The organism is Methyloversatilis universalis FAM5 (assembly GCF_000214035.2).
In the GTDB taxonomy this organism is placed as follows: domain Bacteria; phylum Pseudomonadota; class Gammaproteobacteria; order Burkholderiales; family Rhodocyclaceae; genus Methyloversatilis; species Methyloversatilis universalis.
Window position 1 is genome coordinate 1 of sequence record NZ_AFHG01000042.1, and the last position, 84,213, is coordinate 84,213.

73 protein-coding genes, 1 other RNA gene and 1 pseudogene are annotated in these 84,213 nt (G+C 67.5%); 26 read left to right on the forward strand and 49 right to left on the reverse strand.

Annotated elements, in window-relative coordinates; translation table 11 throughout:
- Positions 1 to 451: IS110 family transposase (locus tag METUNV1_RS07185; protein ID WP_043359330.1), on the forward strand; the 451-nt coding region annotated here is incomplete at its 5' end.
- Between the two features lie 65 nt (positions 452 to 516).
- Positions 517 to 1,416, forward strand: coding sequence for a M90 family metallopeptidase (locus METUNV1_RS07190; protein WP_008060334.1), 900 nt, complete (start codon positions 517 to 519; stop codon positions 1,414 to 1,416).
- Here METUNV1_RS07190 and METUNV1_RS07195 read toward each other — a convergent pair.
- Positions 1,329 to 2,765: a sensor domain-containing diguanylate cyclase gene (locus tag METUNV1_RS07195; protein WP_008060335.1), complete on the reverse strand. Its 1,437-nt coding sequence runs from the start codon at positions 2,763 to 2,765 to the stop codon at positions 1,329 to 1,331. The genes METUNV1_RS07190 and METUNV1_RS07195 overlap by 88 nt on opposite strands.
- Positions 2,766 to 3,049: 284 nt before the next feature.
- Positions 3,050 to 3,721 (reverse strand): HisA/HisF-related TIM barrel protein, encoded by a 672-nt coding sequence (locus METUNV1_RS07200; RefSeq protein ID WP_081471338.1) that lies wholly within the window; start codon positions 3,719 to 3,721, stop codon positions 3,050 to 3,052.
- Positions 3,722 to 3,734: 13 nt separating this feature from the next.
- Here METUNV1_RS07200 and METUNV1_RS07205 point away from each other — a divergent pair, with 13 nt between their 5' ends.
- The 5 genes from METUNV1_RS07205 (at position 3,735) to METUNV1_RS07225 (ending at position 9,923) form a co-directional block, all read left to right on the forward strand.
- Entirely contained in the window at positions 3,735 to 4,736 is a 1,002-nt protein-coding gene (locus METUNV1_RS07205; protein ID WP_008060337.1) for an ATP-grasp domain-containing protein, read from the forward strand.
- A complete protein-coding gene (locus tag METUNV1_RS07210; protein WP_008060345.1) occupies positions 4,733 to 5,764 on the forward strand; it encodes a hydantoinase/oxoprolinase family protein in 1,032 nt (343 codons plus the stop codon). Before METUNV1_RS07205 ends, METUNV1_RS07210 begins: the two co-directional genes overlap by 4 nt.
- A gap of 37 nt (positions 5,765 to 5,801) precedes the next feature.
- Entirely contained in the window at positions 5,802 to 6,371 is a 570-nt protein-coding gene (locus METUNV1_RS07215) for an amino acid kinase family protein (RefSeq protein WP_008060346.1), read from the forward strand.
- Between the two features lie 459 nt (positions 6,372 to 6,830).
- Entirely contained in the window at positions 6,831 to 9,005 is a 2,175-nt protein-coding gene (gene katG, locus METUNV1_RS07220) for a catalase/peroxidase HPI (RefSeq protein WP_008060348.1), read from the forward strand.
- Between the two features lie 321 nt (positions 9,006 to 9,326).
- Positions 9,327 to 9,923, forward strand: a complete 597-nt coding sequence (locus tag METUNV1_RS07225; protein WP_139026317.1) for a hypothetical protein — start codon at positions 9,327 to 9,329, stop codon at positions 9,921 to 9,923.
- Between the two features lie 31 nt (positions 9,924 to 9,954).
- Here the strand turns inward: METUNV1_RS07225 and METUNV1_RS07230 are convergent, their stop codons facing one another.
- The 4 genes from METUNV1_RS07230 to METUNV1_RS07245 all read right to left on the reverse strand — a co-directional run bounded on the left by METUNV1_RS07230 (position 9,955) and on the right by METUNV1_RS07245 (position 13,354).
- Positions 9,955 to 10,263: a type II toxin-antitoxin system RelE/ParE family toxin gene (locus METUNV1_RS07230; protein WP_008060354.1), complete on the reverse strand. Its 309-nt coding sequence runs from the start codon at positions 10,261 to 10,263 to the stop codon at positions 9,955 to 9,957.
- Positions 10,260 to 10,526, reverse strand: coding sequence for a YlcI/YnfO family protein (locus METUNV1_RS07235; RefSeq protein ID WP_008060356.1), 267 nt, complete (start codon positions 10,524 to 10,526; stop codon positions 10,260 to 10,262). The genes METUNV1_RS07230 and METUNV1_RS07235 overlap by 4 nt, the downstream gene beginning before the upstream one ends.
- 255 nt (positions 10,527 to 10,781) lie before the next feature.
- Positions 10,782 to 13,118: a penicillin-binding protein 1C gene (pbpC, locus tag METUNV1_RS07240; protein WP_008060361.1), complete on the reverse strand. Its 2,337-nt coding sequence runs from the start codon at positions 13,116 to 13,118 to the stop codon at positions 10,782 to 10,784.
- Complete coding sequence (locus METUNV1_RS07245; protein ID WP_008060363.1) at positions 13,115 to 13,354, reverse strand: hypothetical protein; 240 nt, start codon at positions 13,352 to 13,354, stop codon at positions 13,115 to 13,117. The genes pbpC and METUNV1_RS07245 overlap by 4 nt, the downstream gene beginning before the upstream one ends.
- A 236-nt stretch (positions 13,355 to 13,590) precedes the next feature.
- On the opposite strand from METUNV1_RS07245, the gene METUNV1_RS07250 reads away from it, so the two are divergent.
- The gene (locus tag METUNV1_RS07250) at positions 13,591 to 15,459 is read left to right on the forward strand and encodes an ATP-binding response regulator (RefSeq protein ID WP_008060364.1); all 1,869 of its coding nucleotides are present in this window, start codon (positions 13,591 to 13,593) and stop codon (positions 15,457 to 15,459) included.
- 191 nt (positions 15,460 to 15,650) lie between these two features.
- On the forward strand, positions 15,651 to 16,061 hold the full coding sequence (locus tag METUNV1_RS07255; protein ID WP_008060365.1) for a hypothetical protein: 411 nt from the start codon (positions 15,651 to 15,653) through the stop codon (positions 16,059 to 16,061).
- A 281-nt stretch (positions 16,062 to 16,342) separates the two neighbouring features.
- Here the strand turns inward: METUNV1_RS07255 and METUNV1_RS07260 are convergent, their stop codons facing one another.
- The gene (locus tag METUNV1_RS07260) at positions 16,343 to 17,305 is read right to left on the reverse strand and encodes a hypothetical protein (protein WP_008060368.1); all 963 of its coding nucleotides are present in this window, start codon (positions 17,303 to 17,305) and stop codon (positions 16,343 to 16,345) included.
- A gap of 28 nt (positions 17,306 to 17,333) precedes the next feature.
- Positions 17,334 to 22,373, reverse strand: a complete 5,040-nt coding sequence (locus METUNV1_RS07265) for an alpha-2-macroglobulin family protein (RefSeq protein ID WP_008060369.1) — start codon at positions 22,371 to 22,373, stop codon at positions 17,334 to 17,336.
- 345 nt (positions 22,374 to 22,718) lie between these two features.
- Between METUNV1_RS07265 and METUNV1_RS07270 the strand changes: the two genes are divergently transcribed.
- The 3 genes from METUNV1_RS07270 (at position 22,719) to METUNV1_RS07280 (ending at position 25,291) form a co-directional block, all read left to right on the forward strand.
- On the forward strand, positions 22,719 to 23,636 hold the full coding sequence (locus METUNV1_RS07270; RefSeq protein WP_008060374.1) for a hypothetical protein: 918 nt from the start codon (positions 22,719 to 22,721) through the stop codon (positions 23,634 to 23,636).
- 297 nt (positions 23,637 to 23,933) lie between these two features.
- Positions 23,934 to 24,599: an N-acyl amino acid synthase FeeM domain-containing protein gene (locus METUNV1_RS07275; RefSeq protein WP_008060376.1), complete on the forward strand. Its 666-nt coding sequence runs from the start codon at positions 23,934 to 23,936 to the stop codon at positions 24,597 to 24,599.
- Positions 24,600 to 24,706: 107 nt separating this feature from the next.
- The gene (locus tag METUNV1_RS07280; RefSeq protein ID WP_008060377.1) at positions 24,707 to 25,291 is read left to right on the forward strand and encodes an N-acyl amino acid synthase FeeM domain-containing protein; all 585 of its coding nucleotides are present in this window, start codon (positions 24,707 to 24,709) and stop codon (positions 25,289 to 25,291) included.
- 26 nt (positions 25,292 to 25,317) lie between these two features.
- Here the strand turns inward: METUNV1_RS07280 and METUNV1_RS07285 are convergent, their stop codons facing one another.
- The 22 genes from METUNV1_RS07285 to pedF all read right to left on the reverse strand — a co-directional run bounded on the left by METUNV1_RS07285 (position 25,318) and on the right by pedF (position 45,176).
- Positions 25,318 to 27,273, reverse strand: coding sequence for an EAL domain-containing protein (locus METUNV1_RS07285; RefSeq protein WP_008060379.1), 1,956 nt, complete (start codon positions 27,271 to 27,273; stop codon positions 25,318 to 25,320).
- Positions 27,270 to 27,944 (reverse strand): transglutaminase-like cysteine peptidase, encoded by a 675-nt coding sequence (locus METUNV1_RS07290; RefSeq protein WP_008060385.1) that lies wholly within the window; start codon positions 27,942 to 27,944, stop codon positions 27,270 to 27,272. The genes METUNV1_RS07285 and METUNV1_RS07290 overlap by 4 nt, the downstream gene beginning before the upstream one ends.
- 98 nt (positions 27,945 to 28,042) lie before the next feature.
- Positions 28,043 to 28,735: a CAAX prenyl protease-related protein gene (locus tag METUNV1_RS07295; RefSeq protein ID WP_008060387.1), complete on the reverse strand. Its 693-nt coding sequence runs from the start codon at positions 28,733 to 28,735 to the stop codon at positions 28,043 to 28,045.
- 81 nt (positions 28,736 to 28,816) lie between these two features.
- Positions 28,817 to 30,124 carry a tRNA lysidine(34) synthetase TilS gene (gene tilS, locus METUNV1_RS07300; protein WP_232416236.1) on the reverse strand — a complete coding sequence of 436 codons (1,308 nt, stop codon included), beginning with the start codon at positions 30,122 to 30,124 and terminating at the stop codon, positions 28,817 to 28,819.
- Between the two features lie 46 nt (positions 30,125 to 30,170).
- The gene (locus METUNV1_RS07305) at positions 30,171 to 31,139 is read right to left on the reverse strand and encodes an acetyl-CoA carboxylase carboxyltransferase subunit alpha (RefSeq protein WP_008060389.1); all 969 of its coding nucleotides are present in this window, start codon (positions 31,137 to 31,139) and stop codon (positions 30,171 to 30,173) included.
- Positions 31,140 to 31,286: 147 nt separating this feature from the next.
- Positions 31,287 to 31,733 carry a ClpXP protease specificity-enhancing factor gene (locus METUNV1_RS07310; RefSeq protein WP_008060390.1) on the reverse strand — a complete coding sequence of 149 codons (447 nt, stop codon included), beginning with the start codon at positions 31,731 to 31,733 and terminating at the stop codon, positions 31,287 to 31,289.
- Positions 31,734 to 31,763: 30 nt separating this feature from the next.
- A complete protein-coding gene (locus tag METUNV1_RS07315) occupies positions 31,764 to 32,360 on the reverse strand; it encodes a glutathione S-transferase N-terminal domain-containing protein (protein WP_026188090.1) in 597 nt (198 codons plus the stop codon).
- Between the two features lie 108 nt (positions 32,361 to 32,468).
- Complete coding sequence (locus tag METUNV1_RS07320; RefSeq protein WP_008060393.1) at positions 32,469 to 33,227, reverse strand: cytochrome c1; 759 nt, start codon at positions 33,225 to 33,227, stop codon at positions 32,469 to 32,471.
- An 11-nt stretch (positions 33,228 to 33,238) separates the two neighbouring features.
- Positions 33,239 to 34,522, reverse strand: a complete 1,284-nt coding sequence (locus METUNV1_RS07325) for a cytochrome b (RefSeq protein ID WP_043359334.1) — start codon at positions 34,520 to 34,522, stop codon at positions 33,239 to 33,241.
- A gap of 5 nt (positions 34,523 to 34,527) precedes the next feature.
- On the reverse strand, positions 34,528 to 35,136 hold the full coding sequence (gene petA / locus METUNV1_RS07330) for a ubiquinol-cytochrome c reductase iron-sulfur subunit (protein WP_008060395.1): 609 nt from the start codon (positions 35,134 to 35,136) through the stop codon (positions 34,528 to 34,530).
- 126 nt (positions 35,137 to 35,262) lie between these two features.
- Complete coding sequence (locus tag METUNV1_RS07335) at positions 35,263 to 36,501, reverse strand: CaiB/BaiF CoA transferase family protein (RefSeq protein WP_008060396.1); 1,239 nt, start codon at positions 36,499 to 36,501, stop codon at positions 35,263 to 35,265.
- Entirely contained in the window at positions 36,498 to 37,091 is a 594-nt protein-coding gene (gene recR / locus METUNV1_RS07340; protein ID WP_008060397.1) for a recombination mediator RecR, read from the reverse strand. The genes METUNV1_RS07335 and recR overlap by 4 nt, the downstream gene beginning before the upstream one ends.
- Before the next feature lie 19 nt (positions 37,092 to 37,110).
- On the reverse strand, positions 37,111 to 37,434 hold the full coding sequence (locus METUNV1_RS07345) for a YbaB/EbfC family nucleoid-associated protein (protein ID WP_008060399.1): 324 nt from the start codon (positions 37,432 to 37,434) through the stop codon (positions 37,111 to 37,113).
- A 10-nt stretch (positions 37,435 to 37,444) separates the two neighbouring features.
- Positions 37,445 to 39,250 carry a DNA polymerase III subunit gamma/tau gene (dnaX, locus tag METUNV1_RS07350; RefSeq protein ID WP_008060400.1) on the reverse strand — a complete coding sequence of 602 codons (1,806 nt, stop codon included), beginning with the start codon at positions 39,248 to 39,250 and terminating at the stop codon, positions 37,445 to 37,447.
- A 48-nt stretch (positions 39,251 to 39,298) separates the two neighbouring features.
- Positions 39,299 to 39,397, reverse strand: an RNA gene (ffs, locus tag METUNV1_RS07355) — signal recognition particle sRNA small type.
- Positions 39,398 to 39,481: 84 nt separating this feature from the next.
- Complete coding sequence (locus METUNV1_RS07360; RefSeq protein WP_008060401.1) at positions 39,482 to 39,790, reverse strand: hypothetical protein; 309 nt, start codon at positions 39,788 to 39,790, stop codon at positions 39,482 to 39,484.
- Positions 39,787 to 40,041: a sulfur carrier protein ThiS gene (thiS, locus tag METUNV1_RS07365; protein WP_008060402.1), complete on the reverse strand. Its 255-nt coding sequence runs from the start codon at positions 40,039 to 40,041 to the stop codon at positions 39,787 to 39,789. Before thiS ends, METUNV1_RS07360 begins: the two co-directional genes overlap by 4 nt.
- A gap of 2 nt (positions 40,042 to 40,043) precedes the next feature.
- Positions 40,044 to 41,315: an NAD(P)/FAD-dependent oxidoreductase gene (locus METUNV1_RS07370; protein ID WP_008060403.1), complete on the reverse strand. Its 1,272-nt coding sequence runs from the start codon at positions 41,313 to 41,315 to the stop codon at positions 40,044 to 40,046.
- A 62-nt stretch (positions 41,316 to 41,377) separates the two neighbouring features.
- Positions 41,378 to 43,225, reverse strand: a complete 1,848-nt coding sequence (locus METUNV1_RS07375; RefSeq protein ID WP_008060404.1) for an aldehyde ferredoxin oxidoreductase family protein — start codon at positions 43,223 to 43,225, stop codon at positions 41,378 to 41,380.
- Positions 43,226 to 43,244: 19 nt separating this feature from the next.
- Positions 43,245 to 43,715, reverse strand: coding sequence for a 4Fe-4S dicluster domain-containing protein (locus tag METUNV1_RS07380; protein ID WP_008060406.1), 471 nt, complete (start codon positions 43,713 to 43,715; stop codon positions 43,245 to 43,247).
- Positions 43,716 to 43,900: 185 nt separating this feature from the next.
- Entirely contained in the window at positions 43,901 to 44,746 is an 846-nt protein-coding gene (locus tag METUNV1_RS07385; protein ID WP_008060408.1) for a substrate-binding periplasmic protein, read from the reverse strand.
- Complete coding sequence (pedF, locus tag METUNV1_RS07390) at positions 44,736 to 45,176, reverse strand: cytochrome c-550 PedF (protein WP_008060410.1); 441 nt, start codon at positions 45,174 to 45,176, stop codon at positions 44,736 to 44,738. The genes METUNV1_RS07385 and pedF overlap by 11 nt, the downstream gene beginning before the upstream one ends.
- A 233-nt stretch (positions 45,177 to 45,409) precedes the next feature.
- Between pedF and METUNV1_RS07395 the strand changes: the two genes are divergently transcribed.
- Positions 45,410 to 47,383 carry a sigma-54-dependent Fis family transcriptional regulator gene (locus tag METUNV1_RS07395; RefSeq protein WP_008060414.1) on the forward strand — a complete coding sequence of 658 codons (1,974 nt, stop codon included), beginning with the start codon at positions 45,410 to 45,412 and terminating at the stop codon, positions 47,381 to 47,383.
- 379 nt (positions 47,384 to 47,762) lie between these two features.
- Here METUNV1_RS07395 and METUNV1_RS07400 read toward each other — a convergent pair whose 3' ends face one another.
- From METUNV1_RS07400 to METUNV1_RS07410, 3 genes are all read right to left on the reverse strand, one after another.
- The gene (locus tag METUNV1_RS07400) at positions 47,763 to 49,517 is read right to left on the reverse strand and encodes a PQQ-dependent methanol/ethanol family dehydrogenase (RefSeq protein WP_008060415.1); all 1,755 of its coding nucleotides are present in this window, start codon (positions 49,515 to 49,517) and stop codon (positions 47,763 to 47,765) included.
- A 149-nt stretch (positions 49,518 to 49,666) separates the two neighbouring features.
- The gene (locus METUNV1_RS07405) at positions 49,667 to 50,635 is read right to left on the reverse strand and encodes a quinoprotein relay system zinc metallohydrolase 1 (protein ID WP_139026319.1); all 969 of its coding nucleotides are present in this window, start codon (positions 50,633 to 50,635) and stop codon (positions 49,667 to 49,669) included.
- Between the two features lie 8 nt (positions 50,636 to 50,643).
- Positions 50,644 to 51,399: a quinoprotein dehydrogenase-associated SoxYZ-like carrier gene (locus METUNV1_RS07410; RefSeq protein ID WP_043359337.1), complete on the reverse strand. Its 756-nt coding sequence runs from the start codon at positions 51,397 to 51,399 to the stop codon at positions 50,644 to 50,646.
- Between the two features lie 384 nt (positions 51,400 to 51,783).
- Here METUNV1_RS07410 and METUNV1_RS07415 point away from each other — a divergent pair, with 384 nt between their 5' ends.
- The 3 genes from METUNV1_RS07415 (at position 51,784) to METUNV1_RS07425 (ending at position 54,933) form a co-directional block, all read left to right on the forward strand.
- A complete protein-coding gene (locus METUNV1_RS07415; protein ID WP_008060418.1) occupies positions 51,784 to 53,646 on the forward strand; it encodes a methanol/ethanol family PQQ-dependent dehydrogenase in 1,863 nt (620 codons plus the stop codon).
- Between the two features lie 157 nt (positions 53,647 to 53,803).
- A complete protein-coding gene (locus METUNV1_RS07420) occupies positions 53,804 to 54,397 on the forward strand; it encodes a pentapeptide repeat-containing protein (RefSeq protein WP_008060419.1) in 594 nt (197 codons plus the stop codon).
- A gap of 20 nt (positions 54,398 to 54,417) precedes the next feature.
- Entirely contained in the window at positions 54,418 to 54,933 is a 516-nt protein-coding gene (locus METUNV1_RS07425) for a c-type cytochrome (RefSeq protein ID WP_008060420.1), read from the forward strand.
- Between the two features lie 47 nt (positions 54,934 to 54,980).
- Here the strand turns inward: METUNV1_RS07425 and METUNV1_RS07430 are convergent, their stop codons facing one another.
- The 4 genes from METUNV1_RS07430 to METUNV1_RS07445 form a co-directional block, all read right to left on the reverse strand.
- Positions 54,981 to 56,147 carry a methyl-accepting chemotaxis protein gene (locus tag METUNV1_RS07430; protein WP_008060421.1) on the reverse strand — a complete coding sequence of 389 codons (1,167 nt, stop codon included), beginning with the start codon at positions 56,145 to 56,147 and terminating at the stop codon, positions 54,981 to 54,983.
- A gap of 187 nt (positions 56,148 to 56,334) precedes the next feature.
- Positions 56,335 to 57,621 (reverse strand): TRAP transporter large permease, encoded by a 1,287-nt coding sequence (locus tag METUNV1_RS07435; RefSeq protein WP_008060423.1) that lies wholly within the window; start codon positions 57,619 to 57,621, stop codon positions 56,335 to 56,337.
- Positions 57,618 to 58,232, reverse strand: a complete 615-nt coding sequence (locus METUNV1_RS07440; RefSeq protein WP_008060425.1) for a TRAP transporter small permease — start codon at positions 58,230 to 58,232, stop codon at positions 57,618 to 57,620. The genes METUNV1_RS07435 and METUNV1_RS07440 overlap by 4 nt, the downstream gene beginning before the upstream one ends.
- Before the next feature lie 60 nt (positions 58,233 to 58,292).
- Entirely contained in the window at positions 58,293 to 59,297 is a 1,005-nt protein-coding gene (locus METUNV1_RS07445) for a TRAP transporter substrate-binding protein (protein WP_008060427.1), read from the reverse strand.
- Between the two features lie 179 nt (positions 59,298 to 59,476).
- On the opposite strand from METUNV1_RS07445, the gene METUNV1_RS07450 reads away from it, so the two are divergent.
- Entirely contained in the window at positions 59,477 to 61,411 is a 1,935-nt protein-coding gene (locus METUNV1_RS07450) for a sensor histidine kinase (protein WP_008060429.1), read from the forward strand.
- Entirely contained in the window at positions 61,408 to 62,016 is a 609-nt protein-coding gene (locus tag METUNV1_RS07455; protein ID WP_008060431.1) for a response regulator transcription factor, read from the forward strand. The genes METUNV1_RS07450 and METUNV1_RS07455 overlap by 4 nt, the downstream gene beginning before the upstream one ends.
- A gap of 48 nt (positions 62,017 to 62,064) precedes the next feature.
- Here METUNV1_RS07455 and METUNV1_RS07460 read toward each other — a convergent pair whose 3' ends face one another.
- From METUNV1_RS07460 to METUNV1_RS07470, 3 genes are all read right to left on the reverse strand, one after another.
- Positions 62,065 to 63,849: an acyl-CoA dehydrogenase gene (locus METUNV1_RS07460; protein ID WP_008060432.1), complete on the reverse strand. Its 1,785-nt coding sequence runs from the start codon at positions 63,847 to 63,849 to the stop codon at positions 62,065 to 62,067.
- A 136-nt stretch (positions 63,850 to 63,985) separates the two neighbouring features.
- Positions 63,986 to 64,921: an FAD-binding protein gene (locus tag METUNV1_RS07465; RefSeq protein ID WP_008060434.1), complete on the reverse strand. Its 936-nt coding sequence runs from the start codon at positions 64,919 to 64,921 to the stop codon at positions 63,986 to 63,988.
- Positions 64,922 to 64,931: 10 nt separating this feature from the next.
- Positions 64,932 to 65,684 (reverse strand): electron transfer flavoprotein subunit beta/FixA family protein, encoded by a 753-nt coding sequence (locus METUNV1_RS07470; RefSeq protein ID WP_008060435.1) that lies wholly within the window; start codon positions 65,682 to 65,684, stop codon positions 64,932 to 64,934.
- 188 nt (positions 65,685 to 65,872) lie between these two features.
- Between METUNV1_RS07470 and METUNV1_RS07475 the strand changes: the two genes are divergently transcribed.
- The 4 genes from METUNV1_RS07475 to METUNV1_RS07490 all read left to right on the forward strand — a co-directional run bounded on the left by METUNV1_RS07475 (position 65,873) and on the right by METUNV1_RS07490 (position 70,161).
- Entirely contained in the window at positions 65,873 to 66,448 is a 576-nt protein-coding gene (locus tag METUNV1_RS07475; protein ID WP_008060437.1) for a TetR/AcrR family transcriptional regulator, read from the forward strand.
- Positions 66,449 to 66,556: 108 nt separating this feature from the next.
- Complete coding sequence (locus METUNV1_RS07480; RefSeq protein WP_008060440.1) at positions 66,557 to 67,933, forward strand: phosphomannomutase/phosphoglucomutase; 1,377 nt, start codon at positions 66,557 to 66,559, stop codon at positions 67,931 to 67,933.
- A 119-nt stretch (positions 67,934 to 68,052) separates the two neighbouring features.
- Positions 68,053 to 69,291, forward strand: coding sequence for an EAL and HDOD domain-containing protein (locus tag METUNV1_RS07485; RefSeq protein WP_008060441.1), 1,239 nt, complete (start codon positions 68,053 to 68,055; stop codon positions 69,289 to 69,291).
- A gap of 27 nt (positions 69,292 to 69,318) precedes the next feature.
- Positions 69,319 to 70,161 (forward strand): HDOD domain-containing protein, encoded by an 843-nt coding sequence (locus METUNV1_RS07490; protein ID WP_008060443.1) that lies wholly within the window; start codon positions 69,319 to 69,321, stop codon positions 70,159 to 70,161.
- 54 nt (positions 70,162 to 70,215) lie between these two features.
- Here the strand turns inward: METUNV1_RS07490 and METUNV1_RS07495 are convergent, their stop codons facing one another.
- From METUNV1_RS07495 to METUNV1_RS07505, 3 genes are all read right to left on the reverse strand, one after another.
- Entirely contained in the window at positions 70,216 to 70,509 is a 294-nt protein-coding gene (locus METUNV1_RS07495) for a hypothetical protein (protein ID WP_008060444.1), read from the reverse strand.
- The gene (gene alaS / locus METUNV1_RS07500) at positions 70,506 to 73,124 is read right to left on the reverse strand and encodes an alanine--tRNA ligase (protein ID WP_008060445.1); all 2,619 of its coding nucleotides are present in this window, start codon (positions 73,122 to 73,124) and stop codon (positions 70,506 to 70,508) included. The genes METUNV1_RS07495 and alaS overlap by 4 nt, the downstream gene beginning before the upstream one ends.
- A gap of 96 nt (positions 73,125 to 73,220) precedes the next feature.
- Positions 73,221 to 74,243 (reverse strand): LLM class flavin-dependent oxidoreductase, encoded by a 1,023-nt coding sequence (locus tag METUNV1_RS07505; RefSeq protein WP_008060446.1) that lies wholly within the window; start codon positions 74,241 to 74,243, stop codon positions 73,221 to 73,223.
- 196 nt (positions 74,244 to 74,439) lie between these two features.
- Here METUNV1_RS07505 and glpK point away from each other — a divergent pair, with 196 nt between their 5' ends.
- The gene (gene glpK, locus METUNV1_RS07510) at positions 74,440 to 75,942 is read left to right on the forward strand and encodes a glycerol kinase GlpK (RefSeq protein WP_008060447.1); all 1,503 of its coding nucleotides are present in this window, start codon (positions 74,440 to 74,442) and stop codon (positions 75,940 to 75,942) included.
- Positions 75,943 to 75,986: 44 nt separating this feature from the next.
- On the opposite strand, the gene METUNV1_RS07515 is transcribed toward glpK, so the two are convergent.
- Positions 75,987 to 76,673 (reverse strand): response regulator, encoded by a 687-nt coding sequence (locus METUNV1_RS07515; protein WP_008060448.1) that lies wholly within the window; start codon positions 76,671 to 76,673, stop codon positions 75,987 to 75,989.
- Positions 76,670 to 78,046, reverse strand: coding sequence for an ATP-binding protein (locus METUNV1_RS07520; protein WP_008060449.1), 1,377 nt, complete (start codon positions 78,044 to 78,046; stop codon positions 76,670 to 76,672). Before METUNV1_RS07520 ends, METUNV1_RS07515 begins: the two co-directional genes overlap by 4 nt.
- A gap of 217 nt (positions 78,047 to 78,263) precedes the next feature.
- On the opposite strand from METUNV1_RS07520, the gene METUNV1_RS07525 reads away from it, so the two are divergent.
- Positions 78,264 to 79,106 carry a substrate-binding periplasmic protein gene (locus tag METUNV1_RS07525; protein WP_043359355.1) on the forward strand — a complete coding sequence of 281 codons (843 nt, stop codon included), beginning with the start codon at positions 78,264 to 78,266 and terminating at the stop codon, positions 79,104 to 79,106.
- A 15-nt stretch (positions 79,107 to 79,121) separates the two neighbouring features.
- Here METUNV1_RS07525 and ugpQ read toward each other — a convergent pair whose 3' ends face one another.
- From ugpQ to METUNV1_RS07545, 4 genes are all read right to left on the reverse strand, one after another.
- Positions 79,122 to 79,865, reverse strand: a complete 744-nt coding sequence (ugpQ, locus tag METUNV1_RS07530; protein ID WP_008060451.1) for a glycerophosphodiester phosphodiesterase — start codon at positions 79,863 to 79,865, stop codon at positions 79,122 to 79,124.
- A 10-nt stretch (positions 79,866 to 79,875) separates the two neighbouring features.
- A complete protein-coding gene (locus tag METUNV1_RS07535) occupies positions 79,876 to 80,112 on the reverse strand; it encodes a hypothetical protein (protein ID WP_008060453.1) in 237 nt (78 codons plus the stop codon).
- On the reverse strand, positions 80,109 to 81,443 hold the full coding sequence (locus METUNV1_RS07540; protein ID WP_008060455.1) for an extracellular solute-binding protein: 1,335 nt from the start codon (positions 81,441 to 81,443) through the stop codon (positions 80,109 to 80,111). The genes METUNV1_RS07535 and METUNV1_RS07540 overlap by 4 nt, the downstream gene beginning before the upstream one ends.
- A 91-nt stretch (positions 81,444 to 81,534) precedes the next feature.
- Positions 81,535 to 82,584 carry an aldo/keto reductase gene (locus METUNV1_RS07545; RefSeq protein WP_008060456.1) on the reverse strand — a complete coding sequence of 350 codons (1,050 nt, stop codon included), beginning with the start codon at positions 82,582 to 82,584 and terminating at the stop codon, positions 81,535 to 81,537.
- A gap of 98 nt (positions 82,585 to 82,682) precedes the next feature.
- On the opposite strand from METUNV1_RS07545, the gene rlmM reads away from it, so the two are divergent.
- Entirely contained in the window at positions 82,683 to 83,780 is a 1,098-nt protein-coding gene (gene rlmM / locus METUNV1_RS07550) for a 23S rRNA (cytidine(2498)-2'-O)-methyltransferase RlmM (RefSeq protein WP_008060458.1), read from the forward strand.
- Positions 83,781 to 84,045: 265 nt separating this feature from the next.
- Positions 84,046 to 84,213, forward strand: a pseudogene (locus METUNV1_RS20150) (IS110 family RNA-guided transposase); the annotation flags it as partial.

The following is an 84,213-nucleotide window of genomic DNA, read 5'->3' on the forward strand; positions in this document are numbered from 1 at the left end:
ACGGCTGGAACAGCGCATCGCCGCGCTGATCGGCGCCAGCGGCTGGAGTGACCCGTACCGGCGCATCCTGAAGGTCGAAGGCATCGGCGCACTCACCGCCGCAGGCCTGTGCGCCACCTTCCACCGCGCCCGCTTCAGCGGCGGCGATGCCTTCATCGCCTTCCTGGGCCTGGATGTGACCGTGCGCCAATCGGGCACCCAGCGCGGACGCGGCGCGCTCAGCAAGAAGGGGGATGCCGAGATGCGCCGTCTGCTCTATAACGCCGCCATGGCGGCCAGCCGCTCCAGCACCTGGCAACCGTTCTACCAGCGCTTGCTCCAGCGCGGATTCAGCCGCACCCAGGCGCTGGTCGCTCTGGCAAGAAAGCTCGCACGGGTCGCCTTCTCGTTGATGAAGAACGCTTCCAACTACGTTCCTAAACAACACGAAAACGCTTGCGTTGGAACATAGAATCTCCCACACACCCCGCTCAACCCTGCGCTTGAAACACCGCCCCCCGCCCCGATCTGCGAAAGATGGAATCGCTCTCCTCACTCCTTGCGCTGGGTGCGCTGCTGACGCTGCTGCTGTCAGCCGCGCTGTGGCTTATCACCACACCGCTGCGCACCGCGCTGCGCCGTCGCAGGCTGGCGAACCAGCCCTTTCCGGCGGAATGGCGCCGGCTGCTGCAGCGACGGATGCCGGCCTGGCGACGCCTGCCGCCTGACCTGCAGCGACGGCTGCGCCGCTGCATCCGCATCTTCATCGCCGAGAAGCGCTTCGTCGGCTGCGATGGCCTGGTGGTGAGCGAGGACATGAAGGTGCTGATCGCCGCCCAGGCCTGTCTGCTGGTGCTGAACCGGCCGCTGGACGACCTCGCCGACGTGCGCGAAATCCTGCTCTATCCCAGCGCGTTCGCGGTGCAGCGACGCGAAACCGACGCCAGCGGCGTCGAGCACTTCGGCCCGCGGGTGCATCTGGGCGAATCGTCGGCGCGCGGTCAGGTGGTGCTGGCCTGGGACGCGGTACTGGCCGGCGCGGCCGACCCGGACGACGGTCACAACGTGGTCATCCACGAATTCGCGCACCAGCTCGACCAGCAGAACGGCGAGGCCAACGGCGCGCCGCCGATGCGGGGTGCCGCGCGCATCGCGCGCTGGGCGGCGGTGATGGGCGCGGCCTATGCGCTGCTGAACCAGCAGGTCGCGGCCGGCGAACCGCCGTCGCTCGACCCCTACGGCACGCACAGCCCGGCCGAATTCTTCGCGGTGGCCAGCGAAAGCTTCTTCGAGCGCCCGCATGCGCTGGCACGCGAACTGCCTGAGCTGTATGACGCGCTGCGCGAGTACTACCGGGCCGATCCGGTCATCTGGCAGATGACCGCGCTGGCGTCCGCCACCACCACACGGTTGCGTCCGCCGTCCTTGGCCCGGTAGAGGGCGTGGTCGGCGGCGTCGACCAGCTGCGCCGACCGCACCGTGGCGCGGCTGCCCATCCCCGGCGCCGGGTTGAAGGTCGCCACACCCACGCTGACCGTCACCACCGGACTGACGCTGGAATCCTCGTGTGGCACCGCGCGCTCGCGCACTGCGGCGCACATGGCTTCCGCCAGCAGCTGCGCATCGTCGCCGGCGGTATCCGGCAGCAGCACCGCGAATTCCTCGCCGCCGTAGCGCGCCACCACATCGGACGCCCGTCGGGTGCAGCCGGCCAGTACCGCCGACACCGCCTTCAGACAGTGGTCACCCGCGATGTGGCCGTAGCGGTCGTTGAAGTGCTTGAAGAAATCGACGTCCAGCATCAGCAGCGAAAGCGGCAGTCCGCTGCGCTGCGCGCGCCGCCATTCGCGACCCAGCATGAGGTCGAAATGACGGCGGTTGGCGACGCCGGTCAGCCCGTCCTGGGCGCTGCGGCGCTCCAGCTCGTCGGCGCGCTGCTGCATGCGTTCGTGCGCCCGGCCGAGCAGCGCGTACAGCCGGCCGTTCTCGATCAGCAGCGCGATCAGCACAAGACTGGCCGCGATCAGCCCGTTCACCCGGCCGACATAGAAACCGAGGTCGTAGCGGGCGTTGTTGAACAGCGCCGCCATTGAAACCTCCAGCACCAGGGTGATGAGGGTCACGATGAGCCAGAGGTCGAGCGCAGCCTGCGGGCGCTTGCGCAGCAGCAGCCCCAGCGCGGCCATGTTCAGCAGCCACGGGAGCCAGATCACCCAGTGGCGGTCGCTTGCGTAGTCCTGCCTGTCCTGCATGAGCGCCGGCAGCATCGCGTCGCTGCTCAGCGCCAGCGCCAGCGCGCACGCGGACGCCAGCAGCGACACCGCGATGTGGCGGTAGATGGACGGACGCGGCCGGTCGGCGTCGGCCACCGCCTCGCGCTCACGCTGGGCCTCCCTCACGTACAGCAGCACGAACAGCGGAAAGCCGCCGTGCCACAGCTGATAGATCCAGGCCGTGGTCTGCCGCCCGGCGCCGAGCAGTCCGGACGGTGCGAACAGACCGGGAAAGGTAAACATGTGCGGCACGATGAGTACCGACACGAACAGGAAGCCGTCAGCCAGCAGCATCAGCGCGCGCGAGCGCAGCGTGTGGCCGTGGCTGTAGAGAAGTACGGCGGTGATCAGGTAGACGACGAACAGCGCCGCGTCATACATCGCCATGAAGGCCGGGTACTGGGGCAGCGGCATGCGCAGGAACGGCAGGCTGAGCGCGAACAGCAGCATCGAGAACAGCACGACGAAGCGGATCAGCCGGATTTCGCCGGGCCCGGCCGGATGCGTGGACATCAGTGCGGGAACGCGACCGCTCGCCCCCCTTCTTCTTTTGATCAACATGTCGAGTCCGCCGGTGATCCGGCGCCGCTGAACAGTGCCCGCGCATGTGTCCGCACGGGTCGCCGGCCGGCCTCGCCGCATCGGTACCGTGTCCCCGCGGTACCGTCCATCGCGCCCCGCCCTCCCGTGAGCGGACGCTCAAACCCAATCTACACCCGGGTATCGGGAAATATTCCCGACCTGGATCAAAATGTCTTACCGCAGCGCAACAGTAGAGACAAAAGCAACCATTTTTTTCAGAGTCGGCCGTCGTGCAGCGCGCTGGCGACCAGCACCGCCGGTACGCCGGCCGCGTCCAGCGCGGCCAGATCGGCGGCATCGCGCACGCCGCCGGCGGCGATGACCGACACCTGCGGCCGTAGCGCGCGCAGGCGCGCGATCAGCGCCAGATCCGGGCCTGAGTCGGCGCCGACCCGCGCCAGCTCCATTGCGATCACCCGCGCCGGCCAGCCCGTGGCGTCATGCGCCCAGGCGGGTCCGAGCGGCAGCCCGCCGCGGTGGTCCAGCGACAGCAGCGCCGGTACGCCGGTCGCGGCCAGGGTGGCCAGCGCAGCCGGCTCGGTCAGGGTTTCGCTGCCCAGTATGGGCAGGGCGCCGGTGGCCGCATGCAGCGCGCGGGCCGCGGCGGCGCCGGCGAAACCGCCATCGACCCAGAACTCGATCGCCGGATGGCGCGCGACCAGCGCGGCAATCTGCGCCCGGTGGTCGCCCAGCCCGCGTATCGCGTCGAGGTCGGCGATGTACAGATGACCGGCGCCGGTGGCCGCGATCAGCGCATCCACCACCGCTTCGGGCGCGCAGCCCTCGACCAGGCGGGAGCGCAGTGGCTGGTAAGCTTGCCGGTCGCCGCGGCGTGCGTGAACGACCTGACCTTGCATCAGATCGATCACAGGAATCAGTTCAGGCACAAGAAAATCCCATATGAATCAATGCATTTTCGTTTTCGAGTTTATCACCGGCGGCGGTCTGGCCAGTGCGCCGCTGCCGCCCTCGCTCGCACGCGAAGGGGCACTGATGCGCGACGCGCTGCTGCGCGACGCACTCGACCTGCCGGACACCACGGTACTCACGCTGCACGACACGCGGCTCGACCTGCCTGCGCATCCTGAGGCGGAACGGATTCCGGTCACCGAAGCCGCCCGTTTCGACGCCGCCTTCGATGCGGCGCTGACGCGCGCCGATGCGGTGCTGGTGGTGGCACCGGAAACCGGCGGCGTGCTGGCGGCGCTGGCCGCCCGGGTGGAAGCCGCCGGCCGCCCGCTGCTCGGCTGCGACAGCGCGACCAGCGCGCTCGCTGCATCGAAATCGCGCACCGCGCGTGCGCTGGCCCGCGCCGGCATCGCGGTGCTGCCTCACTACACCGACCCGGACACCCTGCCCGATATTCTCGGCGCCTGGGCAGTGAAGCCGGACGACGGCGCCGGCTGCGACGACCTGCAGCGCCTGCCCGACCGCGCGGCCGCCGCCGAGGCACTGCGCGCAGCACCCGGCGGTCGCGTCGCCCAGCCCTGGCTGGAAGGTGAAGCCTGCAGCATGAATCTGCTGTGCGTACGCGGGCACGCAGTGCTGCTGTCGGTGAACCGCCAGGTGCTCGCCGACAATGGCGGCCGCATCACGCTGGCCGCGCTGGCGGTCGGCGACATTCCGGCTTCGCCCGCGCACGAACGCCTCGCGGAGCGCATCGCGGCCACCCTGCCCGGCCTGCTCGGTCCGGTAGGCGTGGATTTCGTCGACACCGACGACGGCCCGGTGGTGGTGGAAATCAATCCGCGCATGAGCACCTCGGCCTGTGCGCTGCGCGACGCCACAGGCATCAATCTGATCGCGGCAACGCTGGACGCCCTGCGGCGCGGCCGCCTGCCCCAGCCCGCCACCCCGCGGCCGCAGCGCATCGTGCTGGCCCCTGCACGGGAGGCGGCATGAGCGCCGTGCGCATCGGCTGGGACATCGGCGGCGCCCATGTGAAGGCGGCGCGGGTAATCGACGGACAGGTGAGCGGCGTGGTGCAGGTGGCCTGCCCGCTGTGGCAGGGTCTGGACAGGCTGGATGCCGCCGTCGCCGAAGTGCTGTCGGTGCTGGGCGAGGCGCCGCAGCATGCGATCACCATGACCGGCGAAATGACCGACCTGTTCGCCTCGCGCGCCGACGGCGTGGCCGGCATCGCGCAGCGCATGCGCACGCGTCTGCGCGGCGACATCGCGCTGTACGCCGGCCGCGCCGGCTGGGCGGCGGTCGAGAGCGCGCACGCCCACGCAGACGACATCGCCTCGGCCAACTGGCTGGCCACCGCGGCCTGGATCGCCACCCGGCTGCCCCAGGCACTGCTGGCCGACATCGGCAGCACCACCAGCGATCTCATCGTCATCGACGGGGGCGTGGCCACCGCCAGCCGCACCGACGCCGATCGTCTGATCAGCGGCGAACTGGTCTATGCCGGCGTCGTCCGCACGCCGCTGATGGCGCTGGCTTCCGCCATCGAATTCCGCGGCCGGCGGCACCGGCTGATGGCCGAATACTTCGCCACCAGTGCCGACGTGTGGCGTCTGCTGGGCGAACTGCCGGACCATGCCGACCAGTATCCGGCGGCCGACGGTGGCGCCAAGACACCGGAAGCCTGCGCGCGCCGGCTGGCCCGCATGATAGGTCGTGACCTCGACGAAGGTTCGATGGACGACTGGCGCGCGCTCGCCGCCGCCTTTGCCAACGCCCAGCTCGGCGCGCTGGTCGATGCCTGCCGCGGCCTGCCGGGCATGCGTACGCTGGCTGCCGACGCGCCGGTCGTGTGCGCCGGCGCCGGCCGCTTCGTCGCGGCCCGCCTCGCCCGCGCGCTCGGCCGTCCGACGCTCGCGCTGGGCGAACTGCTGCGCGAACTCGCCCCCGACTGCGCGGACGACGCCACCACCTGCGCGCCGGCGGTCGCGGTCGCGCTGCTCGCGACGGACGCCGGATGACCTGGCTGCCCCGGCCTCACCGGAACCTCACGCCACGATGAGCGCACCCCGCGTCATCAAGCTCGGCGGCAGCCTGCTGAGCGATGCGCAGGACGGCCGCCTGCGCCGCTGGTGCGAGCGGCTGACCGGCGAACTGGCCGGACAGGCGGTCATCGTGCCCGGCGGCGGTCCGTATGCCGACGCGGTCCGCGCGGCGCAGGCCGACTGGGCCTTTTCGGACGATGCGGCGCATCGCATGGCGTTGCGCGCGATGGATCAGTGCGGGCTGATGCTGTGCGACCTGTATCCACGCCTCGTCGCGTGCGACGACGCGGTCGCGCTGGCCGCGCTGTGCGCCGCCGGCCGCACGCCGGTGTGGCTGCCGGCCCGCGAACTCGACCTCGATGCCACGCTGCCGCGCGACTGGACCGTCACTTCGGACAGCATCGCGGTCTGGCTGGCCGCGCGCATCGGCAGTCCGGAAGTGGAGCTGGTGAAATCCTGTGCGCTGCCGGACGCCGACCTCGCCGCACTGGCCGCGCTCGGCATCATCGACTGCCACCTGCCCACGCTCGCCGCGCGCACCGGCGTGGCGGTCCGGCTGATTCAGGCCGACGCGCTGCCGTAAGTGCAGGCGCGTTCGCGCCCCCTCGCGGCACGCCTGCCGCGCTCTGCCCGCACGTCTCTTCCGCCCGGGCGGCCTCACGTACGTCGGAAGACGGGAACATTCCGCCCGCCTGCCTGCCGCATGCTCGTGCGGTCATGAACTCCGGCACCGTGCCCGGCGGTCGCCTTGTCGTGATGGGCAGACCGCCGTTTAGACTTAATCCAAATCTGGAGAAAATAACGATCACGGCGCTGGTCAGGGCGTTGCAGAATCGGTATCGCGCGGTCGGCCGGCGCCTGCTTAATCCAGACCCGATGCCGGCACGCAGAGAATCAAAGCAGCACGCAGCGCTGTCATGGCGGGGTTTTGCTCCCCCCGCACCTGTTAAGCAGCACGAACTGCCCGCGAGCGTTTTTCCGGGCGCAGTCCAGACCCCAACCGATGCATGGCAACGGGGTCCCGAAAAACAAGGAGAGCGACATGAACACCCGAGATACGACCCCTGCGGGCCGCTGCCCCGTCATGCACGGCGGCGCTACGTCCAGCGACATCAACGTGATGTCATGGTGGCCCAAGGCCTTGAACCTGGACATCCTTCACCAGCACGATCGCAAGACCAACCCGATGGGCGAAGGCTTCGAGTACCGGGAAGAGGTGAAGAAGCTCGACTTCGACGCGCTGCGCAAGGACGTGACCGCGCTGATGACCGACAGCCAGGACTGGTGGCCGGCCGACTGGGGTCACTACGGCGGGCTGATGATACGGATGGCCTGGCATGCCGCCGGCACCTACCGCGTGGCGGACGGCCGGGGCGGTGGCGGCACCGGCAACCAGCGCTTCGCGCCGCTCAACTCGTGGCCGGACAACGGCAACCTGGACAAGGCCCGCCGTCTGCTGTGGCCGATCAAGAAAAAGTACGGCAACAAGCTGTCCTGGGCCGATCTCATCCTGTACGCCGGCACGGTGGCCTATGAGTCCATGGGTCTGAAGACCTACGGCTTCGCCTTTGGCCGCGAAGACATCTGGCATCCGGAAAAGGACATCTACTGGGGCTCGGAAAAGGAGTGGCTGGCCAAGACCGACAACCCGCACAGCCGCTACTCCGGCGAGCGCGACCTCGATAATCCGCTGGCCGCGGTCATGATGGGTCTCATCTACGTGAACCCGGAAGGCGTGGACGGCCAGCCCGACCCGCTGAAGACCGCCCACGACGTGCGTGTCACCTTTGCCCGCATGGCGATGGACGACGAGGAAACCGTGGCGCTTACCGCCGGCGGCCACACCGTGGGCAAGGCGCACGGCAATGGCGACGCCGCCCTGCTCGGCCCGTCGCCCGAAGGCGCACCGATCGAGGAACAGGGCTTCGGCTGGATGAACCACAGCACCCGCGGCGTCGGCAACCAGGCGGTCACCAGCGGCCTCGAAGGCGCCTGGACCACCCACCCTACGAAGTGGGACGACGGCTACTTCAAGCTGCTGCTCGGCTATGACTGGGAACTGAAGAAGAGCCCGGCCGGCGCCTGGCAGTGGGAGCCGGTGGGCATCCGCGAAGAAGACAAGCCGGTCGACGCCGAGAATCCGTCGGTGCGCCACAACCCCATCATGACCGACGCCGACATGGCGATGAAGATGGATCCGGCCTACCGGAAGATTTCCGAGCGCTTCCACGCCGACCCGGCCTATTTCAGCGAAGTGTTCGCCCGCGCCTGGTTCAAGCTCACCCACCGCGACATGGGGCCGAAGACGCGCTACATCGGGCCGCAAGTGCCGGCCGAAGAGCTGACCTGGCAGGACCCGGTGCCGGCCGGCCGCACCGGCTACGACGTGGCCGCGGTCAAGGCGAAGATCGCCGCCGCCAGCCTGAGCGTCGGCGACATGGTCGCCACCGCCTGGGACAGCGCCCGCACCTTCCGCGCCTCCGACTTCCGCGGCGGCGCCAACGGCGCGCGCATCCGCCTCGCGCCGCAAAAGGACTGGGCCGCCAACGAACCGGAACGGCTGGCGAAAATGCTGGCGGTGTATGAGCGCATCGCCGCGGAAACCGGCGCCAGCGTGGCCGATGTCATCGTGCTGGCCGGCAATGTCGGTATCGAACAGGCGATCAGGGCCGCCGGCTTCAGCGTCGAGGTGCCTTTCGCCCCCGGCCGCGGCGACGCCACCCAGGCGCAGACCGACGTCGACTCGTTCGAGGTGCTGGAACCGGCGGCCGACGGCTACCGCAACTGGCAGCCGCGCGACTACGTGGTCACGCCGGAAGAACTGCTGCTCGACCGTACCCAGCTCATGGGCCTCACCGCCCCTGAAATGACCGTGCTGATCGGCGGCCTTCGGGTGCTCGGCGCCAACCACGGCGGCAGCCGGCACGGCGTATTCACCGACCGCGTCGGCGCACTCACGAACGACTTCTTCGTGAACCTCACCGACATGGCCAACAGCTGGAAGCCGACCGGCAGCAATACGTACGAAATCCGCTGCCGCAAGACCGGCCAGGTGAAATGGACCGCCACCCGGGTCGATCTGGTGTTCGGCTCGAACTCCATCCTGCGTGCCTACGCCGAGGTCTATGCCCAGGACGACAACCGGGAAAAGTTCGTCCGCGACTTTGTCGCCGCCTGGACCAAGGTGATGAACGCCGACCGCTACGATCTCAACTGAGGCTGGTCCGCCGCGCGAGAGCGCGGTGTGCGCTCAAGGCCCGCTCCCGCATCCGCGGGGCGGGCCTTTTCTTTCAACCCCACACGGTCCCGGTGGGAGCGGCGCCTTCGCCGCGATGGAAAACGAACCGGCTACCGTCTTGTAGTGTTCTGCCGACCATCACAAGGAGGATCTGTAAGGCTGATGGAATAATCAGTTTGGGGAGAAAAACGGCTTGGTAGCAGGTTGAACCCATCACCAACCGCGTAGTTTTCCGTCTGTCAGACGAAGTCCGACAGACTTCGGACCAAGGTGTGCAGCAATTGTGGCCAGGAGAGGGAAGTGAACGAAGGAGGGATTGTTGAGGTTCGGCAGGAGCGCAACTACGCACCGCACAAGAATTTAATGATCATCGCACGCGATTCTGAGCAAGCCTGCCGACCGGATCCTCAGGGAAATCCTTCACCTGCGTGGCAGTCGCACGCCGCGGTCGCGATGACGTTCACTGCGCTCGCGCTTGAGGGGCTTGCGAATACTCTTGGGGTCGCTCTGTGTCCTACCTGGATCGACACGTACGAGCGAAAGCCACTCGACGACAAGTTCAAGGCGATCAGGCGGTTGCTCGGGATCAATATCGACTGGAACAAACACCCTTGGAGCAGCCTGACGAATCTCATTGAATTTCGGCATGCCATGGTGCATCCGAAGCATGAGCTTGTGGTCGAAGGGCCATTTACGGCTGCGGCGGAGCATCTTCCGGAATTCCTAGATTTTCCGCTCTCATCCGTGGAGCGGGCGATGACGCCGGAAAACGCGCTTCTTGCAATCAGGACCTTCGACGATATTTTTGATGTTCTCTATCAGGCAACGCCTGAGCACACCCGGCTCGCTGCGTTCCACGACAACACGCGAAGTTCGAGGAAACTTTTGCGCTCCTGACTGCCGCTCCCTCTGGCCCTCCACGCTGGCATCAGTAATAGTCGTCCTCCCGCTGATGCCTGACCGCCAGCACGGTGACGGTTTCGTCGTTCTCGATTTCGTACAGCGCGACATACCCACTTGCTCCGAACGGAATGACGATTTCGCGGATGAAGGGGTTGCCGGGCACCGCCTTGCGAAAGCTGAAGGGCATGAACTCAAGGCTGCGGAGGGCCTTGCGTATCGCGTCCAGCGCGCGCTCCGCCAGTAAGAAATCGGCCGGGTCCCGCTCCAGCAGAAACTGAAACAGCCGGACCAGATCCGCTTCCGCTTCTTCGGTAAAGCGGAGGCGGTAAGTCATCTGCCCGCTTTCGCTTCGGCGAGCATCCTGTCCAGACGCGCCACGACGTCGTCGGCCTGCGTGTAGCGTCCGGTTTCGCGTGCGCGGTCGCGCGAGGCGAGGCCACAGGCGAGAAATTCGGTCTGCATCTGACGCCGAGCGATACTTTCGCGGATCGACGCCTCGACAAAGCTGGAGAGGGTTTCTCCCTCCTGCAGCACTTTTTCGGCCGCTTCTCTCAATTCAGGCTCGACGCGCAGTGACGGAATGGTGGCGGTTTTCATCGGAAGCCTCTTTGCATTGCAGTTGCGATGCAATTGTGGATCATGTTCCGGAGCGAGGCAACGCGACCAGGCGTAAGTGCCGATTAAGGCTGGATGCGAACCGGTCCTGTGGGGGCGGCGCTCATTCGCACACCATCGCCCATTCACGGCTGCAATCGCGGCGAGGCGCCGCGCCTGCGGAACCCGCCCTGACCTCGACCAGTGGCACGACGGACCGGCGACGTGCTGCGCCTAAGGTGTTCCGACAGCTCGGCTTCAGGGTGGCGCATCCACCGTGAATGCCACGCTGTGATGCCGTCCGCCCTCGTCCATCACGGTCAGCCGGTGCGCCCCGGATTCGGTCAGCAGCAGCTTGCCGCCGGCATCCGGCGTGACCCGCCGGCCATCGAGCAGCCAGTACACCGGCCCCTGCGCGCCGCGTACGGCGAGTTGCAGCGACACGTGGCGCTGATGCGGGGCCGGGCGCAGGCGGCTGGCGTCGTTCAGGCCGACGATGCGCAGCGTGGCAGCCGGGGCGCCGCCAGCGGGGGCGCAGCCGGGCTGCCAGTCGGGTACGCGCTGGTCGGCGGGCAGCCAGCCGGCCAGCCAGGGCTGCAGCAGCGTGGGCCAGCGGGCGGTGTCACGCGGCTGGCCGTGGCCGCAGCCGGGCACGGTGCGCAGGCCGGAGGCCGGATCGATCCAGACCGTCTGGCGCAGGCTGCTGCCGTCGATGCGGTCCGGACGGGTGGGCGGGACCGCACCGGTCAGTGACCAGGCGCTGCGGCGGCGGTGGCACAGCGGCGCGGGCGTGTCGGCGGCGGCGGTGCCGAGCGGCCAGCAGATATCCACCGGCTGCACCGTGGCCGGCCGCTCGCGCGAAGGAACGACCTCGTGCGGCAGCGCGGCCGCGATGTCCTTCAGCAAGGGGGCTGCGACATTGGCACCGAAGAAGCCTGGATTGGGCGTGCCGTCCGGCCGGCCCAGCCACACGCCGAGCGCGTAGCGGCCGGACACACCGACCGCCCAGGCGTCGCGGAAGCCGAAGCTGGTGCCGGTTTTCCACGCCAGCGGCGCGGCGCCGCCCCCCTCGACGAAAGGTCGGTCCGGATGGCCGCCGCCCTCGAGGATGTCGCGCACGATCCAGGCCGCGCCCTCGCTCATCAGTCGCGCTTCCTCGATGGGCGCGTCCGGCGTGAGCCGCGGCTTGCCGGCCACACCGCCGGCGGCGAGCGCGCGGTAGCCGCCGACCAGTTCTTCCAGCGTGACGCCGGCACCGCCGAGGATGAGGCTGAGGTTGGGCTGTTCGCCGGTGGCGATGCGCGGCTTGATGCCGCCCTCGGTGAGCCGGGCGGCGAAGCGCGCCGGGCCGATCTGGTCCAGCAGATCGACCGCCGGCACATTGAGCGATCGCTGCAGCGCTTCGGACACGCTGACCGGCCCGGAAAAGTCCGCCTGGAAGTTGCCCGGCTGGTAGCCGCCGAAGGCCTGCGGCGCGTCGATCAGCAGGCTTTCGGAATGGATGAGGCCGTCATCCAGCGCCATCGCGTACAGAAAGGGCTTGAGCGCCGAGCCGGGCGAACGCACGCCGCGCACCATGTCGACATGGGCACCGCGCGCGTTGTCGGCGAAGTCGGCCGAGCCGGCGTAGGCGCGCACTTCCAGCGTGGCGGCGTCCACCACCAGTGCCGCGATCGACACCCGCGGCGGCAGCACGCTGGCGCGGTCGGCCAGCAGGCGCTCGACCGTGGCCTGCAGTTCGCGGTCCAGCGTGCTGGCCACGCGGGTGAGGCCGGCGCTGCCGGCGCGTCGCGCCTGTCCGCGCAGACGTTCGGCGGCCAGCGGTGCCAGCCAGGCGCCCTGCAGGCGCTGCGCGATCACCGGTTCGATGCGCGCATCGGCCACCACCTCCGGCGACCAGACGCCAAAGCGTTCCAGCCGCGCCAGCACCCGGTCGCGCGCGGCCTGGGCCGCCTGCGGTGCGCGGTCCGGCCGCAGCCGGCTGGGCGCGCGCGGCAGCGTGGCGAGCAGCGCCGCTTCGGCGTGGCTGAGCTCACGCGACGGCTTGCCGAGATACGCCCGGCTGGCCATTTCGACGCCCTCGACGATGCCGCCCATCGGCGCATGGTTCAGATAGAGGGTGAGGATGTCGTCCTTGGACAGCCGCCATTCCAGCTGCAGTGCGCGCACGATCTGGCGCAGCTTGCCGCGCGGCGTGCGCGGCACCGGTTCGAGGATGCGTGCCACCTGCATGGTGAGCGTCGAGCCACCGGACACGATGCGGCCGGTGCTCGCCCACTGCCACGCAGCGCGCGCGAGCGAAGCCGGATTGACGCCCGGATGCCAGCGGAAGCCGCGGTCCTCGTAACCCAGCAGCGCCTCGATGTAGCGCGGCGACACTTCGGCCGGCGTGACCGGATAGCGCCAGGCGCCATCGCTGCCCGGCCAGGCGCGCAGCGGGCTGCCGTCGCGCGCGAGCACGATGAAGCCATCGTTGCCCGATGGCAGCGGCGGCGGAAACAGGCGGTCCAGCGCCCACAGCAGCGCACACAGTGCGAACAGCAGCGACCAGCGGGGATGACGGCGGATGAAGGCGCCGGCAGCGGCCCGGCTCATGCCGGATCGGTGGCCGGCGGCGGGTCGGACACGATGCCCGGATGCTCGGCCGCCCAGCGCGCCAGCGTGGCACGGGCACGGTCGAATTCGTCATCCTCGATCAGCAGCGCCACCGCCCCGCCCTGGCGCACCTCGGCCGGCGCCGGCACCAGCTGCACATGCAGGCCGTCCAGTGCCAGGATGTCGCGCAGCATGCGTCCATCGAGACTGTTGGCGATCAGGGTGAGGAGGCGCATCGGCTCAGGAACGCGAGGAAAGGAGAGTGAGAAAAGGAACGAGGAAAGCAAAGCGCCCGCATGTTACCGCTGTCGGCGCGGGCCCGCCCGGCGCTGCCGTGCAGATTGACAGCCGTACGGGCGATGCCGACACTGCCCTTCGCCCGCGACGCCCACCGAAACTGCCTCTGGCTGCGACCGATGAACCGCCTCCGCCCCCTCGCCCGCCGCCGTCCGGTGCGGCGCCCGCGTTCACGATGACCGTCCCTGCCCACACCGACGACATCGGCGCGCGCATCCTGCGCGAGCAGGTCGATTCGATGATGCGCACCAGCTGGAGCGGCGCCATCGCCGCCTTCTTCGTCGGCCTGGGGTTCTGGACCATCGCCTGGGCACAGACCGGCGACCGCGGCGCGCTGCTGTGGGCGGCGCTGCTGCACAGCTGCCAGCTGTGGCGCTATCTCGGCTGCCGGCGCTATCTGCGCACCCCGCCGGAGGCGCGCGATCCGGCCGCGGCCGGCAACTGGTACGCCCGCGCGCTGCTGGTGAATGCCTCGATCTGGGGCCTGTCGCCCTGGCTGTTCTTCCCGCGCGACAACGCGCTGGTGACCGCGCTCATGATGCTGGTGCTGATGGGCATGACCACCGGCTCCATCGCCTCGCTGGCGCCGCACCGGCGCGCGCTGCTGAGCTTTCCGATACCGGTCATGCTCGGACTGTCGAGTGCCATGCTGTGGCAGGGTGACGCGCTGCATCTGTTCATGGGCGTGTCGGCGCTGGTCTATCTGTACGTGAATCTCGATTTCGGCCTGCAGCAGCACCGGCTGCTGACCGAAGCGCTGCGCAGCCGCTACGAGAAGGAGGCACTGGCGCTCCAGCTGGAAGAGCAGATCGCCATCGCGCGCCGCGCCAGCGAAGAACGCACCCGCTTCTTCGCCTCCGCCAGTCACGACCTGAGGCAGCCGCTGCACTCGCTCGGGCTGTTCGGCACCGCGCTGCAGCGCCGGCTCGACGGCGGCGCCGAACGCACGCTGGCCGACAACCTGATGCAGTGCGTGAATGCGCTGGAAATGTCGTTCAACGAAATGCTGGAAGTGTCGCGGCTGGACGCCGGCGTGATCCGCGCGCGCAGCGAACCGGTGTCGGTGGCCGCGCTGTGCCGCGCGCTGGACGCCAGTTTCGGCCCGCAGGCCGAAGCGCGTGGGCTGATGCTGCGCTTCCGCCCCGGGTGTCACTGGGTGCTGGGCGACCCGCAACTGCTGGAGCGCCTGCTCGGCAATCTGGTGCACAACGCGCTGAAGTTCACGGCACGCGGGGGCGTGCTGGTCGGCGCCAGGCTGCGCGACGGCGGCGTGGCGATCGAGGTGCGCGATACCGGCATCGGCATTCCGCCGGACGAACAGGCGCGGGTGTTCGAGGAGTTCTATCAGGTGGGCAACCCGGAGCGCGACCGCGCACACGGCCTGGGCATGGGGCTGGCCATCGTGCGCCGGCTGGCGGACCTGATGACCATGCCGCTCGCGCTGCGCTCGCAGCCGGGCCGCGGCACCCTGTTCCGGCTGTGGGCGCCGCTCGCCCTGCCGCCCGCGCACGGCGACACCGGACACGCACCGGCCGCGCCCGCGCTGGCCGACTGGGCGCTGCACGTGCTGGTGATCGACGACGAAGCCCAGGTGCGCGCCTCGACCGCCGCCGCGCTCGAAGGCGCCGGCATGAAGGTGGCACTGGCCGAGGACGGCAGCCAGGCGCGGGCCGCATTGCGGGCTGCGCGCGAACGCGACGATCCGGTCGACGCACTGATCTGCGATTTCCGGCTGCGCGGCGACGAGGACGGTCTGGCGCTGATCGCAGCGCTGCGCGCCGAGGCCGGCGAAGCGCTGCCGGCGCTGCTCATTACCGGCGACACCGCCCCCGACCGCCTGCAGCGCGCCCGCGCCAGCGGCCTGCCGGTGCTGTACAAGCCGGTGTCCGCCGAACGGCTGATCGCGGCGCTGCAGGCGACGATGGAAGCCGACCTGCAGAGCGAAGCCACGGCAGGCGGCATGACCGCGCAGGCGACCACCGCCGTGCCGGTGAGCCCGACTGTGATTCAGGCGGACACAGCCGGCAGCCGCGCCACGCACTGAACTTCGGTCGAATCCGCCCTGCAGCCTTCCAGCGCCGGCGCGCTGCACGGATTCACGCCCGCCGGTCGACCGGCACCGCCAAATAGCGCACACCGCGGTCCGCCAGCGCGCTCAAGCTGACGTCATCGGGGTCGATAGGCATTTCGATGTGCTGAGCGCTGCCCACGCCAGCCCCGATGAGGATGGACAGAATGACAACAGAACGCGCCACCGAACACGATTACGTCCCGCTGCTCCGCGCCTGGCTGGACAGCGTGAAGCAGCGCTTCAAGCTGGACGACGCCTGGGTGACCGCAGTCGACCGGCTGGATCAGATACTCGCCACCCAGCCGGCCACCGTCACCGCCTACGACGTGGGCCGCCTGTTCCATCCGATGGAAAAGCACCGCGTGGTCACCCGCGAAACCCCGGGCGCCGACCGCGCCCTGCACTTCCTGGTCGAAGCCGGCCGCGTCGGCGCGATGCAGAAAGGCTCGGCCGAACTGCGCGAGTGGTTCCGCAAGCACTACATGTGGTCCAGCGGCAGCGTGGTGATGCAGGTGAGCGAGCTGAACACCCACACCTCGGACGAAGCGATCCGGCAGTATTTCAACGCCGCCTGAGGCAGGACCCGCCACCGCGCTCAGCACGGAGACCTGGCGGAAGAAAAGCCTTCCGCAGCAGCGCGGTCAGCGTCCTGTCCGCGCTGCGCCCCTGCGGGCGCGGCGCCCTTGTGGGCGCAGTGCTCTTGTGGGAGCGGCGCCCTCGCCGCGATCATGCCCTTGACCGCAATGCCGGAGTGATTGCCGCCCGCATCGCGGCGAGGGCGCCGCGCCCACCGGGCCAGGCGCTGGCTCTGCTGAAGACACCTGGCTCGATATTCCCGTGCTGCCGGAGCAGCCACTTACTTGCAGCGCTTCTCCAGTTCCTTGCGCAGCCGGCTGCGGTCAGCCACCACCGCGATGTCCAGATCGCGCTCGACCGCGCGCCGATAGCAGGCGTCGCGGGTGCGGATCACGCTGTCCCGGTCCAGCAGACTGTCGAGTCCGCGACCGCCCATGTCCTTCACCACGATGTCGGCCGTGGCCGCGCGGTCCAAGCAGGGCTTGAGGTCGAAACGGCGCTGCGCGATGCGGCCGTCATCGATGCGGCGCAGACGCTGTTCGCGCACGGTGAGATCATCCACGCAGGCGCAGTCGAAGCGCAGATGGCCGGAATCGCCGCGGCCGGCATTCTGGTCGGCGCACCAGGCGCGGTTGCCGGCGCGTGCCGGATTGTCGGCCGGCATGATCTGCGACAGCGCGGACCCTTCGTCGGCCCCGGGCCGGCCCAGCCTCATTTCGGCGCCGATGGCGGCCGGCGACGCGGTGCCGTACATGCAGCGCGACACATAGCTCAGCACCGGCCCGCCCTCTTCGATGTTGTCGCGCGCCCACGCCTCGCAGGCCGGGCGACGGGCGGCTGCGCGCTCGATCGACCCGTGCTGGCTGCGCGCCGCGACCGCCGGCGCCATGCCTGAATCGGCCTGCTTGCGCGCTTCGCGCTGCAGGCAGTTCCACAGCGATTCGTCGCTTTCGCCCGGCCGGTTGCCCCAGAAGGCGCCGGACTTTTCGCGACAGCGTTCGATGCGGTCCTGTGGCACCCAGCCGCTGCGTTCGTGCGCATCGACCATGCAGCGGTGGAAACGCACTTCATCCAGCCTGCCGCCGTCGCGGGCGTCGGCATCGCAGCGCGTGCGCGCGGCGCTGCTCCATGCGGAAAACTCCGCCGCACCGTCCGCCCGGGCCGGCGGGGTGCCGGCAAGCAGTGCGAGACCCAGCGCGGTCATGCAGGCGACGGGCAGTGTTCTGAGCCAGTCAGGTTTCATCGCAAATCTCCTGTTGTGCGGCGGGCGCTCAGCGGCGGCCCGCCACGCTGTCCACAACGTCCAGCGGCGCGCCGCGTTCACCGACGATGCGCAGTTCCGGACGGTACATGTCCTCGACGAAGGTGCCGGGCACGCTGTAGCGGCCGGGCGTCACCACCCGCACCATGTAGATGAGGTTCATCGGTGCCGCGTCGAGCTTCACCGCCGCGACGAAACGGTCGTCTCGGTACTCGCGGTGCTTCACCCGGTTGTCGGTCAGCGTGTCCATCACGCGCAGCGTCTGCCCGCCCGGCAGCTGCAGCGCGAATTCGCTCGCCTGCGGCCCCTGCGACAGGTTCTGGTTCTCGATTTCCAGACCGGCCGGCAGGCGGTCGACCACCAGCGCGTCGTCGGCGCGCCGGGTCGGCCTCACCTCGACCCGCACCAGCATCAGATCGCCCACCTTCAGCGCGCGGCCACCCCACGGACGTCCGTCCGCCTCGAACAGCGTGCGCTGCGCACTGCCCAGACCGTTGTCGACCGGCGGCGCGACCTTCGGATAGCCGGCGCCTTCGACCTCCACATAGAGCGGTGCCTCACCGGTGTTGGTGAGCGCAGCGCCCTTGCGGGCGGCCGCAGCATCCAGCGGCAGCAGGGCCGGCTTCTCGCCCTTGTAGGCTTCGCCCCCTTCGAGCGTCAGCGACCACGGCTTGCCGGCACCCAGACCGGCGGCGCGGCCGGCCATCACCATGGCGATCTGTTCCTGGGTGGACAGCCAGCGGCGCTTCGCGGTGTCGTTCGACAGTTCGAACAGCAGGTTGGCGGCGCGGTCGAGCTTCACCTCGTGCCGGGCGAGCAGCGCGTACAGCATGGCGCGGTCGCGCAGCGGGCTGCCGTAGTCACCGAGCCACTCGTATTCGCTGTCGTTTCCGCGCAGGCCGTAGGGTCTGGCCAGCGCCTCGTCGAGCGCGACGCGGGCGCGCGCCTCGTCGCCCATCAGCTTGAGCGCCAGACCGAGATGGGCCAGCGCCAGCGGCGACTTCGCCAGCTGGCGGTGCTCGTCGTGCAGCAGGCGCAGCGTGGCCAGCGGCGCGCGCTGCTCGCGCGCCAGCACGTAGCCGAGATGGGCGGCGTTGGCGAAACGCAGGTGAGCGCCGCGCAGCAGATCCATCTGGCCGGGCTGGGTGCCGACCTGCGCCGGCAGCCGCGGCATCTGCGACGGCGCGAGCTGGAATTCCTTCAGCATCCAGTCGCCCATCTTCTTCTGGAAGCTTTCCGGAACGGTGAAGCCGGCCGCCTTCGCGTCGATCAGGAAGCCGCCGACATAGGCGGTGATCCAGTGCTCGTACTCGCCGCCGCCCCACATGGTCATGCCGCCGGCCGCGCCCTGCATGCCGGCCAGCCGGCCGATCGCGCCCTCGACCATGGCCGCGCGTTCGGCCCGGCTGTACGGCTTCAGACCCAGTTCCTTCGCATAGGCATCATCGACGATGACATGCGGCCAGGCCGAACTGACCGTCTGTTCTGCGCAGCCGTAGGGGTAGCGCAGCAGGCCGCGCACGCTTTCGCGAATGTTCAGCGGCGGGCTGGACGAGGCGCTGACCGCCAGCGTGGCCGATGCAGGCCAGAATTTTTCGAGCAGCGCGGCGTCGATCACCTGGCGCGCACCCGGCTCGACCTTGATGCGCAGCGCGGTGCGCTCCAGCGCCACCGGCGGCGTCACCTGCAGTGCGGCTTCGCGTTCGATATGGAGGGGCTTCGCACCGCCGCTCGCGTCGAGCACCAGCTTCAGCCGCGCCAGCCCTTCGGCCTCGACCGCCTCGGCGTCGAAGCGCAGCGTTTCGCGCTGCTTCGGCGCCAGCGTGAGCGTGCGGCCGCCGTCGGCGATGCGCGCTGGCGATTCGGCCGACAGCGTGAGCCGGATCTGCTGCGGCGACTCGGTCAGATTGGTCACGTCCAGCGCCACCGTGGCGCGGTCACCCGGCGCGATGAAGCGCGGCGTGGCCAGCTCGGCCACGATGGGCGCGGCCACCGTCAGTTCGCGCTCGCCGTGGCCATAGCGCTCCGGAGTGGACGCCACCGCCATCAGCCGCAGGCTGCCGTTGAAATCCGGCAGCGCCAGCGTGATCGCCGCTTCGCCCTTGTCGTCCAGTTTTACCGGGCCGGAGAACAGATCGACCAGCTTCACCTTCTTCGGCATGCTCTGCGAATCGCGCATGCCGGCGTCTCCGCCCCACTTGAGCCGGCCGCGCGAGCCATCCATCTTCTCGATCAGCCGGCCGTACAGGTCCAGCAGATCTGCGGCGTAGCGCTGCCGGCCGAAGAAGTAGGCGAAGGGGTCGGGCGTCGGGAATTTCGTGATGTTCAGAATGCCCTGATCCACCGCCGACAGCGTGACCCAGGCCGCCTGCCCGGCAGCGCCATCGACCTTCACCTTCACCGTGGTCTTGGTTTCCGGCTCGACCTTGGCCGGTGCGTCCAGCGCCACCTTGAGCCGGCGGTCCTCGCGCGCGAGCGGGAGGTGGGCCAGGCCGAGCGCCCGCGCCGGCGTGACCCGGCTGCCTTCACTGCCCGGCCGGAAGGCGATCACCGACAGATAGAGGTCATGCCGGTTCCAGCTCTTGTCCAGCGGCACCTCGATTGCGGTGCCGGAGGCGCTCACCTTCACCCGCTTCGCCCACAGCACGCGGTCGCCCTCGACCAGCACCAGCGCATCACCGTCGTGCGGCGGCGTGACCGTGGCTCTCACCGTGTCGCCCGCCCTGTAGGGCGCGCCTTCGAGCTTCACCTGCACCCGGTCCGGTCGGTTGCCCAGCGCCTCGTTGTCCTGCGCGCCCCAGCCTGCGTAAAAGCGGTAGCGCATCGTGAGCCTGGACTGCGGGTCATCGATTTCCAGCCGGTAGCGGCCCCAGGTGACCGGGAAGCCGACCTTGGCCTGCGCCTTCAGCGCGACGCTGCGGCTGTCGACCAGTTCGTCGTTTTCGCTGAAGCCGGAATGCCAGCCGCGCTGGTCGTCGAAGCGCCAGTAGTACTGCCGCTCTTCCCTGAACAGCCGCATATTGGCCTTGTCGATGGGCGCGAAAGCGCCATCCGGCAGGAAGCGGCCGATCTCGAATTCGGCCAGCGACGACTCGCGCGCGACGTCGCGCTCGAACAGCGGGCGCACCGCGACCAGCGCCGGCGCCGGCCACCAGGCGCGCTCGACCGAACGCACCACCGGGCGGCCGCCGGATTCGAGCAGCGAGAACGCCACCCGCAGCGACAGCGGTGACTTCGCGCTGCCGGCGTCATACGGCACCTCGACCTTCGCGGCGCCGCGGTCATCGAGCGCGCTTTCTTCCAGTTCGCGCCGGCCCTTCACGCTGTCATCGGCGAAGTCACCGAATATGAAGCCCGGCTTCTTCTGCGGCAGCGCGAAGCGCAGCCGCTCGACCGCCAGCGCGGCCAGCAGCCGGTTGCCGGCGGCCGGTGCGCCGTACAGGTAGTCGCCCTGCACGCCGATGTCGAAGGGCGCGCCTTCGGTCAGCACCCGTTCGTCCGACTTCAGCGTGAGCTTCATGCGCTCGGGCAGGAATTCCTCGACCCGGAAGCGCATCAGCGCATCCGGCTTTTTCGCGGCCGGATCGGCCCGCAGTTCCAGCATCCAGCTGCCGGTCTGGGCGTCCGCCGGAATGGCGATCGGCTGCCGGTAATAGCCGGGCTGTTCGGCCGACGGCTTCCATACGCGCTGGCTCACGGTGCGGCCGTCCGGCCGCTTCAGCGTGGCGCTGACCGGCAATGCCGCGATGGCGCGACCGTCGGCGTCGCGCGCCAGCAGCGACACCTCGAACTGCTCGCCCGGCCGGTACAGGTCGCGGCCACTCCAGGCGAACAGCTTCGTCTGTGCCGGCAGCAGGCCGGCAGTGTCGAATTCGGACAGGTCCAGCGCCGCTTCGGCCAGCGACACCACCGACATTTCGCGGCCGCGCCGGGCGATCACCAGCTGGGCGTTGGCCGGTACCGCGTCGAAGGCGGCGCGGCCGTCGCCGTCACCCTTCAGCGCGCCCACCCGCTTGCCGTCACCATCCAGCAGTTCGAACTCGACGCCGTCGAGCGCGCGACCGGATTTCAGCGAGGTGGCGAAGGCGTCGATGCGGCTGCCGTTGCGGTGCAGATGCAGGCCAATGTCGCTGACGTGGAAATAGGTGGTCTGATAGTCACCGGCAAAACTGCCAGGCGCGCGCATGACCGCGATATAGACGCCGGGCTCCTGCAGTTCCCTGATCTTCTCGACCGGCAGGAAGGTGACGTGACGGCGGTCCTTCTTGTCGTCGGTCAGGAAGCGGCCGATATAGACGCTGGTCGACAGATCCTTGAACTGGTCCAGATACCAGCCCGAGGTGCGGCCGCGCAGATCGACGCCGCCGCCGTCGTAGTACTCGCCCTCGTCATATTCGCCCTCGCCGCCCTCCTCGCCTTCGGCCGGCGCATTGCGGCGTATGCCATACACCTTGTCGAGAAAGGCCGGCAGCTGGGCCGGTTCGACCCGCAGGAACTCGACATCGACTTCCGGCGTATTGACCGTGACCACGGGCAGGCCGCCGTTCTGGCCGGCCGGCAGCACGGTGCCGCGGCTGGCGAAGAAATGCGCCGGCGGCATGTCGTCCACCGCGGTGTCGCACTGATGGGCGGCCGCCAGCTTTTCGCCGGAGCGCGTGGTCACGCCGGTGGCGATATCGATGCGATAGCGGTGTTTCGGCAGCACGCCATTGAAATAGGCGACCCGCGGGTTGTCGCCGATCACCCAGCCGCCGGCCACCTTGTCCGCCGCGTCGCGACCGCCTTCGGTCTCGCCCAGATCGGTCACCTTCATCAGCTCGGTCAGCGACTGCCGTCCGGCCAGCGGCCGCGAAAAAGTGACCGCCAGCGCCGGCCCGCCGTCGCGGCTGCGTGCCGTGCAGCCCATGACCGCGAATGGCGTGGACGGATCGTCGCCCACCGCCGCGATGCCCGGCCCGCCCGCATCGCGCCCGAACTGCCACCAGGCGCCTGCACCCGCGGCCGCCACGGCCAGCGCCGCCACCCAACCGATCACCGCTTTGTTCGCCATCGAGCATCGCCCGTTTGTCATGACCGGTCGGGATTATCGCCGCATCGCGCAGGATTGGGGTGTGCCCGGCGGGCGCAGCGACGCAGCGCGATTCGGCCCTGAAATGGAGACGGCGCGTGATCAAATGCCGATCGCGGCGAGGGCGCCGCTCCCACAGGGTCTCGGCGACGCACTGGGCGGGTTTCGTGGGGGCGGCGGATCAACGGTCTCTCGTAGCAGGATCCCCGCCTCCACAGGGGGCGCGCGTCGACCCGCACCCCTGAAATGAAAGCCCCGGCTTGCACAGGCATGGACGCCCGCACGCCGCGCCGTTATGCTGCGCGCCCTGACGAATCAGTGACTTGCATGATGACCACCGTTCATATTCTCGGTGCGCGGCTGGAATCGGCCGCGCCGGCGCTGCGCGCGACGCTGTCCGATCTGCTGGCCCGGCTGTACGCGCGCGACGGCGCTCTGCCGGCGGAACGCCTGAAGGCACTGGTGGTGAGCGACGACGTGGCGCCCGCCGCCGAAGGGCAGACCGAAGTCCCGCCGCTGGTGCGCAGCGACGACGCGGACGGCTGCACGCTCACGCTGGCCGCCCCCTATGTGGAACAGGCGCTGGGCGGCGAAACCGACCAGCTGCTGCAGCTGGTGCATCTGATCCACCGCGAACTGTGGCGCGGCGAACTGGCGCGCGAAGCGGCAGTGGCCGCACCGGCCGACGCGCTCGCGGCGCAGTTCTCGCCCATCGTCGCCCGCATGTTCGACGAATACCGCGCCAACCGCGCCAGCGCCTGGTCGCTGCCGAACAATGCCGACCTGCTGCTGCCGCACCTGCTCGGCCTGCTGGAAGAACTGCCCGCCGCCTGCGACCGCGCCCGCGCCGAGTATCGCATCGACGGCAATCTCGACGCGCTGGCCGGGCTGTCGATGGCGCGGCTGGCACTGCTGATGCAGACCACCGCCTTCAGCCTGGGCTATCTCGCCGGCCTGGGCCGCTCCGCCGCCGACATCGCGCCCGAACTGAAGGCCGGCCTGGATGCCTCCATACTCGGCCGCGAATGGCCGCGCATCGCTGCACTGCTGGCCGGTGCGTCCGCCAGCGAGGGCGAGGCGCGCGCGCTGCAGCTGGACATGCTGCGCACCCGGGTGATCGCGGTACTGGCCGCAATGGGTCTGCAGGCGCGCACCGGCGACGACGGCACGGTGTGGATGGACGTGGCCGACGCCTCTCCCGAAGCGACCGCCGCCGCGGTCGCCCGCCTCGGCACACTGCACTGACACTGAGCTGTCCTGCGGGCGCGGCGACCGGCCCCGGCCAGCCTCGCCCGGATTGCCCGGGCGACCCCGCCATGCGCAACAGCGTCGGCCGATACCGGGGCCGGGCGGCTCCGTGCCGCTTACCGGATGGCGGCGGACCGGCGGTACCTTGCGTCCGCCGGTGAAACGAAAGCTTCAAATCGGCATCAAGCGCATGCAATGCGCCGCCTTCAGCCTGCAGGCGCAGCAAGGAAACCGGTCACGAATGCCCGGAACTTTGCCGAACGTTGCAAATGAACCGAGCGAGGCCGCCTGCCCATGTCCCCCCGTCTGCGCCACGACGCCGCGAACGATCCGCGTTTCCAGCCCTTTCCCCTGCACCGTGCCCGGCCGCGGGTCGGCCCCACGACGGACACCGGACCGGCCGCCCCTCTGCCCGCCATCCATTACCTGATCGCCTCGACCGACGAGGAACTGGCCGCGGCCCAGACCCTGGTACAGGCCTGTTACGGACGACGCGGCTACGACGCCGGCCGGGCCGCCTTCCAGACCGGCGAAACCACGCTGCTGGCGCGGATCGGTGACCGGGTGATCGGCACCCTGACCGTGCGCTGCGGCACCCGGGTGCGCCTGCAGGCCGAAGCCGGCTTCGCCGAGCACGTGGGCGCTCTGCGTCGACAGGGCCGGCGGCTGGTGGAGTACACGCGCTTCGCCATCGACCGTGACTGGTCCGGCCGGCACGATCTGGCCGCCGAACTGATACGCCGCGCCCTGCTGCTGGGACGGGTCGCCCTCGGCGCGACAGACTGCGTGATCGAGGTGAATCCGCGCCACATGCGCTACTACCAGCGCCAGTTCGGCTTCACCGTACAGGGCCCCGAGCGCACCTGCAGCCGGGTCGGCGCGCCCGCACGTCTGCTGCATCTGGACATGGCCGTGCCGCCGACCTGCATCGCGCACGATCACGGACCACGTCTGCACTGAACGCGGGGGATCATCGGACACACCGCGTGGACACGGTGGCCCGGTTTTACGAATGCGGTTACTATGCGTGGGATTATTTCCCTCTAACAGTATCCCACCTCCCCTGCATGACGACCTTTTGCGCAGCCGACCGCATCGAATACCTGATCGCCTCGCAGCAGGATGAACTGCTGGCGGCACGCCGCCTGGTCCAGACCTGTTACGGCCGGCGCGGCTACGACACCCCGCACGCGGACACGCAGCCGGGTGAAAGCACGCTGCTCGCCCGCATCGGCAATCAGGTCATCGGCACCGTCACCGTGCGCTGCGCGAGCCGCGTGCGACTGCAGGCGGAAGCAGGCTTTGCCGAGCACGTGAGCGAACTGCTCCGGCAGGGACGCCGTCTGGTGGAATACACCCGCTTCGCCATCGACCGCGCCTGGGCTGGCCGCCACGATGTGGCCGCCGAACTGATACGCCGTGCGCTGCTGCTCGGGCGCATGGCGCTGGGGGCGACTGACTGCGTGATCGAGGTAAATCCGCGCCATATGCGCTATTACCAGCGGCAGTTCGGATTCAACGTACGCGGCCCGGAGCGGACCTGCGAACGGGTGGGCGCCCCGGCCCGTCTGCTGCACCTCGATCTGGAAGATATGCCGCACTGCGTTGCCCGCGAGCCGGCCGGCGCGCTGAGGCCCGGCCTCGCCTGCTGAAAGGCGCTGCCGCCCGGGTTCCCGGTTCAGCGAGGCGGGCTGCCGTTGCGGTCCGGCAGCGGCAGCTGCTCCACAGCGACCGCTGCGCCCTGCACCGCCCGTATGCCAAGTCCGTACAGGCCCTCGAACGCCTCGACGTGTTCCACCGCGACCGCCACCGGCGTGATCGCCAGCGTGGCCGCAATGCCGGCCAGCGACTGCACGTAGGCACCGGAATCCGGATTCAGCAGCGCTTCGCGGGTGAGTGTGACCGAGAACTTCACATGGGCCGGACGCAGCCTGCGCAGCAGCTGCAGCGCATTGGCGTGCAGGCCGAAATGCTTGATGCCGAGCGCCAGCCCGCGCGATTGTGCCAGCTGGGCGAACGCTTCGGCGGCATCGACATCGCCGAGCAGCGCGGATTCCGGGAATTCCAGAATGAGCGTGCCGACGCGGTCGTCGTGCCGGTAGCCGCGCACCCAGCGCAGGATGTCGGCGTCGGTCAGCGTGGCCGCGCCCACATTGACCACCGTGGCCAGACCGTCACGCCGGCTGCGCGCCTGTTCCAGCGCACGCATCAGACAGGCACTGTCGAGCGCGGCCGCCACCCGGGCCTCGCCTGCATAGCTGATGTACTCGGCGGCACGGATGAGCCGGTCGCCGGCGTCCAGAGCGGCGCGCAATTCGACATGCAGCGGTGATGCAAGGCCGGTCGGCGTGAGCCCGTGGGTAGCCTGGGTGGCGAAAGCGATATGGCCGCCGCGTATCAGTTCGCGCACCTGGATGCGCAGGCTGCCGGCGCCGGTTTCGGCCTCGCGCGCGTGCGCCATGACCGGCGTGGTGCCAGTTTCGATCCGCCACTGATGCAGGGCGCGATCCGCCGCCGCCAGCCAGCCGCCGGCATCGATGTCGGTACCGGCACCGTCCGCCGCACCGGCGCGCCAGGCATAGGCCTGACCGGAACCGGCCGCGCTGGCCAGACTGTCCAGCCGGACCAGCAGCGCGGCCAGCGCATCGCGCGTGCCCGCTTCGTCGTCGTCGAACAGCATCGCGAAACACGCGCCCTCGACCCGGCCGCTCAGCACCACGTGGTCGAGCGCCTGCATGAAACCGGCGGATTCGGCCAGCAGATCATCCACCGTGTCGCGGCCATACAGGTGGTTCAGGTCCTCCAGACCTTCCACCCGCAGCAGGGCCAGCCAGCCGCTGCGTTCGCCGGCTTCGATGCGCGCCTCGAGTGCGGCGCGGAAGGCGCGGCGGTTGGGCAGGCCGGTCAGTTCATCGACCAGCGCCTGATCGCGGAACTGCTGCGCCCTGCCCGCTTCGCTCTCCAGCGCGCCGGCCATGGCGGTGAGCATGCGGTTGAAGGCGCCGACCAGCGGCTGCAGTTCGACCGGCATGCGGGCCTCGTCGATCGGCATGAACTTGCGCGAAGCGGCCGCGACCGCCGAGCGCTGTACCCGCCGCAGCGGCCGCAGACCCCAGCGCAGCGCCATCAGGCCAAGTACGCTGGCGGCTGCCAGACCGCCGCCCATCCACAGCATCAGGGTTTCGGCGATGGACCACAGCTGCAGCTGTGCCCAGTGAGGATGCGGCTCGACCTGCACGCTGCCGGCGATGCGCCAGCCGTGCATGATGTCCGAGGTCTGCGGACCGGCCGCCAGCGGCAGCAGATCGATGAACCACTGCGGCGCGCCGCCGGGCAGGCGCGCCGGCGCCTGACGCGACGCGATGACCGCGCCTTTCGCGTCGCGCACTTCGATGCGGCGCAGATAGCTCTGGTCGAACACCGGCTCGACCAGGCTTTCGGCGTTCTGCAGCGCCGGCTCACCGCCGGCGGTCAGCGCCACGGTCAGCGACAGCGCGATCGCCTGCGCCTGGCTGGCCATCTGCGCCTCGACCCGGTCGCGCGACACCCACAGCGCTGTCGCCAGCGCAGCGGCAAAGGCCAGCACGCCGACACCGAGCAGCGCGGCCAGCAGACGCATGCGCAGGCTGTTCATCCGCGCACCTCGGCATCCACCCGGTCCAGCAGTTCGCGCCACTTGCGCAGCTGCTGCGGCGATCCGAGTTCGCGGTCGCCACCGGTCTGCACCTTCCACACGCGGTCGTCATTGAAGCTGTACACCGGGGTCAGATCCGGCCGTTCGCGTGCGGGCAGAAAGCGCTTCTCCAGATTGTCGAGCACCCACGGTTCTGCGCCCGGCTCCGGGTAGTAGGCCAGCACCATGTGATTTTCCAGCCGGCCCTGACGCAGCAGGCGCACATAGGTGATGCGCAGCTTGTCGGCCGGCATGCCCAGTTCGCGCAACGCGAAATACTTGGCCAGCGAATAGTCCTCGCAGTCACCGGCGGCGATCGCGGTGAATTCCGCCGGCGTCGCCCAGTAGTCGTCGGACTGCCACAGCTGCGGGTCGGTCACGTAGCGGGCGCGGTTGGCGATCTGATTGATGCGCTCGACCCGCACCGCCTCGTCGGCGATCTTCAAAGCCCCGTTCAGCGCTTCGGCCAGCTCGGCCAGGCGCGGCCCCGCCTTGTCGCCGAAGCGGGCGGTCATCTTCTGCTGCAGATCAGCGCGCACGGTGAGCAGGTAACCCTGATAGGAAAACGCCAGCGCCTGCGACGCCAGCACGGCGAACGCGGCACAGGCCAGCAGGCGTGTGCGGTTCGGCAAGACGGCAGTGATGGAGGGCAGGCAGCGCATGGCGGGCAGACACGGTCAGGATCCCCGTTAACGGTCGTCGGCCGGTGGCCCTTGATGGGCCTTCGGCTCTACCAGAAATGCCATTGTGCCGTGTGCACCACCCACAGGCCCAGCAGCAGATTGGTCAGTCCGTGCGAAACGATGGCCAGCCAGAGCCGTCCGCTCTTCAGATAGAGCCCGCCATAGGCCAGACCGGCGACGATGCCGGCCGCCCACTGGCCGTGTTCGAAGCCGAAGGCCAGCGACGCGAACAGCAGGCTGCGCAGCGTGACCGTGCAGGCCGGCTGAGACAGGAAATCCGGCCGGTCCAGCCAGCGCTGCACGAAAGAGCGCCAGAACAGCTCTTCCATCACCGGTACCACCACGGCGGCACCGAAGATGCGCACCACCACCATCAGCGGAATGAGCGCACCGGCTTCGTCCAGCGGCTGATAGCCCGGGCCCGGCGCGAAGGCGAAGGGCGAAAAGTCGAGCCAGATCCACAGCGCCCACACCGCCACCCCGAGCGACAGCGCAGCCCCCCAGCCAGCGGCACCGCGCAGCGGCGTGTCCGGCGGCGGTTCGCGCAGTTCCGCGTAGTCCGGCCAGAAATACATCAGCGCGGCGATGACGCAGGCGATCTGCACCGCGTACATCCAGCGCACGTCCATGCCGGTGCGCTCGGCCAGCGGCGCAGCGATGACCAGGAAGGCGATGTAGAGGGCGAAAGGAAGAATGCGCGCGAGGGCTGCACGCCGGGGGGCTGCGGTGGTGGAGCTCATCGGGGCCGAGGCGGGTGGTCCGGGAATGGCCGGATCATAAGGCCGCCATGCGACGTGGAAATGTCACCAAGCGTTACAAGGTCACCCGGATGTCGACTGCGCCACGACCGGCGTCCAGACAGGCATCCAGCCCGGTTCGCCGGGTCCGGCCGCCCACGGCTCGGCCGGTTCGCAGCCGGGCATCCACACCGCCTCGCGCCCCACCACAAACAGGGGGGCGCGATCCCGCAGCCAGGGCGGCAGGCCGCATTCCTGCGCGATCTGCTTCACACCGGCGCGCGGACGGCCGGGCCCGCGGCGCACCCGGTCCTTGGGTTGGCGCACACGCAGGACTGGCGCTGCCTGCGCCAGCGCCGACTGCGACAGCCCCCGCCCCTGCACTGGCTGCAGCTGCAGACGCCCGGCCGCCCAGGCGATGTCTGTTTCGCCCTGCCAGTTCAGCGCCGCCGGCGCCGGCAGGTCAGGCATGAGCCACAGCAGACCGCGATGGCAGAAGCCGGCGACGCCGGCGTGCGACACCGGGCATTCGGCCCCCGGCTGCCAGCCCAGCAGCTGACGGCGCCATTCGTCCAGCCAGGCTTCGGTCGGCGCGGTGCGGGCCCCCTGCAGCCGCAGCAACCGGCGCAGCAGATTGCGCTGTCGCGCCGGCTCGAGCGCCCGCAGGCCGTCAATCGACCAGGCCTGGCCCCACGCGGTGGTCGCGGCAAGCGCTGACGCATCGGCATCCGCCAGCCCGTCCAGCAGGCCCTGCGCCTCGGCCAGCCGGCGGGCCGCACCGGCCAGCGTTTCGGCGGTGCGCGGCCAGCGCGACGACAGCACCGGCATCACCTCGGCACGCAGGTAGTTGCGCGCGTAACGGGTGTCCGCATTGGATTCGTCCTCGACCCAGGACAGGCCACGCGCGCGGGCGGCCGCTTCCAGCACGCTGCGTGACAGCGCGAGCATGGGGCGCAGCTGTGCCGGGCGCCCGGGGGCGGACGGACGCCATGCCGGCATGCCGGCCAGCCCCATCAGGCCGGCACCGCGCACCAGGTTGTGCAGCAGCGTTTCCGCCTGGTCATCGGCATGGTGGGCGGTCAGCAGTGCGGCGGCCCCCTGTGCCAGCGCCTGCGCGTCGAGCACGCGGTAGCGGGCCTCGCGCGCGGCGCATTCGATGCCGTCCGCGCTGTCGAGGGCGACCTCGACCCGATGCAGCGCGAACGGCAGCCCGAGCGAAGCCGCTTGGGCGGCGCAGTGCTGCGCCCAGACCTCCGCATTCGGACTCAGCCCGTGATGGACATGGGCGCACGAGAGCCGCCAGCGACCTGCGGCGGCCAGCGCATGCAGCAATACCGTGGAATCGAGGCCGCCACTGCAGGCAAGCAGCAGCGGCGCCCCGTCTGGCAGCACCGCGGACACCTGTGCGGCGACAACCGCCGCGACTCGGTCGAACGGGTCAGGCGACGGCCTGCTCCTTGAATTTTCCATACGCCATGACGCGCTCGAAACGGCGCTCGACCAGCTGGGTGGGGGTGAGATCGGCCAGCTGGCGCAGCGATTCGGCCAGCGCGCGCTTCAGTGAGGACGCCACGGCGGCGTGATCGCGATGGGCGCCGCCCGCGGGCTCGTTGACCACCTTGTCGATCAGGCCCAGCGTCTTCAGCCGCGACGCGGTGATGCCCATGATTTCGGCGGCGTCGGCCGCTTTGTCGGCGCTCTTCCACAGGATGGACGCGCAGCCTTCAGGCGAAATGACCGAGTAGGTCGAGTACTGCAGCATCATCAGCGTGTCGGCCACCGCGATCGCCAGCGCGCCGCCGGAACCGCCTTCCCCGATGATGGTGGAAATGATGGGCACGCGCAGTTCGGCCATCGCGTAGAGATTGTGGCCGATCGCTTCCGACTGGCCGCGCTCTTCGGCGTCGATGCCCGGATAGGCGCCCGGCGTATCGACGAAGGTGAGGACCGGCATGCCGAACTTCTCGGCCAGCTTCATCAGGCGCAGCGCCTTGCGATAGCCCTCGGGCCGCGGCATGCCGAAGTTGCGGTGAATCTTTTCCTTGGTGTCGCGCCCCTTCTGGTGACCGATCACCATGCAGGGCTGACCGTTGAAGCGGGCGATGCCGCCGACGATGGCATGATCATCGGCAAAGGCGCGGTCGCCATGCAGTTCCTGGAAGTCGGAGAACATCAGCCGCAGGTAGTCCAGCGTGTAAGGACGCTGCGGGTGACGGGCCACCTGGGCAATCTGCCAGGGCGTGAGCTTGGCGTAGATGTCCTTGGTCAGCGCCTGGCTCTTGGCTTCGAGCCGGGTGATTTCCTCGGATATGTCGACAGCGGAATCGTCCTGCACGAAACGGAGTTCTTCGATCTTCGCTTCAAGTTCGGCGATCGGCTGTTCGAAATCGAGAAAGGTTGTCTTCATCGGACTGACCGCAAAATAAGGGTGCGCAATTCTAGCGCGTCATACCCGCCAAGGGCGGACAGAGATGCGGGATGTGATCCGTGCGCGTTCAGAGAGCAAAAAGCCGGCATGAGCCGGCTTTTTGCCTTGAACGGACGTCAACCGCGCCTATTTGATACGACGCAGATGCGGTTTGGCCGGCGACGGCTTGTCTGCGGCCGGCGTGGTGAGCACCGCCTGCTCGCTGCGATCGACCACGGTGGCCGGCGCAACGTCGGCCCGGACAGACTGCCCGGGCGTCACTTCGAACGCCATGCCGTGACCGTTCTCGCGGGCGTAGATGGCCGCCACGCATTCGACCGGAATCGTCAGCTCCTGCGCCACGCCACCAAAGCGGGCGGAGCAGGTGATGAGCTCATTGCCCATCACCAGCTGGTGCACCGCCTCGCGGCCGATGTTCAGGATGATCTGGCCATCCTTCACGTACTGCCGCGGCACGCCGGCGCGGTCGTCAACGACGACCGCGATATACGGCGTGAGCCCCTGGTCGGCGCACCAGTCGAACAGTGCGCGCAACAGATAGGGCTTGGTGGAAACAGAACTCATGACATCCATCGGGGTGCTTTCAGCCGAGCGATCCGCAGATCAGCGGCGCATCACCTTTTCGGACGGCGTGAGCGCATCGATGAATCCCTGGCGGGAGAAGATGCGTTCCGCGTACTTCATCAGCGGCGCAGCCGACTTCGGCAGCTCGATACCGTAGTGATCGAGACGCCATAGTAGCGGAGCGATCGCCACGTCGAGCATGGAAAATTCCTCGCCCAGCATGTACTTCTGCTTGGCGAAGATGGCCGTCAGTTCGGTCAGGCGGTCGCGCAGGTGGCTGCGCGACTTGTCTGCCGTACGGGCGTTCTTTTCCAGCGCCTCGATGTGCGAGAACAGCTCGCTCTCGACCGTGTGCAGCAGCTGCCGCGCACGGGCGCGCATGATCGGATCCGGCGGCATCAGCTGCGGATGGGGGAACCGTTCGTCGATGTACTCGTTGATGATGTTCGAGTCATAGAGAATCAGGTCGCGATCGACCAGCACCGGTACACGGTTGTACGGGTTGATGACCGCAATGTCTTCCGGCTTGTTGTAGAGGTCGACATCGATGACCTGGAAATCCATGCCCTTTTCGTAGAGCACGATCCGGCAACGGTGGGAAAAGGGGTCTGTCGTCCCTGAATACAGATTCATCATGGTGTTAACACCCCAGGAGTACTCGGCATCCCTCACCACACGCCGGACGCGTGGTGAGGTCGCTTCGCGATGACCGAGAGCTTGCATGACTTTCGGGCGTGTGGATTCTTAGTGGATGTCTTTCCAGAACTCGCGCTTGAGCAGATAGCTCAGGACGGCGAGCACAGACAATCCGATGATGACCAGCAGACCGGTCTGGCGACGCTTCTCGGCGCCCGGCTCGCCCATATAGACGAGATAGGCCACGAGATCGCCGACCATGGAGTCGTACTCGGTCTTGGACATTTTGCCGGGCTTGGTCAGTTCAAGCTCGACCACTTCCTTCTCGCCGCCGTGGCCGTCGGCCACCTTGACGTGCTTGGCTGACTGCTGGCCCTGCAGCTCGTACAGGACGTGCGGCATGCCAACGTTCGCGAAGGTCGTGTTGTTCCAGCCGGTCGGCCGGCTGTCGTCGCGGTAGAAGCTGCGCAGATAGGTGTACAGCCAGTCTGCGCCGCTGCCGTCCGCCGATGCGCGCGAACGCGCGATCACGGTCAGGTCGGGCGGTGCCGCACCGAACCACTTCTTGCCGTCCTCGCGGGTCAGGGCCACCTTCATCGTTTCACCGGTCTTGTCGGCGGCGAACAGAAGGTTGTCCTTGATCTGCTCTTCGGTCAGTCCGACATCCTTCAGGCGGTTGTAGCGCATGTAGGACGCCGAGTGGCAGTTCAGGCAGTAATTGACGAATACCTGGGCACCGCGCTGGATGGCGTTGGCTTCGCGGAATTTCTCGGTCGGCGCACGATCGAGGTGCACCGATTCGGCACTGGCAAACGCCAGCAGGGGCGCGCAGAGCGCGCCAAGAAACAGTTTTTTGAGTTGTTTCATGATTCTGGCTCTCAGTGTCCGGTCACGCGCGACGGTTCGGGCTTGTACTTGTCGATGGCCGTGTACCAGGGCATCAGCACGAAGAACAGGAAGTAGATGACCGTGCAGACCTGCGACACCAGGGTGCCCATCGGGGTCGGCGCCTGCATGCCCAGATAGCCCAGGATCAGGAAGGCGATGATGAACACGGTGAGCGCGAACTTGAAGATCGGACCCTTGTAGCGGATCGACTTCACCGGCGAACGGTCCAGCCAGGGCAGCGCGAAGAAGATCATCACGGACAGGCCCATGAAGATGACGCCCCACAGCTTCGCATCGACCCAGAAGAAGTTCACCGTGTTGGCGCGCAGGATCGAGTAGAACGGCGTGAAGTACCACACCGGCGCAATGTGCGGCGGCGTCTTCATCGGATCGGCCGGGATGAAGTTGTTGTACTCCAGGAAGTAGCCGCCGAACTCGGGACCGAAGAACACCACGGCCGAGAAGCAGATCAGGAATACGACCACACCGACGATGTCCTTCACCGTGTAGTACGGGTGGAAGGGAATGCCGTCCAGCGGAATGCCGGTCTTCGGATCCTTGTTCTTCTTGATCTCGACGCCGTCCGGATTGTTCGAACCCACTTCGTGCAGCGCGATGATGTGGGCGGCAACCAGACCGATCAGCACCAGCGGCACGGCGATGACGTGGAAGGAGAAGAAGCGGTTCAGCGTCGCATCACCGATCACGAAGTCGCCACGCAGCCAGATCGACAGATCGTTGCCGACGAAGGGGATGGCCGAGAACAGGTTGATGATCACCTGGGCGCCCCAGTACGACATCTGACCCCAGGGCAGCAGATAGCCCATGAAGGCTTCCGCCATCAGGCACAGGAAGATCATGCAGCCGAAGATCCACACCAGCTCGCGCGGCTTGCGGTAGGAACCGTAGAGCAGGCCGCGGAACATGTGCAGGTAGACGACGATGAAGAAGGCCGAAGCGCCGGTCGAGTGCATGTAGCGGATGAGCCAGCCCCACGGCACATCGCGCATGATGTATTCGACGCTCGCGAACGCGACCGGAACGCCCGAGGCGTTCAGCGACGCGTCCGGCTTGAAGTGCATGACCAGGAAAATGCCGGTCACGATCTGGATCACCAGCACCAGCAGTGCCAGCGAGCCGAAGAAGTACCAGAAGTTGAAGTTCTTCGGTGCGTAGTACTCTGCAAGGTGTTCCTTCCAGAGCGTGGTGAGCGGGAAGCGCTCGTCAATCCAGCCAAGCAGGCCAGTGGTGGTGACTACCTTTTCGCCAGCCATCTCGATCAACCCTCCTTGGAATCCTGGCCGACCAGGATGCGCGTGTCAGACAGGAACATGAACGGCGGCACCTTCAGGTTGTCCGGAGCCGGCTTGGCCTTGAATACGCGACCGGACAGATCGAAAGTGGAACCGTGGCACGGGCAGACGAAGCCCGCATCGGCGCCCAGCTGGGCGTTGGAGCCGGATTCGAAGGGGCCGGACGGCGAACAGCCGAGGTGGGTACAGATGGCGACGACCACCAGGATGTCCTTGTGGTCTTCGCGGGCACGCAGGTCGTTGCGTGCGTACTCGGGCGTGAATTCGGACGGATTGCGCTCCGACTTCGGGTCGGCCAGCTTGTCGGCCATGGCGGCCAGGCTCTCCATCTGGGCGGGGGTGCGGCGCATGATCCACACCGGCTTGCCCTGCCACTCGACCGTGGTCATTTCACCCGGACCGAGCTTGGAGATGTCTACCTCGACCGGAGCACCGGCGGCTTTCGCGCGCTCCGAAGGGGAAAGACTGGTGAGAAAAGGCACTGCCACTGCAAGCCCGGCCACACCACCCGCACAGGCTGTTGCCACGAGCAGACTGCGCCGGCCGCAATCCGCCTTCCGTTCATTGCCACTCATGCTTGTTCCCGTCTAGACAATTGATTCTGCACAACCTGCGATTATACCCTCAAGCGGTGCCCCGTTTAAAGCCCTGATGCATCTCCAACACCGTTCAGGCGGCGAAAACACGCCGCTTCGTGGCGGTCACAGCGCACCTCCGGCGCGCAGTGCCGCGATGTCCTGTGCCCGGTAACCGAGTCCTTTCAGTACCTCGTCGGTGTGCTCGCCCAGCGCCGGACCGATCCAGTCGGTGCGACCGGGCGTTTCCGACAGCCGCGGCATCGGTGCCGGTGCCTTGAACGTGCGACCGTCAGGCAGCCGCGCGGTTTCGAACACCGCGCGCGCCAGATACTGAGGATCAGCCGCAATATCCTCGATCGAATACACGCGGCTGACCGGCACATCGGCCTCGCCCAGCACGCGCAGCACCTCGTCGCCATCGTGCGCCGCCACCCAGGCGTCGATCAGCGCATAGATTTCGTCGCGCCGGGCATCGCGTCCGGCGTTGTCGGCCAGCGAGGGGTCGGCGGCCAGGTCAGGCCGGCCGATGGCCGTCGTCAGCCGCCGGAAGATGGCATCGCCGTTGCCGCCGACAATGATGTGACGGCCATCGCGCGCGGTGTGGGTGTTTGACGGCGTGATGCCGGGCATGATGTTGCCGGTGCGACCGCGGATGAAACCGAACACGTCGAACTCCGGCAGCATGCTTTCCATCATCGCGAACACTGCCTCGTACAACGCGACATCGACGGTCTGGCCCTGCCCTGCACCGCGCCCACCGGTCGCGTCGCGATGGCGCAGCGCCATCAGCGCACCGATCACGCCCCACAGCGCGGCGATCGAATCACCGATCGAAATGCCCACCTTGACCGGCGGCCGGTCGGGAAAGCCGGTGATGTAGCGCAGCCCGCCCATCGATTCGCCGATGGCGCCGAAGCCCGGCTGCTGTGCCATCGGACCGGTCTGGCCGAAACCGGACAGGCGCACGATGACCAGCGACGGATTGATGTCCTTCAGCACCGCTTCGGACAGCCCCAGCTTGTCCAGGACGCCCGGGCGGAAGTTCTCGACCAGCACGTCGGCGCCGGCGAGCAGCTTCTTCAGCGCGCCGATCGCGTCCGGATGCTTCAGATTCAGCGTGACCGACTTCTTGTTGCGCGCCTGGACGAACCACCAGAGCGAGGTGCCTTCGTACAGCAGGCGCCACTTGCGCAGCGGGTCGCCGCCATCCGGCGCCTCCACCTTGATCACTTCGGCACCGAATTCGGCCAGGATGCGCGACGCGAACGGGCCGGCAATCAGCGTGCCCAGTTCGACCACTTTCAGGCCGTCCAGCGGCCTCGCTTGCGGCCTTTCCGCGTCTGTGGAGGTCGCAGCGCTCACGCCGGGCGCCTTTCCGACAGCGCCTGGGCGATGGTGCCGATGTCCGTGTGTTCCAGTTCGCCGCCCACCGGCAGGCCGCGCGCAATGCGGGTGACCGCCAGGCCTCGCGCGCGCAGCATTTCACCGAGGTAGTGGGCAGTCGCCTCGCCTTCGTTGGTGAAATTGGTGGCGAGAATGACTTCGCGTACCGCGGGATCGGCCGCCCGTTCCAGCAGACGATCGAGGCGCAGTTCCTTCGGCCCCACGCCCTCCAGCGGCGCGATGCGCCCCATCAGGCAGAAATAGAGGCCGGAGTAGCTGTGGGTCTGCTCCATCATGAGCATGTCGGCCGGTGTTTCGACCACGCACAGCTGCGATGCATCGCGGCGCGGCGAGCTGCAGCGCTCGCACACCTCCAGTTCGGTGAAGGTATTGCAGCGCGCACAGTTGTGCAGCCGGGTCAGCGCGTCACCGAGCGCGCGCGCCAGCCGGTCGGCACCGGCGCGGTCGCGCTGCAGCAGATGGAAGGCCATGCGCTGCGCGCTCTTGGGGCCGACCGACGGCAGGCAGCGCAAGGCGCTGACCAGCTCGTCCAGCACACCTGTATTCATGACGGACGCTGCGCCGGGTTCAGAACGGCAGCTTGAAGCCCGGCGGCAGGTTCAGGCCTGAGGTGAAACCGGCCATCTTTTCCTGGGTGGTGGCTTCGACCCGGCGCACCGCGTCATTCACCGCGGCCGCCAGAAGGTCTTCCAGCATTTCGCGGTCGTCCATCACCGACGGATCGATGGAAACACGACGCACGTCGTGCTTGCAGGTCATGACCACCTTGACCATGCCGGCACCCGACTGGCCCTCGACTTCGACGCTGGCCAGCTGCTCCTGCATCTTCTTCATGTTTTCCTGCATCTGCTGGGCCTGCTTCATCAGGCCACCGATGCCACCTTTCATCATGGTGCAATCCTCAAACGGGTTTGATCGAGTCTTCGATCAGGCGGGCGCCGAACTGTTCGATCACCTGCTGAACGAAGGGGTCATTCTTCATCGAAGCGCACGCCTGCTCCAGACGTGCGCGCTGTTCGGCCCCGAGGCGCTGGGCCACGGTCTGACTCACCGGCTCGCCCTGTTCGAATTCGAGCCGGACCGCGGTACCGAGGCGAGCCTGCAGCGCAGCGCGCAGCTTGTCCTGGCCGGAAGCGATCAGGTGCGACATGTCGCGCGACAGCCGCAGCCGTATCGCTCCGCCTTCGCTGGCGCGCCATTCGCACTGGTGGGCGAGCTGCTTGCTGAGCGCAGCCACGTCGAGCTGATCGACCAGCGCGTGCCAGTCTTCGTTCGTACGCGGAAGCGCCACCGTCGATCCGACCGCCGCAGAGGCCTGCGGCTGCGCCGGCGCGGCGGTTTCGGGTGCTGCGGTCGGCGGCGCGAATTCCTCGTCTTCCGCCCACGGCGGCGGCGCTTCGTCGGCTGGCGCGGCCTTCGCTGCCGGGCGTACCGGCTCGGGCAGCGGCTGCGGCGCCGCTACCGGTACGGGCTTTACCGCGACCGGCTGCGGAGCGGATTCGACCTGCAGACGCGGCCTCTCGACCGCAGCCGGCGGCGGCACGGCCGCACTGGTCCGGGCCACCCGGGGCAGCGCCTGCAGCGCTGCGCTCTGACCGCGCGGTGCAGCGGCCAGAGCAGGCGGCGTGACGGGTCGGAAAGCGAGCAGGCGCAGCAGCGTCATCGAAAAACCGGTCACTTCGTCCGGCGCCAGCGGCAGGTCATTGCAGCCCTGGACCGCGATCTGATACGCCAGCTGCACCGACTCGGCATCCATGCCCGCGGCGTAGGGGGCCAGCCGGGCCTGTTCCAGCTCGTCGGTGATGGCGTCCGGCACCATCTGGGCCACTGCCACGCGGTGCAGCAGCACCGCCAGTTCGCGCAGCGCCTGATCGAAGTCGACACTGCGCGCGCGCATCTGCGCGGTCAGCGTCATCAGCGCGGCGCCGTCACCGGCCAGCAGCGCATCGAGGATCAGATAGAGGTGTTCGTCGCCCACCGTACCCAGCATGTCGAGCACGTCCTGCTCGACCAGCCGGCCCGCACCGTGCGCGATGGCCTGATCGAGGAGCGACAGCGCGTCACGCATCGAACCGGCTGCACCCTTGGCGATCGGCCTCAGCGCGGCGGGTTCGTATTCAACGCCCTCGGCATCGAGCACGCCGGACAGGTGACGCACGATGGCGTCCGGCGGCATCTGCTTCAGGTTGAACTGCAGGCAGCGGCTCAGCACCGTGACCGGAATCTTCTGCGGATCGGTGGTGGCCAGAATGAACTTCACATGCTCTGGCGGCTCTTCGAGCGTCTTCAGCATCGCGTTGAAGGCGTGGCCGGTCAGCATGTGAACTTCGTCGATCATGTAGACCTTGTACCGCCCGCGCGCCGGTGCGTAGGCCGCCTTCTCCAGCAGCGCCGCCATGTCGTCCACGCTGCGGTTGGAGGCCGCGTCCATTTCGACATAGTCGACGAAGCGGCCGGCATCGATTTCGGTACAGGCGGCGCACTGCCCGCAGGGGTGGGCGGTCAGACCGGTTTCGCAGTTCAGGCTCTTGGCCAGGATGCGGGAGATGGTGGTCTTGCCGACACCGCGGGTGCCGGTGAACAGGTAGGCGTGGTGGAGCCGCTTCTGTTCGAGCGCGTGGCTCAGGGCGCGGACCACGTGATCCTGGCCGACCAGCGTTTCGAAGCTGCGGGGACGCCACTTGCGCGCGAGAACCTGATAAGTCATCTGAACGCCGGCAAAGTGAGCGACGGTGCGCACTGCAAAAAAGGGAGGGGTGGCGAGCCTGACCCCCGGCACTCGTGGTGAGCAGCTGTGGCTGCTTCCTTCCGGACCTGACCAGGTTCACCGCGCCACGATGCGGGGAGACCCGCCACAACGAATTCTAACCCGGGAGCCCCCTGCCCGGCCAGCCCGGACTGAAAAAACGTGGTCGGGTCAGCGGCGCAGGTCTGGCCTTCAGCCGCCGCCGCGCTGGAAATGGCGGTCGAAACGCAGCATGAAAGCCGCCATGTGGGCGCCGTCGCGAGCCGGAAACTCGAGCGACACCTTGAGCCGGGGCAGGCTCAGCAGCGCGATGTGCAGCGGCGGCTGCACCTCGACCGAGAGGCTCCAGCCGCGGCCACTGGCCCCATCGCCGCGATGGACGATGGGCAGATCGACCGCGCCCGGCAGCATGTGAAAGAACTCGTCGCGCCCTATGCTCATGACGCGCACGACGGTGCCGGAGGCGATTTCCTCCGGCTTCAGCGGAAAGGCGGCGCTCATCCGCCCGCCACCGGCGGCCAGATGGCGAGGACGTCGTCGGCAGCGAGCACGCGCGAGGCGCGGCTGCCCGGGGGTATGAAATGACCGTTCACGAGAACCAGATGGACGAGCCGTTCGGGAAGTTGATGGCGCGCAATCATATCGCCCACCGTGGTCCCTTCGGGCACATCCATCGGCCACTCGTTGGTGCGCTTCGCCTCATCCGGCAGATAGTCGGACAGCGAGGCGTACAGCTTCAGCGTGACCTGCATCCTCAGTGCAGCGCCTCGGCCAGCGGGGCGGCGCTCTGTGCCTGGGCCATCGACAGATAGGCTTCCATCACGCGCAGCGGATCCTGCATCAGCCGCTGCTTCCAGGCACCCAGCGGAGTGCGGGTCTGGATCAGGCCACGCAGCACGCCGACGTGATCGGTGAGGCCGATCGAGGTGGCGCCGACCAGCACGTCATCCTTGAACTGCAGGCTGATGTAGCGGAAGCGTTCCTCGTCGATGCGCTCGACCGATTCGCCGCCTTCAGCGCCCCACCACTGACCGAAGGACGCCGAGATCAAGCCCAGCGTGTCGAGCACGTTGATCGCCATCGTGCCCTGAGAACGGGCACTGCGTCCCACCATGTTCAGCGCCGCGATGCGACCCTGATCGACCGCGTTCGGCTGGATCGCGTTGACCAGGCGCTCGCCGGTCGAGAAATCGACCGCCTCGGCCACGTCACCTGCGGCATAGACGTCGGGAATGTTGGTCGCGCAGCGCTCGTCGATCAGGATGCCGGTCGAACAGGCCACGCCGCTGCCGTCGAGGAAGGCCACGTTCGGCTTCACGCCGGCGGAGGCGATCACCAGATCGGCCACGACTTCGGTACCGTCGCCCAGCGTGGCGATCAGCTCGTCGCCATTGGGCCGGATCGAGGTCACGCGGGCATTGGTATGCACGTTGACGCCCTTCTGCTTCACCCAGCGCGCGATCATGCTGCCGGCCTTGGAGGTCATCATGCGCGGCACCATGCGGTCGCCCATTTCGACGATGTCCAGCTTCACTCCGCGTGAGGCCAGCGCTTCCATGATGATGCAGCCGATGAAACCGGCGCCAATCTGCAGCACGCGAGCACCCTTCTTCGCCTTGGCGGCAATGTGACGCGCGTCGTCCAGCGTCCAGCAGGTGTGCACATTGGGCGAATCGATGCCCGGAACCGGCAGCTTGAGCGGGTGCGAACCGGTGCAGATGAGCAGGCGGTCATAGGGGAAGGCGGTGCCGTCCTCCATGTGAACCACGCGGCCGGCGGTATCGACCGACTTGGCGCGCCCCAGCACTTCCTTGATGTTGAGCGACGCAAAGTGGCCGTCCGTCTTGCGCAGCCAGGTGCCCTTCTCCTGGATGTTGCCCACCAGCAGATAGGGAATGGCCATGCGCGAGTACGGCGGCTCCGGCTCATCGCCGATCATGACGATGTCGGCGCCGCGGTCAGCGCGGCGGATGGCTTCCGCGGCGACGACGCCGGCCGGGCCGTTGCCGATGATGACGTGCTTCATGATGTTCCTCTTGAAGTGCAGCGCGCCCCGGAGGGCGCGCTGTGTTCATGCGATGCCGACTGTTACAGGCCCAGGCGGGCGACCGTTTCCGCCGTCGGACGGCCTTCGCTGTCCCAGCCACGCAGTGCGTAGTACTCGGGAATCATCTTGTCGATGCCCGACACCAGACCCTTGGCCGGACCGACCTTGGCGGCTTCGGTCTTCAGACGCGGCGGCAGGTCGTCGTCCTTGCGGGTGAAACCGGCGGCATTGTTGAACTGACGCTCCATGTTCCAGATGCGCTCGCCCATCAGGTCCAGCTTTTCCATCGACCAGTCGCCTTCGCAAGCGGCCTGAAGCTGGGGCTGAATGTCGGACAGCGCCCAGGCGAACGTGGTGAACACGCACAGGCCGGACGAATCGACCACGGCGGTCGCGTCCTGGAAGGCCTTGACCAGCGCCGGCTTGCCTTCGGTGGTGTGCGGATCGGTCTTGACCGGAATGCCCAGCACTTCGGACGAAATGGTGTACGAACGCAGGTGGCAGGCACCGCGGTTCGAGGTCGCGTAGGTCAGGCCCATGCCCTGCACGCCGCGCGCGTCGTAGGCCGGGAATTCCTGGCCCTTGACCGACATCGACAGCTCCGGGTGACCGTACTTCTCGCACAGGCGCTTGGAACCCAGGCCCACGATCTTGCCGAAACCTTCGCCCCGGGCGGTCTGCTCGGCCAGGAAGGTGAGCGCGCGGGCGGAGCCGAACGGCGCTTCGATGCCGATCTCCTCCTTGGTCAGCACGCCCATTTCGTACAGTTCCATCACCGCACCGATGGTGGCACCGAAGGAAATCGGGTCGAAGCCGTCCTCGTTGCACAGCATGTTGGCGTACTGCAGCGCCTCGATGTCATCGACACCGTTGGCACAGCCCAGCGACCACGCCGCTTCGTACTCCAGACCACCGGACGCGCCCCAGTACTTCGGGCTGTTCACCACCGTGTAGTGAGTCTGGTCGATCTTGGAAATGCGGCCGCAGGCGATGGTGCAGCCGAAGCAGCCCTGGTTGTTCACCAGCTGCGCCTTGCCGTCGGATTCGCGCGGCTCGTGCATGGCTTCGGCGGAAATCTTGCGCGCGCCTTCGAACTGCACGTCCTTGTGATTGCGGGTCGGCATGGCGCCGATCTCGTTGATCACGTTCATCAGCACCTGGGTGCCGTAGGTGGGCAGACCCTGACCGGTGACCGCGTTTTCCTTGAGGATCTTCTTCTTCTCGAAGGTGACCTTCATGAATTCCTTCGGGTTGGCCAGATTGCCGACACCCAGGGTGCCGCGCACGACCAGCGCCTTCAGGTTCTTCGAACCGGCCACGGCGCCCACGCCGGAGCGGCCGGCGGCGCGGTGCAGGTCATTGACGATGGCGGCGTACAGCACGCCCGCCTCGCCGGTGCGGCCGATACAGGACACGCGGACCTGCGGGTCCTGGTGTTCCGACTTCAGCGTCTCTTCGGTTTCCCACACGGTCTTGCCCCACAGGTGCGAGGCATCACGGATTTCGACCTTGTCGTTCTCGATCGACAGGTAGACCGGGCTCGACGCACGGCCTTCGATGATGACCATGTCCCAGCCTGCGAACTTCAGTTCGGCGCCGAAATAGCCGCCGGAGTTCGAACAGGCGATGGCGCCGGTCAGCGGACCCTTGGTCACCACCGAATAGCGGCCACCGGTCGAGGCCATGGTGCCGGTCAGCGGGCCGGTCGCCCAGATGATCTTGTTCTCAGGCGACAGCGGATCGACCTTGGGATCGATTTCAGACACCAGATACTTGGTCGCCAGACCACGCTGGCCGAGATAGTCGTTCGCCCACTCCATGTTGAGCGGTTCGCTCTTGGTGGTGCGGTCGGTCAGGTTAACGCGCAGGATTTTGCGGGTCCATGCCATGTCAGTGCTCCTCCGGAAATCAGGCGGCCTGGTTGCCGAGCTTGTCTGCCCACTGGCGCATGCGGTCGAGACCGGTCCAGTTGGCATCCACATAGGTGATTGCGCCGGTCGGGCACGCTTCGGCACAGGCCGGGTTGCCGCCGCACAGGTCGCACTTCTGCACCTTGCCGGTCTCCGCCACGTAATTCACGGTACCGAACGGACAGGCGATGGTGCACACCTTGCAGCCGACGCACACGTCCTCGAACACCACCTTGGCGCCATTGTCCTTGTCGAGCTTGATCGCTTCGACCGGACAGGCGTGCATGCACCAGGCTTCGTCGCACTGGGTACAGGTGTAGGGCACCTTGGCGCCGGTGTGATGGAAGTCGAACACCTTGATGCGCGAAAGCGAGTTGTTGAATACACCGTAGTTCTCGAACGAACAGGCCATCTCACACTGGAGACAGCTGGTGCACTTCGAGGGATCGATGTGTAGGGACTTCTGCATGGTGATTCGCTCCTCCACGTTCTGGGCGTGATGCCGGGTTATGGGCCGTGCCCGGCCGGCGTGCTATGAAAAACGCTTCATATTTTAGCGCCCGGATTTCGGCGCCTGTGAGCGTCGCGCGTCGTTAAAACGTCCTTATTTGTGAGACAGGTGTTCAGGTGTCCATAAAATGGACACCTGAACACTCAGGGTACGCGCCAGTTGATGTTGTGGCGGGCAAGGATGCGCTTGATTTCGCCTTCGGCGATCAGCGCATTCATCGCCGCCATGATGGCGCGACCCAGCTGCGGCTCGCCCTTGCGGATCGCGATGCCGACCGGCCACTGGCGGGAGTTGAGCATGGCCAGCGGCGGCTGCCCGACCGGGAAGTTCGTGTCGCCGGCAACCGAGGCCTCAAGCTCGCCCTGCAGCGCCATCACGCCCGCCACCTCGCCGCTGCGCAGGGCGGCGATCGCCTCGGCAAGCGTCTTGTAGTGGCGCAGCTGGCTGCGATAGCGGCCTCCATCGGCCGACAGCATCAGCGAATCCGGCAGCGTGTCGACCACCACGCCGAACGGCAGCTTCTCGAACGGCAGCATGCTGTCGAGGTTGTCGATCCGACGCCGGTCGTAGGCCACCGCGTAGCGCTCGCGGTGATACGGCGCGATGAACTCGACCTTGTCCTGCCGGGCCATGTATTCGCGGTCGACCGGCACGTGAATCATCATGTCGGCCGGGCCGTAGCCCATGTAGTGCCCCTTCCAGACCATGTTGCGCAGGTCATCGTCCATGTTCTCGTCCGCATCGAAGAACATGGGCGACATCTTGAGCCCCATGCGGGCGGCCAGTGCATTCGCGATGTCTACGTCGGCGCCCTTCCCGTCGTCAGAGAACGGCGCGAAGTCCTTGTAGAAGGCAACGCGCAGCGCGCCGCTCTTCGTGACCGTCGCCCAGACCGCGTCGTCATCGGCGAGCGCCGGCAGACCGGTCACCGCCAGCGCGACACCCGCCAGCAGCGCCCGGCGGCGCAGCAGACTGATATCAGTCTTCATGACGGGTTTCGATGTAGGCGCGAATGGCCCACATGGCTTCCTGCGACAGCGCGGCTTCGAACGGAGGCATGTACACGGCACCGTTGCGGACGCGACCCTTGCGCACGGTGTTGATGAAGTAATCGTCGGTTTCCGCATCGATCGGCAGCATGCGCAGATCCGGCGCGATACCGCCGCTCACTGCTTCCAGGCCGTGGCAGCGCGCACAGTTCTGGTTGTAGGCGGAGCTGCCGACACGGATGGCTTCCTTGTCGCCGCGGTAGGGGTTCTGCTTGGCCCATTCGTCGCCCAGCTTCTTCAGCGTGCTCACATCAACGGCTTGCGGCACCACGTCGCCGTGCGCTTCGGCTTTCGGCGTCATCACGCTGCCGAGAGCGATCAGGGCGGCGACCAGGGCGGTCGTCTTCAGGGTTGCGGCTGCTGCTTTCATAACTCCTCCAAGAAAGATCACATGCTGTAGATCAGCTTGCGGGTGTGCTCGATTGCACGAATCGTGCCACGTCTCACCCTATTTTGAGACAGGTGTAGCGTGGCGAGACAATTCACGTTATAAAAGGGGCTATATCCCGATGAGCGTCCGTTGGCCATGAGTTGGCAGGCGCGTATCGGTGGCGAGAGCCGGTACCACCGGCCGTGCATCCCGGTCACGGGTTCGGAGGAGATATGGAATACAGCGCCGCCGACGTCTCGCGCAGCGAGCAGGCTCACGAAATCATGCGCAGTGCCGGTGAGGTGCCCTCGGGCGTTCTGCCCGCCCTGATTGAAACATCCTGGAGTCGCTGCATCAGCCGCGGCCTTGACGCGGACAAGTGCGCCAAGGAGATCGAGCGCGCCCGCCGCGATCTCCTGATGACCGAGCGCGAACGCAACGAATCGCTGCTCAAGCACGCAGCGCCGGTCATGAACGGCCTGTACGCACAGATCGCGCGCTCCGGCTCGATGATCGTGCTCACCAACGCATCGGGCTTCATCATCCACTCGGTGGGCGACCAGGCCTTTCTGGATCGCGCTTCCAAGGTTGCGCTCTCGCCCGGCGTCGAGTGGTCGGAAGAGAGCAAGGGCACGAATGCGATCGGCACCGCGCTGGTCGAGAAGGTACCGGTGTCCGTGCATGGCTCGCAGCACTTCTTCTCCGCCAACCACTTCCTGACCTGCTCCGCCGCGCCCATCTTCGACCCCTGCAGCCGCATGCTGGGCGTGCTCGACGTGACCGGCGATTCGCGCAATCCGTCGCATCACAGTCTGGCGCTGATCAATCTGGCGGTTCAGACGATCGAGAACCAGATGTTCGCGCAGGCCTTCCCGGAAGGCTTCGTGCTGAACTGCCACGTGCAGCAGGAACTGATCGGTACCGTGTTCGAGGCCCTGCTCGCCTTCGACCACGACGGCCGCGTGCTGTCGGCCAATCGCAGTGCCTGCCGGCTGATCGGCCGCAGCCACGCGGAACTGCTGACACACACCTTCACGTCGATGTTCGACAAGCCGCTCAGCGCGCTGTACGACCCGCTCATGCGCGGAACCGACATGCTGGAACTGCGCCTGTTCGGAGGCCGTACACTGTTCGGCCGCCCGAAGGCCGGTAACCAGAGTCGTCCGCCGGCCCGCGTGATCAGCATGGACGCACCGCGTCCGGAATCCGGACAGCCTGCCCTGCCGCGCGTCCAGATTTCGAAAGACAAGGGTCTGACCCGCCTCAGCACCGGCGACGCGCAGATGGACGCGGTGGTCGAGAAAGTCCGTCGCGTGCTCGGACGGGACATTCCTGTCCTGATCCAGGGCGAGACCGGCACTGGCAAGGAACTGCTGGCACGCGCCATTCATGACGAGGGGCCGCGCCGCGAACAGACTTTCGTCGCGGTGAACTGTGCTGCCATTCCAGACGGCCTGATCGAATCGGAACTGTTCGGCTACGAGGAAGGCGCCTTCACAGGCGCGCGGCGCAAGGGCTACCCCGGCCGCATCATGCAGGCCGACGGCGGCACCCTCTTCCTCGATGAAATCGGCGACATGCCTCTGGCGCTTCAGGCCCGTCTGCTGCGCGTGCTGCAGGAACGCACCGTGGTACCGCTGGGCAGCGGCCGAGCCACACCGGTCGACCTGTCCATCATCTGCGCCACCCACCGCAAGCTGCGCGACCTGGTCGCCCAGGGCAGCTTCCGGGCCGACCTTTACTACCGGCTCAACGGTCTGACCGTCATGCTGCCACCGCTGCGCGAGCGCAGCGATCTCCGTGCGCTGGTTCATCGCATCCTGGCCACAGAAGAATCCATTCCGCAGGGGCTGCGCATCGACGACGAGGTGATTTCGCTGTTCGAGCGCCATCCCTGGCCGGGCAATATGCGCCAGCTCGCCAATCTGCTGCGTACCGCTGGCGTCATGGCCGCGGACGACGGGTGCATCCACACCCGCCATCTGCCGGATGATTTCCTGGACGAACTGAGCGGCAACGCACCGGTGCTGCGACCGATCGAATCGGAACTGCGCACGATGCAGAGTCATGCGCCGTGCGATCTGGACAGCCTGACGTTGCGTGCCATTCGGGAATCGCTGTCGCGCAATGAAGGCAATGTCGCCGCCACGGCCCGCGAACTGGGCATCAGCAGGACGACGCTCTACCGCAAGCTCAAGGAAGGCTGACCGCCCCGGTGGAAGCACCGCCGTCACGACACTGAACACTTCGTACAGCTTCGTTCCACCTGTAACGGCATCGGGAAATCGTCCCGTACGCACGCCTCGGGTAAAAGACAGGCAAAAAAATGGCCGGCTTGGGTAAGCCGGCCAAAGAGCCATGTCTAACTGAAGAGAACAACACCACCCCGAAACTGCCTGTAACGGAACGGATACGGCCGCAGTACCGGGGTGGATCACACCACCGGTGGCAGGCACGAACCGGAACTACAGTACGTTTTCCGGTTCGTTGCAGCCTGCCTGCCTTATTCAGGCACTTCCGGACACGAGGCCCGGAAGCACGAAGACATATGCAAGCGCTGTGCCAACATATGTCTTTCGACTCATATTACTTGTGGAGCTTGAACACCCACATCGAACCGCCCTGGTTCAGGTAGTTGACCTTCTTGGCCACATCCCCGCCCCACAGCGGCACGGCACCGCCCCAGCCTGCAGCAACGCCGATGTACTGCTCGCCATCCTGTTCCCAGGTGATCGGAGGCGCAACGACGCCGGTACCGGTCTGGAAGGACCACACTTCCTTGCCGGTCTTCGCGTCGGCGGCCTTCAGGTAGCCTTCAGGCGTACCCCAGAACACCAGGCCGCCCTTGGTCGTCAGCACACCACCCCACAGCGGAGCGTTGTTGGTGACTTCCCAGACGATCTTGCCGGTCTTCGGGTCGACTGCGCGCAGGGCGCCGATGTACTTGTCGTCGATGGTCTTGATGGTGAAACCGGCACCCAGGTAAGCCGCACCCTTCTTGTAGGTGATCGGCTCGTTCCAGATTTCCATGCCCCACTCGTTGGCCGGCACGTAGAACAGGCCGGTATCCGGGCTGTAGGCCATCGGCATCTGATTCTTGCCGCCGAGGAAGGACGGCGCAGAGAACACGACTTCACCCTTCTTGCCGTCAGCACCCTTGGACGGGTCGCCCGGGCGGTTGGCCGGATCGTAGATCGGCTTGCCGGCTGCATCCAGGCCCTTGGCCCAGGTGATCTTCTTGACGAACGGGAAGCCACGCTCGAACTTGCCCGTGTTGGCGTCCAGCACGTAGAAGAAGCCGTTGCGGTCGGCCTTGCCGCCCATGCGCTTGCCGTTCATGTCGAACGTGACGAACTCGTTCACGCCGTCATAGTCCCAGCCGTCGTTCGGCGTGCCCTGGAAGTGCCACTTGATCTGGCCGGTGGCCACATCGATCGCGACGGTCGAGCAGGAGTACAGGTTGTCGCCAGGACGCAGATGGCTGTTCCACGGGGCCGGATTGCCGGTGCCGAAGTAGGCCAGGCCGGTCTTCGGATCGTAGGAGCCGCCGAGCCAGGTGGCTGCGCCGCCGGTCTTCCACAGATCACCCTGCCAGGTGGCGTTGGTGGTGCCGCTGACGCCGATCTCGGTCTTGTTGCCGGCAGCATCGAACTTGTAGCCCATGTGACCTTCGACGGTCGGGCGCACCCAGACCAGCTTGCCGGTCTTGGCGTCGCGCGCTTCAACGCGACCGACGATGCCGAATTCGCCACCGGACACACCGGTAAGGATCAGGCCCTTGGCGATGATCGGCGCAGCGGTGTTCGAGTAGCCAGCCTGGTAGTCGTCAATCTTTTCCTTCCACACGACCTTGCCGGTGTTCTGGTCGAGGGCGACCAGCTGGGCGTCGAGCGTGCTGAAGATGACCAGATTGTCATAGACGGCGGCGCCGCGGTTCACCACGTCGCAGCAGGGCATGATGCCGTCCGGCAGACGGTGCTCGTATTGCCACAGCTTGGCACCGGTCTTGGCATCGAGCGCGAACAGGCGGGAGTAGGAACCCGTCACGAACATCTTGCCATTGACCACCAGCGGCTGCGATTCCTGACCGCGCTGCTTTTCACCGCCGAACGAGAAGGACCAGGCCGGAACCAGGTTCTTGACGTTGTTCAGATTGACCTTGTCCAGCGGGCTGTAGCGCTGACCTTCGGTACCCATACCCCAGGACAGCACGTCGCCGGTGGTCTTGGCATCGTTCTCGATGTCGCGGTCGGTCACGCCGGCCATGACCTGGGGAGCTGCCATCGCGGCAAACGCCGCGATCAGCAGACCGGACAGCGTCGAATTACGCAAGCCTTTCATACTTCCTCCTCGTTGGTGAATTTCTCTCTCGCACGACGGGATTCAATCCCTTTTTCGGCGGGATAATGACCGCAAAAAACGGGCCACCCCAAAACAAGGAAGAAATCCCGCTCGCACCGCCTTTTGGCGATGCGAAACAGGTCAGGTGTTCATTTTTGTTGCAACACCTGTTGTGCAGTGCTGTCCATCGCACGCTGTTCATAGCCGGCGTAAAGATGGGTCACCGATCGTTCGAACTCGCTGCGCGCCAGCGGCATGCGCTCGAACCGGGCTGGCAGCGGCAGCCGCATCACTTCGGCCATGTCCATGCCGCTGCCGGCCGCCTGGGCCAGGGTCTGGTCCAGCCAGCGCAGCCACTCGCGGGTCATGTCGATGCCGGCACTGCCTTCATGCACCGGCCCGTGACCGGGCAGCGTGCGCTTCGCGCCCAGTCTCGACAGCGCATCCAGGGTCGCCAGCCAGCGCGGTACCGAAGCGTGCGGCGTGGTCGGCGCGCGGTCGAGGAAGACGAGGTCGCCGGCGAACAGCGTACCGGTGGTCCGGTCAAGGATGGCTAGATCGCCAGCGGTATGGCCTTCCAGCGCAATCAGCTCGAACTCGTGCCCGCCCGCGCTCCAGCGGCCGGGACGCACGTCCTCGTCAGCCACCTGCGGCTCGGTGCCGGACGCCCAGTCGCCGGCCATGCGGTACATGTTGTCGGCGAAGGCACCGCCGTCGCTGCGCTCGCCGGCGCGGGTGGCCGGCAGCGCAGCGATCGGAACGCCGCCGTAGGCCTGGTTGCCGAGAAAGTGATCCGGATGATGGTGAGTGTTGAATACCCGGATGACCGGCTGTTTGGTCACCTGCGCGATGGCTGCGCGCATCTGTTCGCCGTAGCGACGCGACGGACCGCTGTCGATCACCACCACGCCGTCAAGGGTCACCACGAAGGCGGTGTTCACGATGTTGCCGCCGTTGCCGCGGGTGATGTCCTCGGTGCTGCCGATCAGTGCCCAGGTGTTGTCGGCGATCTTCACCGGCTGCAGCCGGTAATCGAAGGCGGCATCGCCCTGGGCGGAAAAGGCGGTCACCGCGGCGCACAGCGCCAGAACGACGCGGGCCTTGAACGGGGCTTTCATCCGGGCACTCATGGCAGCACCTTCGCGTCGATGCGGTTGCCGTTGTTGTCGCGGCCGACCACACGGAGGGCGTCCTGCCCCAGATCAGGCAGATCGAACGAGAACACCGGGTTTTCGCTCAGAGGCTCGAAGGTTTCGAGCTGCAGCATGGGCGCGCCCTTGTCATCGACCACGGCCAGCTGCTCGATGAAGAAGGCCGGAATGCCCGGCGCGAGGCCGGTATCCATCGGGTGCATGATGCGCAGCCGCAGACGCTGGTTCTGGCCATCCTTCCACACCCTGCCCTGCACCTGGTTGAGCTTCTGCGCCCAGTCGGGCGCGCCGCGGCCGGTACTGGGCGCGGTACAGCCGCCGCCTGCGGCATCGACCCACGCCCCGCCAGCCAGCCAGCGTCCGTCGCCGGTCTGCACCAGCGCACGCACCGGGCTCGCCTGCTGCAGCTTGATCCGGAACGACAGGCCGGGCTGGGCCATCAGCGGATGGAAATCAAGCACCTTCACGATCGGATTGAAATCGACCACCACCAGCACCCGCTTCACGTCGGGCAGACCCTTGACGCGAATGGTGACCGGCACGTTCATCGAGTCCTCCGCCACCTTGGGCGCCAGCACCTCGATGCGCGAGTCGAAACTGACCGGCGCATCCGCCAGATACTCGCGCTGAAGATCCGGCCAGCGTACCGAATTCAGCGGATCGGCATCCGCCGCGGCAGCGGCCCCCGTAAACAGCCATGCGAGCCCGCAGGCTGCAATCCATCTCTTCATTGACACAAGCTCCTCCAGCAACGACATGTAGGTCTTTTATGAACGTAAGCGTCGGGCGAATCATGCCCGAGCCGACCGCCGGACAAGCAAGACGAAGGCCAATCAAGCGGGACGACAGCACCGCCCGGTCCGTCTCCGGTCCGATCCGGGCCTGCGCTGCCGACGGTGATACCCGGTGCACTGTTCCACAGTCCGACAGCCCTGTGTCCAACCGTTGAACAGTCACGCATTACGGGAGCATGTCCCGGCTTTTGCGGGAGCTTTGAACCATCCACCTCCGCGTGCTCTGCCTAACCTGCACTGCGCATCGACGCCCCATGTCCGTCACTCCCTGCGGGCGGCGCCGGTGACGACACGACAGACCACACTGAAAGAGGAGTCAGGATGAAAACGTTTGCCCTCAGGAACCCGGCGCTGGCACTTGCCCTGGGCGCGCTGGTGACCGCCCCCGCCTATGCCGCGAAGACGGTGAGCTGGGACGACATCGTCAACGACGACAAGACCGGCAAGGACGTGCTGACCTACGGTCTGGGCATGAAAGCCCAGCGCCACAGCCCGCTCAAGCAGATCAATACCAAGACGGTCGCCGGGCTGACCCCGGCCTGGTCCTATTCCTTCGGTGGCGAAAAGCAGCGCGGCCAGGAAGGCCAGGCGCTGGTGCACGACGGCGTCGTCTATGTCACCGGCTCCTACTCGCGCATGTATGCGCTCGATGCCAAGACCGGCAAGCGCCTGTGGGCGTACGAACATCGGCTGCCGGACGACATCCGTCCGTGCTGCGATGTGGTGAACCGCGGCGCCGCGATCTACGGCGACAAGGTGTTCTTCGGTACGCTGGACGCGGGCATGGTCGCCCTGAACAAGGACACCGGCAAGGTGGTGTGGTCGAAAAAATGGGGTGACCACAAGGTCGGTTACACCATGTCCGGCGCCCCCTTCGTCGTAAAGGACGCCAAGTCCGGTCGCGTGATGCTGGTGCACGGTTCGTCCGGCGACGAATTCGGCGTGGTTGGCTACCTGTTCGCGCGTGACGTCGATACCGGCGAGGAAATCTGGGCCCGTCCGATGGTGGAAGGTCACATGGGCCGCCTGAACGGCAAGGACAGCACGCCGACCGGCGATGCCAAGGCGCCGAGCTGGCCGAACGACCCGAACTCGCCGACCGGCAAGGTCGAAGCCTGGAGTCACGGCGGTGGCGCCCCCTGGCAGACCGCGTCGTTCGACGTCGAACAGAACATGGTCGTGATCGGCACCGGCAACCCGGCGCCGTGGAACACCTGGAAGCGCACTGCCGAAGGCGACAGCCCGACCAAGTGGCCCAGCCTGTTCACCTCGGGCCAGGCCTATGTCGACGCCGCGACCGGCGAACTGAAGGGCTTCTTCTCGCACACGCCGAACGACGCCTGGGACTTCTCCGGCAACAACTCGGTGCTGCTGTTCGAGTACAAGGATCCGAAGACCGGCAAGATGGTGAAGGCTTCGGCACACGCCGACCGCAATGGCTACTTCTTCGTGACCGACCGCGAAAAACTGGCCACCGGCGCCGGCTACCCGTGGAAGCAGACCGCCCTGATCGGCGCCTGGCCCTTCGTCGATGGCATCACCTGGGCCAAGGGCTTCGATTCGAAGACCGGCCTGCCGAATGTCGTCGAAAGCCAGTACCCGCCGAAGCCGAAGGCCGGCGCCGACAAGGGTGAATCCATTTTCGTATCGCCGCCGTTCCTGGGCGGCACCAACTGGATGCCGATGTCGTACAGCCCGGACACCGAGCTCTTCTACATCCCGGCCAACCACTGGGCGATGGACTACTGGACCGAGAACGTCACCTACAAGGCGGGCGCGGCCTACCTGGGTCAGGGCTTCCGGATCAAGAAGCTGTTCGACGATCACGTCGGCATCCTGCGCGCGATCGACCCGAAAACCGGCAAGATCGCCTGGGAACACAAGGAACAGTTCCCGCTGTGGGCCGGCACGCTGACCACGGCAGGCGGATTGCTGTTTACTGGCACCTCGGACGGCTATGTGAAGGCCTTCGATGCCAAGTCGGGCAAGGAACTGTGGAAGTTCCAGACCGGCTCCGGCGTGGTGTCGGTGCCCATCACCTGGGAACAGGACGGCGAGCAGTACGTCGGCATCTCGTCCGGCTACGGCGGTGCTGTTCCGCTGTGGGGTGGCGATATGGCCGAACTGACCAAACAGGTCAGCCAGGGCGGCTCCTTCTGGGCTTTCAAGCTGCCGAAACGCTGATCAGGCATCGCCCCTTCCGCCCGGAAGGGGCGCGTTGTCCACCGCCGGCACTGCGTAGCCGGCTTCGCCCGAGACCGCATTCCTGCACGCTGTGCGCAGGCACTCCCGCCGCGTTTCCCGCCGTGCGGTTCTCGGGTGTCCTTTTTCCGGAGAACACATGCGAGGTCGCCTCCTTCGCGGTCGCGTCATTGCGGCCGCACTGCTGTTCACGTCCTTCATCCAGCCGGTCCATGCCGACGCACAGAACAGCGAAACGCTGGTCATCAACGGCTGCCCGATCTGGCCCTACACCCGCTGTCCCGGTGCAGACCTGCGCCACGCCGATCTGTCGGCCCGGGATCTGGCCGGCGCCGACTTCACCGGTGCGAACATGGTCAGGGCAGATCTGAGGTCAGCAAACCTCGCGGGCGCCATCCTCGACCGTGCCGACCTGACCGCCGCACAGATGCAGAAGATCAGCATGCCGGCCTCCAGTCTGAAAGGTGCGCAGCTGCGTGCCGCGAACATGGAGTTCGCCCGCATGTTTCGCGCTGACTTCAGCTACGCCGACCTGACCGCCGCCAATCTGGAGGCCGCGCGGCCGATGTTCGCCCGCTTCCACTACGCACGCCTGATCGACGCCAACCTGCAGGAAACCAAGTTCGGCAGCGCCGATTTCCGGCACGCCATCATGGACGGCTGCCTCACCCGCTACACCGTGTTTCTCGATGCCAACTTCGACGAGTGCAAGGGCTGCCCGGTCGGATGGTGACCCGTACAGGAGAACAACAGATGCGCGTACTGCAGAAAAGACTGCTTGGCTTCATCGCGATGGCGCTGATGGGCACGTCGCCGAGCTGGGCCGGCGACCCCTCCATGGAAGCGCCGCCGCCGAAAACCGATGTATCCGGTCTGCCCGCGATTGCGGAAGGCTGGGCCGAAACCAACCCGTATCGCGGCAAGGCCACGGTGGTGACCACCGGGCGTGCGCTGTACAACGAGTCGTGCGCGGTCTGCCACGGCGCTGACCTGAATCACCGTAATCAGGTCGGCCCCAACCTTCTGCGGCTGGAGCGCGGCTGTCAGAAGGTCGAGGATGCGGCGCTGCACCAGCGCTGCCTGTCCGACGTCGATCACTATTTCGTGAAATCGGTGCGGCGTGGCAAGCGGGTGCTGGACGTTCAGCACATGCCACCCTGGGACGGCGTGCTGTCGCCCCCGGCAGTCTGGGCCATCCGTACCTTCATCGAATCGCGGATAGAGGAACAGGCCAAGGCAAGAGTGAGCGCGGTGAAAGCCGCCCCGTGAACGAAAAAAAGCCGGCTGTGACAGCCGGCTTTTTTCTGCGCGTCGGCTCAGATCTGGAAGGTGCGCAGGCTCGCTTCCAGTTCGCGGGCCGACGCCGCAACCGCTTCGCCCTGGGATGCGGTCTGCGCCACACCACGCGCATTGTCCTCGGACAGCGCCGACAGTTCGCCGGCATTGCGCAGGATGGCGTGCGCCGTCGTGTCCTGCTCGCGCATGCTGGTGGCGACCTCGCCGGACTTGTGCGCCAGTTCATCCATGCGGTTCAGGATGGATTCGAAGGTGTCCACCGCGCCGCGCGACGTCGTGACCGCCCCGCTCACCCGCTGGCTGGCCTGCCCCACGCGTTCGACGGTTTCCTGCGCATCGTGACGGATCTTGGCCACGATCTGTTCGATATCGGCAGTCGAGCCCTGGGTACGCTGCGCCAGCTTGCGCACCTCGTCCGCCACCACCGCGAAGCCGCGGCCCTGCTCACCGGCCCGTGCTGCCTCGATCGCGGCATTCAGTGCCAGCAGATTGGTCTGGTCGGAAATGTCCTTCACCACATCGTTGATCTTGGCGATCTCCTCCGAATCCTTGACCAGGCGTTCGATCACCTGCAGCGATTCCTCCATCTCCCTGGCGATGCGGCTGACGCCCTCCATCGACACTTCGAGATCGGTCTTGCCACTGCGCGTGCTGTCGCCGGCGTCGCGCACGATGCCGTCCATGTCCGCGGACAGATCCGCCACCTGACGCGCCGATGCCGTCATTTCCTCCATCGCCTCAGCGACGGTACGGATGCGGTCCGCCTGCTGCGAACCGGTTTCGTTGGCGCTGGTGGTCAATCGCGACAGTTCCTCGGCCGACGCGGTGAGTGTCGATGACAGCACGGTCATCTTTTCGATCAGCTTGCGGAAGGATTTGCAGGCCTGGTTGTACTCGTAGCCCAGCCAGGCGAAATCGTCCTTGCCGGACAGGCTGAGCTTGTGATTCAGCTTGCCTTCGGCAAGACTGTGCATCGCATTGACCAGCAGTTCCGCGCGCTGGCCGAAACCGCGGCCGAACCATACTCCGACGCCCACGATCACCGCAGCACATACGCTGCCGGCCGCGAGCACGCCCCAGATGCCCGGGAGCAGCACCTCCTGCGCACCGAACACGGCCACGCACATGACCGAGGCGAAAATCGAATGAAAAAGAAAGGCCTTGCGGATGCTGAGCATGTTTTTCATGTCTCCGTTCCTTGTCGTTCTGGGTGGGCTCAGGTCGAACGGCTCTTTGATTTTGTGACGCCCATGCCGTCGATCTCCTCAGGCCTCTCTAACGGTCGTTCACATCGCGGACTTGAGACGCCGCCATGAAAAAAGGCCGCACGGAAACCCATGCGGCCTTGTGCGACGCAGCAGACTGTGGCGGGGCTCAGTTGATCATGCCCAGCATGCGCGGCAGCCACAGGGACAGCGGAGGCCAGTAGGTCACCACCACCAGGAAGCCCAGCATGGACAGCAGCCACGGCCACACCGCCACCGTCAGCTCGGTGATGCCCATCTTGGTGATGCCGGACGCCACGTAGAGGTTCAGCCCCACCGGCGGATGGCACATGCCGACCTCCATATTGACCACCATCATGATGCCGAAGTGCACCGGATCGATGCCCAGCTTCACCGCCACCGGAAACAGGATGGGCGCGAAGATGAGCACGATGGACGAAGGCTCCATCACGTTGCCGGCCAGCAGCAGGATGACGTTCACCGCCAGCAGGAAGGCGATCGGACCGAGGCCCTGACCCAGCATCCACTCGGCCAGCGCCTGCGGAATGTTCTCGTTGGTCATGATGAAGCTGAACAGCACCGCGTTGGTGATGATGTACAGCAGCATCGCGCTCATGTTGGCCGAGTTCAGAAGCACCCGGGGCACGTCGCGCAGACTCATGTCGCGATACACGAACACTGCGACGATGAAGGCATAGACCGCGCTCATGGCCGCCGCCTCGGTCGGCGTGAAGATGCCGGTGTAGATGCCGCCCATCACCACCACGATCAGCAGCAGGCCCCAGACCGAATCACGGAAAGCCTTCAGGCGCTGGGCGGCAGACGCCTTGGGCTGGCGCGGATAGTCGAACCTGCGCGCGCGGTACCAGGTGACGAAGCCGAGCACGCCGGCCAGCGCCAGACCCGGCACGACACCGGCCATGAACAGCGCACCTACCGAGGTATTGGTCGCCACCGAATACATCACCATCACGATGGACGGCGGAATCAGGATGCCCAGCGCGCCCGAGGTCGAAATGACGCCGGCACCAAAGCGGTTCGGGAAACCTGCCTTCACCATGGCCGGCAGCAGGATGGAGCCGATGGCCACCACGGTCGCCGGGCTGGAACCTGACACCGCGGCGAACAGCGCACAGGCCAGCACGCCGGCCAGACCCAGACCGCCGTACCAGTGTCCGACCAGTGACGTGGCGAAATTGATCATCCGTTTCGCCACCCCGCCGTGGGTCAGGAAGTTGCCGGCCAGGATGAAGAACGGAATCGCCATGATTTCGAACTTCTCGATGCCGGTAAACAGCTTGAGTGCCACCGATTCCAGCGGCACCTGGGTCATCGTGAACAGAAAGGTGAGCACCGTCAGGCCGAGCGAGATCGAGATCGGCATGCCGGTCAGCATCAGCACGAACAGCAGCGTGAAAATGATCAGGGCGTTCATGCGCGCGCCTCCTTCGACTCGGTGACTTCGTCCAGACCATCGACATGGCCGTGGTCGTGGTGCGGCAGTTCACCGGTACGGATGAAGCCCAGCGTGACCTGCAGGAAGCGGAAGCACATCAGGTAGGAACCGAAGGGAATCGCCGAATAGACGATCCAGGTCGGCCACTCCAGGTCGGGCGTGGTCGGCCCTTCCGGAATGTCGGTCAGGTCGCGGCCGAGCCAGGAGAACACCGCGTGGTGCGCGCCGTTCTCCCAGACGAAGGAGGCGCCCAGCGTGCCGACGGTGGCGGTGAACAGTGCGCCGGCAAGCAGGCCGAACACCACGAACTTCGCACGGTTCTTCGGCTGCAGCCGGTTGATCAGCACATCGACGCCGACGTGGATGCCGGTACGCACGCCGTAGGCCGCACCGAACTTGGCCATCCATACGAACATGATGATGGTCAGTTCCTGCGCCCAGCTCAGGTTGATCGACAGCAGCCAGTCCTGCAGGCCGGGAATCGCGTAGCCGGCGAGATAGCGGTGCACCACGGCGACGAACACGATGAGCGTCGCCGCACCGATGAGAGCGGTGATGAGCCACTCCTCGAGGTGATCGAGAAATTTCATGGAAAGCCTCCGGACGGAGAGAGGTGGCGGCGGCCTGAACGGCCGCCGCGGCAGGCGGTGTTACAGCTTGGTGGGGTCGAACGCGGTTTCCTTGTAGATGTCGCGCAGGATCTGTTCACCGATCCGGCTTTCCATCTTCTTGTGCACCGGCACCAGCGCACGCTTGAAGGCCATGCGCTCGTCCGGGGTCGGCACGTAGATCTGGGTCTTGCCGCTCTTGCGGATGCCTTCCAGCGACGCGTCGTTCTCTTCCTTCGCGATCTTGTTCGCGTAGGCGGTGGATTCCTTCATCGCGGTGTCCAGCTGGCCGCGCACATCGGCCGGCAGGCCGTCCCAGAACTTCTTGTTCACGATCACCGCATAGCCGAGGTAGCCGTGGTCGGTCACCGTCATGTACTTCTGCACCTCGTGCATCTTCTGCGTGTACATGTTCGAGTGCGGGTTCTCGGTGCCATCCACCACGCCGGTCTGCAGCGCCTGGTAGGCCTCGGAGAAGGCCATCACCTGGGGCAGCGCGCCCAGCGCACGGATTTCCTCTTCCAGCACCTTGGACGACTGGATGCGAAGCTTCTTGCCCTTCAGGTCGGCCGGTGTCCTGATCGGGGTGTTGGCCGAGAAGGACTTGAAGCCGTTGTCCCAGAAAGCCAGACCGACGATGCCCTTGGGCTCCAGCTTCTTCAGGATGGACGCGCCGATCGGGCCCTGGGTCACGCGGTGCAGCTCTTCGTAGTTGTCGAAGATGAAGGGCAGGTCGAACACCTCGAATTCCTTCACGCCCAGCGGACCGAACTTGGCCAGCGACGGCGCCAGCATCTGCACCGCGCCGAGCTGCAGCGCCTCCATCTCTTCCTTGTCCTTGTACAGCTGGCTGTTCGGGTACACCTCAACCTTCACCTTGCCGCCGGTCAGCTCTTCCGCGCGCTTCTTGAAGTACTCCGCGGCCTTGCCCTTGGGTGTTTCCACCGCCACCACGTGGCTGAACTTGATCACGATCGGTTGCTGGGCCATGGCCAGCGGCGTCAGGCCCAGCGTCAGCAGGCCGAACAGCAGGGAATGCAGTTTCATGGTGTCTCCTCGTTATGGAAGGCCACACGGCGCGGACGGCCGGTGTGATGATCGGATTCTGGTAGTCCCGCCGGTCCGGGACCATTGTGGATATCCGCAACCGGCCGCCGCCTGTGGAAAACCGAAATACGCCCCCTGCCCGGCCCACTTATGATGGGCAGCTCAGCCCCTGGTCCGCCATGAATACCGTCCCGACCCTCACGCCTCCGCTGCACGCCCCCGCTTCCGGCCCCGGCTGGTACTGGATCGTGCCGCGGGTGGCGGTCGCCCTGTTTCTGGTCGCCATCGGTGCGCTGGTGTGGTGGCTGCACCGCAACGATCTGGACGAGCAGCGCGCCACGCTGATCAACGACGTGCTGTGGATGGAACAGGACCTGCGTTTCCATCTCGACCGCAACGCGGAACAGATGGCGCAGATCGGGCGTGACGCCGGCGACCGCCGGCTCGACCCGCAGGTGCTCGACGCCCGTCTGCGCAGCCTGATCGCCAACGGGCACGGCCTGCTGAAGATCGACACGCTGCACGCGACCGACCTGACGGACGGCGAGCTCTCCGGTCCGGCCCGCCTGTCCGGCAGCACCGGGCGGGCGGTCTACCTGCCGCCCGAACGGACCCCGGACGGCGACGTGCATTTCGACGTGCTGGTACCGCTGGGCGGCGATCTGGGCTGGATGCTGGGCCGTTACTCGATCGCGCAGATGCTGTCGCAGTCGGTGCCCTGGTGGTTCGCCGAACGCTACAAGCTGGACGTGATCGACAACACCGAAACCGTGCTGGCCAGCAAATCCAAGGTGGCCGCCGAACACGACGAACTGAACTACGCGCTCGCGTTCGACCCGCCGGGCCACGGCCTGCGTCTGAGGGTAACCGCCTACCGCAGCGACACGCGGCTGCTGCCTGCACTGCTCGTCGTCACCATCGTCGGCCTCGCGCTCACCATGCTGTGGAGTCTGTGGGCGCTGCGCCGGCATCTGGTGCGCCGGCTGGCTGCCGAACAGGCGCTGCGCGAGGAACACAGCTTCCGCACCGCGATGGAGGACTCGCTCATCATCGGCCTGCGCGCACGCGACCTCAGCGGCCGCATCACCCACGTGAATCCGGCTTTCTGCCGCATGGTGGGCTGGAGCGCGGAGGAGCTGATGGCGATGACCCCGCCCATGCCCTACTGGGCGCCGGAGGCCGCCGAGCACATCCGCGCGCTGCACGACGGCATCCTGGCCGGCGGCGCCATGTCGCACGGGGCGATGGAACTGAAGTTCGTCCGCCGCGACGGCCAGCGCTTCGACGTGCTCATTTCCGAAGCGCCGCTGATGGACGCCCGCGGCCGCCATGTCGGCTGGATGAGTTCGGTGCTCGACATCACTGAACGCAAGCAGGCGGAAGAGCTGTACCGGCAGCAGCAGGAAAAGCTGCAGTTCACCGGCCGCCTGATCACCATGGGCGAAATGGCCTCGACGCTGGCGCACGAACTGAACCAGCCGCTGTCGGCCATCGCCAGCTACAGCACCGCCTGCCTGAACATGGTGGAACACGGCACCGGCACGCTGTCCGACCTGCAGGAGCCGCTGGCGAAAATGAGCTCGCAGGCGAAGCGGGCCGGCACCATCATCCGCCGGGTGCATGAATTCGTCCGCCGCTCCGAACCGAAGCGCATGCCCTGTTCGCTGAACGACGTGGTCGACGAGGCGCTCGGTCTGATCGAGGCCGATGCACGCAAGCGCGACATCCGCATATCCAGCTCGCTGGCCGGCGGCCTGCCCGACATCCACGCCGACCGGGTGATGATCGAACAGGTGCTGCTCAACCTGATCCGCAACGGCATGGACGCGATGGCAGGCTGCGCGCCGGAGCGCCGGCGCCTGCTGATACAGACCGGCGCCGACGCCGAAGGCGTGCAGGTGTCGGTGCGCGACAACGGCGGCGGCATTCCGCCGGAAGTGGCCGACAAGCTGTTCGCCCCCTTCTTCACCACCAAGCCGGACGGCATGGGCATGGGTCTCAACATCTGCCGCTCCATCGTCGAACTGCACCATGGCCGGCTGTGGTTCGAAGCGGCCGAGGGCGGCGGCACGGTATTCATCCTGAAACTGCCGGCAGGAGGTGCAGCGCCATGAGTGCATCGGAGAGCCAGATCTTCATCGTCGATGACGACGACGCCATCCGCGACGCGCTCGGCTGGCTGTTCCGCTCACGCGGTCATGCGGTGCGCACCTGGCCGTCGGCCGAGGCGCTGCTGGACAGCGGCGAAATCGCTCACTGCGGCTGTCTGGTGCTGGACATCCGGATGGACGGCATGAGCGGGCTGGAGCTGTTCGGCTGGCTGCGCGAGCACAGCCATACGCTGCCGGTCATCTTCCTGACCGGCCATGGCGACGTGCCGATGGCGGTCGACGCAATCAAGCAGGGCGCCTTCGATTTCGTCGAGAAGCCGTTCAACGACAACGAACTGGTGGACCGCGCGCTGGCCGCGCTGGCCATGCACCGGCAGCAGGTGTCCAAGCGCGCCGCGCTGCAGGCCATCGAGGAACGCGTTGCCCAGCTCACCCAGCGCGAGATCGAAGTGATGGAGCGGGTGCTGGCCGGCCAGATGAACAAGGTGATCGCCAGCGATCTGGGCGTCACCATGCGCACCGTTGAGGTTCACCGTGCGCGCATCTTCGAGAAAATGGGCGTGCGCTCTGCGGTCGAACTGGCCCAGGTGCTGGCGACGCGGAAGTAACTGCTGCTCGGGCGGCTCGATCGCCCCGTCGGCCTGAACCTGCGGATGCTAGAGCCCGGCCGCCTCGTCCAGTACGGCGTCAGCACCGCTGCACACCATGTGTGCCAGCCCGCCGCATTCGCTCAGCACGTGATCGGCGTAGAAACGCGCCGACACCATTTTCGCGCGCAGGAAATCCGTATCGCCGTCGCCGGCCGCCAGCCTGTGCTGCGCGAGCAGCGCGCCGCGCGCCAGCTGCCAGCCGCCGGCCGCACGGCCGAACAGCATGAGCAGTGGCACCGCGCCGGCGAGCACCGCGCGCAGATCGCTGCGCCAGTGGGCCAGCACGAAATCGATGCCGCGTTCCAGCGCCTGCGTCGCGTCGTCCAGACCGACGGCGATCGCCTCCAGCCCGGCTGCGCGCAGATCCGCCACCGTTTGACGCATGTCAGCCAGCACCGCACGCGCGGCTTCGCCGCCATCGCGGGCGATCTTGCGGCCGACCAGATCGTTCGCCTGTATGCCGGTCGTGCCTTCGTAAATGTTGGTGATGCGTGCATCGCGCAGATACTGCGCGGCACCGGTTTCCTCGACATAGCCCATGCCGCCGTGCACCTGCACGCCCAGCGAGGCCACCTCGTTCGCGGTTTCGGTGCTCCAGCCCTTGACCAGCGGAATCATCAGTTCGACAAAGGCCTGGGCGCGGGCGCGCTCCGCCTCGTCCGGATGCCGTGCGGCGCGGTCGCGCGCCGCCGCGGTCACCGCCGCCAGCGCACGCATCGCCTCGACCTGCGACTTCATGCGCATGAGCATGCGGCGCACATCCGGGTGGCGGACGATGGGCACGCTGCCACCGCCCTTTGCACCGGCCTCGCCGCCCTGCCGGCGCTCGTGCGCATAGGCTCGGGCATGCTGGAAGGCGCGTTCGGCCACCGCAAGGCCCTGCAGACCCACCGCGTAGCGCGCGGCGTTCATCATGATGAACATGTACTCGATGCCGCGGTGCTCTTCGCCGCACAGCCAGCCGGTGGCGCCACCGGCATCGCCGAAGGCCATCACGCAGGTCGGGCTGGCGTGTATGCCCAGCTTGTGTTCCAGCGACACGCAGCGCAGGTCGTTGCGCGCGCCCGGATTGCCGTCGGCGTCCGGAATGAACTTGGGCACGATGAACAGCGAAATGCCCTTCACCCCCTCCGGGGCGCCCGGCGTACGGGCCAGCACCAGATGCACGATGTTGGACGCCAGTTCGTGCTCGCCGAAGGTGATGAAAATCTTCTGGCCGAACACCCGGTAACTGCCGTCCGGCTGCAGTTCGGCGCGCGTGCGCACCGCCGCCAGGTCGGACCCGGCCTGCGGCTCGGTCAGATTCATGGTGCCGGTCCATTCGCCGCTCACCATGCGCTCGAGATAGAGCGCCTTCTGTTCGTCGGAGCCGCACAGCGCCAGCGCCTCGATGGCGCCCGCGGTCAGCAGCGGGCACAGCGAGAACGCCATGTTGGCGCCCATCACCATTTCCTGGATCTGCGCCACCGCCAGATGCGGCATGCCGGCGCCACCGTGCGCCGGATCGCAGCCCATGCCGTTCCAGCCGTTGTCGGCCCAGGCCCGATAGGCCGCGGCAAAACCTTCCGGCATGACAACCCGGCCCTCCTCGTCCAGTCGCGCGCCGGTGCGGTCACCCACCCGGTTGATCGGCGACAGCACCTCGCCGGTGAAGCGCGCCGCTTCTTCCAGCACGGCGTCGATCACGTCCGGGCTCGCATCTTCATAGCCGGGCAAGGCGGCCACTTCAGCGAGACCGGCCAGGTCCAGCGCAAAGCGCATGTCCTGCAGCGGTGCGGCGTATTCGCTCATGAACGTCTCCTCCTCGGGCTCTGGCGGCCCCTGGTGTCAACAGCATGCGGCCGTGACGGCACGACCGGACGGTCGCGGACGCCGGCGGCTGCGACGCAGGGACGGGCAGCCGGTGAGCCGCCCGTCCGCAGGCGTGTCAGCCCAGTTCCTTGACCAGCGCCGGCACCAGTTCGAACAGGTCACCGACCAGACCGTAATCGGCCACCTGGAAGATGGCGGCTTCCGGATCCTTGTTGATCGCGACGATCACCTTGGAATCCTTCATGCCCGCCAGATGCTGGATGGCGCCGGACACGCCGATCGCGATATAGAGATCCGGCGCGACGATCTTGCCGGTCTGACCGACCTGGGCGTCGTTCGGCGCGTAGCCGGAATCGACCGCCGCACGGCTGGCACCCAGCGCCGCACCCAGCCGGTCGGCCAGCGGCTCGAGCACGCTGGCGTAGGCTTCGGCGCTGCCGAGCGCGCGGCCACCGGTCACCACCACGCGGGCATTGCCCAGTTCCGGGCGGGCCGAGGTCGACAGTTCCTGCGACACGAAGGCCGACAGCAGGCTGGCGGCCGGTGCGGCCAGCGCCTCGACCGGCGCGCTGCCGCCGGTGGCGGCCACCGGGTCGAAGGCGGTGGCGCGTACCGTCACCACCTTGACCGGATCGGCGCTCTGCACCGTGGCCAGCGCATTGCCGGCATAGATCGGGCGCACGAAGGTGTCGGCCGACACCACCTCGACGATGTCCGACACCTGGGCCACGTCCAGCGTCGCCGCGACGCGCGGCATGAAGTTCTTGCCGAAGCTGCCGGCCGGCGCCAGCACGTGGCTGTGACCGGCGGCCGCAGCCAGCGTGACCGCGGCCAGATCTTCCGCGGTCGGGTGGGCCAGATGGGCGGCGTCGGCGCTCAGCACCTTGGCGACGCCCGGCACCGCGGCAGCGGCTGCAGCGGCGCCGGCGCAGCCGCTGCCGGCCACCAGCACCGTGATGTCGCCGCCGATCTTCGCCGCGGCAGCCAGGGTATTCAACGTGGCCGGACGCAGGCCGGCGTTGTCGTGTTCTGCAATGACCAGAATGCTCATGTCGGTTTCCTCAGCGCAGCACTTTGGCTTCGTCGCGCAGCTTCGCGACCAGTTCGGCCACCGAAGCCACCTTCACACCGGCCTGGCGCTTCGGCGGCTCGGCCACCTTCAGCGTCTTCAGGCGCGGGGTGACGTCGACGCCCAGCTCGTCCGGCGTCACCGTATCCAGCGGCTTCTTCTTCGCCTTCATGATGTTGGGCAGGCTGGCGAAACGCGGTTCGTTCAGGCGCAGGTCGGTGGTGATCACCGCCGGCAGCGCCACGCTCACGGTTTCCAGACCGCCGTCGATTTCACGGGTCACCGACGCGCGGCCATCGGCCACGCTCACTTTCGACGCGAAGGCCGCCTGGCCCCAGCCCAGCAGCGCAGCCAGCATCTGGCCGGTCTGATTGGCATCGTCATCGATCGCCTGCTTGCCGCAGATCACCAGCTGCGGCTGTTCGCGGCCCGCCACCGCCTTCAGCAGCTTGGCCACGGCCAGCGGCTGCAGTTCGGCGTCGGTATTCACGTGAATCGCGCGGTCGGCGCCCAGCGCCATCGCGGTACGCAGCGTATCGACGCAGCCGGCCACGCCGGCGGACACCACCACCACCTCGGTCGCGACACCGGCTTCCTTCAGGCGCACCGCCTCTTCCACCGCGATTTCGTCGAAGGGGTTCATCGACATCTTCACGTTCGCGGTTTCCACGCCGCTGCCGTCGGCCGCCACGCGGATCTTCACGTTGTAATCGATCACCCGCTTGACCGGGACCAGAATCTTCATGCCTGCGCCTCCTGCGCTCTGCTGCACTGCGTTGATGATGAAGACGGATGGTAAGGCGAACGGCCGCCGGCCGCATCGCGCACGCTGTCCGCGCATCCGTGTAGATGATCCATACGGATGCGTATGCATGAACCATACGCTACCGTATGCCCAATTGAGCCGTCAACCGTCCGCACCGGAATACCGCCATGTCCGAAACACCTTCCGTCCCCCGCCCGCAGACCGGCCGTGAAACCTGGGTTCGCGCCGCCATGCAGACCCTGGCCGACGCCGGGCTCGATGGCGTGAAGGTGGAAACGCTGGCCCGCGAGCTGGGCGTAACCAAGGGCAGCTTCTACTGGCACTTCAAGGACAGGCGCGCCCTGCTCGATGCCATGCTCGAAAGCTGGCGCGACGGCCGCATCGAGGACATCCGCAGCCGCACCCGGGCCGAGCCCGGCCAGGAAATCGCCCAGCTGCAGCAGCTGATCGACACCTACAGCCTGGTGCGCAACCGGCGCGGCATGCAGGTGGAACTGGCGGTGCGCGACTGGGCGCGCCATGACCCGGCCGCCCGTGCCACGCTGGATGAGGTAGACACGGTAAGGCTGGAATGTTCGGCCGCACTGTTCCGGGCCGCCGGCCGCAGCGCCGAAGAAGCCTCCAGCCGCAGCCTGCTGCTGTACGCCTACGTGTTCGGCCTCGGCATGATGGACAGCGCGCGCGACACGCCGCGACCGGCGGACACGCGTGCCTTCATCGCCAACCTGATCACGGGCGGCTGACACTTTGCAAAACAATGCCGCGCGGCTGTCATGGCCGGCACGCGATAATTGATGCATTGCCGCATCCGTGCGGGCCTCCAACAGAACAGAACGCAGAAAGGAAAACCGATGTCCTTCCCGGCACCCGAAATCTTCAAGGCCTACGACATCCGCGGCATCGTGGACAGGACGCTGACCGCCGACGCGGTGCGCGCCATCGGCCACGCGCTCGGCTCCGAGGCGGTGAAGCGCGGCCAGCGCACGATCGCAGTCGGCCGCGACGGCCGGCTGTCCGGCCCGGAACTGGCCGGTGCACTGGCCGAAGGCATCAACGCCGCGGGCGTAGACGTGCTGGACATCGGCTGCGTGCCGACCCCGCTGTCCTACTTCGCCGCCTTCGACCTCGGCACCGACAGCGCGGTCAGCGTGACCGGCAGCCACAATCCGCCGGACTACAACGGCCTGAAAATGGTGCTGGGCGGCCAGACGCTGTACGGCGACATGATCCAGGACCTGCGCCGCCGCATCATCGAGAACGATCTGGTGCACGGCCTCGGGACGACCCGTCAGGCCGACGTGCGCGACGCCTACATCACCCGCGTTACCGGCGATGTGAAGCTCAAGCGCCGGATGAAGGTGGTGATCGACTGCGGCAATGGCGTGGCCGGCGACATCGCTCCGCGCCTGTTCGAGGCGATGGGCTGCGAGGTGGTGCCGCTGTTCTGCGAGGTGGATGGCAATTTCCCGAATCACCATCCGGACCCGTCCAAGCCGGAAAACCTGGAAGACGTGATCCGCGTGCTGGCCGCCGGTGACGCCGAGATCGGCCTCGCTTTCGACGGCGACGGCGACCGCCTCGGTGTGGTCACCCGCGACGGCGAAATCATCTATCCCGACCGCCAGCTCATGCTGTTCGCCGCCGACGTGCTGTCGCGCCAGCCCGGCGCGCAGATCGTCTATGACGTCAAATGCACCCGTCTGCTGGCGCCGTGGATCCGCGAACACGGTGGCGAGCCGGTCATGTGGAACACCGGCCACGCGCTGATCAAGGCCAAGCTGAAGCAGAGCGGGGCCGCGCTGGCCGGCGAAATGAGCGGCCACATGTTCTTCAAGGAGCGCTGGTTCGGCTTCGACGACGGCCTGTACGCCGGCGCCCGCCTGCTGGAAATCCTGTCCGCCTCGGCGGACGCCAACGCGGTGCTGAAGGCGCTGCCGACCGCCACCTCCACGCCCGAGCTGAACCTGAAGATGAACGAGGGCGAGCCGCACGCGCTGATCGCAGAAATGCAGAAGTCGGCGGTGTTCGACGGCGCCCGCGACATCATCAAGATCGACGGCCTGCGGGTCGAGTACGCCGACGGCTTCGGCCTGATGCGGGCATCGAACACCACCCCGGTGGTCGTGCTCCGCTTTGAGGCGGACAACGAAGCCGCGCTGGCGCGCATCCAGGCGGATTTCCGCCGCGTGCTGCTGGGCGCCCGGCCGGCACTTGCGCTGCCGTTCTGAGGCGTGCCGCCGGCGGTCAGGCGGATCGGGCAGACCACCTGACCGGCGGGAAAATGACAAAGTGAAAAATATTCACACTCGCCCCTAAATGTGGCGGCGGGCATGCCGACAACAGGTTCATGCTCACTGCCGCCACCAACAACATCTATGTCGGTCGACAGCCCATTCTGGATCGCTCCAGTGCGCTGTACGCCTACGAACTGCTGTTCCGTTCGGGCCACGTCGGGCAGGCGGACTTCCACTGCAACATCAGCGCCACGGCGCGCGTAATCACCTCGGTCTTCAACGAGCTGGGGCTGGAACGTTCACTCGGCAATGCACTGGGCTTCATCAACGTCAGCGAAGAGATGCTGATGTCCGAAGCGATCGAGCTGCTGCCGGCGGACAAGATCGTGATCGAGCTGCTCGAAACCGTGCCGCCCACGCCCGAAGTCATCGCCCGTTCGCGCGAACTGGTGCGCAAGGGCTTCCGGCTGGCGCTGGACGACGTGCTCGAACTGGACGAGCGCTTCCTGCCGCTGATCCGCATCGCCTCCTTCATCAAGATCGACCTGATGGGCGTACCGTCCGACGCGCTGGCCGATCTGGTCGAACGCTTCCGTCCCTTCGAAGCCCGGCTGCTGGCGGAAAAGGTGGACAGCGCCGAACAGGCCGCCTACTGCCACCAGCTCGGCTTCAGCTTCTTCCAGGGCTATTACTTCGCCCGCCCCAGCGTGCTCAGTACGCGCACGCTCACCGCCAGCGAAACCACGCTGCTGCGGCTGCTCGGCATGGTCATGAGCGACGCCGACACCAGCGAGATGGAACCGCTGATCAAGCAGGAACCGGCACTGCTGGTGAACCTGATGCGCATCACCAATTCGGTGGGCTCGGGCAGCAACCGCCAGATCTCGACCGTGCGCGAGGCGATCACCCTGCTCGGCCGGCGCCAGCTGCAGCGCTGGCTGCAGCTGCTGCTGTTCTGTTCGCAGGACGGCGGCGACAGCAACAAGCCGTTGCTGAACATGGTGGCCACCCGCGCCCGCACGATGGAGCTTCTGGCCGAGCGCTGCGACAGCAGCGACTGCGACCCGGACGGCGCCTTCCTGACCGGCATCCTGTCGCTGCTGCCCTCGCTGCTCGGCGTCGAGATGGACGAAGTACTGCGCACGCTCGCGGTCGATGATCACATCCGCGGCGCGCTGATCGAAAGCAGCGGCTCCATGGGCACCCTGCTCACGCTGCTGCGCCACTGGGAAGAGGACGCGCTGAGCGACTACGCGCAGGCGCTGGATGCGCTGCAGCCGCTGACCGTCGAGGATTTCAATCTGGCCGTTTCCGAAGCCATGAGCTGGGCCGCCGATCTCGGCGCCGGCTGACTCGCCGCTTCACCCCGGACACCTTTCATGCAACCGCCCCCCGCCAACGCCATCGAACGTCTGTTTGCCGCCGCCGGCCAGCTGCCTACCATCCCCCGCGTGGTGCAGAAGCTGATCGAAACGCTGCGCGACGAAGACGCCAACCTGCAGCCGCTGATCGCCGACATCCGCACCGACCCGACCATTTCCGCCCGCGTGCTGCGTCTGGCCAATTCCGGCTTCTACGGCACCCGGCGCAGCGTCGGTTCGATCGATGAGGCGGTGACGCTGATCGGCACCCGCGCGGTGCGCACCCTGGTCATTTCGGCCGGCATCAGCGGCAGCTTTCCGAAGGTGCCGGGCGTGGACCTGCAGGTCTTCTGGCGGCACGCCATGCTCACCGCCAACGTCGCCGCCACGCTGGCGAAACGCGCGGGCATGAATGCCGAATACGCCTACAGCGCCGGCCTGATGCACCGGGTCGGCCAGCTCATGATCCACATCGCGTTTCCGCGCATCGCCGACGAAATCGCCCGCGACTGCCAGGACCTCAGCGTCGGCGAACGTGCCGCGACCGAACTGGCCAAGCTGCACACCACGCACTGCGAGGTGGGCGCAGAACTGGCCATGCGCTGGAATTTTCCGGACGATATCGCGCAGGCGCTGCAGCATTACTCGCAGCCGCAGGCAGGCGCGGAAGACGCGCTGGCACGGCTGACGCATCTGGCCGCGCGCATCGCCTTCGCCATCGGCGACGGCATTCCGGCGGCCGACATCGTGGGCTCGCTCGACGCCGGGCTGCTCGATGCCTGCGGTCTGAGCGGTGCGCCGCTGGTCGAGGACATCGCGCGCTGTGCGGAACAGGCAGCGAGCAGCGATCCGGGCATCTGAGTCCGCGCCGGGAAATGAAAAAGCCGCCTCATGGCGGCTTTTTCATTTCATCGGTCAGCGCATCTTGGGATTCAGCGTGCCGCGGTTGTAGTCCTTGTCACCGGGCAGGAGGGTGCGGGTACCGAACCAGCCACCCTGGGCGCCTTCCGGCCGCCCCTGATTCTGCGGCCAGGTATCGGCCACCTTTTTCGCCTCCGCCTGTTTCGCCTGATCGACGAAGCGCCAGCGGCCGTCCGGCATCAGTTCGACCTTCTCGCCGGCGGCGGTGGTCGCCTCGATCACCGCGCCCTCGCCGGCCAGCGCGCCAGCCGATGCCAGCGCCATCAGCAACACTGCAGCGATTTTCATCCGAGCTTGCCTTCCACCCACTTCGCCACGCCGGCGAGCGCTGCCGGCAGGTTTTCCGGCTGGGTGCCGCCGGCCTGCGCCATGTCCGGCTTGCCGCCGCCCTTGCCGCCCACCTGTCCGGCGACGAAATTGACCAGTTCGCCGGCCTTCACCTTGGCGATCAGATCGGCCGTTACACCGGCGATCAGACTCACCTTGCCGTCGTTCACCGCGGCCAGCACGATGGCGGCCGAGCCGAGCTTGTCGCGCAGTTTGTCCAGCGTTTCGCGCAGCGCCGGCACGTCGGCACCTTCCATCACCGCGGCCAGCACCTTCGCGCCGCCGACCGCCACCGCCTGCGCGGCCAGTTCGTCGCCCTGGCTGGCGGCGAGCTTGCTCTTCAGGCGGGCGATTTCCTTTTCCAGCGCGCGCACGTTGTCGATCACCTGCGCGATCTTGGCCGGCAGTTCATTGGCCGGTGCCTTGAACGCGGCCGCGGCTTCGCTGACCAGCCTGTCCTGACGCTGCACGAACGCCACCGCGTTCTCACCGGTGATCGCCTCGACGCGGCGGATGCCGGCGGCCACGCCGGCTTCGACCGTGATCTTGAACAGGCCGATGTCGCCGGTGCGCGCGACGTGGGTGCCGCCGCACAGTTCGCGCGACGAACCGATATCGAGCACGCGCACCTCGTCGCCGTACTTCTCGCCGAACAGCATCATGGCGCCCGACTTCTGCGCGTCCTCGATGCCCATCACGCGCGCCTGGGTGGCGGCGTTGGCGAGAATTTCGGCATTGACGATGCGCTCGACCCGGGCGATCTCGTCGTCGCTCATCGGCGCGGTATGCACAAAGTCGAAACGGGTCTTGTCGGCATCGACCAGCGAGCCCTTCTGCTGCACGTGATCGCCCAGCACCTCGCGCAGCGCCTTGTGCATCAGGTGGGTGACCGAGTGATTGCGCGCGGTGGCGGCGCGGGCGCGCACATCGACCCGCGCGCTCACGCTGTCGCCGACCGCGATGCGGCCGGTGCCGACCACGCCGTGGTGGCCGAACACCGCCGCCTGAATCTTCAGCGTGTCCTCGACCTTGAAGATGCCCTGTGCTGCACGCAGTTCGCCGCGGTCGCCGACCTGGCCGCCGGATTCGGCGTAGAACGGCGTCTCGTCGAGCACGACGACGCCCAGTTCGCCTTCGTGCAGTTCATTCACCGGCGCACCGTCGCGGTACAGCGCCACCACCTTGCCGGCCGCTTCCAGCGTGTCGTAACCGCGGAAAGTGGTCTGTACGCCGTCGTACTCCAGTGCGGTCGCCATCTTGAACTTGCCGGCGGCGCGCGCCTGTTCCTTCTGGCGCGCCATCGCGGCGTCGAAGCCTTCGGTATCGACCGTCACGCCGCGCTCGCGGCAGATGTCGGCGGTCAGGTCCAGCGGGAAGCCGTAGGTGTCGTGCAGCTTGAACGCGGTTTCGCCATCCAGCGCGGCGCCCTGCGCCAGCGCGGCCAGTGCCGATTCCAGGATGTCCATGCCGTTGGCGATGGTGGCGAAGAAGCGCTCCTCCTCCTGCCGCAGCACGTCCATCACCTTCTGCTGCGCAGCGGCCAGGTCCGGGTAGGCGGCACCCATCTGCGCCACCAGGTCCGGCACCATGCGGTGGAAGAAGGCGGCGCGCGCGCCCAGCTTGTAGCCGTGGCGGATGGCGCGGCGGATGATGCGGCGAAGCACGTAGCCGCGGCCCTCGTTGCCCGGAATGACACCGTCGGCGATCAGGAAGGAACAGGCGCGGATGTGGTCGGCCAGCACCTTGAGCGACGGGGTGTCGAGGTCGGAGGTCTGCGTTTCGCGCGCGGCGGCGGCGATCAGCGCGACGAACAGGTCGATCTCGTAATTGCTGTGCACGCCCTGCAGCACCGCGGCGATGCGCTCCAGACCCATGCCGGTGTCCACGCTGGGCTTGGGCAGCGGATGCAGCACGCCCGCTTCGTCGCGGTTGTACTGCATGAACACGTTGTTCCAGATTTCGATGTAGCGGTCGCCGTCCTCGTCCGGCGAGCCCGGCGGGCCGCCCGGAATGTGGGCGCCGTGGTCGTAGAAGATTTCGGTACACGGGCCGCAGGGGCCGGTGTCGCCCATCATCCAGAAGTTGTCCGAGGCGTAGCGCGCGCCCTTGTTGTCGCCGATGCGGATGACGCGTTCGGCCGGCACGCCGATTTCGTTGGTCCAGATGTCGAAGGCTTCGTCGTCTTCGGCATAGACGGTGATCGTGAGCTTGTCCTTGGGCAGCTTGAACACTTCGGTCAGCAGTTCCCACGCAAACGCGATGGCGTCGCGCTTGAAGTAGTCGCCGAAGCTGAAGTTGCCCAGCATTTCGAAGAAGGTGTGGTGGCGCGCGGTGTAGCCGACGTTTTCCAGATCGTTGTGCTTGCCGCCGGCGCGCACGCATTTCTGCGAGGTGGTCGCGCGGTTGTAGCTGCGCTTGTCGAAGCCGAGGAACACGTCCTTGAACTGGTTCATGCCGGCGTTGGTGAACAGCAGCGTCGGGTCCTCGTGCGGCACCAGCGAGCTGGAGGCCACGATCTGGTGGCCCTTGGAAGCGAAGAAATTCAGGAAGGCGGAGCGGATATCGGCGCTGTTCATGGTCGGCAATCAGGATTTCAGGGCGCGCGCTGCGGCGCGAAAACAGTCGCGGATTCTAGCATTCGCGCCGCCGCCGGCCGGATGGCCGTGGCGCGTTCAGGCGACGGCCGGCTCGGCGCTCACGCCGGCCACCTCGGCGACGATGCGGCAGGAGCGCAGGCGCAGCGCGAAGTCGTGGATGTCGGTCACCACCATCAGTTCGTCGGCGCCGGTGCGCTCGACCAGCGACGCGAGGCCGCGGCGCACGGTATCGGGGCCGCCGACCACTGCTTCGGCGAGGAAGGCATCGACCGAGGCCTTTTCGTGGCCGGCCCACAGCGGCGTCATGTCGGCCACCGGCGGGCGCAGCCGCAGGGACTCGCCACGCATCAGCGCCAGCACGCGCTGCTGAGTCGAGGTGAACAGCCCGCGCGCCTCGTCGTCGCTGTCGGCAGCCACCACCGGCACGCCCAGCATCAGATGCGGCCGGTCGAGCACGGCCGACGGTTGGAACAGTTCGCGGTACAGGCGGGCCGCCTCCAGCATCATGCGCGGCGCGAAATGCGCGGCGAAAGCATAGGGCAGGCCCAGCCAGGCCGCCAGCTGGGCGCTGAACAGGCTGGAGCCGAGCAGCCACACCGGCACTTCGGTGCCTTCGCCCGGCATCGCGCGCACCGCCTGACCAGGCTGCGCCGGTGCCAGCAGGGCCCGCAGTTCCGCCACCTGCTCCGGGAAGTCGTCGCCGTTGCCCGCCAGATCGCGGCGCAGCGCGCGCATGGTGGGGCGGTCAGCGCCCGGGGCGCGACCCAGCCCCAGGTCGATGCGCCCCGGATAGAGCGTCGCCAGCGTGCCGAAGTTTTCCGCCACCACCAGCGGCGCGTGATTGGGCAGCATGACGCCGCCAGAGCCGACGCGGATGCGCGAAGTCTGGCCCGCCACGTGGCCGATCAGCACCGCGGTCGCCGCACTCGCGATGCCGTCCATATTGTGGTGTTCGGCCAGCCAGTAGCGTCTGAAGCCCAGCTGTTCGACATGGCGCGCCAGCGCGACGGCCTCCTTCATGGCCTCGGCCACGCTGCCGCCCTGGCGGACCGGCACCAGATCGAGCATGGACAGCGGAATGTTGAACGGTTCGGGCATCGGGGCTCCAGCTCGGAAGACTGCGGTGGGGACGTGGGCGGCGCACTGCGCGCGGCCCGGCCGCTGCGGGCACATGACCGTGGATATCGGGGCGGCGCGAAAGTTTGCAAGCGCAGGCCGGCCCGGTATCGTCGGGCACTGCAGCGGAAGGCCTGTTCCGCCCGCGCCCCACCCGTGAAGAGGGAGGAGTTCCGACATGACCGACGCCGCGCACACGACGGCCGCACAGGGCTTCATTCTCGCGCTTGACCAGGGCACGACCAGTTCGCGTGCGCTGGTGTTCGATCGTGCCGGCCGGGTGGTCGCGATGGCCCAGCGCGAACTGCCGCAGAGCTATCCGCAGCCCGGCTGGGTCGAGCACGACGCGCTGCACATCTGGACCGACACCCTGGCCTGCATGCACGAAGTGCTGCTGCGCGCGGCGCTGAAACCGGCCGACATCGCCGCCATCGGCATCACCAACCAGCGCGAAACCGTGGTGCTGTGGGACCGCGCCACCGGCACGCCGCTGGCGCCCGCCATCGTTTGGCAGGACCGGCGTACCGCCGACGCCTGCGCCCGGCTGCGCGCCGACGGACACGAAGCCTTCGTGCGCGGCCGGACCGGGCTGGTGCTCGACCCCTACTTCTCGGCCAGCAAGATCGCCTGGCTGCTGGACCACGTGCCCGGCGCACGCAGCCGGGCCGAGCGCGGCGAACTGGCCTGCGGCACCATGGACAGCTGGCTGGCCTGGCAGCTCACCGGCGGTCGCCGTCACATCACCGACCTCACCAACGCCAGCCGCACCCAGCTGCTGGACATCCGCAGCGGCCGCTGGGACGACGATCTGCTGGCACTGTTCGGCGTACCGCGCGCGCTGCTGCCCGAGGTGCTGCCGTCGGCCGGCCTGCTGGCCGATACCGACCCTGCCCTGTTCGGCCGCGCGATTCCGCTGACCGGCATCGCTGGCGACCAGCAGGCGGCGCTGTACGGCCAGGGCTGCAGCGCGGCAGGTCTGGCGAAGAACACCTATGGCACCGGCTGTTTCATGCTGATGCACACCGGCCGTCAGGTCATCGCCTCGACCCATGGCCTGCTCGCCACCTGCGCCGCGCAGACCTCGGCCCACATCGAGTACGCGCTCGAAGGCAGCGTGTTCGTCACCGGCGCGCTGGTGCAGTGGCTGCGGGACGGGCTGGGCCTGATCGCGCGCTCGGCCGACATCGAGGCGCTGGCCGCCAGCGTGCCGGACAGCGGCGGCGTCACCGTGGTGCCGGCCTTCACCGGGCTGGGCGCGCCGCACTGGTCGGCCGAGGCGCGCGGCGCATTGTACGGGCTGACCCGCGGCACCACCCGTGCACACATCGCCCGCGCCGCGCTGGAAGCGATTGCGCTGCAGACGCTGGACGTGATGCGGGCGATGGAAGCCGACGCCGGCGCACCGCTGCGCGCGCTGAAGGTCGATGGCGGCGGCACCGCGAACGCCCTGCTGATGCAGATGCAGGCCGACCTGCTGGATTGCCCGGTACAGGTGGCGCCGACCGCCGAAACCACCTCACTGGGCGCCGCCCTGCTGGCCGCCCGCGGCTGCGGGCTGGACATGACGCTGCCGGACAGCGGCGGCCGCAGTTTCCAGCCACAGGACCGCACGCTCGCTGCCGCCCTGCTCCCGCGCTGGCAGCGCGCGGTGTCAGCCACGATGCAGATGGCTGCGCACTGAAGCGGACTGCCGGCAAAGGGCGCGGATGCCGGCCCCGCCGCGATTCAGCCGGTTTCGCCCTCGACGCCGCCCGGTGTGTCGCCGGCACCGCCGCCCATGCCCCCACCGCCCATGCCCCATTTCAGCGCCAGCCGCACCAGGTCGATATCGGTGCGGGTGCCCAGCTTGGCCTTGATCTGGTAATGGGTGTTCTGCGCGGTTTTGGGACTGATGTGCAGCGTCTGGCCGATTTCGTCCGGCGTACGGCCGTCGAGCAGCAGCCGCAGCACCTCGAATTCGCGCGGCGAAAGCGCGTCGAGCGGATTGTCCGACTCGTTCAGCAGCGCCAGCGCCAGCTCGGGCGCGATGTCCGGGCTCAGCACCCGGCGCCGCGCCGCCACCTGATACACCGCGTCGATCAGCACGTCCGGCGCACAGCTCTTGGTCACGTAGCCGAGCGCACCGGCGCGCAGCGCCTGCGAGGCGAACAGCGGGTCGCGGTGCATGCTGAACACCAGGATGCGCGCCCGCGCGTCGCGTTGCACCAGACGGCGCACCAGCTCGACCCCGCCCATGTCGGGCAGGCCCAGATCCAGCACCACCACATCCGGCTCCACCGCGCGGAAGGCGGTCAGCGCCTCGCCCGCGGTGGACGCCTCGGCCTCGATGCACAGGTCGGGCCGGCGTTCCAGCAGCCGGCGATAGCCTTCGCGCACCACCGCGTGATCGTCGACCAGCAGCAGGCGGATCATGCGAGCACTCCTTCGATTCTGTTCGTCGCGGCGCCGGCGTCCGCCGGCAGCACCACCTCGACCCGCAGGCCGCCCTCGCTGCGCGGCGTCAGCGTGAGCCGCCCGCCCAGCGCGTTCACCCGTTCCCGCATGCCCAGCACGCCCAGCCCGCCCTCGAACTTCGCGCCTTCAAGCGGCCGCCCGTCGTCATCGACCTGCAGCCTTACCTCGCCGCCGGCGCAGCGCAGCGAGACCGCGATGTGGCGGGCGTCGGCGTGCTTCTGCGCATTGGTCAGGCTTTCCTGGACGATGCGATAGAGGCTCACGTTCAGGTTGTCCGCCAGACCCGACGGATCGCCCTGGATGTCCAGCGTGTGCAGACAGCGGCCGTGGCTGCTGCGGTTGCGGCTGTCGATCAGCTGTTCCAGACAGGCCGCCAGACCGAAAGCTTCCAGCCCGACCGGCCGCAGTTCGCGCAGAATGAGCTGCAGCACTTCCATCATGTGCGCGGTGATGCGCGAAATCGCCTCGGCGCAGGGCGTGAGCGCCGGCAGCTGGTCGTGCGCCAGTTCGCGCGCATAGGCCGCCTCGGCCTGGATGGAGGTGAGGCACTGGCCCAGTTCGTCGTGCAGTTCGCGCGCAAGCCTGCGCCGCTCCTCCTCGCGCACGTCGAGCAGCCGCCGGGCCAGCAGGCGCTGTTCGTCCATGGTGTGCTGCAGACGGTCGGCCAGATGGTTGAAGCCCTCGCCGATGCGCTGCAGCTCGATCAGTTCGAAGGACGGCAGGCGCACCGACAGGTCGCCCGCCTGCATGCGCTCCACGCCACGCAGGATGTCGTCCGCTGGACGCAGCACCCGGCGCACCGGCAGATAGACCAGCACGTTCAGCAGCAGCACGCCGGCGGTGATGATGAGCAGGTTGCGGATGGCGGTGCCCACCGACTGCGCGACGCTGTTGTAGTTGGGCGTCAGGAACAGCTCGCCCACCTTGATGCCGGGATAGCGGCCGACCGCGCCGACATAGCGCGCCTCCTCGCCCACCACCTGCCGCATGAGACTGGCAGGCAGCCAGGCGGGCGCTTCGGCGTCGCCGAAACAGCGCTGCACCACCGGGCGGGAGTAGATGTTGATCACCTCGGCGCAGAAATGCACCAGCCGGCCTATGCCCTCCAGATCGTTCAGTTCCAGCGTGCCGAGGTCGCGCACGAAGGGCGGCGACACGCGGGAAATCTCGTTCTCGATCAGCTGCTTGATGGTGTCGCCGGTGCGCGGGATGTCGGCGTGCAGCCGTTCGCGGGTCTGCACCAGCGTGAACGCGATCGCGCAGGCCAGCAGCAGCAGCGCGAACAGCGTGATGCGGATCAGCAGGATGCGCTTGAGGTCTACGCGTTTCATCGGCAGGCGGTTCGGGGACGGGACAGGGTCACATTGTGCGCATGCGCCCGCGTGGGGACCAGCATGCCGGCGCGGCCGGATCATAGGACGCCGCTGTTCCGGCCGGGACGGGCAATTTGACCGTACCGCCGGCGGCAGAACACCGGCGCCCCGGGACCGTTTCCCGCCCTAAGCTGCGCACACTCTCAACACGGAGCCTCCGAACGTGACCTTCCGCATGACATCAAGCCGCCTGAAGACCCTGCTGGGCGCCGCCCTGCTCACCGCCGGCCTGCTCGCCACTGCAGCCGCCGATGCCCGCGATCTCGCCGAAGTGAAATCCAGCGGCCAGCTGCGGGTCGGCCTGTACAAGGACTTCCCGCCGTACTCCGACGAAGGCGCCGGCATCGATGTCGACATCGCGCGCGCACTCGCTGAAAAGATGGGCCTGAAGGCGGTGCTGGCCAGCTACGACGCCGGCGAGAACATGGACGACGATCTGCGCAACATCGTCTGGAAAGGCACGGTGCTCGGCCCGGCAGTCTCCGACGTGATGGTGCATGTGCCGGTGGACCCGGTCATGAGCCAGCGCAACCCGCAGGTGCGCATCTTCGGCGCCTACCACCGCGAAACCCTGGCCGCCCTGCGTGACACCGAAAAGCTGCCCAAGCTGGACAAGGTGGCCGACATCGACCAGCAGCCGCTGGGCGCCGAAGGCGAATCCATCCTGTCGATGGCGCTGCTGTCGTCCGACGGCGGCCGGCTGCGCAGCCAGCTGCATCACTTCCAGTCCATGACCGATGCGCGCAAGGCGCTCGAATCCGGCGAGATCGCGGCCTTTCTCGGCATGCGCAGCCAGATCGAACCGATGAAGGCCGCCACCGGCAACCGCTTCACGCTGAGCAATCCGCCGCCGCTGCCAGGCCTGCCGCAGGCCGGCTGGGCGCTCGGCATGGCCGTGGTGGCTGATGCCGCCGACCTGGAACAGGCGCTGAAAAAAGCGCTGGCCGACATGGAAAGCGACGGCACGCTGGACCGCATTTTCAAGAAGCACGCGGTCACCCGCATGCCGCCGCTGTAATCGGGCGGCAGCGGGTCAGCAGCCGGCGACCTGCCCCGGCAGGTCGAGGCAGTCGGTGAACAGGCCGCGCACGCCAGCCGCGATCAGCGCGGCCGCCCGGTCGGCCTGATTCACCGTGTAGCAGAGCAGCGGAATGCCGGCGCCGACGATGTCGGCCAGCCGCTCCGCGTCGAGGCGGCTGTGGTCGCAATGCAGGGACACCGCGCCCAGCGCGCGCATCTGAGTGCGCCAGTCATCCGGCACCGCTTCGAACAGCAGGCCGCGCGGCACCTCCGGCGCCCGCGCGCGCGCCGCGTCCAGCGCATCGAAATCGAAGGATGAAAACAGCGGCAGCGTGCGCCCGGCCGGCCAGCGCGCGGCCACCATGCGCGCCACCGTGTCCCCGGTGGCACGGGCATGACCGGGCGCCGGCTTTATTTCGATATTGGCGTCGAGATCCAGCCCGATCAGCAGGTCGATCGCTTCCCCCAGCGTGGGAATGGCTTCACCTGCAAAGGCCGGGCCGTGCCAACTGCCGGCGTCGAGCCGGCGCAGCGCGGCGAAGTCGTGCGCCGCCACCGCGCCGCGACCATCGGTGGTGCGCTCCAGCGTGTCGTCGTGAATGAGCACCGGCACGCCGTCGCGGCTCAGCATCACGTCGAATTCGACCATGCGGAAACCGGCCGCCGCCCCGGCGTGTATCGCCGCCAGTGTGTTCTCCGGCGCGGCGCGGCCGCCGCCCCGGTGGGCGATCCACAGCGGTCGCCCCCAGTCGTTCACCGGCGCGGGCTCACAGGTTCTGCAGCAGGTCGCGCGCCTCGTGCGCAACCTGATCGTCGACCAGCCAGGCGATGGCCGACAGCAGTTCGATGGACTGGCCGCTGGCCACGCCCTCCTTCACCCAGTTCTCGATCGCCCGCACCCGCGCGGCGTCGTCGAGCGCAAGCAGCTTGAGCAGCGGCTCGCGCACCGACGCGTCCTCACGCGCGCTGCGTATCAGCAGCACCAGCTGTTCGCTGTCGCTCATTGCGCCGCCCGCAGCACCGCACTGTCCAGCGCCGCCTTGGCCGGCTTGCGGTCGGCCCACAGCGCTTCCAGTTCCTCGTCCAGCGCGGCGCGCACCTTCGGGTTGGCCGACGCGACGCTGGGGCCGCCGTCTGCCGCTGCCGCACCGCCGCGACCGGCCAGCTGGCGCAGCGCCACGCGCACCACGCCATCGGCATTCGGCGCGTCCACCGGGCTCAGCGCGACTACGCCGGCGCGGTTCAGCGGCACGAAACCGGTGTCCAGCGCCCATTGCGCCTGACGTTCAGGCTCAAGCGCGAAGGTGACGAAGCGGGCGATGGTCTGCAGGTCGGCCGCGCTGCGACCGGCCGACACCCACAGCGACGCCCCGTCGGCCAGCGTGTGGCCGGTCTTGTTGTACACGTCTTCGTGGAAGGGCAGCGGCGCCACGCCCACCTCGAACTTGGCGTCGTGCTTGATCGCCGGCCACGAAGACGACATCGCGGTCAGCACCTGGCACTTGCCGCTGGAGAACATCGGCACCGCCTCGTCGCCGCGGCCGAAGATGTGCAGGTAGCGGCTCTTGTACCAGGACGACATCATGGCCAGGTGCTTCACCTGCACCAGACCGTTGAACGCCAGTTCCTCACCCGCCTTCTGGCCCTTCTTCGCCGCGACCTTGCGGGCGAAGGGCTCGTTGTGCCAGGCACTCACGTTGTCCACATGCACCAGCGCCGGACGCGCGCTGGTGTAGGGGCATGAATAGCCGGCGTCGCGCAGGTCACCCAGCGCGGACTGCAGCGTGAGCCAGTGGTTGGGCGGCTGCTGCGGATCCAGACCGACGCGTGTGAAGGCGTCCTTGTTGTAGAACATGACCGGCGTGGCCAGGCCGAGGGCCAGCGCGTTCAGCCGGCCCTTGCCGTCGGCCAGCCAGGACGGCATCGGCGACGGGATGCGCACCGCGGCGAATTTCTCCTTGCCCCTGGTCATCACGTCGGCCAACGGCGTGTAGCGCACCTTGCCCTCCAGGAACTGGGCGCGGGCGTCGGCATCCAGCACCTGCATCGCGGGGGTAGCACCGTCGTCCCACTTGCGGGCGCTCAGCACGATCTTCTGCGAGGCCTTGCCGCTCGCGTTGAAGGCATCGACCAGTTTCTGCAGCGCCTGCGCGGTGCTGTCGTCCAGCGTGTGGGCCAGTTCCAGCGGTTCGGCTTCCTTCGCCGGTGCGGCCGCTTTCTTGCTGGCGGCGGCCGGTTTCTTCGCGGGGCTCTTCTTCGCGTCCTGCGCGTGCAGAGCGATCGGGAAAGCAAGGACGCTGGCCGCGATCAGTGCGGCAAACGGCTTGAGGGTCATGCGGTGGTCTCCTTCTGTGCCGCCTCGGGGCGGCAGGGTGCTCTGAAATCGTTCACGAGCGCGGCGTGCGCTGAGCGCAACCGGCGCTGACTCATGGCGCGGGGTGGGTGTAGCGCAGGTGGATCGCGTCGATCGCCCGGCACAGTTCGTCGGACAGGCTGACCGACCACGCGCTGATATTTTCCCGCAACTGGGTGGCGTTCGTCACCCCGATCAGCGTGCTGGCGACGGTGCTGCGGCGGTAGCAGAACGCCAGCGCCAGCTGCGCAGGCGTAAGGCCATGCTCCCGGGCAAGCGCCGCATAGGCGCGCGAGGCCGGTGCCACGTTCTCCTTGAAATAGCGCTGGCCGAACTGCGGAAATTCGGTGATGCGGCCCGCCGCGTCAGCGTCGTCCGCATACTTGCCGCTCAGATGGCCGAAACCCAGCGGCGAATAGGCCAGCAGCGACACCTGTTCGCGCACGCACACCTCGGACAGCCCGAAGTCGAAGGTGCGGTTCATCAGGTGATAGGCGTTCTGGATGCTCACCACCCGCGGCAGTCCTTCGTCGGCCAGGCGCAGGCAGGTCATCAGCCCCCAGGGCGTTTCGTTCGACACGCCGACGTGGCGCACCTTGCCCTCGGCGATCAGCCTGTCCATCGCTTCCAGCTGGCTGCGCAGCGAGGCGGCGTCGCGTTCGGCCGCCGGGTCGTATTCGTACTGGCCGAACATCGGCACGTTGCGGGCCGGCCAGTGGATCTGGTACAGGTCGATATGGTCGGTGCCCAGCCTGCGCAGCGAACCTTCGACCGCCTCGCGGATGTTGGCTTCGTCCAGCGCCAGCGGGCCACCGCGTATCCAGGGCATGCCGCGCGCCGGCCCGGCCACCTTGGTGGCGACGATCACCTTGTCGCGCGGCTTCTTCGCCAGCCAGCTGCCGACGATGCGCTCGGTGGCGCCGGAGGTTTCGGCGCGCGCCGGGACCGGGTACATTTCGGCCGCGTCGAGCAGATCGATGCCGGCTTCGAAAGCTTCGTCCATCAGCGCATGGGCGCTGCGTTCATCGACCTGCTGACCGAAGGTCATGGTGCCCAGCCCGATGGCGGGCACGTCCAGCGACGAGCGCCCGAGCCGGCGCCGCGCGATATCCTTGCTGTCCATGATGTGGCTTGAGGAAGTCCGGAGGTGTGTCTGGCAAGGGCCAGACATGTACCACAGACCGTGTCTCACCACGTCGATTCCCGCAGATCGGAAATATCTTGAAAACACATCTTCACGGCCTGCTGCTCTACTGCCGCCCCGGCTTCGAGCGCGAATGCGCACAGGAAATCGCCGACCGCTGCGGCGAAGCCGGCCACCTGGTCGAAGTCAGCGCCGAGCCGAACAGCGGCTGGGTCGAGGCGCAGGCCGAAGGCGGCACGCTGTGGGCGCTCACCCGCATCCTGCGCTGGCAGGACCTGTGTTTCGCCCGTCAGCTGCTGTTTTCCGGCCGCACGGTCGAGGGCATGGCGCCCGGTGACCGGGTGACCCCGCTGGTCGAGGCGGCGCGCGAACTGTGCGACGGCTACGCCGATTTCCTGGTCGAAACGCCGGATACCGACGACGCCAAGTCGCTGTCGTCGATGATCAAGAAGCTGGAACCGCACCTGAGCCAGGCGCTGGAAGAGGCCGGTGCCTTCAGCGATGCACCGGACGCGCCGCGCCTGCACATCCTGTTCACCGCCACCGACCGTGCCACCGTAGCGCTGAGCTGGCCGGGCCGCCGCAGCGAGTGGCTGAACGGCATCCCGCGGCTGCGCATGCCGCGCGAGGCGCCCTCGCGATCGACACTGAAGCTGGCCGAAGCCTTCCACACCCTGCTGTCGGAAGACGAACAGGAGCGCCTGCTCAAACCGGGCATGAGCGCGGTCGACCTGGGGGCTGCCCCGGGCGGCTGGACCTGGCAGCTGGTGTCGCGCCACATCAGCGTGACCGCGGTGGACAACGGCCGCATGAACCCGGAACTGCTGGAATCCGGCCTGGTGGTGCACAAGCGCGAGGACGGTTTCCGCTTCGTGCCGCGCAAACCGGTGGACTGGCTGGTGTGCGACATGGTCGAACAGCCGCGCCGCGTCGCCGCGCTGGCCGCGCGCTGGCTCACCCAGGGCCTGTGCCGGCACGCGGTGTTCAACCTGAAGCTGCCGATGAAGCGCCGCTACGACGAACTGCAGCTGTGCACCGACCTGATCGCCGAAGCCATGGGCGACCGCAAGTACGTGCTGCGCTGCCGCCAGCTCTATCACGACCGGGAAGAAGTCACCTGCTACCTCGGCGACCCGGGCAAGGCCGGCGGCGGCGGACGCAAGCGGAAACGCTGAACGCCTCGCGCCTGCCTCCGCCGTTATCGCGGAGAGGGCGCCGCTTGTATGTTCACCTTCGGCAAGCGTAGTAGTGGACGCTTGTCGGGCGGAGGGACGAGCGCCGCATCTGACGGCAAGCACGTACAGACAGTGGGAGAGATGTCCCGCCTTCACCCCAAGCACCGATGAGGAATCCTTCGGACCGCGTCCGTCACGGTACCGACCATATCCTGCAAGCCTGTGCCCCGGTGATCCCGACAAGCCCTTCAACCTTAGTCCGGAGGTGCTCATCGTGACAAGTCAGACCGAATCCACTTGCTTTGGCATCGACGTCTCCAAGCGCTGGCTGGACATCGCCGAGCACGGCCGCTCGCCGGTACTGCGCATTGACAACACCGCCGCGGCCATCCGCGGCTGGCTGCGCACCTTGCCCCCGGGCGCTGTGCGCTTC

Bases quoted from the DNA above. Each gene is read 5' to 3' on its own strand.
- METUNV1_RS07190 (WP_008060334.1), top strand. From the start codon at position 517: ATGGAATCGCTCTCCTCACTCCTTGCGCTGGGTGCGCTGCTGACGCTG.
- METUNV1_RS07195 (WP_008060335.1), bottom strand. From the start codon at position 2,765: ATGTCCACGCATCCGGCCGGGCCCGGCGAAATCCGGCTGATCCGCTTC.
- METUNV1_RS07205 (WP_008060337.1), top strand. From the start codon at position 3,735: ATGAATCAATGCATTTTCGTTTTCGAGTTTATCACCGGCGGCGGTCTG.
- METUNV1_RS07210 (WP_008060345.1), top strand. From the start codon at position 4,733: ATGAGCGCCGTGCGCATCGGCTGGGACATCGGCGGCGCCCATGTGAAG.
- METUNV1_RS07215 (WP_008060346.1), top strand. From the start codon at position 5,802: ATGAGCGCACCCCGCGTCATCAAGCTCGGCGGCAGCCTGCTGAGCGAT.
- katG (WP_008060348.1), top strand. From the start codon at position 6,831: ATGAACACCCGAGATACGACCCCTGCGGGCCGCTGCCCCGTCATGCAC.
- METUNV1_RS07230 (WP_008060354.1), bottom strand. From the start codon at position 10,263: ATGACTTACCGCCTCCGCTTTACCGAAGAAGCGGAAGCGGATCTGGTC.
- METUNV1_RS07235 (WP_008060356.1), bottom strand. From the start codon at position 10,526: ATGAAAACCGCCACCATTCCGTCACTGCGCGTCGAGCCTGAATTGAGA.
- pbpC (WP_008060361.1), bottom strand. From the start codon at position 13,118: ATGAGCCGGGCCGCTGCCGGCGCCTTCATCCGCCGTCATCCCCGCTGG.
- METUNV1_RS07245 (WP_008060363.1), bottom strand. From the start codon at position 13,354: ATGCGCCTCCTCACCCTGATCGCCAACAGTCTCGATGGACGCATGCTG.
- METUNV1_RS07250 (WP_008060364.1), top strand. From the start codon at position 13,591: ATGACCGTCCCTGCCCACACCGACGACATCGGCGCGCGCATCCTGCGC.
- METUNV1_RS07255 (WP_008060365.1), top strand. From the start codon at position 15,651: ATGACAACAGAACGCGCCACCGAACACGATTACGTCCCGCTGCTCCGC.
- METUNV1_RS07260 (WP_008060368.1), bottom strand. From the start codon at position 17,305: ATGAAACCTGACTGGCTCAGAACACTGCCCGTCGCCTGCATGACCGCG.
- METUNV1_RS07265 (WP_008060369.1), bottom strand. From the start codon at position 22,373: ATGGCGAACAAAGCGGTGATCGGTTGGGTGGCGGCGCTGGCCGTGGCG.
- METUNV1_RS07270 (WP_008060374.1), top strand. From the start codon at position 22,719: ATGATGACCACCGTTCATATTCTCGGTGCGCGGCTGGAATCGGCCGCG.
- METUNV1_RS07275 (WP_008060376.1), top strand. From the start codon at position 23,934: ATGTCCCCCCGTCTGCGCCACGACGCCGCGAACGATCCGCGTTTCCAG.
- METUNV1_RS07280 (WP_008060377.1), top strand. From the start codon at position 24,707: ATGACGACCTTTTGCGCAGCCGACCGCATCGAATACCTGATCGCCTCG.
- METUNV1_RS07285 (WP_008060379.1), bottom strand. From the start codon at position 27,273: ATGAACAGCCTGCGCATGCGTCTGCTGGCCGCGCTGCTCGGTGTCGGC.
- METUNV1_RS07295 (WP_008060387.1), bottom strand. From the start codon at position 28,735: ATGAGCTCCACCACCGCAGCCCCCCGGCGTGCAGCCCTCGCGCGCATT.
- METUNV1_RS07305 (WP_008060389.1), bottom strand. From the start codon at position 31,139: ATGAAGACAACCTTTCTCGATTTCGAACAGCCGATCGCCGAACTTGAA.
- METUNV1_RS07310 (WP_008060390.1), bottom strand. From the start codon at position 31,733: ATGGATGTCATGAGTTCTGTTTCCACCAAGCCCTATCTGTTGCGCGCA.
- METUNV1_RS07315 (WP_026188090.1), bottom strand. From the start codon at position 32,360: ATGATGAATCTGTATTCAGGGACGACAGACCCCTTTTCCCACCGTTGC.
- METUNV1_RS07320 (WP_008060393.1), bottom strand. From the start codon at position 33,227: ATGAAACAACTCAAAAAACTGTTTCTTGGCGCGCTCTGCGCGCCCCTG.
- METUNV1_RS07325 (WP_043359334.1), bottom strand. From the start codon at position 34,522: ATGGCTGGCGAAAAGGTAGTCACCACCACTGGCCTGCTTGGCTGGATT.
- petA (WP_008060395.1), bottom strand. From the start codon at position 35,136: ATGAGTGGCAATGAACGGAAGGCGGATTGCGGCCGGCGCAGTCTGCTC.
- recR (WP_008060397.1), bottom strand. From the start codon at position 37,091: ATGAATACAGGTGTGCTGGACGAGCTGGTCAGCGCCTTGCGCTGCCTG.
- METUNV1_RS07345 (WP_008060399.1), bottom strand. From the start codon at position 37,434: ATGATGAAAGGTGGCATCGGTGGCCTGATGAAGCAGGCCCAGCAGATG.
- dnaX (WP_008060400.1), bottom strand. From the start codon at position 39,250: ATGACTTATCAGGTTCTCGCGCGCAAGTGGCGTCCCCGCAGCTTCGAA.
- METUNV1_RS07360 (WP_008060401.1), bottom strand. From the start codon at position 39,790: ATGAGCGCCGCCTTTCCGCTGAAGCCGGAGGAAATCGCCTCCGGCACC.
- thiS (WP_008060402.1), bottom strand. From the start codon at position 40,041: ATGCAGGTCACGCTGAAGCTGTACGCCTCGCTGTCCGACTATCTGCCG.
- METUNV1_RS07370 (WP_008060403.1), bottom strand. From the start codon at position 41,315: ATGAAGCACGTCATCATCGGCAACGGCCCGGCCGGCGTCGTCGCCGCG.
- METUNV1_RS07375 (WP_008060404.1), bottom strand. From the start codon at position 43,225: ATGGCATGGACCCGCAAAATCCTGCGCGTTAACCTGACCGACCGCACC.
- METUNV1_RS07380 (WP_008060406.1), bottom strand. From the start codon at position 43,715: ATGCAGAAGTCCCTACACATCGATCCCTCGAAGTGCACCAGCTGTCTC.
- METUNV1_RS07385 (WP_008060408.1), bottom strand. From the start codon at position 44,746: ATGAAGACTGATATCAGTCTGCTGCGCCGCCGGGCGCTGCTGGCGGGT.
- pedF (WP_008060410.1), bottom strand. From the start codon at position 45,176: ATGAAAGCAGCAGCCGCAACCCTGAAGACGACCGCCCTGGTCGCCGCC.
- METUNV1_RS07395 (WP_008060414.1), top strand. From the start codon at position 45,410: ATGGAATACAGCGCCGCCGACGTCTCGCGCAGCGAGCAGGCTCACGAA.
- METUNV1_RS07400 (WP_008060415.1), bottom strand. From the start codon at position 49,517: ATGAAAGGCTTGCGTAATTCGACGCTGTCCGGTCTGCTGATCGCGGCG.
- METUNV1_RS07405 (WP_139026319.1), bottom strand. From the start codon at position 50,635: ATGAAAGCCCCGTTCAAGGCCCGCGTCGTTCTGGCGCTGTGCGCCGCG.
- METUNV1_RS07410 (WP_043359337.1), bottom strand. From the start codon at position 51,399: ATGAAGAGATGGATTGCAGCCTGCGGGCTCGCATGGCTGTTTACGGGG.
- METUNV1_RS07415 (WP_008060418.1), top strand. From the start codon at position 51,784: ATGAAAACGTTTGCCCTCAGGAACCCGGCGCTGGCACTTGCCCTGGGC.
- METUNV1_RS07420 (WP_008060419.1), top strand. From the start codon at position 53,804: ATGCGAGGTCGCCTCCTTCGCGGTCGCGTCATTGCGGCCGCACTGCTG.
- METUNV1_RS07425 (WP_008060420.1), top strand. From the start codon at position 54,418: ATGCGCGTACTGCAGAAAAGACTGCTTGGCTTCATCGCGATGGCGCTG.
- METUNV1_RS07430 (WP_008060421.1), bottom strand. From the start codon at position 56,147: ATGAAAAACATGCTCAGCATCCGCAAGGCCTTTCTTTTTCATTCGATT.
- METUNV1_RS07435 (WP_008060423.1), bottom strand. From the start codon at position 57,621: ATGAACGCCCTGATCATTTTCACGCTGCTGTTCGTGCTGATGCTGACC.
- METUNV1_RS07440 (WP_008060425.1), bottom strand. From the start codon at position 58,232: ATGAAATTTCTCGATCACCTCGAGGAGTGGCTCATCACCGCTCTCATC.
- METUNV1_RS07445 (WP_008060427.1), bottom strand. From the start codon at position 59,297: ATGAAACTGCATTCCCTGCTGTTCGGCCTGCTGACGCTGGGCCTGACG.
- METUNV1_RS07450 (WP_008060429.1), top strand. From the start codon at position 59,477: ATGAATACCGTCCCGACCCTCACGCCTCCGCTGCACGCCCCCGCTTCC.
- METUNV1_RS07455 (WP_008060431.1), top strand. From the start codon at position 61,408: ATGAGTGCATCGGAGAGCCAGATCTTCATCGTCGATGACGACGACGCC.
- METUNV1_RS07460 (WP_008060432.1), bottom strand. From the start codon at position 63,849: ATGAGCGAATACGCCGCACCGCTGCAGGACATGCGCTTTGCGCTGGAC.
- METUNV1_RS07465 (WP_008060434.1), bottom strand. From the start codon at position 64,921: ATGAGCATTCTGGTCATTGCAGAACACGACAACGCCGGCCTGCGTCCG.
- METUNV1_RS07470 (WP_008060435.1), bottom strand. From the start codon at position 65,684: ATGAAGATTCTGGTCCCGGTCAAGCGGGTGATCGATTACAACGTGAAG.
- METUNV1_RS07475 (WP_008060437.1), top strand. From the start codon at position 65,873: ATGTCCGAAACACCTTCCGTCCCCCGCCCGCAGACCGGCCGTGAAACC.
- METUNV1_RS07480 (WP_008060440.1), top strand. From the start codon at position 66,557: ATGTCCTTCCCGGCACCCGAAATCTTCAAGGCCTACGACATCCGCGGC.
- METUNV1_RS07485 (WP_008060441.1), top strand. From the start codon at position 68,053: ATGCTCACTGCCGCCACCAACAACATCTATGTCGGTCGACAGCCCATT.
- METUNV1_RS07490 (WP_008060443.1), top strand. From the start codon at position 69,319: ATGCAACCGCCCCCCGCCAACGCCATCGAACGTCTGTTTGCCGCCGCC.
- METUNV1_RS07495 (WP_008060444.1), bottom strand. From the start codon at position 70,509: ATGAAAATCGCTGCAGTGTTGCTGATGGCGCTGGCATCGGCTGGCGCG.
- alaS (WP_008060445.1), bottom strand. From the start codon at position 73,124: ATGAACAGCGCCGATATCCGCTCCGCCTTCCTGAATTTCTTCGCTTCC.
- METUNV1_RS07505 (WP_008060446.1), bottom strand. From the start codon at position 74,243: ATGCCCGAACCGTTCAACATTCCGCTGTCCATGCTCGATCTGGTGCCG.
- glpK (WP_008060447.1), top strand. From the start codon at position 74,440: ATGACCGACGCCGCGCACACGACGGCCGCACAGGGCTTCATTCTCGCG.
- METUNV1_RS07515 (WP_008060448.1), bottom strand. From the start codon at position 76,673: ATGATCCGCCTGCTGCTGGTCGACGATCACGCGGTGGTGCGCGAAGGC.
- METUNV1_RS07520 (WP_008060449.1), bottom strand. From the start codon at position 78,046: ATGAAACGCGTAGACCTCAAGCGCATCCTGCTGATCCGCATCACGCTG.
- METUNV1_RS07525 (WP_043359355.1), top strand. From the start codon at position 78,264: ATGACATCAAGCCGCCTGAAGACCCTGCTGGGCGCCGCCCTGCTCACC.
- METUNV1_RS07535 (WP_008060453.1), bottom strand. From the start codon at position 80,112: ATGAGCGACAGCGAACAGCTGGTGCTGCTGATACGCAGCGCGCGTGAG.
- METUNV1_RS07540 (WP_008060455.1), bottom strand. From the start codon at position 81,443: ATGACCCTCAAGCCGTTTGCCGCACTGATCGCGGCCAGCGTCCTTGCT.
- METUNV1_RS07545 (WP_008060456.1), bottom strand. From the start codon at position 82,584: ATGGACAGCAAGGATATCGCGCGGCGCCGGCTCGGGCGCTCGTCGCTG.